The 114686-nt window shown below is 70.0% G+C and carries 102 protein-coding genes and 2 pseudogenes (2 of these 104 running past the window's edge); 40 read left to right on the forward strand and 64 right to left on the reverse strand.

Annotated elements, in window-relative coordinates:
- From OG407_RS14130 to OG407_RS14155, 6 genes are all read right to left on the reverse strand, one after another.
- On the reverse strand, positions 1-700 hold the 5' portion of the coding sequence (locus OG407_RS14130; RefSeq protein ID WP_405858142.1) for a carbohydrate ABC transporter permease. It extends 236 nt beyond the left edge of the window; 700 of the gene's 936 nt are visible here — the first part of the coding sequence; the start codon lies at positions 698-700; the stop codon falls past the left edge of the window.
- Between the two features lie 68 nt (positions 701-768).
- Positions 769-2499, reverse strand: a complete 1731-nt coding sequence (gene araD, locus OG407_RS14135; RefSeq protein ID WP_405858144.1) for an L-arabinonate dehydratase — start codon at positions 2497-2499, stop codon at positions 769-771.
- Positions 2487-3395, reverse strand: coding sequence for a dihydrodipicolinate synthase family protein (locus tag OG407_RS14140; RefSeq protein ID WP_405858146.1), 909 nt, complete (start codon positions 3393-3395; stop codon positions 2487-2489). The genes araD and OG407_RS14140 overlap by 13 nt, the downstream gene beginning before the upstream one ends.
- Positions 3392-4135, reverse strand: coding sequence for a GntR family transcriptional regulator (locus OG407_RS14145; protein ID WP_405858148.1), 744 nt, complete (start codon positions 4133-4135; stop codon positions 3392-3394). Before OG407_RS14145 ends, OG407_RS14140 begins: the two co-directional genes overlap by 4 nt.
- Positions 4136-4351: 216 nt before the next feature.
- Entirely contained in the window at positions 4352-5101 is a 750-nt protein-coding gene (locus OG407_RS14150; protein ID WP_329351239.1) for an MBL fold metallo-hydrolase, read from the reverse strand.
- 815 nt (positions 5102-5916) lie between these two features.
- The gene (locus tag OG407_RS14155; RefSeq protein ID WP_405858150.1) at positions 5917-6507 is read right to left on the reverse strand and encodes a TIGR03086 family metal-binding protein; all 591 of its coding nucleotides are present in this window, start codon (positions 6505-6507) and stop codon (positions 5917-5919) included.
- A gap of 222 nt (positions 6508-6729) precedes the next feature.
- Here OG407_RS14155 and OG407_RS14160 point away from each other — a divergent pair.
- Positions 6730-7980 (forward strand): annotated as a pseudogene (locus OG407_RS14160) (MFS transporter); the annotation flags it as partial.
- Positions 7981-8141: 161 nt separating this feature from the next.
- Here the strand turns inward: OG407_RS14160 and OG407_RS14165 are convergent.
- A complete protein-coding gene (locus OG407_RS14165; RefSeq protein ID WP_405858152.1) occupies positions 8142-9305 on the reverse strand; it encodes a hypothetical protein in 1164 nt (387 codons plus the stop codon).
- Entirely contained in the window at positions 9302-10303 is a 1002-nt protein-coding gene (locus OG407_RS14170) for a 5-dehydro-4-deoxyglucarate dehydratase (protein ID WP_405858154.1), read from the reverse strand. Before OG407_RS14170 ends, OG407_RS14165 begins: the two co-directional genes overlap by 4 nt.
- A 241-nt stretch (positions 10304-10544) precedes the next feature.
- Between OG407_RS14170 and OG407_RS14175 the strand changes: the two genes are divergently transcribed.
- The 7 genes from OG407_RS14175 (at position 10545) to OG407_RS14205 (ending at position 18055) form a co-directional block, all read left to right on the forward strand.
- Entirely contained in the window at positions 10545-11354 is an 810-nt protein-coding gene (locus OG407_RS14175; RefSeq protein WP_405858156.1) for an NAD-dependent epimerase/dehydratase family protein, read from the forward strand.
- Positions 11355-11695: 341 nt separating this feature from the next.
- Positions 11696-12466 carry a DeoR/GlpR family DNA-binding transcription regulator gene (locus tag OG407_RS14180; protein WP_405868398.1) on the forward strand — a complete coding sequence of 257 codons (771 nt, stop codon included), beginning with the start codon at positions 11696-11698 and terminating at the stop codon, positions 12464-12466.
- Positions 12467-12589: 123 nt separating this feature from the next.
- Complete coding sequence (locus OG407_RS14185; protein ID WP_405858158.1) at positions 12590-13960, forward strand: ABC transporter substrate-binding protein; 1371 nt, start codon at positions 12590-12592, stop codon at positions 13958-13960.
- A complete protein-coding gene (locus OG407_RS14190) occupies positions 13957-14895 on the forward strand; it encodes a carbohydrate ABC transporter permease (protein ID WP_405858160.1) in 939 nt (312 codons plus the stop codon). The genes OG407_RS14185 and OG407_RS14190 overlap by 4 nt, the downstream gene beginning before the upstream one ends.
- Positions 14892-15740: a carbohydrate ABC transporter permease gene (locus OG407_RS14195; RefSeq protein ID WP_365309129.1), complete on the forward strand. Its 849-nt coding sequence runs from the start codon at positions 14892-14894 to the stop codon at positions 15738-15740. Before OG407_RS14190 ends, OG407_RS14195 begins: the two co-directional genes overlap by 4 nt.
- Complete coding sequence (locus OG407_RS14200; RefSeq protein WP_403599735.1) at positions 15737-16726, forward strand: zinc-dependent alcohol dehydrogenase family protein; 990 nt, start codon at positions 15737-15739, stop codon at positions 16724-16726. Before OG407_RS14195 ends, OG407_RS14200 begins: the two co-directional genes overlap by 4 nt.
- Positions 16727-16861: 135 nt before the next feature.
- Positions 16862-18055 carry a TerD family protein gene (locus OG407_RS14205; protein ID WP_405868400.1) on the forward strand — a complete coding sequence of 398 codons (1194 nt, stop codon included), beginning with the start codon at positions 16862-16864 and terminating at the stop codon, positions 18053-18055.
- Between the two features lie 57 nt (positions 18056-18112).
- Here OG407_RS14205 and OG407_RS14210 read toward each other — a convergent pair whose 3' ends face one another.
- On the reverse strand, positions 18113-18694 hold the full coding sequence (locus OG407_RS14210) for a TetR/AcrR family transcriptional regulator (RefSeq protein WP_405858163.1): 582 nt from the start codon (positions 18692-18694) through the stop codon (positions 18113-18115).
- Positions 18695-18841: 147 nt separating this feature from the next.
- Between OG407_RS14210 and OG407_RS14215 the strand changes: the two genes are divergently transcribed.
- Positions 18842-20305: an MFS transporter gene (locus OG407_RS14215; RefSeq protein WP_405858165.1), complete on the forward strand. Its 1464-nt coding sequence runs from the start codon at positions 18842-18844 to the stop codon at positions 20303-20305.
- On the opposite strand, the gene OG407_RS14220 is transcribed toward OG407_RS14215, so the two are convergent.
- The 4 genes from OG407_RS14220 to OG407_RS14235 form a co-directional block, all read right to left on the reverse strand.
- Entirely contained in the window at positions 20302-21318 is a 1017-nt protein-coding gene (locus tag OG407_RS14220; RefSeq protein ID WP_405858167.1) for a 1-aminocyclopropane-1-carboxylate deaminase, read from the reverse strand. The two genes, OG407_RS14215 and OG407_RS14220, sit on opposite strands and share 4 nt — an antisense overlap.
- Before the next feature lie 13 nt (positions 21319-21331).
- A complete protein-coding gene (locus OG407_RS14225) occupies positions 21332-21979 on the reverse strand; it encodes a GntR family transcriptional regulator (RefSeq protein WP_405858169.1) in 648 nt (215 codons plus the stop codon).
- Between the two features lie 104 nt (positions 21980-22083).
- Positions 22084-23667, reverse strand: coding sequence for a TROVE domain-containing protein (locus OG407_RS14230; protein WP_405858171.1), 1584 nt, complete (start codon positions 23665-23667; stop codon positions 22084-22086).
- A 376-nt stretch (positions 23668-24043) separates the two neighbouring features.
- Positions 24044-25501: an alkaline phosphatase PhoX gene (locus tag OG407_RS14235; RefSeq protein ID WP_405858172.1), complete on the reverse strand. Its 1458-nt coding sequence runs from the start codon at positions 25499-25501 to the stop codon at positions 24044-24046.
- A 434-nt stretch (positions 25502-25935) separates the two neighbouring features.
- Between OG407_RS14235 and OG407_RS14240 the strand changes: the two genes are divergently transcribed.
- Together OG407_RS14240 and OG407_RS14245 are read left to right on the forward strand one after the other, a co-directional pair.
- The gene (locus OG407_RS14240; RefSeq protein WP_405858174.1) at positions 25936-27099 is read left to right on the forward strand and encodes a hypothetical protein; all 1164 of its coding nucleotides are present in this window, start codon (positions 25936-25938) and stop codon (positions 27097-27099) included.
- Between the two features lie 57 nt (positions 27100-27156).
- Positions 27157-27603 carry a hypothetical protein gene (locus OG407_RS14245; protein WP_405858176.1) on the forward strand — a complete coding sequence of 149 codons (447 nt, stop codon included), beginning with the start codon at positions 27157-27159 and terminating at the stop codon, positions 27601-27603.
- Positions 27604-27660: 57 nt separating this feature from the next.
- Here the strand turns inward: OG407_RS14245 and OG407_RS14250 are convergent, their stop codons facing one another.
- Positions 27661-29097 (reverse strand): hypothetical protein, encoded by a 1437-nt coding sequence (locus OG407_RS14250; protein ID WP_405858178.1) that lies wholly within the window; start codon positions 29095-29097, stop codon positions 27661-27663.
- 334 nt (positions 29098-29431) lie between these two features.
- Between OG407_RS14250 and OG407_RS14255 the strand changes: the two genes are divergently transcribed.
- Entirely contained in the window at positions 29432-31255 is a 1824-nt protein-coding gene (locus tag OG407_RS14255) for an endonuclease/exonuclease/phosphatase family protein (RefSeq protein WP_405868402.1), read from the forward strand.
- Between the two features lie 56 nt (positions 31256-31311).
- Here the strand turns inward: OG407_RS14255 and OG407_RS14260 are convergent, their stop codons facing one another.
- The 5 genes from OG407_RS14260 to OG407_RS14280 all read right to left on the reverse strand — a co-directional run bounded on the left by OG407_RS14260 (position 31312) and on the right by OG407_RS14280 (position 34431).
- A complete protein-coding gene (locus OG407_RS14260; RefSeq protein ID WP_405858180.1) occupies positions 31312-32037 on the reverse strand; it encodes an SRPBCC domain-containing protein in 726 nt (241 codons plus the stop codon).
- 34 nt (positions 32038-32071) lie between these two features.
- Entirely contained in the window at positions 32072-32680 is a 609-nt protein-coding gene (locus tag OG407_RS14265; RefSeq protein ID WP_405858182.1) for an ArsR/SmtB family transcription factor, read from the reverse strand.
- A gap of 99 nt (positions 32681-32779) precedes the next feature.
- On the reverse strand, positions 32780-33493 hold the full coding sequence (locus OG407_RS14270; protein ID WP_405858184.1) for an antibiotic biosynthesis monooxygenase: 714 nt from the start codon (positions 33491-33493) through the stop codon (positions 32780-32782).
- A gap of 66 nt (positions 33494-33559) precedes the next feature.
- Complete coding sequence (locus OG407_RS14275; RefSeq protein WP_405858185.1) at positions 33560-34297, reverse strand: hypothetical protein; 738 nt, start codon at positions 34295-34297, stop codon at positions 33560-33562.
- Positions 34294-34431: a hypothetical protein gene (locus tag OG407_RS14280; RefSeq protein WP_403599702.1), complete on the reverse strand. Its 138-nt coding sequence runs from the start codon at positions 34429-34431 to the stop codon at positions 34294-34296. The genes OG407_RS14275 and OG407_RS14280 overlap by 4 nt, the downstream gene beginning before the upstream one ends.
- A gap of 235 nt (positions 34432-34666) precedes the next feature.
- Between OG407_RS14280 and dapA the strand changes: the two genes are divergently transcribed.
- The gene (gene dapA / locus OG407_RS14285) at positions 34667-35572 is read left to right on the forward strand and encodes a 4-hydroxy-tetrahydrodipicolinate synthase (protein WP_405858187.1); all 906 of its coding nucleotides are present in this window, start codon (positions 34667-34669) and stop codon (positions 35570-35572) included.
- 33 nt (positions 35573-35605) lie between these two features.
- Here dapA and OG407_RS14290 read toward each other — a convergent pair whose 3' ends face one another.
- Both OG407_RS14290 and OG407_RS14295 read right to left on the reverse strand, forming a co-directional pair.
- Positions 35606-36817: a WD40 repeat domain-containing protein gene (locus OG407_RS14290; protein WP_405858189.1), complete on the reverse strand. Its 1212-nt coding sequence runs from the start codon at positions 36815-36817 to the stop codon at positions 35606-35608.
- Positions 36814-37371 carry a SigE family RNA polymerase sigma factor gene (locus OG407_RS14295; protein WP_405858191.1) on the reverse strand — a complete coding sequence of 186 codons (558 nt, stop codon included), beginning with the start codon at positions 37369-37371 and terminating at the stop codon, positions 36814-36816. Before OG407_RS14295 ends, OG407_RS14290 begins: the two co-directional genes overlap by 4 nt.
- Before the next feature lie 137 nt (positions 37372-37508).
- Between OG407_RS14295 and OG407_RS14300 the strand changes: the two genes are divergently transcribed.
- Entirely contained in the window at positions 37509-38018 is a 510-nt protein-coding gene (locus OG407_RS14300; RefSeq protein WP_405858193.1) for a hypothetical protein, read from the forward strand.
- A gap of 52 nt (positions 38019-38070) precedes the next feature.
- Here OG407_RS14300 and dapD read toward each other — a convergent pair whose 3' ends face one another.
- From dapD to OG407_RS14320, 4 genes are all read right to left on the reverse strand, one after another.
- A complete protein-coding gene (gene dapD, locus OG407_RS14305; RefSeq protein WP_329351225.1) occupies positions 38071-39060 on the reverse strand; it encodes a 2,3,4,5-tetrahydropyridine-2,6-dicarboxylate N-succinyltransferase in 990 nt (329 codons plus the stop codon).
- 126 nt (positions 39061-39186) lie between these two features.
- Positions 39187-39429, reverse strand: coding sequence for a hypothetical protein (locus OG407_RS14310; RefSeq protein WP_405858195.1), 243 nt, complete (start codon positions 39427-39429; stop codon positions 39187-39189).
- Between the two features lie 185 nt (positions 39430-39614).
- Positions 39615-40151 carry a TetR family transcriptional regulator gene (locus OG407_RS14315; protein WP_329351223.1) on the reverse strand — a complete coding sequence of 179 codons (537 nt, stop codon included), beginning with the start codon at positions 40149-40151 and terminating at the stop codon, positions 39615-39617.
- Between the two features lie 22 nt (positions 40152-40173).
- The gene (locus OG407_RS14320) at positions 40174-40494 is read right to left on the reverse strand and encodes a DMT family transporter (protein WP_405858197.1); all 321 of its coding nucleotides are present in this window, start codon (positions 40492-40494) and stop codon (positions 40174-40176) included.
- A 147-nt stretch (positions 40495-40641) separates the two neighbouring features.
- On the opposite strand from OG407_RS14320, the gene OG407_RS14325 reads away from it, so the two are divergent.
- Complete coding sequence (locus tag OG407_RS14325; RefSeq protein WP_405858199.1) at positions 40642-41517, forward strand: AbfB domain-containing protein; 876 nt, start codon at positions 40642-40644, stop codon at positions 41515-41517.
- On the opposite strand, the gene OG407_RS14330 is transcribed toward OG407_RS14325, so the two are convergent.
- The 9 genes from OG407_RS14330 to OG407_RS14370 are packed head-to-tail and all read right to left on the reverse strand — an operon-like array spanning position 41514 to position 48549.
- Positions 41514-41897 carry a VOC family protein gene (locus OG407_RS14330; protein ID WP_405858201.1) on the reverse strand — a complete coding sequence of 128 codons (384 nt, stop codon included), beginning with the start codon at positions 41895-41897 and terminating at the stop codon, positions 41514-41516. The two genes, OG407_RS14325 and OG407_RS14330, sit on opposite strands and share 4 nt — an antisense overlap.
- Positions 41898-41935: 38 nt before the next feature.
- Positions 41936-42274, reverse strand: coding sequence for a metal-sulfur cluster assembly factor (locus OG407_RS14335; RefSeq protein WP_019060535.1), 339 nt, complete (start codon positions 42272-42274; stop codon positions 41936-41938).
- A complete protein-coding gene (gene sufU, locus OG407_RS14340) occupies positions 42271-42744 on the reverse strand; it encodes a Fe-S cluster assembly sulfur transfer protein SufU (protein WP_328684066.1) in 474 nt (157 codons plus the stop codon). The genes OG407_RS14335 and sufU overlap by 4 nt, the downstream gene beginning before the upstream one ends.
- Positions 42745-42762: 18 nt before the next feature.
- Positions 42763-44037, reverse strand: coding sequence for a cysteine desulfurase (locus OG407_RS14345; protein WP_328684065.1), 1275 nt, complete (start codon positions 44035-44037; stop codon positions 42763-42765).
- The gene (sufC, locus tag OG407_RS14350; protein WP_019060532.1) at positions 44034-44801 is read right to left on the reverse strand and encodes a Fe-S cluster assembly ATPase SufC; all 768 of its coding nucleotides are present in this window, start codon (positions 44799-44801) and stop codon (positions 44034-44036) included. Before sufC ends, OG407_RS14345 begins: the two co-directional genes overlap by 4 nt.
- Before the next feature lie 7 nt (positions 44802-44808).
- Positions 44809-45138, reverse strand: coding sequence for a non-heme iron oxygenase ferredoxin subunit (locus OG407_RS14355; protein WP_328684064.1), 330 nt, complete (start codon positions 45136-45138; stop codon positions 44809-44811).
- On the reverse strand, positions 45138-46322 hold the full coding sequence (gene sufD, locus OG407_RS14360; RefSeq protein WP_405858204.1) for a Fe-S cluster assembly protein SufD: 1185 nt from the start codon (positions 46320-46322) through the stop codon (positions 45138-45140). The genes OG407_RS14355 and sufD overlap by 1 nt, the downstream gene beginning before the upstream one ends.
- Positions 46323-46378: 56 nt before the next feature.
- Entirely contained in the window at positions 46379-47803 is a 1425-nt protein-coding gene (sufB, locus tag OG407_RS14365; RefSeq protein ID WP_328684062.1) for a Fe-S cluster assembly protein SufB, read from the reverse strand.
- On the reverse strand, positions 47800-48549 hold the full coding sequence (locus tag OG407_RS14370; protein ID WP_405858207.1) for a helix-turn-helix transcriptional regulator: 750 nt from the start codon (positions 48547-48549) through the stop codon (positions 47800-47802). Before OG407_RS14370 ends, sufB begins: the two co-directional genes overlap by 4 nt.
- Positions 48550-48709: 160 nt before the next feature.
- On the opposite strand from OG407_RS14370, the gene OG407_RS14375 reads away from it, so the two are divergent.
- From OG407_RS14375 to OG407_RS14390, 4 genes are read left to right on the forward strand one after another with little or no spacing between them, the layout of a single operon-like run.
- Positions 48710-49558 carry an aminoglycoside N(3)-acetyltransferase gene (locus tag OG407_RS14375; RefSeq protein WP_405858209.1) on the forward strand — a complete coding sequence of 283 codons (849 nt, stop codon included), beginning with the start codon at positions 48710-48712 and terminating at the stop codon, positions 49556-49558.
- A gap of 10 nt (positions 49559-49568) precedes the next feature.
- Positions 49569-50492, forward strand: coding sequence for an ABC transporter ATP-binding protein (locus OG407_RS14380; RefSeq protein WP_403599652.1), 924 nt, complete (start codon positions 49569-49571; stop codon positions 50490-50492).
- Positions 50489-51265, forward strand: a complete 777-nt coding sequence (locus OG407_RS14385; protein ID WP_403599649.1) for an ABC transporter permease — start codon at positions 50489-50491, stop codon at positions 51263-51265. Before OG407_RS14380 ends, OG407_RS14385 begins: the two co-directional genes overlap by 4 nt.
- Before the next feature lie 57 nt (positions 51266-51322).
- A complete protein-coding gene (locus tag OG407_RS14390; RefSeq protein ID WP_403599646.1) occupies positions 51323-52333 on the forward strand; it encodes a heme A synthase in 1011 nt (336 codons plus the stop codon).
- Positions 52334-52352: 19 nt separating this feature from the next.
- Here the strand turns inward: OG407_RS14390 and OG407_RS14395 are convergent, their stop codons facing one another.
- The 4 genes and pseudogenes from OG407_RS14395 to OG407_RS14410 form a co-directional block, all read right to left on the reverse strand.
- Positions 52353-53102: a nucleotidyltransferase domain-containing protein gene (locus OG407_RS14395; protein ID WP_405858211.1), complete on the reverse strand. Its 750-nt coding sequence runs from the start codon at positions 53100-53102 to the stop codon at positions 52353-52355.
- A gap of 18 nt (positions 53103-53120) precedes the next feature.
- Positions 53121-54227, reverse strand: coding sequence for an amidohydrolase family protein (locus OG407_RS14400; RefSeq protein ID WP_405858213.1), 1107 nt, complete (start codon positions 54225-54227; stop codon positions 53121-53123).
- A 198-nt stretch (positions 54228-54425) separates the two neighbouring features.
- Positions 54426-54752, reverse strand: a pseudogene (locus tag OG407_RS14405) (hypothetical protein); the annotation flags it as partial.
- A gap of 72 nt (positions 54753-54824) precedes the next feature.
- Positions 54825-55778 carry a heme o synthase gene (locus OG407_RS14410; RefSeq protein ID WP_403599840.1) on the reverse strand — a complete coding sequence of 318 codons (954 nt, stop codon included), beginning with the start codon at positions 55776-55778 and terminating at the stop codon, positions 54825-54827.
- Positions 55779-56134: 356 nt separating this feature from the next.
- Here OG407_RS14410 and tkt point away from each other — a divergent pair, with 356 nt between their 5' ends.
- From tkt to pgl, 5 genes are read left to right on the forward strand one after another with little or no spacing between them, the layout of a single operon-like run.
- The gene (tkt, locus tag OG407_RS14415) at positions 56135-58222 is read left to right on the forward strand and encodes a transketolase (RefSeq protein ID WP_405858215.1); all 2088 of its coding nucleotides are present in this window, start codon (positions 56135-56137) and stop codon (positions 58220-58222) included.
- Between the two features lie 34 nt (positions 58223-58256).
- A complete protein-coding gene (gene tal, locus OG407_RS14420) occupies positions 58257-59375 on the forward strand; it encodes a transaldolase (protein WP_403599633.1) in 1119 nt (372 codons plus the stop codon).
- Between the two features lie 4 nt (positions 59376-59379).
- On the forward strand, positions 59380-60918 hold the full coding sequence (gene zwf, locus OG407_RS14425) for a glucose-6-phosphate dehydrogenase (RefSeq protein ID WP_403599630.1): 1539 nt from the start codon (positions 59380-59382) through the stop codon (positions 60916-60918).
- Complete coding sequence (gene opcA, locus OG407_RS14430) at positions 60915-62015, forward strand: glucose-6-phosphate dehydrogenase assembly protein OpcA (protein ID WP_405858218.1); 1101 nt, start codon at positions 60915-60917, stop codon at positions 62013-62015. Before zwf ends, opcA begins: the two co-directional genes overlap by 4 nt.
- Positions 62012-62794, forward strand: coding sequence for a 6-phosphogluconolactonase (gene pgl / locus OG407_RS14435; protein WP_405858220.1), 783 nt, complete (start codon positions 62012-62014; stop codon positions 62792-62794). Before opcA ends, pgl begins: the two co-directional genes overlap by 4 nt.
- A 78-nt stretch (positions 62795-62872) precedes the next feature.
- Here the strand turns inward: pgl and pgi are convergent, their stop codons facing one another.
- The 15 genes from pgi to OG407_RS14510 all read right to left on the reverse strand — a co-directional run bounded on the left by pgi (position 62873) and on the right by OG407_RS14510 (position 84791).
- Positions 62873-64525 carry a glucose-6-phosphate isomerase gene (gene pgi, locus OG407_RS14440; protein ID WP_405858222.1) on the reverse strand — a complete coding sequence of 551 codons (1653 nt, stop codon included), beginning with the start codon at positions 64523-64525 and terminating at the stop codon, positions 62873-62875.
- A 54-nt stretch (positions 64526-64579) separates the two neighbouring features.
- Positions 64580-65848 carry an MFS transporter gene (locus tag OG407_RS14445; protein WP_405858224.1) on the reverse strand — a complete coding sequence of 423 codons (1269 nt, stop codon included), beginning with the start codon at positions 65846-65848 and terminating at the stop codon, positions 64580-64582.
- Positions 65849-65981: 133 nt separating this feature from the next.
- A complete protein-coding gene (locus OG407_RS14450) occupies positions 65982-66317 on the reverse strand; it encodes an RNA polymerase-binding protein RbpA (RefSeq protein ID WP_078623027.1) in 336 nt (111 codons plus the stop codon).
- Between the two features lie 207 nt (positions 66318-66524).
- Complete coding sequence (gene secG, locus OG407_RS14455) at positions 66525-66758, reverse strand: preprotein translocase subunit SecG (protein WP_078652560.1); 234 nt, start codon at positions 66756-66758, stop codon at positions 66525-66527.
- Positions 66759-66867: 109 nt separating this feature from the next.
- Positions 66868-67623, reverse strand: a complete 756-nt coding sequence (gene tpiA / locus OG407_RS14460; protein WP_327407327.1) for a triose-phosphate isomerase — start codon at positions 67621-67623, stop codon at positions 66868-66870.
- A 41-nt stretch (positions 67624-67664) separates the two neighbouring features.
- Positions 67665-68876: a phosphoglycerate kinase gene (locus tag OG407_RS14465; RefSeq protein ID WP_405858226.1), complete on the reverse strand. Its 1212-nt coding sequence runs from the start codon at positions 68874-68876 to the stop codon at positions 67665-67667.
- 148 nt (positions 68877-69024) lie between these two features.
- Positions 69025-70035 carry a type I glyceraldehyde-3-phosphate dehydrogenase gene (gene gap, locus OG407_RS14470; RefSeq protein ID WP_266876785.1) on the reverse strand — a complete coding sequence of 337 codons (1011 nt, stop codon included), beginning with the start codon at positions 70033-70035 and terminating at the stop codon, positions 69025-69027.
- A 189-nt stretch (positions 70036-70224) separates the two neighbouring features.
- Complete coding sequence (locus tag OG407_RS14475) at positions 70225-73182, reverse strand: M14 family zinc carboxypeptidase (protein WP_405858229.1); 2958 nt, start codon at positions 73180-73182, stop codon at positions 70225-70227.
- A 688-nt stretch (positions 73183-73870) separates the two neighbouring features.
- Entirely contained in the window at positions 73871-74860 is a 990-nt protein-coding gene (whiA, locus tag OG407_RS14480) for a DNA-binding protein WhiA (RefSeq protein WP_019060506.1), read from the reverse strand.
- Positions 74851-75918 carry a uridine diphosphate-N-acetylglucosamine-binding protein YvcK gene (yvcK, locus tag OG407_RS14485; RefSeq protein WP_026150944.1) on the reverse strand — a complete coding sequence of 356 codons (1068 nt, stop codon included), beginning with the start codon at positions 75916-75918 and terminating at the stop codon, positions 74851-74853. The genes whiA and yvcK overlap by 10 nt, the downstream gene beginning before the upstream one ends.
- The gene (gene rapZ / locus OG407_RS14490) at positions 75915-76919 is read right to left on the reverse strand and encodes an RNase adapter RapZ (protein WP_405858231.1); all 1005 of its coding nucleotides are present in this window, start codon (positions 76917-76919) and stop codon (positions 75915-75917) included. The genes yvcK and rapZ overlap by 4 nt, the downstream gene beginning before the upstream one ends.
- On the reverse strand, positions 76916-78967 hold the full coding sequence (gene uvrC, locus OG407_RS14495) for an excinuclease ABC subunit UvrC (RefSeq protein WP_405858233.1): 2052 nt from the start codon (positions 78965-78967) through the stop codon (positions 76916-76918). Before uvrC ends, rapZ begins: the two co-directional genes overlap by 4 nt.
- Before the next feature lie 110 nt (positions 78968-79077).
- A complete protein-coding gene (locus OG407_RS14500) occupies positions 79078-79749 on the reverse strand; it encodes a response regulator (RefSeq protein WP_405858235.1) in 672 nt (223 codons plus the stop codon).
- A gap of 473 nt (positions 79750-80222) precedes the next feature.
- Complete coding sequence (locus OG407_RS14505; RefSeq protein WP_405868405.1) at positions 80223-82892, reverse strand: PAS domain S-box protein; 2670 nt, start codon at positions 82890-82892, stop codon at positions 80223-80225.
- A gap of 501 nt (positions 82893-83393) precedes the next feature.
- Positions 83394-84791: an extracellular solute-binding protein gene (locus OG407_RS14510; protein WP_405858237.1), complete on the reverse strand. Its 1398-nt coding sequence runs from the start codon at positions 84789-84791 to the stop codon at positions 83394-83396.
- Between the two features lie 172 nt (positions 84792-84963).
- Here OG407_RS14510 and OG407_RS14515 point away from each other — a divergent pair, with 172 nt between their 5' ends.
- Positions 84964-85335, forward strand: coding sequence for a response regulator (locus OG407_RS14515; RefSeq protein ID WP_403599596.1), 372 nt, complete (start codon positions 84964-84966; stop codon positions 85333-85335).
- 213 nt (positions 85336-85548) lie between these two features.
- A complete protein-coding gene (locus OG407_RS14520) occupies positions 85549-86496 on the forward strand; it encodes a hypothetical protein (protein ID WP_405858239.1) in 948 nt (315 codons plus the stop codon).
- Positions 86497-86523: 27 nt separating this feature from the next.
- On the opposite strand, the gene OG407_RS14525 is transcribed toward OG407_RS14520, so the two are convergent.
- Entirely contained in the window at positions 86524-86946 is a 423-nt protein-coding gene (locus tag OG407_RS14525) for a Rieske 2Fe-2S domain-containing protein (RefSeq protein ID WP_405868407.1), read from the reverse strand.
- A 217-nt stretch (positions 86947-87163) separates the two neighbouring features.
- Between OG407_RS14525 and OG407_RS14530 the strand changes: the two genes are divergently transcribed.
- Complete coding sequence (locus tag OG407_RS14530) at positions 87164-88213, forward strand: LacI family DNA-binding transcriptional regulator (protein WP_405858241.1); 1050 nt, start codon at positions 87164-87166, stop codon at positions 88211-88213.
- On the forward strand, positions 88210-89121 hold the full coding sequence (locus tag OG407_RS14535) for a carbohydrate kinase (protein WP_405858243.1): 912 nt from the start codon (positions 88210-88212) through the stop codon (positions 89119-89121). The genes OG407_RS14530 and OG407_RS14535 overlap by 4 nt, the downstream gene beginning before the upstream one ends.
- A gap of 96 nt (positions 89122-89217) precedes the next feature.
- On the opposite strand, the gene uvrA is transcribed toward OG407_RS14535, so the two are convergent.
- A complete protein-coding gene (uvrA, locus tag OG407_RS14540) occupies positions 89218-92196 on the reverse strand; it encodes an excinuclease ABC subunit UvrA (protein ID WP_405858245.1) in 2979 nt (992 codons plus the stop codon).
- Positions 92197-92421: 225 nt separating this feature from the next.
- Between uvrA and OG407_RS14545 the strand changes: the two genes are divergently transcribed.
- Complete coding sequence (locus OG407_RS14545) at positions 92422-93108, forward strand: maleylpyruvate isomerase family mycothiol-dependent enzyme (protein ID WP_405858247.1); 687 nt, start codon at positions 92422-92424, stop codon at positions 93106-93108.
- Here OG407_RS14545 and OG407_RS14550 read toward each other — a convergent pair.
- The gene (locus tag OG407_RS14550) at positions 93103-93279 is read right to left on the reverse strand and encodes a hypothetical protein (protein WP_405858249.1); all 177 of its coding nucleotides are present in this window, start codon (positions 93277-93279) and stop codon (positions 93103-93105) included. The genes OG407_RS14545 and OG407_RS14550 overlap by 6 nt on opposite strands.
- Positions 93280-93396: 117 nt before the next feature.
- Between OG407_RS14550 and OG407_RS14555 the strand changes: the two genes are divergently transcribed.
- From OG407_RS14555 to OG407_RS14570, 4 genes are all read left to right on the forward strand, one after another.
- Positions 93397-94053, forward strand: a complete 657-nt coding sequence (locus OG407_RS14555) for an MBL fold metallo-hydrolase (RefSeq protein WP_405858251.1) — start codon at positions 93397-93399, stop codon at positions 94051-94053.
- Between the two features lie 313 nt (positions 94054-94366).
- Positions 94367-95251, forward strand: coding sequence for an ABC transporter substrate-binding protein (locus OG407_RS14560; RefSeq protein ID WP_405858253.1), 885 nt, complete (start codon positions 94367-94369; stop codon positions 95249-95251).
- Complete coding sequence (locus OG407_RS14565) at positions 95248-96165, forward strand: amino acid ABC transporter permease (RefSeq protein WP_405858255.1); 918 nt, start codon at positions 95248-95250, stop codon at positions 96163-96165. The genes OG407_RS14560 and OG407_RS14565 overlap by 4 nt, the downstream gene beginning before the upstream one ends.
- Complete coding sequence (locus tag OG407_RS14570; RefSeq protein WP_405858257.1) at positions 96162-96923, forward strand: amino acid ABC transporter ATP-binding protein; 762 nt, start codon at positions 96162-96164, stop codon at positions 96921-96923. The genes OG407_RS14565 and OG407_RS14570 overlap by 4 nt, the downstream gene beginning before the upstream one ends.
- 69 nt (positions 96924-96992) lie before the next feature.
- On the opposite strand, the gene aroQ is transcribed toward OG407_RS14570, so the two are convergent.
- A complete protein-coding gene (gene aroQ / locus OG407_RS14575; protein ID WP_033283218.1) occupies positions 96993-97466 on the reverse strand; it encodes a type II 3-dehydroquinate dehydratase in 474 nt (157 codons plus the stop codon).
- 173 nt (positions 97467-97639) lie between these two features.
- On the opposite strand from aroQ, the gene OG407_RS14580 reads away from it, so the two are divergent.
- On the forward strand, positions 97640-98911 hold the full coding sequence (locus OG407_RS14580) for an MFS transporter (protein ID WP_365307570.1): 1272 nt from the start codon (positions 97640-97642) through the stop codon (positions 98909-98911).
- Positions 98912-99013: 102 nt separating this feature from the next.
- Here OG407_RS14580 and OG407_RS14585 read toward each other — a convergent pair whose 3' ends face one another.
- The 6 genes from OG407_RS14585 to OG407_RS14610 all read right to left on the reverse strand — a co-directional run bounded on the left by OG407_RS14585 (position 99014) and on the right by OG407_RS14610 (position 107385).
- Complete coding sequence (locus OG407_RS14585) at positions 99014-100117, reverse strand: ionic transporter y4hA (RefSeq protein WP_365307571.1); 1104 nt, start codon at positions 100115-100117, stop codon at positions 99014-99016.
- A 174-nt stretch (positions 100118-100291) separates the two neighbouring features.
- Positions 100292-101293: a TerC family protein gene (locus OG407_RS14590; RefSeq protein WP_405858259.1), complete on the reverse strand. Its 1002-nt coding sequence runs from the start codon at positions 101291-101293 to the stop codon at positions 100292-100294.
- A gap of 234 nt (positions 101294-101527) precedes the next feature.
- The gene (locus tag OG407_RS14595; protein WP_405858261.1) at positions 101528-103555 is read right to left on the reverse strand and encodes a TerD family protein; all 2028 of its coding nucleotides are present in this window, start codon (positions 103553-103555) and stop codon (positions 101528-101530) included.
- A gap of 50 nt (positions 103556-103605) precedes the next feature.
- Complete coding sequence (locus OG407_RS14600) at positions 103606-104184, reverse strand: TerD family protein (RefSeq protein ID WP_033283094.1); 579 nt, start codon at positions 104182-104184, stop codon at positions 103606-103608.
- Between the two features lie 158 nt (positions 104185-104342).
- Entirely contained in the window at positions 104343-106481 is a 2139-nt protein-coding gene (gene uvrB / locus OG407_RS14605; RefSeq protein WP_405858263.1) for an excinuclease ABC subunit UvrB, read from the reverse strand.
- Between the two features lie 40 nt (positions 106482-106521).
- Positions 106522-107385, reverse strand: coding sequence for an MHYT domain-containing protein (locus OG407_RS14610; RefSeq protein WP_405858265.1), 864 nt, complete (start codon positions 107383-107385; stop codon positions 106522-106524).
- A 278-nt stretch (positions 107386-107663) separates the two neighbouring features.
- On the opposite strand from OG407_RS14610, the gene OG407_RS14615 reads away from it, so the two are divergent.
- Positions 107664-108539 (forward strand): glycerophosphodiester phosphodiesterase, encoded by an 876-nt coding sequence (locus OG407_RS14615; protein WP_403599548.1) that lies wholly within the window; start codon positions 107664-107666, stop codon positions 108537-108539.
- 35 nt (positions 108540-108574) lie between these two features.
- Here the strand turns inward: OG407_RS14615 and OG407_RS14620 are convergent, their stop codons facing one another.
- Positions 108575-109789 (reverse strand): IS110 family transposase, encoded by a 1215-nt coding sequence (locus OG407_RS14620; protein WP_405858267.1) that lies wholly within the window; start codon positions 109787-109789, stop codon positions 108575-108577.
- 246 nt (positions 109790-110035) lie between these two features.
- Between OG407_RS14620 and OG407_RS14625 the strand changes: the two genes are divergently transcribed.
- The 5 genes from OG407_RS14625 to OG407_RS14645 all read left to right on the forward strand — a co-directional run.
- A complete protein-coding gene (locus OG407_RS14625) occupies positions 110036-110590 on the forward strand; it encodes a methylated-DNA--[protein]-cysteine S-methyltransferase (protein WP_403599545.1) in 555 nt (184 codons plus the stop codon).
- Between the two features lie 94 nt (positions 110591-110684).
- Entirely contained in the window at positions 110685-111995 is a 1311-nt protein-coding gene (locus tag OG407_RS14630; RefSeq protein ID WP_405868409.1) for an MFS transporter, read from the forward strand.
- A gap of 66 nt (positions 111996-112061) precedes the next feature.
- Positions 112062-113294 carry a formaldehyde dehydrogenase, glutathione-independent gene (gene fdhA / locus OG407_RS14635; RefSeq protein WP_405858270.1) on the forward strand — a complete coding sequence of 411 codons (1233 nt, stop codon included), beginning with the start codon at positions 112062-112064 and terminating at the stop codon, positions 113292-113294.
- A 137-nt stretch (positions 113295-113431) separates the two neighbouring features.
- The gene (locus OG407_RS14640) at positions 113432-114343 is read left to right on the forward strand and encodes a pseudouridine-5'-phosphate glycosidase (RefSeq protein ID WP_405858272.1); all 912 of its coding nucleotides are present in this window, start codon (positions 113432-113434) and stop codon (positions 114341-114343) included.
- Positions 114340-114686 carry the beginning of a carbohydrate kinase family protein gene (locus OG407_RS14645; RefSeq protein ID WP_405858274.1) on the forward strand. 568 nt of this gene lie beyond the right edge of the window, so 347 of the gene's 915 nt are visible here — the first part of the coding sequence; it begins with the start codon at positions 114340-114342; the stop codon falls past the right edge of the window. The genes OG407_RS14640 and OG407_RS14645 overlap by 4 nt, the downstream gene beginning before the upstream one ends.

Below are 114686 nucleotides of genomic sequence, written 5' to 3' on the forward strand. Positions count from 1 at the left end.
GCACGATCGCGTCCTTGAGGTGCGGCAGGGTGATGTGCAGGAACTGCTGGAAGCGGCCGGCGCCGTCGACCTCGGCGGCCTCGTAGAGGTCCTTCGACACGGACTGGAGGTCGGCGAGGATGAGGATCGCGAAGAAGGGGACGCCCCGCCAGAGGTCCGCGACTACGGCTGCGGAGAAGACGGTTGAGGGGTCGGACAGCCAACTCGTGCCGTACTGGCCGATTCCCATGTCGGCGAGGTAACGGGTCACGCCCGTCTGGGAGTTGTAGAGCAGCACCCAGATCGCGGAGGTCAGGACGCCCGACACGGCCCACGGGGAGAACACCAGCGCGCGGCCGATGGACCGGCCCACGAAGGTCTGGTTGACGATCAGTGCGAGGGCCAGTCCGAAGAGGAGTTGGAGGCCCACCTCTACGACGACCCACTTGGCGCTGAAGGTCAACGTGTCCCAGAACTGGGGGTCGTTGGTGAAGGCGTGGGTGAAGTTGTCGAGGCCCGCGAAGCCGTTGCGCCACGGTTTGGTGGGGTTGTAGTTCTGCAGGCTGTAGTAGAAGACGCTGATGACCGGGTAGGCGATGAAGCCCAGCATGAGCAGGGCGGCCGGGGCGATCAGCAGGTACGGGAGCCTGCGCGGGGTCGCGGAGGCACGGCGCCGCCGGGGTGGCGCGGGCGGTTTCGCCACGGCTGCGGCTTGGGCCATGACTGTTCTCCGTTCAGCATAGGAAGCGCTTGCTCGACGGGCATGGGAAACGGGCGTGCGAAGGGTGCTCAACCGGCGTACGGGTCAGGCACCTTGCCGGGCCGCGCCAGGAACTCGAAGTCGCAGCCGGTGTCCGCCTGGGTGATCTGGTCGTTGTAGAGCGCGCCGTAGCCGCGCTCGTACCGTGCGGGCGGCGGTGTCCACTCCGCCCGGCGTCGCTCCAACTCCTCGTCGTCCACGTTGAGTTGGAGGGTGCGTGCCTCGACGTCCAGGGTGATGGTGTCCCCGGTCCTGACGAGCGCCAGTGGTCCGCCGACGTACGACTCGGGCGCGATGTGCAGCACGCACGTGCCGTAACTCGTCCCGCTCATCCGGGCGTCGGAGATCCGGACCATGTCCCGGACGCCCTGCTTGAGGAGGTGGTCGGGGAGCGGGAGCATGCCGTACTCGGGCATGCCGGGGCCGCCCTTGGGGCCCGCGTTGCGCAGCACCAGCACGCTGTCGGCGGTGATGCCCAACTCCGGGTCGTTGATGGTGCGTTGCATGGTCCGGTAGTCGTCGAAGACGACTGCGGGGCCGGTGTGCTTGAGCAGGTGCGGTTCGGCGGCGATGTGCTTGATGACGGCGCCGTCCGGGCAGAGGTTGCCGCGCAGGACGGCGACCCCGCCCTCGTGCGCGACCGGGTTGTCGCGCGGTCGTATGACGTCGTCGTTGTGCACCCGCGCGCCGTCGAGCTGCTCGCGCAGGGTGTCGTACGAGACCGTCGGCCGGTCCAGGTGCAGCAGGTCCGTGATCCGGGAGAGGAACCCGGGGAGGCCGCCGGCGAAGTGGAAGTCCTCCATGAGGTACGTCTGTCCGCCGGGCCGTACGTTCGCCAGGACCGGGACCGCGCGGGCGATGCGGTCGAAGTCGTCGAGCGTGAGGCGGACGCCCGCGCGGCCGGCCATGGCGATCAGGTGGATCACGGCGTTGGTGGAGCCGCCGAGGCCGAGGACGGTGGTGACCGCGTCCTCGAAGGCTTCCGGGGTGAGGATCGACGAGAGAACACGCCCCTTGTGGACCTGCTCAACGATCCTCATGCCGGATTGCGCGGCCATCCGATCGTGCCCCGAGTCCACGGCGGGGATGCTCGACGCACCCGGCACGGTCACGCCCAGCGCCTCGGCGGCGGCGGTCAGCGTGGACGCCGTCCCCATGGTCATGCAGTGCCCGGGCGAGCGCGCGAGGCCGCTCTCCAGCTCGGTCATCTCGCACTCGCCGATGAGGCCGGCGCGCTTGTCGTCCCAGTACTTCCACATGTCGGTGCCGGAGCCGAGGATCTCGTTGCGCCAGTGGCCCGGCAGCATCGGCCCGGCGGGCACGAAGACGGTCGGCAGGTCGACGGAGGCGGCGCCCATCAGCAGCGCGGGCGTGGACTTGTCGCAGCCGCCCATCAGGACGGCACCGTCCACGGGGTACGACCGCAGCAACTCCTCGGTCTCCATCGCGAGGAGGTTGCGGTAGAGCATCGGGGTCGGCTTCTGGAAGGTCTCGCTGAGCGTGGCGACCGGGAATTCGAGCGGGAAACCGCCCGCCTGCCACACCCCGCGCTTCACGGCCTGGGCACGCTCACGAAGGTGCACATGACAGGGATTGATGTCGGACCAGGTGTTGAGGATCGCGATGACGGGCTTGCCGAGGTGTTCCTCGGGGAGGTAGCCGAGCTGGCGGGTGCGGGCCCGGTGGCTGAAGGAGCGCAGCCCGTCGGTGCCGTACCACTGGTGGCTTCTGAGCTCTTCCGGTGCCTTCATACGGACCATCCGGCGACTATCGCGGCGACCTCGGCGCGCTCGCTCTCGGGCAGGGGCCTGCTGGGCGGCCGTACATCACGACGACACAGGCCGAGGGACGCAAGCGCTTCCTTGACGATCGTGACGTTGTTGGCCGAGCCGTTCGCGGCCCTCAGTTCCTCGAAACGGCGGATCTGCTCCCACACCTTCATCGCCCCCGGGTAGTCCCCTGATCGAAGCGCTTCGATCATGTTCAGCGAGACGGACGGGGCGACGTTCACCAGCCCTGAGGTGAAGCCGGTGGCGCCCGCCGAGAAGTAGGAGGGCGCGTACGGTTCGGCCAGCCCGGCCACCCACACGAAGCGTTCGAGCCCCGCGTCCCGGGCGAAGGCGGCGAAGCGGGCCGCGTCCGGGACGGCGTACTTGACGCCGATCACGTTCGGGCAGTCGTCGGCGAGTTCGGCGAGGCGGGCGCCGGGGAGTTGGGCGTTGCGGATGTACGGGACGACGCCCAGGTCGGGCACGGCCTCGGCGATGGCGCGGTGGTAGTCGACCCAGCCGTCCTGCGAGACGTACGGATGGACGGGCTGATGGACCATCACCATCTGGGCGCCGAGGTCGCGGGCGTGGCGGGCGGAGGCGATGGCGGTGGGGACGTCGTGTCCGACGCCGACGAGGATCGCGGCGCGCCGGCCCGCCTCGTCGATGGTCAACTCCGTTACGAGCTGGCGCTCTTGAGGGGTGAGGGCGTAGAACTCGCCGGTGTTCCCGTTCGGCGTGAGGATGCCGACGCCGCCGTCGAGCAGGCGGCGGAGCAGGGCCCGGTGGGTGTCCTGGTCGACGGTGCCGTCCTCGGCGAACGGGGTCACCGGGATCGCCACCACGTCGGCCAGGGCGGTGCGTTGGGCCTCGAACGTCGCCGTCATGCGCGACTGTCCTCTCCGTGGGAGTCCCGTGCGTGGGAGTCCTGTGCGTGGGAGTCCTGCCGGTGGGTGTCCTGCCCGTGGGCACCCCGTCCTTGGGTCTCCAACTCGGTTCCGGGGAAGGCTCGTTGGACGAACGACGCGATGTGGGCGTGCAGCGCGGTGGCCGCGCCGTCCGCGTCGCCGTCGAGGGCGAGCCGCAGGATCTCCCGGTGTTCGCCGGCCTCCCGTTCCCAGGAGGGTGAGGCGGCCCAGGCGACGGTGGAGACGAGGGCGGCCTGGTCGCGGACCTCGTCGAGCATCCGGCCGAGCAGCGGGTTGCCGCACGGCAGGTACAGGGCGCGGTGGAACTCCCGGTTGGCGAGGGAGCGTTCGGCGGTGTCGGTGGCCCCGTCGGCGCGGGTCAGGGCGTCGCGCGCGGCGTCCAGGGAGGCGTGGCGATGTACAGCCCGCCGTAGCGCCTCGGGTTCGAGGAGCAGGCGTACGTCGTACACCTCGCGCGCCATGTCCGCGTCCACCATGCGCACCGTGACGCCCTTGTACTGGTTCATCACGACGAGCCCGGTACCGGCCAGGGTCTTGAGCGCCTCGCGCACCGGGGTCTTGGACACCCCGAACTGTGCGGCGAGGTCGGTCTCGACCAGTGGCTGACCCGGCGTCAACTGACCGGTGAGGATGCGGCGTTTGATCTCCTCCTGCACGTACTGCGTGCGGGACGGGATCGGCGTGGGCACAGAGGTCATGCGCGCCTCTCGGATGTGACGTGGCTGCGGGGCGCGGGATCGGATCTCGCGTGCCCGGCTCACTTGTCCAACTCAGGTGTCCGGTTCTCGTGTATCTGATCTCGCGTATCGCGTCTCATATATGACGTACGAAGTACGACGGGTTGAAGGTAGGAGCGCGCTTTTGTTTCGTCAATGCTTCTGACAGAAGAACCGGTAACTGGCCCCGGCGGGGCGTCACATGGTCTTGGTGACGCCTTCCAGCGCGGCGGAGGTCCGGCCGGGGAAGATCGCGGCGGCGCGTTCCAGGGCGGCTTCGCGGGTGAGGGTGGGTCCCACGTGGGTGATGAGGAGTTCGCGCGCGCCCTTGGCGCAGGCGCCCGCGTCCTCGGGCGTGAGGTGGACCTGGCGTTCGCCTTCGCGATGCCGGTCGATGTCGGCCTCGCAGAGGAACACGTCGGCGCCGCCCGCGAGTTCGGACAGCGCCTCGCAGGGTCCGCTGTCCCCGGAGTACCCGAGCACACTCCCCTGGCACTCGGCACGCAGCCCGTACGCCTCGGTGTCGTGGACGACGGCGCGTGCGGTGAGCCTGAGGTTCCAGTGCCGGACGGCGTGGCCGTCGTAGAGCGGCCGGAAGTCGAAGACGCCGCTCAGGAACCGGACGTCCGGCTGTCCGAAGAACCCGGCGAGCCGGCGGGCGCAGTCCTGCGGGGCGTAGAGCGGGATCGGGGAGGTCGGGGTCATCCCGCCGTAGGCGAACGCGTAGGCCGCCGCGAGGAGATCGGCGCAGTGGTCGGCGTGCAGATGCGAGATCCAGATCGCGGTGAGCCGCGCCGGATCCGTGTGCCGCTGCAACTCGGCGAACGTGCCCGTCCCCGCGTCCAGCCACACCTCGGCCCCGCCGCCGCGCAGCAGATACCCGGAGCAGGGGCGGCCGGGGCGCGGATGCGGAGAGGCTGTGCCGAGGACGGTCAGACTGAGAGGCATGGTGGGGAAGAGTACGGTTGCGGGGCCCTCGGCGCTCATGTTTCGGGGTGGTGTGTGGGGGCGGGGGGTGAGGTGGGCTATGGGGGTTGGATTCGGGGCGCTCGACGTACGACGGGGTTCGGCTTCGGGGGGCGTGGCTCGGGGTGGCTGGGTGGCCTATGGCGTTTCGGCGCGAGGCGGGGTCGCCAGCGTCGGGGTGCGGGGGCGGCTGTCTGCGGCGCGGAGGCCCAGGCACGGGGAGTGAGCGATCTAAGGCGATTCGACTCGCCAGTGTTCTGGCGCCGGGCTGCGAGTGCGGGCTGGCTGGCTGGCTGCGGCCAGGTCGTGGACGCGGGGGCCTGAGTGAACTACGCCGTCTCGGCTCACGGGCGTGCCGGCTGGCTGGCTGGCTGGCTGGCTGGCTGGCTGTGGCACGGGAGTCCCTGACGCGGAGGTCTGAGTGACCTGCGGGGTCTCGGCCTAGCAGCCGACTCCGAGTGGGTGGTTGTTGGAAGCTGGGGGTAAATCTAACCATTGTCGCGACCTTTGACCGGTTAGAAAGGACCCCAGCCTCCCGAGGAGGCAGGACCGGAGGCCGGGCCAGGAGGGGGAGGTGGGTCCGCGAAATGTGACACTTCCGCTTCGACTGTCACATTGCTGCGGACCGGGTACCCCGGGGCGCGAGACAGGTGCAGCCACTCCGAGCTGCACATCACCGTCGCAGTGGGTTCCCGGGCGCGAGGGCCCGAGTGGCCTACGGCGTCTCGGCGCGCTGCTCTCCCCGTCGAAGCACACCACCCCGGCCCGCTCCGCCCGTTGGCCTCCCCCGGCTCCCGCTATGCCTTCCACCCCGGGTCGCGCCCGCTGAGCCCCAACGCCCTTTCCAGCAGCGGCGCTTCGTCCGGTACCGGGACCACCGGGCCGAAGATGCCGCCCCCGCGGGTCGGGTCCTGCGTGGCCGCGAGGAGGAAGCCGTACGACGTCTGGAGTGCGGCCGGGTCGGGGTCGTAGGGGCGGCCGGTGGCGACCGCCAAGTCCCAGCCGTGGATGACCAGTTCGTCGGCGACGACGGCCGCGGCGACCGCGCCGGGGAGGTCCACACCGCCCGCGCGGGTCATGCCGGTCCAGGCGGCCGGGTCGCGCCAGGCCTCGGCCAAGTCGTCGAGAACCTTGGGGAGTTGCTCGCGCCAGCCGGGGCCGATGTCGGGGGCCGTAGCACCCGGGTTGGTGTCGGTCGTGACGCCCAGGTCCTTGCGGGCGGCGTCACGGAAGGCGACGGACAGGCCGAGCACGTGCCCCAGCATGTTGCGTACGGCGAGTTCGGGACACGGCGTCCCGTCCGCCAACTGCTCGTCGGTCACCCCCTCGGCGAGCCGCGCGATGACCCGGGTCTGCGGGCCGAGGTCGAGGATCGTGTCGTCGGTCATGCGAATCTCCTCAGGAGATCGAGGGCGGATTGGAGGAGGGCTGAAAACAGCGGGTGAAGACAGGGCTGAAGGGAATCGGAAGGGCGGCGAACTCCCCTCATGAGGTAGACCGACGGCAGGCCCGAAACTCATCGCGCACCCCCGCCACGCCCCCACCACCTCGCGTTTCTACGGCACCTGCCCGATGCCGCCACCCCCGCCTTAGACCCACGATGACCAGGCATGACGACAAACTGGACCGTGCCGCGCATCCTGCGGGACCGCAACGCGGGGCTGTATCTCGTGGGCCTGATCGTGTCCGCCTTCGGCACGTCCGCGCTCGGGCTCGCGGCCGGCGTGTGGGTGAAGGACCTCACCGCCTCGAACGGCCTCGCCGCGCTCTGCACCTTCACCGTGTGGGCCCCGACCCTGTTCGGCCCGGCCCTCGGCACGATCGCCGACCGCGTCCGCCGCAAGCCCCTGTTGATCCGGACGAACCTCGGCCTGGCCGCCCTCCTCCTCACCCTCTTCGCCGTCCACTCCCGCGCCGACCTGTGGCTCCTCTTCGCCGTCCTTTTCGTCTACGGCACCACCGTCGTCGTCCAGGACCCCGCCGAGTCGGCCCTCCTCGCCACCGTCGTCGACCGCGATCTCCTCGGCGACTTCAACGGGCTGCGAATGACGGCCGTAGAAGGCATGAAACTGGTCGCGCCCCTGACGGGCGCGGGTCTGTACGCGGCGTTCGGCGGGCCTGCGGTCGCCTGCCTGGACGCGGTCACGTTCGCGCTGGCGGCGGCCCTGTGGCTGCTCATCCACGCGCCGGAGGAACGACCGCAGCGCACCACCGACACCTGGCGGACCCAAACCGCCGAGGGCGTAAGCGAGTTGTGGGCGCATCCCCTCCTACGCCCGCTCGTCCTGGCAGGCGGGGCGACGATGTTCCTCGCCTCCCTGAGCAGCTCCACGACCTACGCGATCGTCGCCGCCCTGGGACACAACCCGGCCTACACGGGCGTGCTGTACGCGGCCCAGGGCACCGGCTCGGTGACGGTCGGACTGCTCTCCGGTCCCGCCCTACGACGGCTCGGTGAGCGGCGTTTCGGGGCGGCCGGCATCGTGCTCACAGCGGCCGGGGTCGCCGCGCGTGCGGTGCCGTCGGACCCGGTGATCCTGGCTAGCAGCGCTGCAATCGGGCTGGGGCTCCCGTGCGTACTGATCGCCGCATTCACCGCAGTGCAGCGGGAGTTGCCGGGCCCGTTACTCGGCCGGGCCACCGCCACCGCCAACACCCTGATCTTCACACCGAACGTGATCGGGCTGGGGGCGGGGGCGGCGCTTGTCGAACTGGCCGACTTCCGGGTGCTGTTGGTGTTGATCGGCGTGGGGTTGCTCGCAACGGGCTTGCTCTTGGCGGCGCTTGGGACGGGGACATCTCCGGCGCTGCGTTCACCAGGCACGTCTCTCGCGTTGCCGGCACGGGACGCGTCTCCGGCATTGCTTGATCCGGACGCGTCTCCGGCGTTGCCCGCACCCGGTCCGTCTCCGGCGCCGTTTGGGCCACACGAGACTCCGGCACTGCTTGATCCGACCTCGTCCCCAACGCAGCCCGCACCGGACGCACCGCCGCCCTTGCCCACTCCGAGCCCACCCCCACCTCAGCTCCCGCCCAACACCCCCCGAACCTCCACCAAGTCCCCCTCCGAAGCCAACCCCGCGTGATACAGCCGCAGTTCAGTCGCCCCGAGCCCCCGAGCCCGCTCGGCGTCCGCCGCAAGCGCCCCCGGCCGACCCCCCATCCCGGAGACCACCGTGAAGTTGGCGGCCAACACGGCCCCGTCCACGCCCTGTTCGGCGAACGGGGTCAGGAGGCCCGTGCCGCCCGTGCAGGGAACGACCACTCCGTCGGCCACCGAGAGGATGTGGCCGGGGTCCACGCCCGCGTTGGCGCCGCAGTGGTAGGACACCGGGTCCGCGTGGAGGAGTACCTGGAAGTCGGCGGGTGCGGCCGCGCGGACCGCTGCGACCGCCGTCTCCTGGAGGGTGCGGGCGCGGTCGTCGCGCCACGCGCGTGTGGCCGTCGCGTTCGTGTCGCCGAGGAGCTTCTCGACGCCCGCCCAGCCGCCGTCGGAGGGCGCGCCCTGCCACACCGGTTCCAGCGCGGTGCGTACCGTCGCCGCCAACTCCTCGGCGTCGAGGCCCTGTTCGCCGTAGCCCTCCTGGCAGGTCGGGCAGAAGCACAGGGACATGAGGTACTGGCCGGCGTCCCCGAGGGGGATTCCCGCCGTCTTGTCGTGGGCGTGGAGATGGGTGAGGCCGTACCAGCCGAGGGACTCCAGTTCGGTGCCGCGTGCGCCGGGGCGTACGGCGGCCTCGGCGGCGAGGTCGACGAGGTACGTGCGCGTGGCGGGCTGCGCGATGCAGGGGGCCCAGGGGTAGCGGTCGCCGTAGGCGTTGACCACGGAGGTGCTTGGATGGTCCGCGCCCAGGCGGGAGTTGTGGGCGAGGACGACCCAGGTGTGTACCTCCAGGCCCGCGTCCGCGAGAGCCGTGGCGGCCTCGCCGTAGGCGTCGCCCGGCGCCCAGTCGCCGGACGGGTTCGGCTTCAACTCCCGTCCCCGCCAACGGGTGTCCGGCGGGTACAGGACGGCCGCGTGCTCGGCGGTGACGATGCGGTGGCGCGGGTGGCGGGGGGTCAACGCACGCGTGGAGTGGTACGCGGAGGCCAAGGTCGCCTGCTGGACGCCGAGTTGGGCGATCCTGGCGCCCGCCTCCGGGTCGCCGTTGACGTCCCAGGGATAGACGAACGCCGACGCCTTCACGCGCCCTCCTCGATCCGCGATGCGACCTGTGACTCGATCTCCGGCTCGACCTCCGACTCGACCTCCGACTCGATCAACGCGTAGCCGCGCTCGATGAGTTGGGCCAGCTGCTTGACGTGGTCCTCGGTCGGTTCCGTCAGCGGCGGGCGGACCTCGCCGACATCCAACCCCCGCATCCGCACCCCCGCCTTGACGAGCGAGACGGCGTAACCGCGGCCCTGGGCGCGCAGTTCGACGAACGGCAGGTAGAAGCCGTCCAGGATGCGGTTCGCCGTGGTGTCGTCGCCGGTGGCCAGCGCGCGGTGGAAGGCGAGCGCGATCTCGGGGACGAAGCAGAACACGGCGGAGGAGTAGAGGGTGATACCGATGCCCCGGTAGGCGAGCTGGGTCTGTTCGGCGGTCGGGAGGCCGTTGAAGTAGAGGAAGTCGCCCGGGACTTCGGCGCGCACCGTGCTCACGATCCGCTGCATCAGGTCGAGGTCGCCGAGCCCGTCCTTGAAGCCGATGATGCCCTCGGTGCGGGCGAGTTCGACCACCGTGGCGGGCGTGAAGACGGCGTTGTCGCGCTGGTAGACGATGACGGGCAGCGCGGTCGCCGCGGCCACCTCGCGGTAGTGCCGCAGCAGCCCCTCCTGCCCGGCGACCACGAGGTACGGCGGCATGGCGAGCAGCCCGTCCGCCCCGGCGGCCTCCGCGAGCCGTGCGTACCGTACGGCGAGCGCGGTGCCGTAGCCCGCGCCCGCGACCACCGGCACCCGGCCCTCGGCCGCCTCCACGGCGGCCCGCACGCACGCCTCGAACTCCTCGGGCAGCAGCGCGTGGAACTCCCCGGTGCCGCAGCACGCGAACACGGCGGCGGCCCCGGCCTCGACGCCCCGGCGGACATGCGCGCGGTAGACATCGAGATCGACGGAGCCGTCGGGGCCGTACGCGGTGACGGGGAAGAACAGCGGCCCGCTGGGGATACTGAGCCGGTCGGCGAGAGGGGCTGGCGTCACGGGCTCTCCCTTGAAACAAGCGCGTACGTTCTTCTGATCAACGTCTACATTTCTGAACAGCCCCACCCTAAGGATCTGCCTCAGGGTGGGTCAAGCAGGCAAATGAGCAAGAAGGAAGCGGATTTCCCAGGTCCACGCCACACTTGACGGGCATGGCGGGCGATCCTTAGCGTGTCCATGCATGTGAATATCATTCATGGATGAGGTCAGCCATCCACTGTCGATCCCAAGGAGACCGAGGATGCCCGCTCCCCGCACCGTTCTGCTCACCGGCGCCGCAGGCGGGCTCGGCACCCTGATGCGGGACCTGCTCCCCTCCTACGGCTACGAGCTGCGGCTGCTCGACCTCCGCCCGATCGAGGGCGAGCCGGACGCGATCACCGCCGACCTCTCCGACCGGGCGGCGCTTCGCGAAGCCGTGCGGGGCGTCGACGCGATCATCCATCTCGCGGGCATCTCCCTGGAAGCCTCCTTCGACAAGATCCTCAAGTCGAACATCGAGGGCACGTACAACCTCTACGAGGCCGCCCGCGAGGAGGGCGTCCCCCGCGTCGTCTTCGCCTCCTCCAACCACGCGGTCGGCTACACCCCGAGGCCCCGAGCCGGAGACCCACTCATCCCGATCGACACCCCGCACCGCCCCGACACCTTCTACGGCCTGTCGAAGTCCTTCGGCGAGGACCTGGCGCAGCTCTACTGGGACAAGCACGGCCTGGAGACCGTCTCCGTCCGCATCGGCTCCTGCTTCGCCGAGCCCAGCAGCGTGCGCATGCTGTCCGTCTGGATGAGCCCGGCCGACGGCGCCCGCCTCTTCCACGCGGCCCTGACCGCCGAGAACGTCCAGCACACGGTCGTCTACGGCTCCTCCGCCAACACCCGCCTGTGGTGGGACCTGTCGACCGCGCGGGCGCTCGGTTACGAACCCCAGGACGACTCCGAGCCGTACGCCGAGAAGATCGTCGCCGAACAGGGCGAGCTCCGGCCGGACGTCGAGGCACACGCCTATCTCGGTGGCCACTTCGTGAACGACCCGCCGATCTGGCCGTACTGACCCGGGCGGTACCGATACGGGCGGTACTGACACGGGCCGTACTGACACGGGCCGTACATCCGGTCGTACCGACGGGAAAAGGCACTCCGGAGACGCGGGCGGGCACCGAACGGGCCCGCCCGCAGGCATGTTCGGGCACGGACGCTGCCCGATCTCACGCCCCGGCGCACAGCCGCGCAGGTCCGCGACGGGCACAGCGCCCGGCATACGGTCACACACGGGCAGCATCGGGCGTGCAACAGGCCTGGTCAGTGCCGCGCACCCGCTGTAGAACTTCCCCCAAGGGTCGCACCGGGCCCGAACGGGCAGTACTCCGGATGAGCGGGAAGGCGGTGTCGGCCATGGGCACGAGTTCGGCGGAGGAGCGTCAGCGGGAGATCGTGCGGGCCGCGCGCCGCACCGGCTCGGTCGACGTCACCGCGCTCGCCGCCGAGCTGGGCGTGGCCAAGGAGACCGTACGGCGCGATCTGCGCGCCCTGGAGGACCACGGGCTGGTCCGCAGGACCCATGGCGGCGCCTACCCCGTGGAGAGCGCCGGTTTCGAGACGACGCTCGCCTTCCGCGCCACCAGCCATGTCCCGGAGAAGCGCCGGATCGCGGTCGCCGCGGCCGAGCTGCTCGGGGACGCCGAGACCGTCTTCGTCGACGAGGGCTTCACCCCACAGCTCATCGCCGAGGCGCTGCCCAGGGACCGGCCGCTGACCGTGGTCACCGCGTCCCTGCCCGTGGCGGGCGTGCTCGCCGAGTCGGAGAACACGTCGGTACTGCTGCTCGGCGGCCGGGTCCGGCACGGCACCCTGGCCACCGTGGACCACTGGACGACGAAGATGCTCGCCGGCTTCGTCCTCGACCTCGCCTTCATCGGCGCCAACGGCATCTCCCGCGAACACGGCCTGACCACACCCGACCCCGCCGTCAGCGAGGTCAAGGCCCAGGCCATCCGCGCCGCCCGGCGCACCGTGTTCGCGGGCGTGCACACCAAGTTCGGGGCGGTCAGCTTCTGCAGGTTCGCCGAGATCGGCACCCTGGAGACGATCGTCACGAGCACGCTGCTCCCGTCGGCCGAAGCCCACCGCTACTCGTTGCTGGGGCCACAGGTCATACGCGTCTAGAGCGTCACGAGCGTCCAGAACGCCGTTTGGAATTCCAACCGAGTCACTACGTAGGGCGCAGCCATGCCCGGCGACGCCTTTGTCACCCCATAAGTCCAACTCCCCTTACTGCAGGAGCGATCCATGCGAACCCAGAGCCGACGACGGCCGCCGCGAGCCACGCTCGCCCTGGCCGCCGTAGGGACGCTGCTCGCCCCGCTGCTCTCCGGCTGCTGGGTCGGAGCGGGCGGCGCCGGATCCGGCGGCAACTCGATCAACGTCCTGATGGTCAACAACCCCCAGATGACCGAACTCCAGAAGCTGGCCCCGCACTTCACGAAGGAGACCGGCATCAAGGTCAACTTCACGGTGCTACCTGAGAACGACGTCCGCGACAAGATCAGCCAGGACTTCGCCAACCAGGCCGGCCAGTACGACGTGGCGACGCTCTCCAACTACGAGATCCCGATCTACGCCCGCAACGGCTGGCTGCACGAGATGGACTCGTACGTCGCGAAGGACCCGGCCTACGACGAGCAGGACATCCTCAAGCCGATGCGGGAGTCCCTGACTGCGGACGACGGCAAGCTCTACGGGCAGCCGTTCTACGGCGAGTCGTCCTTCCTGATGTACCGCAAGGACGTGTTCGCCGCCAAGAACCTCACGATGCCCGCGCACCCGACCTGGACCCAGGTGGCCGACCTGGCCGCCAAGGTCGACGGCGCGAAGCCGGGCATGAAGGGCATCTGCCTGCGCGGGCTGCCCGGTTGGGGGGAGTTGATGGCGCCCCTGACCACCGTCGTGAACACCTTCGGCGGCACCTGGTTCACCAAGGACTGGAAGGCACAGCTCGACTCCCCGGCGTTCGAGAAGGCGACGCAGTTCTATGTCGACCTCGTCCGCAAGCACGGCGAGTCCGGCGCGGCCCAGTCCGGCTTCGCCGAGTGCCTCAACAACCTCACCCAGAGCAAGGTCGCCATGTGGTACGACGCCACCTCGGCGGCGGGCTCGCTGGAGGCCAAGGGCTCCCCGGTGAAGGGCAAGATCGGCTACGTCCCCGCGCCGGTCGAGAAGACCAAGTCCTCCGGCTGGCTGTACACGTGGGCCTGGGGCATCCAGAAGGCGTCCCACAACTCGGACAAGGCCTGGAAGTTCGTGTCCTGGGCGTCCAGCAAGCAGTACGAGCAGCTGGTCGGCGACACGGACGGCTGGTCGAACGTGCCGGCCGGCAAGCGCGCCTCGACGTACACGAACCCGGACTACGTCAAGGAGGCCGCCGCCTTCCAGGAGATGACGAAGGCGGCCATCGAGGGCGCCAAGCCCAACGACCCCGGCGTGCAGCCGCGGCCCGCGCCCGGCATCCAGTTCGTCGACATCCCCGAGTTCACCGACCTCGGTACGAAGGTCTCGCAGGAGATCAGTTCGGCCATCGCCGGACGGCAGTCCGTCGAGTCGGCCCTGAAGAAGTCCCAGAAACTCGCCGAGCAGATCTCCAAGGAGTACGAGGGACGATGACCGCCACGACAACGGCCCCTCTGGCCGCCACTCCGACCCGCACCGCGCGACAGCCATCGGACAAGCTGCGCGCCTGGGCCACCCGTGCCCCACTGCTCCCCGCCCTGGTCTTCATGATCGTCGTGACCCAACTCCCGTTCGTGGCCACGCTGGTGATCTCGTTCTTCGACTGGAACGCCCTCTACCCGAAGGCCCGGCACTTCACCGGTCTCGACAACTACCACCAGGTCCTGACCGACGCCGACCTGCGCCACTCGGTGTGGACGACCATCCTGCTCACCGTGGCGGTGGTGCTGGCCAGCCTGGTCCTGGGACTGCTGCTGGCGCTGCTCCTGGACCGGAAGTTCCGCGGCCGGGGCTTCGTCCGCACGCTGCTGATCGCCCCGTTCCTGGTGGTGCCGGTGGCCGCGGCCCTGCTCTGGAAGCATGTGCTCTACAACCCTGAATACGGCCTGCTCAATGGGCTGTTGCACTATGTGGGCGGCCCACAGCCGGACTGGATCTCCAACACTCCGCTGCTCGCCGTGGAAGCGTCGCTCGTGTGGCAGTGGACGCCGTTCATGATGCTGATCCTGCTGGCCGGGCTGCAGAGCCGCGACCAGCAGCAGATCGAGGCCGCGAAGGTGGACGGCGCGAACGACTGGCAGGTCTTCCGCTATCTGACCCTCCCGCACCTGCGCCGCTACCTCGAACTCGGCGGTCTGCTGGGCTCGATCTACATCGTCCAGAACTTCGACGCGGTCTTCACCATCACGTCGGGCGGCCTGGGCACCGCCAACCTGCCCTACACCGTCTACCAGAGCTTCTACCAGGCCCACGAGAACGGCCTCGCCTCGGCGGCCGGCGTCCTGGTCGTCATCGGCTCGATCATCATCGCGACCTTCGCCCTGCGCGTCGTGTCGTCCCTGTTCCGTGAGGAGGCGTCCCACGCATGAGCAGTGTCGCCGTACGCGTGCGTGCCCGCCGCAAAGGAGCGGGCCTCGGCCTGGTGGCCTGGCTGCTCGGCATCGTGTTCTTCCTGCCCATCGCCTGGATGGCGCTGACGTCCTTCCACTCGGAGACGGACGCGGCGACCAACCCGCCGTCCTTCGGGGCCGCCCTCACCCTGGACGGCTACCGGGACTTCTTCGGCACCGGAGGCGGCGCGAGCCCCTGGCCCGCGCTGGTCAACTCGCTGGTCGCGTCCGTGGCTTCGACGGTCTTCGTGCTGCTGCTGGCGTTCCCGGCGGCCTACGCGCTGTCGATCCGCCCGGTGAAGAAGTGGACCGACGTCCTGTTCTTCTTCCTCTCCACGAAGATGCTCCCCGTGGTGGCCGGCCTGCTGCCGATCTACCTGTTCGCGAAGAACGCCGGGATGCTGGACAACATCTGGCTCCTGGTCATCCTCTACACCTCGATGAACCTGCCGATCGCGGTGTGGATGATGCAGTCCTTCCTCGCCGAGGTCCCGGTCGCCGTCATCGAGGCGGCACAGATCGACGGCGCCCGGCTGCCGACCATCCTCGCGCGCGTGGTGGCCCCGATCTCCCTCCCGGGTATTGCCGCGACAGCCCTCATCTGCTTCATCTTCAGCTGGAACGAGCTGCTGTTCGCCCGGGTCCTCACGGGTGTGGTCGCGGAGACCGCCCCGGTGTTCCTGACCGGCTTCATCACCAGCCAGGGCCTGTTCCTGGCGAAGGTGTGCGCCGCGTCGCTCGTCATCTCCCTGCCGGTGCTCGCCGCGGGGTTCGCCGCCCAGGACAAGCTGGTCCAGGGCCTCTCCTTGGGAGCCGTGAAATGAAGGCCGCCGTCATCGAGTCCGTGGGCCGCGCCGTCGTCACCGAGGTCCCGGACCCGACGCCGGGCCCCCGCGAGGTCGTCGTCGAGGTCGCCGCCTGCGGGCTGTGCGGCACCGATCTGCACATCCTCCAGGGCGAGTTCGCGCCCAAGCTGCCGATCGTGCCGGGCCACGAGTTCGCCGGCGAGATCGTCGCGGTCGGCACCCAGGTCACCGAGGTCTCCGTCGGCGACCAAGTGGCCGTAGACCCATCCCTCTACTGCTACGAGTGCCGGCAGTGCCGCAACGGACACAACAACCTCTGCGAACGCTGGGCCGCGATCGGCGTCACCACGGCGGGCGGCGCGGCCCAGTACGCACTCGCCCCGGTGGCGAACTGCGTGAAGCTCCCCGAGCACGTACGCACCCAGGACGCGGCCCTCGTGGAACCGCTCTCGTGCGCGGTGCGCGGCTACGACGTCCTCAAGTCCCGCCTCGGCGCACACGTTCTGATCTACGGCTCCGGGACCATGGGCCTGATGATGCTGGAGCTGGCCAAGCGCACCGGCGCGGCGAGCGTCGACATCGTGGACCTGAACCCGGCCCGCCTGGAGACCGCCCGCACGCTCGGTGTCTCCGGCTCCGCGGCGAACGCGGACGAGCTGGACCGGCCGCAGGGCTGGGACCTCGTCGTCGACGCGACCGGCAACGCGGCGGCGATCCAGGACGGCCTGGAGCGGGTGGCGAAGGCGGGCACGTTCCTCCAGTTCGGGGTGGCCGACTACGCGACCCGGGTGTCGATCGACCCGTACCGCATCTACAACCAGGAGATCACCATCACCGGCTCCATGGCGGTGCTGCACAGCTTCGAACGGGCGGCGGAGCTGTTCGCGAACGGCGTCCTGGACCCGGAGATCTTCATCAGCGACCGGATCGAGCTGGAGCGGTATCCGGAGGCGCTGGAGCAGTTCGCGGCGGGGGTGGGCCGGAAGATCGTGGTGATTCCCTAGTCCGCAGAAGGGATCAGGAGAGTCCGCAGGAGGGATCAAGGGCGGTTTCGAGCCGGTGGTGCCAAGAGTTGGCCAATTGGTCGCTTGGTAAGGGAACGGCAAAATGGTCTCGGTCGTTCACGAGTCATGACAGCTATGACCCCCGGCTCGAACATCCCTCTCTCCGCCGCGCGCGTGACGGTGGACGTCGCCGCCCCGGTGCGGCTCGACGTATCGGGCCTGCTGCTCACGGGCGACGGCAAGGTGCGCTCCGACGACGACTTCATCTTCTACAACCAGCCGACGGGCCCCGGCGTGACCTACCGCTCCGGCGGCGGTACGGCACCCGACGCGATCACCGTCGACACCGGCGCCGTCCCGCCGGGCATCGAGAAGATCGTCGTCACCGCCAGTCCGGACGCGGCCGGCCAGAGCTTCCAGGGCATCGAACCCACGGCCACGATCCGCGACGCGGACGACAACAGCGTCCTGGGCACCTTCACGCCCCCGCAGCTCGGCGCCGAGACGGCACTCGTGGTCGTCGAGATCTATCTGCGCAACGGCGTCTGGAAGGCCCGCGCGGTAGGCCAGGGCTACGCGAACGGCCTGGCGGGCATCGCCACGGACTTCGGCGTCTCGGTGGAGGAGCCGGCTCCGGCACCGGCTCCGGTGGCCCCGCCCACCCCCACGGTGCAGACCCCGGTGACGCCTCCCGTACCGCAGGCTGCCGCTACTCCCCCGCCGCCGCCCGCCGCACCGCCGCTCGGCGCCGGAAAGATCAACCTCGACAAGGGCCGCGTCAGCCTCCAGAAGAACCAGACGGTGTCCCTGGTCAAGGGTGGCCGCCCGCTCCTCTCCCAGGTCAAGATGGGCCTCGGCTGGGAGCCCGCGTACGGCGGTAAGGACATCGACCTGGACGCCTCGGTCATCGCCTACGGCCCGCAGCGCAACCACGTCGACAGCTGCTACTTCGGCAAGCTGTCGATTCTGAACGGCGCGATCAAGCACTCCGGTGACAACCTCACGGGCGAGGGCGGCGGTGACGACGAGGTGATCGTGGTCGACCTCGGCCGCATCCCCCAGGAGGTCACCGGCCTGGTCTTCACGGTCAACTCCTTCTCCGGCCAGAAGTTCACCGAGGTCGCCAAGGCCTACTGCCGCCTCCTGGACGCCGCGACCGGCGAGGAACTGGTCCGCTTCGACCTCACCAACGCCGAGTCCCAGACCGGCGTCATGATGGCCAAGCTGGTCAAGCAGTTCACCGGCGAGTGGGACATGACCGCGATGGGCGACTTCGTGAAGTCCCGCACGGTGAGGGGGATGGTGAAGCCGGCGGCCCAGGCGCTGTAACCACCACACACAGTCCTACGACCGCTGCGGGCGCCCCTCCCGAGGGGCGCCCGGCGTTCACTCCGACTGGGCGGCGGGCCGTAGCCCGTCCGCCAGCAGGGACAGATAGCGGCGGATGTACTTCCCCTGCCCGTTCGCCAACTCCGAGGCCGTGGACACCCCGTGGGCCAGTCGCAGGACCTCGATCGGCTCGATGTCCTGACGCAGGGTCCCCTCCCGCTGCGCCGCCTCCACCAGCCGCTGCGCCGCGCCCTTCATATGCGCACCGCAGGCCGTGAGCGCGAGATTGGCGCCGTCCGTCACTGCCGAGCCCAGCAGGGCCTTCATGCCGCGCACCTGGATCGTGCCGACGCACACCTCGTACAGCCACTCGGCCAGCGCCTCGCCCGGGGGCAGTTCCTTCGCGAGTTCGTCGGCGCGGGTCCCGAGCGCCTCGATCCGGTCGACGTAGGCCGCCTCCAGCAGCGCCTGCCGGGTGGGGAAATGCCGGTACAGCGTCCCTGACCCGACGCCCGCGCGCTTGGCGATGTCGTCGAGGGACGCGTTCTCCCCGTGCTCGGCGAAAGCCTCCGCCGCCACCTTCAGCAGCCGCTCATAGTTGCGCCGGGCGTCCGCGCGCATGGGTCTGACCTGCGCCATCCAGATACTCCTTGCGAACCGGGGACTGTCTCCGTATCTTACCGAGTACTAAACGGAGACAGTCCCCGCTTACCGCTGTGTTCGTCGCCGGGCAGTCCGTGCTGCCCGCATGCTCTTCACGCGGGGACGCCAGACCGGGAGAACTCCATGTCCACCCCGTCCGCACCGTCCACCACCGCCGATGCTCTCTCCGCACCACCCCGACCCGCCAGGCTCGGCACCGTCCTCTTCGTCGTCGTGACCGCCTACTTGATGGTCGGCGTCGACTCCACCGTCGTCAACGTCGCGCTGCCCGACATCCAGAAGGATCTCGGCTTCAGCCCCACCGGGCTGTCCTGGGTCCTCAACGCCTACACGCTCGCCTTCGGCGGGCTGCTTCTGCTGGGCGGCCGGGTCGGAGACATCGCCGGCCGCCGCCGTACGCTCACGATCGGCGCCCTCCTCTTCGCGACCTCGTCGCTCCTCGGCGGACTCGCGACCGACAGCGCCTGGCTGCTCGCGGCCCGCGCGCTGCAGGGTGTGGGTGCCGCGCTCATCGCGCCCAACACGCTCGCCCTGATCACCACCAACTTCCCGGAGGGCCCGCGCCGTCACCACGCGCTCGGCATCTACACCTCCATGGCCGGCATCGGCGCCTCGATAGGCCTGGTCATCGGCGGCATGCTGACCTCCTGGGCGTCCTGGCGCTGGTCCCTGCTGATCAACGTGCCGATCGGTGTCGTCGTGGCCCTGGCGCTCCCTCGCTTCGTCGGCGAAACCCCGCGTCACGCAGGGCAGTTCGACGCGGCGGGTGCGCTCACCGGCACCGCCGGGATGACCTCGCTGGTGTACGCGTTCATCAGGGTCTCGTCGGACGGATGGGGCGATGCGCAGGCGCAGTTGGGGTTCAGTTTCGCGGCGGCCCTGCTGGCGGGATTCACGCTGGTCGAGTCCCGTGCCGCCCAACCCATCATGCCGCTGCGGCTGTTCGCGAGCCGCAACCGCGCGGGCGGCTACGCGGGCGTCCTGCTGTTGCCGGCGGGTATGTTCGGCGCGTTCTACTTCCTCACCCTGATCAGCCAACGGGTCCTGGACTACAGCCCGTTGCGCGCGGGCTTCGCGTTCCTGCCGATGACCCTGGTGATGTTCACCGTCGTCCGCTTCGTACCGCGCCTGCTGGCCCGCTTGGGCGCCAAGCCGGTCCTGCTCACCGGCATGGCCCTGCTCGTCGTATCGGCGGCGTGGCTGTCGCAACTCCGCCCGGACGACGGCTACTTGACCGGTCTGCTGGGCCCGCTGCTCCTGCTCGGCGTGGGCGTCGGTCTCAGCTTCATGCCGCTCAACGCGACGATCCTCGCGGGCATCCAGCCCCGCGAGGCGGGCGCCGCGTCCGGTCTCCTCCAGACCCTGCAGTGGCTCGGCGGCACCCTCGGACTGTCCATCCTGGTCACGGTGTTCGGCACGGCGACCCGGCATGCGACCGGGTCACCGTCCGAGATCCTCGTCCACGGCTCGGCCCGGGCGTTCGGCGTCGGCGCGCTGATCGCCCTGACGGCGCTGCTGGTGTCGGCGTTCGTGATCACCGGCAGGAAGGCCGAGGGGGCCGGGAGGGCTGTCGCGAAGGCTCCCTAGAACAGGGCGCTGTACGCGTTCAGCGCGGGCTGGCCGCCGAGGTGGGCGTAGAGCACGGTGGAGTCGGCGGTGATCTCGCCGCGGGCGACCAGGTCGATCATCCCGGCCATGGACTTGCCCTCGTACACGGGGTCGGTGACCATCCCCTCGGTGCGGGCGGCGAGGCGCATCGCCTCCAGGGTGGTCTCGTCCGGGATGCCGTAGACGCCGGCGTGGTAGCGGTCGTCGAGTTCGACGTCGTCCAGGGTCAACTCACGCTTGACGCCGATCAGTTGGGCGGTGCCCTGGGCGATGCGGGCCACCTGCTCGCGGGTCTCGGCGGGCTTCGCCGAGGCGTCGATGCCGAGCACCCGGCGCTCGCGCCCGCCCGCCTCCTCGATCGACCGGAACCCGGCGACCATGCCGGCCTGCGTGGAGCCGGTCACCGAGCACACCACCACGGTGTCGAAGAAGACGCCCAACTCCTCTTCCTGCTGGGCGACTTCGTGGGCCCAGTTGGCGAAACCGAGCCCGCCGAGGGGGTGGTCGGAGGCGCCGGCCGGGATGGCGTACGGCTTGCCGCCGCTCTCCTCGACCTCCCGCAGCGCCTGCTCCCAGCTCTCCTTGAAGCCGATGCCGAACCCGGCCTTCACCAGCCGTACGTCGGCTCCGGCGAGCCGGCTGATCAGGATGTTGCCGACCTTGTCGTAGACGGAGTCGGGCCACTCCACCCAACTCTCCTGGATCAGCACGCACTTGAGCCCGGCGCGGGCGGCGCAGGCCGCGACCTGGCGGGTGTGGTTGGACTGCACGCCGCCGATCGAGACGAGGGTGTCGCAGCCCTTCGCGAGGGCGTCGGCGACGAGGTACTCCAGCTTGCGGGTCTTGTTGCCGCCGTACGCGACACCGGAGTTGCAGTCCTCGCGCTTGGCCCACAGGGCGGCGCCGCCGAGGTGCGCGGTGAGGCGCTCCAGCGGGTGGACGGGCGAGGGGCCGAAGAGGAGGGGGTAACGGTCGTACGAGGAAAGGGACATGAGGTCTCCAGGGTCAGTCGGCGTCGGCCAGGTCCGCGAGGGTGTGCCAGATGTCGGCCGTGACGCGGACCGCACCGTCCGGGTCACCTTCGGCGCAGGCCTCGATCAGCCGCTCGTGCAGTCCGGCCGAGCGGCATGAGCCGCCCTCGCCGAAGCGTCGTCGCTCCAGTCGGCGGATGAGCGGGGTGTAGCGGGCGATGGTGGCGGCGGCGGCGCGATTGCCGCTCACCCGCACCGGTACGTCGTGGAGTTCGTCGTCGGCGCGCAGGGCCGCGTCCACGTCACCGGCGGCCACGGCGGCGGCGAACCGGTCGTTGGCCGCGCGCATCACGTCAACGTCCGTGTCCCGAAGGAGGGGTACGGCGACCCGCGTCACCAACTCGTGCATGGCCCCGACCACGGCGGCGGCGTCCCGCACCTCGGCGGCCACGACCGGCGTCACCCGGGTGTAGCTCTGTGGCTTGCTCTCCAGCAGCCCCTCCTCCACCAGCCGCGAGAACGCCTCGCGTACCGGCGCCCGCGACAGCCCGAGCCGCTCGGCGAGATCGGCGTCCCGCACCACCGCGCCGGGCTCGATGTCACCGGTGACGATGGCGTCGCGGATCGCTTCGTAGGCGCGGTCGCGGAGGAGGGTGCGCGGGACGGGGTGCAGGGCGCTCATGAACTGAAATGTTAGATGTCAATCGCCCGTCGGACAAGGGTGCGCCCGCTCGGACATGGGAGTGGCCCGCACGTCCCGTGGAAGTGCGGGCCACTCCTCCGCTCTCAGGCCGCCCAGGGCCAGTCCGCGTCCCGGGCCGACTCCAGCAGCGGCACCATCCGGAAGGCCGCGTCCGAGAGGCCGCCGAAGGTGTGCCGGTTGGCCGTGCCGGACGGACCGTGGCCCGCCCGGTACCCGGCGAGGTTCCAGGTGTAGACCGGCACGTGGGCCGGGACCTGCTCGGTCGGGTCGCCGTAGTGGCTGTACGAAGTCTGCTCGTCGGTGATGATCAGCACCCGGTCCTGGCCCCGGTAGTGCGAGCGGACCGCCGAGGTGGTGTCGGTGCCGCCCAGGTCGCCGAAGCGGCCCAGGATCTTGAGCACCGACTCGCCCGCGCCGAAGTCGAGGCGCTTGCTCGTGGTGCCGAACTCGACGAGGTCAGCGTCCGCCGTCCGCAGCGCGAGCGCCGTGCCGAAGATCGCCGCCGCGTCGGCCCGGTTGAGCTCCGAACGGTCGGACAGCCGCGAGTAGAACATCGAGCCCGAGCGGTCCACGAGCACCAGCGTGCGGCCCGGCAGCGCGGGCACGTTGGCCAGCGAGTGGCCGAGCGCCCGCTCCAGCGGGTACGACCAGCGCAGCGAGGGCGCGTGCCGGTACGCGGCGAGGTAGCGGAACGGGAACTGCCGCGAGCGCGCGACCTCCGCCGGGTCGCTGATCTTGGTCGCGACCCGGGCCGCGACCTCGTCGGAGACCCCGGCCTCGTCGAAGTTCCGGAGATTCCCGACGAGCGCCATCGAACCCATGGACGGGATGACCGCCTCCCAGGCCGCCTTGTCCATCGGGCCCTGGAGCCAGCCGGCCAGCGCCTCCCACGTCATCCCGGCCGCCGCGAGCCGCTCGGCACCGTCGGCCGCCATGACGACAGCGCGCCGCCGCTCGACCGGCAGCGCCATCAACTCGCGGTGCGCGGTGAGGACTTGGTTCGACGCGGGCGGTACGGCGGTGTCCGGGTGGTGCCGGCGGTCCAGCGCGTACTGGAACAGCTCGCCCTGCCACGCCTTGTCCGGGTCCGGCGCCGCGTGCACCAGGTTGAGGATGTCGCCGAAGCGGTAGCCCTTGGCCGCGGTGTCGTACTTGAGCAGCGACTTGCCGCCGTAGAGACGTCGTACGGCGTCGGCGACACCGCGCTTGACGGGCTTCGGGATGGCACGGCCGTAGCGCGCGGTCCAGTACGCGAGCAACTCGCCGGGCTCGTCCGGGCGCCGGAGCACGGAGTCGACGACCTGCCGGTTCGAGGGGCCGTCGGTGGCCCCGGCGTCGAGGCGGGCCTTCACGTACTCGGCGGCGCCCACGACGGCGGCCGTACGGAGGTTGCCCTCGCCGCGCAGCCAGCCGATGAGGCCGGCCGTCCAGGTCGGGTCGGTGACGGCGAGTTCGCGCACGAGGGTCGCGAAGCGGTCGTCGCGGTCGGCGCCGGACTCGTAGAAGGTCTGCTGGGAAACGAAGTTGGCGACGGCGAGCAGGAAGAGCTCGGAGCGCGCGTCGCGCTCACTGCCCCGGCCGCCCTGGTAGGTACGGAGCACTCGGCCCGTGGAGGTGACCCGCGAAGTGGGCTGGGCCTTCGCCGCCTTGGTGTTGAAACGCGGCATGGTGAATTCCCCCCGAATTCATTGTCCCTTGTTCCTCGGAACCAGGTTTTTTCGGAGGAAGACGCAGCGAAAGGTGGATGCCCGAGATCAGAAAGCGGCGACGGACTTATCAGATGCTCTACCCAATTGAGCTACACCGACCGGAAGTCGATGACGGGACTCGAACCCGCAACCGTCTGGCCCAATGAAGTAACCGTTGCCTGCGCACCGGGCACCCACCATGAGCTGCGCCTCCCGAGATCAAGAACGGCTGCGGTGTTTTGTTCGGTTTCAGCGAAGTAACCGCCGCCTTCGCACCGGGAGGTGCGTGCTGTTGTGATCTCAGAGTAGGAGGCACAGCTCTGGAAGGGCCAACCAATTAAATACGCGCGGGAGTTCAGCCGCGCTTCTGCCGCTTCCACGGTCCCGTGATCGCCAGCATGATCCCCGGAGTCTGGATGTTCGCGTACAGGGTCTTGCCGTCGGGCGAGAAGGTCACGCCGGTGAACTCGCTGTACTCCGGCTTCTCTTGGGTGCCGATGTTGAGTTCGTTGCGGGCGATCGGGTACGTGCGGCCGCTGTCGGTCGCGCCGAACAGGTGCTGGACGCCCTCGCCGTCCTCGGCGATGACGAGGCCGCCGTAGGGCGAGACGGTGATGTTGTCGGGGCCGTCGAACGCGCCGTCCACGGACGGGTCGGGGTTCACGCCGATCAGGACCTTGAGGGTGAGGGTGCGGCGCTTGGGGTCGTAGAACCAGACGGCGCCGTCGTGCTGGACGGGGCTCTCCGTGCGGGCGAAGGAGGAGACGATGTACGTGCCGCCGTCACCCCACCACATGCCCTCCAGCTTGCGGGCGCGGGTGATCTCGCCGGTGGCGAACTGCTTGCGGACCGACACCGACTTCGCGTCGCGGTCGGGGACGGTCACCCAGTCGACGCCGTAGACCGTGCCGATCTTCGTGGCGCGGGAGAGGTCGTCGACGAACTTGCCGCCGGAGTCGAAGCACTTGAAGGCCTGGAGGACGCCCGCGTCGTCGGCGAGGGTGCGGAGCTTGCCGCGGCCGTGGTGGAAGTGCTGCGGCGGGGTCCAGCGGTAGAGGAGGCCGTTCGGGCCCGATGCGTCCTCGGTCAGGTACAGGTGGCCGCGCTTCGGGTCGACCACCACCGCCTCGTGGGCGTAGCGGCCAAGTGCCTTGATGGGCTTGGGGTTCCGGTTGGCGCGGCGGTCCACCGGGTCGACCTCGAAGACGTAACCGTGGTCCTTGGTGAAGCCGTTGGTGCCGGCCTTGTCCTCGGTCTCCTCGCAGGTGAGCCAGGTGTCCCAAGGGGTGTTGCCGCCCGCGCAGTTGGTGGCGGTACCGGCGATGCCGACCCACTCGGCGACGTGGTCGCGGCGGACCTCGACGACCGTGCAGCCGCCGGCCGCGGCGGGGTCGTAGACGAGGCCCTCGGTGAGCGGGACGGGGTGGGGCCACTGGGCGCGGGGGCCGGCCAGCTCGTGGTTGTTGACCAGGAGGGTGGCGCCGCGCGGGCCGTCGAAGGTGGACGTGCCGTCGTGGTTGGAGGGGGTGAACTCGCCCGACTCCAGCTTGGTTTTCCCGCTGTGGGTGATGACGCGGTATTTGAAGCCGGCGGGGAGGGCGAGGAGGCCGTCCGGGTCGGCGAGCAGCGGGCCGTAGCCGACGCCGGGGTGCTGGTGTCCGTGTCCGTATTCGGCCGCGGACTGCTCGCTGTCGGTGTCGGTGGACGCGAGGGCGTTGGGCGCGGTGGCGAGGGCGCCGACGCTGCCCGCCAGCGCGACCCCGGCACCGGTCATCGCGGACTTGGCGGTGAAATCCCTGCGGGTGAGCGACATGCGTGTCTCCTGTGACGGTGGGTGTGCCGTGGAGGGTGGCGGACCTCGGTCGGCGCCACGCTTCCGCCCATGTCTGAACACGAGTTGAACGCGAGGCGACATCGTCTGCCTCTCTTCCATGAATCCGTATGCACCGACCCACGGGACCCAAAAGTCCCGCGCTTCGGAAGAATCGAGTGGGCGCATTGCGAAAGCAAGGTCAAAAGGCATGAGCAGGACGGAAAGTATGGATCAGGACGAAATTCGTGATTCATTTCAGATTGCCTTGACTCCGCCCGCCCTCCGGCCATAGACCTGAAGAGCACACCGCGGAAGGCCGGTTCACGAATCCGGCCCGTGTGAGCGGGAAGTGCCCCTTGAACGGCCCTTTCGAGAAGGCGCGATCGCAGCAGCCCTAAGGGACCAAGAGCCGTAACCCGATGAGGTGGTCTGGCGTGAGCCAGCCCGAGATGATGCGAGGACCGACCGGCGGCCAGCTGAGTGACAGCTCCCGTCGGCAAGCGAATTCAGACTTCCTGCGGCCGCAGTCGCCGCTGGCCAACGTCGTCGGCTTCGGCCACGGCGTGAAGTGGATCGACGGACAGGCAACGGGCGAGGCGGCCGTGCTGGTGTTCGTGACCCAGAAGGTTCCGGAGTCCCAGCTCCCCGAGCGGGACGTCGTCCCGAGGACGATGGACGACGGCACCCCCACCGACGTCGTCGCGGTCGGCCATGTCGCCGCGCAGCGTCAGCAGCAGCAACGCAGGACCCCGGGCCGCTCCGAGGACCGCGGTACCTCCTACCGGAGCGACGGCAGCACGGCCGAGCAACTCGCCGGCCTCGCGCAGCCGTTGCTGGAAGAGCTCGGCGGGCTCGGACAGTTCGAGCCGCAGCAGCTCAAGCGCCGTATGCGCCCGGCCCGTTCGGGCGTCTCGATCGGCAACGTACGGGTGACCGCGGGCACGTTGGGCACCGTGGTGTACGACTTCCTGCCGGGCGCCTCCGTGGACCCGCCGGGTCCCGGCCTCGGCACCCCCGCGAGGTTCTACGTCCTCTCCAACAATCACGTACTGGCCGACTGCAACCGCGCCCAGCCGGGGAGTTCGATCCTGCAGCCCGGCGCGTACGACGGCGGCACGGACCCGGACGACCGCCTCGCGACCCTGGACCGGTTCATCCCGATCCAGTTCGCGCCGCAGATCCCGGTGGAGCGCCACAACAACGTGGTCGACTGCGCGCTCGGCGCCGTGGACTTCCAGGACGCCACCCGTGAGCAGCACTTCAGCGGTGCGCCGCGCGCCTGGCGGCGCAAGGCCAATGTCTCGGTCGGCGACCTGGTGAAGAAGACCGGCCGTACGACGAACATCAGCTTCGGCCGGATCATCGCGACCGACGTCACGATCGACGTCGGCTACGGCACGGCGGGCACAGCCCGGTTCATGGACCAGGTGCTGACGACGTGCATCTCGGCGGGCGGCGACTCCGGTTCGCTGGTGACCTCCCTCGACGACGTCGCGACCGGTCTGCTCTTCGCGGGCTCCTCGGTCGTCACCGTGGCCAACCACATCGAGAACGTCCGCGCCCTGCTGCGGGTGGAGATCGCCGAGCAGCTGGCCTGACGGTCACTCGGTATCCGTAACGGTCGCTCAACTCCCGTACCGGAAGAGGGAATCAGCATGACCACGCAGGCCAAGCGGCAGAAGAGCCACACCGGCTCCGAGCACCGTTTCCACAATCCCCAGGGCGCGGAGGTCAAGACGCGCGACGAGGCGTTCGCCTCCGAGCAGGACCTGTCCGCCGAGGCGGTCTCCACATCCGCCCGACTGGAGTTGCACAACGGGTCGATGACCTTCGCCATCGAGGTGAAGTACAACCCCGGCACCTACCCGCACGTCGTGACCGGCGGTCGGATCACCTCCGGCATCAGCGGCGCTCCCTGGGACATCACGGGCGGCTTCATGGGCGAGACGATCCGTCTCGACGCGAAGCGCACCGGCCAGGGCGCCCATGCCCACGCGATGACCCTCGTCGGCGAGTTCCAGAACCCGCCGGCCTACCGGGGCACGTACGGCTTCGACGGGGACTCCTCGTCGTTCAGGCACACGACGAGCTACCACTGCTGAGGCGGTGAACCGGAGGGGTGTGGGGAGGTCGACCTCCCCACACCCCTCCGGCATGTCTCAACTCCCTTGCTGGGAACGCGCCTTGAAGGCGGCCTTCCGTGCTTCCTTCGCGATCCGCTTGTCCGGGTGCAGGCGGCCCATCGCCTCCAGGACGTCCGCGGTCGCCGGGTGGTCGACCCGCCAGGCCGCCGCGAAGAACCCGTTGTGCTGCTGGGCCAGGCCCTCGACCAGGGCTTGCAGCTCCTCGGAGTTGCCCTCGGCGGCGAGCTGGGCGGCGACCGTGTCGACGGTGAGCCAGAAGACCAGGTCCTCGGAGGGCGCGGGGACGTCGCTCGCCCCGTGCTCGCTCAGCCAGACCCGGGCGAGGCCGCCGAGTTCGGGGTCGTCGAGCACCTCGCGGAGCGCGGGCTCGGCCTCGTCGCCGACGAGGGAGAGCGCCTGCTGGCAGAGCAGCCGTCGTAGCGGTGCGCCGGTGTCGGCGCCGCGGGCGGCGGCGAGCAACTCCCGTGCCGCGGCGAGGGGTTCACGGCCGGCCAGCCACTGCTCGGTCTCGGCCCGCGCGGCCGCCTGCGGGAACGTCGACGTCCCGTCGAGCAGCGCGTCGGCGCCCTTGTCCGCGAGATCTCCCACGGCGGGGGCGGCGAAGCCGGCTTCGAGGAGGCGGGCGCGCAGGCCGTAGAGGCCGAGGGGGGTGAGGCGGACCATGCCGTAGCGGGTGACGTCGGTCTCGTCGACGGGCGCGGAGGGTCCGTCCGTCAGTTCGTCGGGGTCGGCCATGAGCGCCTCGTCGACGGGCTGGTACTCGACGATGCCGACCGGTTCGAGGAGCCGGAACTGGTCGTCGAGGCGCATCATCGCGTCGGAGACCTGTTCCAGGACGTCGTTGGTGGGCTCGCCCATGTCGCTGGGCACGATCATCGACGCGGCGAGCGCGGGCAGCGGGACGGGGCCGTCGCCGGGGCCGTCCTCGTTGACGGTGAGGAGGTAGAGGTTGCCGAGGACGCCGTCGAGGAACTCGGCCTCCGCCTCGGGGTCCCAGTCGAGTGACGAGAAATCGACCTCGCCGCCCTCGTCCATGGCGTCGCCAAGACCGTCCAGATCGGGCACGCTCGCGTCCGCGAGGAGGGTGTCGAGGGCTCCGAGCCACACCGTGAGGACGTCGCCGGGCGAGCCGGAGGTGAGCAGCGCCAGCTCCTCGCCGGTCGCCACGGTGCCCTCCTCCTCGTCGACGACCTCGACGAGCCCGGTGTCCACGGCGACCCGCCAGGCCTCGCTCGCGTCGGCCGCGGCGTCCTCGCCGGTGAGCCCGAGCAGCTCGGCCGCGGCGGGCAGTTGCTCGTCGACAAGGCTGCCACCGGCGTCGATCCGGGTGTCGGGTCCCGCCCAGCGGGCGAGCCGTGCGGCCCGGGCGAGCAGGGGTGTGGACAGCGCGTCGCGCGCCAGCTCCGCTTCGGAGTGCAGCCGCACCGGCGGCAAGGGGGAGCTGTCTGACATCGGTGGGTTCTCCTAGGGCGCCTCGAAGGCCGTACGACGGTTGTACGACCGCCTTACACGACACACGACTCAGCCGCTCAGCCTAGACGGATTTCGACCCATGCCGCCCGGTTCATGTTCCGGCCACGAGGAGTACATGGCCGAAACCTTGACAACTGAGCGCCCTCGCAATGAGATTGACGCGCGTAGAAATGTCATGGACACCCAATCCAGGTATCTTCTACGCGCGTCGCCACCGCCCCACCGGTTCGCGGCTCCCACCGCCGTATTACCTGTTCTCACCTGTTCCATCACCCTCGTCCCGGCACTCATGCATGTCCCCGGAGGGATCCCGTTGCCGAGCAAGTCCTCCGCGCGCCTCGCCGCGCTGACCGTCGCCGCCGTCTGTTCCGTGGCGTCCACGATCGTTCTCACCTCGCCCGCGCACGCCGACAGCGTGCGCATCCATGACATCCAGGGCACGACCCGGGTGTCCCCGTACGCCGGCCAGAAGGTCGCGGACGTACCGGGCATCGTCACGGGCGTCCGCACGTACGGCTCGTCGAAGGGGTTCTGGTTCCAGGACGCGACCCCGGACGACAACCCGGCCACCAGCGAGGGCGTCTTCGTCTTCACCAGCTCCACGCCGAAGGTCGCCGTCGGCGACTCGGTCACCGTCTCCGGCACGGTCTCCGAGTACGTGCCGGGCGGTGCCTCCACGGGCAACCAGTCGCTGACCGAGATCACCAAGCCGACGGTCACCGTCGTCTCCAGCGGCAACGCCGTTCCGGCCGCCACGGTGATCCGCGACCGGTCCGTGCCGAGCACGTACACGCCGGCCGGCGACACCGCCGCGAGCAATTCGGTCAACGCGCTGACGCTGCAGCCCAAGAAGTACGCCCTGGACTACTACGAGTCCCTTGAGGGCATGAACGTCCAGGTCTCGAACGCCCGCGTGGTCACCGCGACCGACCCGTACGCGGAGCTGTGGGTCACGGTGAAGCCGCACGAGAACGCCACCCAGCGCGGCGGCACGATCTACGGCTCCTACGACGCGCAGAACGGCGGGCGCCTGCAGATCCAGTCGCTGGGCGCGACGGCGGACTTCCCGGTCGTCAACGTCGGCGACAAGCTGACGGGCACCACGGCCGGCCCGCTGGACTTCAACCAGTACGGCGGCTACACCCTCGTCGCGAACGAGATCGGCGCCGTGAAGAGCGGCGGCCTCAAGCGCGAGACGACGAAGAAGCAGTCGAGGAGCCAGCTCGCGGTGGCGACGTACAACGTCGAGAACCTCGACCCGTCGGACGGCACCTTCGCCGCGCACGCCGCCGCGATCGTGAACAACCTGCAGTCCCCCGACATCGTGTCCCTGGAGGAGATCCAGGACAACAACGGTGCCACGGACGACGGCACGGTCGACGCGAGCGTCACGGTGAACAAGCTGATCGACGCGATCGTCGCGGCGGGCGGCCCGAAGTACGACTGGCGCTCGATCAACCCGGTCAACGACCAGGACGGCGGCGAGCCCGGCGGCAACATCCGCCAGGTGTTCCTGTTCAACCCGCAGCGGGTCTCCTTCACCGACCGCGCGGGCGGCGACTCGACGACCGCCGTCGGTGTCACCAAGGTGCACGGCAAGGCCCAACTGACCGCCTCCCCGGGCCGGATCGACCCGGCCAACGCGGCCTGGAGCGCGAGCCGCAAGCCGCTCGCGGGCGAGTTCGTGTTCAAGGGGAGGACGGTCTTCGTGATCGCCAACCACCTGATCTCGAAGGGCGGCGACCAGCCCCTGACCGCGCAGTACCAGCCGGTCACCCGCAGCTCGGAGACCCAGCGCCACGCGCAGGCGACGGCGGTCAACGCCTTCGTCAAGGAGATCCTGGCCGCGCAGAAGGACGCGGACGTCATCACGCTCGGCGACATGAACGACTTCGAGTTCTCCGACACCGCGAAGATCCTCGAAGGCAGGGGCGAGCTGTACTCGGCGATCAAGTCCCTGCCGAAGAACGAGCGTTACACGTACGACTACCAGGGCAACGAGCAGGTCCTGGACCAGATCCTGATCAGCCCGTCGATCCGCAAGGACTGCTTCGAATACGACAGCGTCCACATCAACTCGGAGTTCAACGACCAGATCAGCGACCACGACCCGCAGGTGCTGCGCTTCCAGCCGTAGCACCTACGGGGAGCCACGGGGGGGGGGTGGACGGGGTCTCGCCGACTTGCACCAGGTCAGGCGAAGACCCCGTCCAGCCAGTTCTGCCAGGCGAGTTCGTTCGTCTTGGCGTCGGCGTCCGCGGCGAAGTCGTGGACGCTGACGCCGACCGGCGCACCCCAGTGGTTGCGCCCGAAGAAGCGGATCAACGCACCTTCTGTGCGCAGCCCGATGAAATACGGACTGCGGAAGTCGAGTACGGCGTCCAGGAGTTGGCCCTCGGGCCCGCGCGCCCGCACCCGCGCACCCTCGGCGGCGCCGTCCGCGAGGCCGAGCGCCCGGGCCGCAACTTCCAGCGCGTCAGGGGCAGTTGAGGCATCAGGCCCGTTGAGGGTGGCGAAGGCGACCGGCCGACCGGCGAAGTGGGTCACATACTCGCGCAGGGTGTGCAGGTAGAACGCGTTGTGCTTGCTCGCGCCGTCGTACTGGTTGTCCCAGTCGTCGGTGAAGATCCCGCTGTGCACATACCGCACCCACGCCCGCCGGCCGTCGTCACGGGGTTCGATGGTCTCGTCGATCTGGTTGAGGCTCTGGGTCGGGAACCCGACGTCCTCGCTGAGGGCGGTGAGCCGGTGCGGCGGATCGAAGTTCGTGAGCGTGGACCCGAAGGGCCCGACCCGCTTCTCCCCGTCGAACTCCATCGGCCACAGCCACCCGCCCGTACCGGACGTGATGGCGTCCCACACCTCCCCCGGCGTGGCGTCGACCTCAAACTCGTAGACGATCTCGAATTCCTTGGACATGGCTGACTCCTGAGTACTACTGGTTGTAATGGTTCTACTGATCCAGTTCCGGGGTGGGTGGTGTCTTGAGCGTGGGGTGGACGGCGACGACGATCCGGTGGTCGCGGCCCTCCTCGGCGTCACCCGCGTCGTACTTGCGGATGAGGGCGCTCACCCCGGCGGTCAGTTCCTGGATGAACGCGGCCCGGTCGGCGGCGGAGGCGAAACGCACCTCGCCGTCCAGCGCGTAGGTCGCCAGCCGCTGGTTGGCCTTGGTCGCCCCGGTGATCAGCGAACCGACGTCCCGCACCAGCCGGGCGCCGAGCGCCAGCAGCCAGCGCGCGGAGAGCTGGTCGCGGAACCGGTCCGGGTCCGGCTGCACGGCGGCGAGCGCCAGCGGCGAGATGACGTACGACGCTGCGGTCGCCCGCATCACCCGCTCGGTGACATTGCCCTTGCGCCGCTCGCCGTCCAGCTCGACCAGGCCGTGCCGCTCCAGCGCCTTGAGGTGGTAGTTCACCTTCTGCCGGGGCAGTCCGACCTTGCCGGCCAGCATGGTGGCCGACGCGGGTCCGGCCGCCAGCTCGGCGAGCAGCCGGGCCCTTATGGGGTCCAGCGAGACGGCTGCGGCCTCGGGGTCCTCGATCACGGTGACGTCCAGCATGCGTCCACCGTCCCACCGAACACTTTTTTTGTCCAGGGGGGTGAGATTGTCGGCGGGCAGGGCCTGCGACTCGGAGGAGGTGGCCATCGGAGGAGGTGGCTATTCGGGGACGAGGCCGAGCGCGTGGTCGTAACGGCTGACCGTGGTGCTCTTCAGTCCCGGCCAGGTCTGTACGCGTTCCCAGAGTGCGGTGGCGGAGCCGATGCCGTCGCCGGGGGCCGCGAGGGCGTCCAGGTGGGACCGGGCGCTGTCCCACTCGGCGTAGTTGAGGACGCGGGTGCCGTCGGTGGAGAGGTGGAAGTGGGCGGAGATGCCGCCGGGGTGCGGCGCGGGTTCGTTCTCCAGGGCCTCGAACACGGCGTCCACCCAGGCGCGTTGACGGTCGGGGTCGGGGCCCTCGAACTCGACGTCGACGATCACGACGCACCCGGGGACGGGCCCGTTCCGGTCCACCGGGGTGCCGCCGCCGCGGTAGTGGCGGTAGCGGCCGAGACCGAGGCGCTCGATGCCCGGTACGGCGGTGTCGATCTCGTCGACGCGCTCCTGGCGGTGGGTCTTGACGAAGCTCTCGTACGCCGGCTCGCTCGTCCACTGCGAGTAGTGCAGCAGGGTGGAGGCGTCGTGGCCGGTGTAGACGTGATAACCGAGGAGGTCGTCGGCGGGCCAGGGTCGGCGTTCCCAGGCACCCGCGATCGCTTCGACGGACCGCCGTTGGCGCAGGGGTGTTCCAACCCGCCAGGTGCTGAAGAAGGGGGCGCCGACGCGGGGGTCGGCGAGGTCGGGGTGGGAGTCGGTGCGGTGGGCGGCGGTCATGCGGGCCTCCGATGATCGGTACGGGGGTGTGTACCGACCAGCCTTCAACCTCGACCGAGCTTGAGGTCAAGGCCCGCCTTGCTGCTGCCCCCCGCTCCCTTCCAGGCGGGCCAACCGGCTCTGGAACCAGTCGAGGCGGGCCTGCAACAGGGCGGCCTCCGCGACGAGTTCGGGCACGCCGAGCCCTTCGGGAAGTCCGGGATCGACGGCCCCCGCCGGGTCTCCTGGGCCTCCCGGGCCTCCTGGGCCTCTTAGGTCTCCGGGGTCGCCGCTTCCCGCCGCCACCCCCAGCCCGTCCCCGGCCCGCCGGGCGAACTCCGAGAGCGAGACGGACGTACGACTGCGGACGCAGCCCGCGCAGGCGGCGGCCAGGGCGCGCCAACCGGGCCTGCCCCAACCGGCGTCGGCGAGGGCGACGGCTCGGGCGCCGCAGGCGCAGGGGCCGACGGTGGCGGTGCGGACGCGTTGGCGGGCGTAGCGGAAGCCGAGTTCGAAGCGGATGTAGGTGCCGAGGACAGTGATGTCGAGGAGGACCGCCGCGCGGTGCTCGGCGGTGCACAACAGGGCTTCCGCAGCCGCCCGTTCGTGCACACAGTGGAAGCCGCAGTCGCAGCGTCGTGCGGGCGAACGGTGCCGGCGGCCGTACACGCAGGACGCGTCGGCCACGACTCCGTACGGCAGCGCGCCGCCCAGCGACACACCGGTGAACCCGGCCCGGGTGCCGTCCTGGGACAGCACCGGGTGGGCGATCTTGAATCCGGTCGGCGGCTCCGTCGGGCGTTCCTCGGGGAGCCGCAGTCTCATCGGGCGGCCGGTACCTCTTCGGGCGCCTTCTCCTCCGCGAACTCCGCGATCCCCTCGGGGAGTTCGAGCTCTTCCTCGTGGATCCGCGGCCGCTCCACGGCGACTCCGGTGGCCAGTGCCTTGCCGAGCTTCATGACGCCTCCCGTGACCAGGGGTGGATCAACTTCCCACGCCGGTGACCTTCCTGGCCATGGTGACCCATGAGGGGGCCAATTGGACATAGGGCCTTGATGGGCGGGGGGGTCGGCAGGGGCCGCTCCCATCTCTGCGCCTCCCCTTGCCACGCACCCTCATTACGCAGCACCCCTTACCAATACCCGGTAGAAGAATTAAGTAGTGCTTCACTATCACTCTGCCGAGACTACTCACATGACGACCGCACCCCGCTCCACCCCACCCCCCTTCGGCCGCGCCCTGTGCGCGATGATCACCCCCTTCACCGAGGCCGGGGAACTCGACCTCCCCGGTGCCCAACTGCTCGCCGAGCGGCTGGTGTCGGAGGGCTGTGACGGGCTCGTGCTGTCCGGGACGACCGGGGAGTCGCCGACCACGACGGACGCGGAGAAGGCGGCACTCATCACCGCCGTCCGCGAGGCCGTCGGCGACCGGGTACCGCTCGTCTCGGGTGTGGGCACCTTCGACACCCGGCACACCGTGGAACTCGCCCTCCAGGCCGAAAAGGCGGGCGCGGACGGGGTGTTGGTGGTCTCGCCGTACTACAGCAGGCCCCCGCAGGACGCCCTGGAGGCACACTTCCGCGAGGTCGCCGACGCCTCGGGACTGCCCCTCGTGCTCTACGACATCCCGGGCCGCACCGGCACGCGTATTGAACCGGAGACGATGATCCGGCTCGCCGAGCACCCCAGGATCGTCGCGGTCAAGGACTGTTCCTACGACTTCCTCGGCGCCCAAAAGGTACTGGACCGCTCGGAGTTGGCGTACTACGCGGGCTGCGACGAACACATCCTCGCGCTGTACGCGGTGGGCGGGGCGGGTTATGTGAGCACCGTCGCGAACGTCGTCCCTGCCCAACTCCGGGCGGTCCTCGACGCGTTCGAGGCGGGCGACACCCCCGTGTCCGCCCGCCTCCAACAACGTGCCACGCCGCTCATCGAGTTGATGATGGCGGCGGGACAGCCCGGCACCGTGACGGTCAAGGCGCTGCTCAACTCGCTCGGCCTGCCCGGGGGTTCGGTCCGGGCTCCGCTGCGGCCGGCCGGCCGGGACGCGGTCGACCAACTGGTGGCGGCGTACGAGGAGTTCGTCGCCGCGTGATTCCGCGATCGCCCGATTCGGCGGTCATCTGATTCAGCGATCGGCGAAGACGGGCTCCCAGAATTCCTTCTCGATGTCCTTGTAGATGCCGCTGAGAGGTACGACCTTGTCGCTGCCGATCGTGACCAGCACGAGCCGGGGCAGGTACGGCTCCTCCAGACTCGTGGTCCGCTCCCAGGCGATGAGCCGCCTGTCGTCGGCCCAGGCCAGCAGGTGGTCGCCGCGGACCTTGGTGATCTCCTTGCCCGTGCGCGGATCACGGATCGAGGAGTACGACTTTCCCGGGGATCCGCCCACCTCCTTCGTCAGGCCGAGGGCGGCGAGCCTGCCGTTCGGGGACAGCCGCGCGTCGACGTCGGACCGCAGGTACCGCTCGTTCGCGGGCCCGGCGATCTTGTTCCCGTCGAGGTCGTAGAACTGCTGGAGACCGTCCCGGTCCCCGATGATCCGCGAGTACACCTGCTCGCCGGTCCGGCTGAAGGCGAAGTCCTGGCGGCCGTTGACTTCCCGGTCCAACGAGACACCGCTCCACGAGCGCGCGCCGGAGGCCGTGTCGAGGACGTAGAAGCCGGTGCGGCTCGAACCCGTCGGCGCCGCCCAATCCAGGGCCCCGGTCTCCGCGTTGACCACCGAGCGCGTGCGCGCATCGGGGTTCTCGTCGTATGTCGTCGCGACGAGCCGGCTGCCGTCGTGCGAGAACTCGACGCCGCCGACGCCGCGTTCGACCGGGATCCAGCGCTCGACCTTCCCCGTGGTGAGGTCGAGGATGCCGATCCGGTGGGCGGGCAGGCTCTGTTCCAGCACGGCGGCGGTGTGCATGCCCGGCGCTACGGCGACGTAGGACCACTTGGTGGTCTTCCGGTACTTCTCCGTGCGCGGGTCGAGCAGCCAGTAGGTGCGGGTGAAGACACCCTGGCCGGACATCTTCGCCACGGTGTCGGCCGTGTAGTACGCGGCGAGCGCCGTCCGGCCGGCCGCGATCATGTCGCGCGGCGGCCACTGGTCGGGGTGGGTCACGACCCCGTCGATCACCTCGGCGGGGCGCACATCGGTCCGGCCAGAGTCCAGCAGCGGCACGGTCACCGCGACCGCTATCACGGCGGCCGCAGCGGCGGCGACGGTCGCGAGTCTGCGCGTACGGCGGCGACGGACGGCCAGCACCCGGTCGGCGAACCCCGTCGCCGGAGACGTCTGGCGGGAGGCCTGCTCACGCAGGGAGTCCCGCACCAGTTCCTCGATGTTCATGGACGCGCCTCCACGGGTGAGAAGTCACGGGACGGCACGTCGTCGGCACCGTGCGGGGCGACGGCGGCCAACTCCGGTGCCAGGACGCGCAGTCGGGCCAGGGAGCGGTGGGTGGTGGACCGTACGGTGCCGACGGAGCAGCCGAGGAGACGGGCCACGTCGGCCTCGGGCAGGTCCTCGAAGTAGCGCAGCACGAGCACGGTGCGCTGGCGGGCGGTGAGCCGGGACAGTGCCTCGCGCATGACCAGGCGCAGGTCGGCCGCGGCCGCCGCGTCGGTGCCCGCGCCCGGCTCGGGCGGTTCGGCGACGCTGACCTCGCGCCGACGCCACTTCAGGCGCCACCGGCTGACCTGTTGCCGGTAGAGGATCTGCCGTACGTACGCCTCGGGTTCGTCGATCCGCTGCCACCGTCCGGCCGCCTTGGCCAGGGCGTTCTGGAGCAGGTCCTCACCGGCGTGCCGGTCTCCCCCGCACAGCAGCACGGCAGTCTTCAGCAGTGCCGACGACCTGCTGTCCACGAAGTCCCGGAAACTCTCCAGCCCTTCGGCATTCATCGTCACCTTCGCTTCCCCCGGCGGAGCCCGTGCCCCACCTCTGTGTTCGTTGTGACGCTCGCGGGGCCGCCTGGCTATGCCTGCCGGCGCGAGAAATTTCCGCCCGCCTCACCCAACCCCTCCCCTACGGTGACCACATGAGCCGCCGCCCCCTCCTGTTCCTCGACGTCGACGGCCCCCTCAACCCGTACGCCGCACAGCCGGAACGCCGCCCCGAGGGCTACACGACGATCCGGGTCACCGTGCCCGACCGCCCCCGCCCCCTACGGGTCTGGCTGAACCCCGCGCACGGCCCCGCACTCCTCCGCCTCGGCTACGACCTCTGCTGGGCGACCACCTGGATGGCCGCCGCGAACCGCTGGATCGCCCCGGTCGTCGGCCTGCCCGAGCTGCCGTACGTCGACTTCGGCGACGGTCTGTTCGCCGAGCGGCCCGACGGAGTCCACTGGAAGACGGAGGCGATCGTGGCGTACGCCGGGGGTCGCCCGCTCGCCTGGGTGGACGACGAACAGAGCGCGCCGGACGGTGAGTTCGTGACCGCTCACCATCCCGGACCGGCGCTGCTGCACCACGTGAACCCCCGACTCGGCCTGCGCGAGGGCGACTTCGCGGCCCTGGCGGAGTTCGCGGCGGCCGTACAGAAATGAGCGAGCGCCCTCCCGGCCAGCAGAAGGGCGCTCGACTCACTTGACGGCGCTGCTAGTTGTGGCTGTGCAGGATCTCGTTCAGGCCGCCCCACACCGCGTTGTTCGGGCGGGCCTCGACCGTGCCGGTGACCGAGTTGCGGCGGAAGAGGATGTTGGAGGCGCCGGAGAGTTCGCGGGCCTTGACGATCTGCCCGTCGGGCATCGTGACGCGGGTGCCGGCGGTGACGTAGAGGCCGGCCTCGACGACGCACTCGTCGCCGAGCGCGATCCCGACGCCCGCCTCGGCGCCGACCAGGCAGCGCTCGCCGATGGTGATGCGGACGTTGCCGCCGCCGGACAGCGTGCCCATCGTGGACGCGCCGCCGCCGATGTCCGACCCGTCGCCGACCACGACACCGGCGGAGATCCGGCCCTCGACCATCGACGTGCCGAGCGTGCCGGCGTTGAAGTTGACGAAGCCCTCGTGCATGACGGTCGTGCCCTCGGCGAGGTGCGCACCGAGGCGGACCCGGTCGGCGTCGGCGATGCGGACGCCCTTAGGGGCCACGTAGTCCGTCATGCGCGGGAACTTGTCGATGGACGTCACCTGGAGGTGCAGGCCTTCGGCGCGCGCGTTCAGCCGTACCTTCTCGACGTCGTCCACGGCGACCGGGCCGAGCGAGGTCCAGGCGACGTTGGCGAGGAAGCCGAACATGCCGTCCAGGCTCTGGCCGTGCGGCTTGACCAGCCGGTGCGAGAGGAGGTGCAGGCGCAGGTAGACGTCGTGCGCGTCGAGCGGCTTGTCGTCGAGGGAGGCGATGACCGTGCGGACCGCGATGACCTCGACGCCCCGGCGGACGTCAGGGCCGATCGCCTTGGCCGCACCCGCACCGAGCAGCTCCACGGCACGCTCGGCGGACAGGCTCTCCGTACCGGCGGGCCCGGGTTCGGCGGACAGTTCGGGCGCGGGGAACCAGGTGTCGAGTACGGTCCCGTCGGCGGCGACGGTGGCGAGCCCGGCGGCAACGGCGCCGGTGGTGCGGGGTGCGGTCGTGTCGGTCATGAGGGAAACCTAACCTGGCGGGGGCGGCCGGGACCAACTCGTCCACGGGGCGTCTCAGGGAACGACACGCACGGGCTCGTAGTACGACGGCAGGGGTCCGCTCGTAGTACGGCGGCAGGGTCCGGCTCAGCCGCGTTCACCGGCCTTGTCCACCACCGCCCACGCCACCGTCGAGCTGGCGCCGACGACCGTGCCGGACAGGAGCATCCGCGTCCCCGTGATCAGACGGGCGCCCAGGAGGACGCTGATCTCGGTGTAGTCCGACTGGGCCCGGGTCCGCCCCTTCCGGTCGGCGACGGCGTTCTCGTGCCGGAGGAACTCCACGGTCTGCTCACCGCCGGCGGGCCGCGCCGTCAGAACCCGGTACATCTCGCGCGGCGAACGGTCGTCGCCCTCCCCGCTCCAACGACCGGACGACGACCTCCGCGTCGTCCCCGTCCAGCGCCGCGCCCGGCGCTGGTCCGCTCACCAGGTCTCCCCCGATTCGTCAGTAGCGTCGACGGCGTCGAACTGCCCTCGTGTCGGCTCCTGTTACCCGGTGAGGGTCGAAGAGTTCACGGAATCACCCGCCCCAACACCTCCCGCGCATAGGCCTCGTCGTACGCCGCGCCCGTCAACAGCACCTGCAGACAGATCCCGTCGATCAGCGCGACGAGCGCCCGCGCGGTCACCGGGTCGGTCCGCCGGGCCAGTTGGTCGGCGAGGTCCCGGGCCCACTCGTCGGCGACGGGGCGCAGGGCGGGGCGGCGCAAGGCGGCGAGATACAGCTCGTACTCCAGCTCCACGCCCGTGCGGTCACCCGCGAGCCACTCCCCCATCCAGCCGGCCAACTCCCCGGCCAGGTCGGTGCGCGGGTCCTCCAGACCACCCCGCGAGGCGATCACCTTGGCGAAGGCCTCGTTGGCCTGGCGGAGGGCGGCGACCATCAGTTCGTCGAGGGTCTTGAAGTGGTACGTGGTCGAGCCGAGCGGAACATCGGCCTCGGCGGCGACGGAACGGTGGCTCAGGCCGGCGATGCCCTTGGCCCCGACCACCCGGATCGCCGCGTCGATGATCCGCTGCCGCCGCTCGGGGTCGTAGCGCCGGGCCATCAGCGCATGCCTCCCCTGGCCATCAGTGCGCGCCGCCCAGGTTGAGGACCACGACCCCGATGATGATCAGCGCGATGCCGGCGGCCTTCGCGAGGGTCATCCCCTCGCCGAGGAACACCGTCCCGATCCCCACGATGGCGGCGGTGCCGAGGCCCGCCCAGATCGCGTAGGCCGTACCCACCGACATGGACTTCAGCGTCTGCGCGAGCAGCGCGAAGGAGAGCACGTATCCGAGGACCGTGAGAACCGACGGCCACAGCCGGCTGAAGCCGTGGCTGAACTTCATGGCGGTGGTGCCGCCCACCTCCGCGGCGATCGCCGTGAGGAGCATCAGGAATCCCATGTGTACGAGTGTACATAACGGATCGCATAGAAACCGCTCACTGAAACGGCTGCTCGGATGCCTCTCGCTCCACTACTGTTTCACCGTTCACACACCTGGCTTTCACGGTCACGGCCGTTGCCATGGGCGCCGCTGGAGGAACAGCGCATGCCAGACAGTTCACCCCCGCCCTCCCCCAACTCCCCCTGGGAGAACGGCTGGAACCCCGACACGTCCCGGGCCCCCGGAACCCGCCGGCTCTATCTGGCCGGGGCGCTCGCCGTCACCACGATCGTCGTGTGCGTCACGGCAATCATCGTGACGGACAAGCAAACCGACGACACGTCACGCACGAAGAAGGCGGACGCGACGACATCGGCCGGCGCGGACGGCCCCGGCCTGCTCTCGTTCGCGTCCCCGTCGAACCAGGGCACGCCGACGCCCGACGAGCACAATTCGAACCCGGGCTCGGCGAAGACGCCCGGCAGCACCACGTCGACCGCCGCCGCGGAGCACGGCTCGAAGCCCTCCGCGAAGGCGCCGTCCCCGTCCAAGTCGACGTCCTCCCAAGGGAGTTCGTCCGGCTCTTCGGGCTCGTCCGGGTCGTCGGGCTCCTCGTCCTCCACCGCTTGGAAGTCGATCCGCTCGGTCAACTACCCGGACCGCTACTGGCAGGTGAGCGGCGACTTCGTCAAGCTCAACCCGGCCACCTCCGCCGCGGCCCGCCGCGCAGCCACCTTCAAAGTGGTCAAGGGCCTTGCGAACAGGTCCTGTTACTCCTTCACGACGGCCAACGGCACCTATCTCCGCCACCGCAACTTCATCCTCCGCGCGGAACGCAACGACGGCTCCCCCCTCTTCAAACAGGACGCCACCTTCTGCCCCCGCCCGTCGCCCTACTCCGGCGCGGTGATGCTGGAGTCGGTCAACTACCCGGGCCGCTTCCTCCGCCACCAGAACTTCCAGCTCAGGCTGGACCGCTATCAGGACAGCACCCTGTACCGGTCGGACTCGGCGTTCCGGTTGGTGGCGGGGCTCAACTAGGCGGGCGCGTCACGAAAGGCGATGAGCGAGGCCTTGGGCCGCAGGACGCAGAACTCGTTCCCCTCGGGGTCGGCGAGCACCACCCAGCCCACGGCCTCGCCCTGTCCAACATCGACCCGCCGCGCGCCCAGCGCGAGGATGCGTTCGACCTCGGCCTCCTGATCGTCGGGGGCGAGGTCGAAGTGCAGCCGGTTCTTGACGGTCTTCGGGTCGCTCACCGGCATGAAGCAGATGCCGGTCTCCGCGAACTCCCCTGCCCCGATGACCACTTCACGCGGTTTCTCGGACAGCACCCGCCAGTCCAGCACCCCGCACCAGAAACGGGCGAGCCCGGGAAGGTCGTACGTGTCGACGACGACGTGATGCAAAGAAACGGCCATACCCCAAAGGTATGGCCGTTCCCGGTGAGTCAGCAGGCTCAGACGTTGAACCCCAGCGCCCGAAGCTGATCGCGGCCGTCGTCCGTGATCTTGTCGGGGCCCCACGGCGGCATCCACACCCAGTTGATGCGGAGTTCGTTGACGAGGCCGTCCGTCGCGGACTTGGCCTGGTCCTCGATGACGTCCGTCAGCGGGCAGGCCGCCGAGGTCAGGGTCATGTCGATGGTGGCGATGTTGGCGTCGTCGATGTGCACGCCGTAGATCAGGCCGAGGTTGACGACGTCGATGCCCAGTTCGGGGTCGACGACGTCGAGGAGGGCCTCGCGGACCTCCTCCTCGGAGGCGGGCTTGATCTCCATGGTCTCGGTGTCACTCATGCCGTCTTCCTTTCCGCGTCGGAGTCGGCTCCGCCCAGGGCCTGGGCCGTCGCGTCCTTCCACGCCATCCAACTGAGGAGGGCGCACTTCACCCGTGCCGGGTACTTGGAGACACCGGCGAACGCGATCGCGTCCTCCAGCACCTCCTCCATCGCGTCGTCGGGCTCGGTGCGGCCCTTGGACTGCATCAGCTCCAGGAAGGTCTCCTGGATCTTCTGCGCCTCGGACAACTCCTTGCCGACGAGGAGGTCGTTCAGTACGGAGGCCGATGCCTGGCTGATGGAGCAGCCCTGGCCCTCGTAGGAGATGTCCGTGATCTGCTCGCCGTCGTACTTCACGCGCAGCGTGATCTCGTCGCCGCACGTCGGGTTGACGTGGTGCACCTCGGCGTCGCCATCCCGCAAGCCCCGGCCGTGCGGGTGCTTGTAGTGGTCCAGGATGACTTCCTGGTACATCGAATCCAGCTTCACGGTCTCAGTTCACGTCCCTCAGCCGAAGAAGTTCCGTACGTGCTCCAAGCCGTCGACCAGTGCGTCGATCTCGGCCGGCGTGGAGTACAGATAGAACGACGCTCGCGTGGTCGCAGGAATTCCGTAGCGCAGGCAGACCGGTCGGGCGCAGTGGTGGCCGACCCGGACCGCGATGCCTTCCTCGTCCAGCACCTGGCCCACGTCGTGCGGGTGGATGTCGCCCAGTGTGAAGGAGATCGCCGCGCCCCGGTCCTCGGCCGTGGTGGGGCCGATGATCCGCAGGTCGGGGACGTCCAGCAGGCGCTTCACCGCGTACTCGGTCAGCGCGTGCTCATGGGCGAGGATCTTGTCCATGCCGATCGCCGACAGATAGTCGATCGCCGCGCCGAGCCCTACCGCCTGGGCGATCGGCGGGGTGCCCGCCTCGAACTTGTGCGGCGCGGGAGCGTACGTCGACGAGTGCATCGACACGGTCTCGATCATCTCGCCGCCACCCAGGAACGGGGGGAGGTCTTCGAGCAGCTCCTGGCGGCCCCAGAGGACGCCGATGCCGGTCGGGCCGCACATCTTGTGGCCGGTGAAGGCCACGAAGTCGGCCTGGAGGGCCTGTACGTCCAGCGGCATGTGCGGCGCGGCCTGCGAGGCGTCGATCAGGACCAGGGCCCCGACCTCCTGCGCGCGGCGCACGATCTTCTCGACCGGGTTGACCGTGCCGAGGATGTTCGACACCAGCACGAAGGAGACGATCTTCGTCTTCTCCGTGATGATCTCGTCGATGTTCGAGAGGTCGAGGCGGCCGTCGTCCGTGAGGCCGAACCACTTCAGCTTCGCGCCCGTGCGCTGCGAGAGCAGCTGCCACGGCACGATGTTGGAGTGGTGCTCCATCTCCGTGATGACGATCTCGGTCTCGTGGTCCACGCGGTAGGGCTCGTCGGCCCAACCCAGCATGTTCGCAACGAGGTTGAGCGACTCGGAGGCGTTCTTGGTGAAGATCACCTCGTCGCGGCTGGGCGCGTTGATGAACGTCGCGACCTTGTCGCGCGCGCCCTCGTACAGCGCCGTGGCCTCCTCGGCGAGCACATGCACACCGCGGTGGACGTTGGCGTTGTAGCGCTCGTAGTACTCGTTCAGGGCGTCGAGCACCTGGCGCGGCTTCTGCGAGGTCGCCGCGTTGTCCAGGTACACGAGCTTCTTACCGTCGTGAACCGTGCGGTCCAGGATGGGGAAGTCCTTGCGGATCGCCTCGTCGAGTAGTTGAGATGAACTCGTGAGGAGGCCCGGCAGCTGCGTCACGCTGATACGCCACCCTTCGTGGTGTAGGCCTCGTAGCCCTCGTTCTCCAGCTTGTCGGCGAGCTCGGCGCCGCCGGACTCGACGATCCTGCCGCCGGAGAAGACGTGCACGAAGTCGGGCTTGATGTAGCGCAGGATGCGCGTGTAGTGCGTGATCAGCAGGGTGCCGACCTCGCCGGTCTCGCGGACGCGGTTGACGCCCTCGGAGACGACGCGCAGGGCGTCGACGTCCAGGCCGGAGTCGGTCTCGTCGAGGATCGCGATCTTCGGCTTGAGCAGCTCCAGCTGAAGGATCTCGTGGCGCTTCTTCTCACCGCCGGAGAAGCCCTCGTTGACGTTGCGCTCGGCGAAGGCCGGGTCCATGGAGAGGCGCTCCATGGTCTCCTTGACCTCCTTCACCCACGTACGCAGCTTCGGCGCCTCACCGCGGATGGCGGTGGCGGACGTACGGAGGAAGTTGGAGACCGACACACCGGGGACCTCGACCGGGTACTGCATCGCGAGGAACAGGCCGGCGCGGGCGCGCTCGTCGACGGACATCTCCAGGACGTCCTCGCCGTCGAGGGTGACGGTGCCGCCGGTGATCGTGTACTTCGGGTGGCCCGCGAGCGAGTAGGCGAGGGTCGACTTGCCGGAGCCGTTCGGGCCCATGATGGCGTGGGTCTCGCCCTGCTTCACGGTGAGGTCGACGCCCTTGAGGATCTCCTTCGTGGCGTTGTCGGCCTCGACGGTGACGTGCAGGTCGTGGATTTCAAGCGTTGCCATGGGTTCCTCAGGACTCCTGGGTGAGGGAGGCGCGTACGTCAACGAGGACGCTGCCCCCTTCGATCTGTACGGGGTAAACGGGTACGGGGCGCGTGGCGGGAAGGCCGGACGGCTTGCCGGTGCGCAGGTCGAACGCGGAGCCGTGCAGCCAGCACTCGATCTGGCAGTCCTCCACGTCGCCCTCGGAGAGCGAGACGTTCGCGTGCGAGCAGATGTCGTTGATCGCGAACACCTCCCCTCCGGTCTTCACGACCGAGACCGGCGTGCCGTCGAGTTCCACCCGCTTCGGGGTGTCCTCCTCCAGCTCGCCGAGGCCACAGGCGCGTACGAAGGCCATCAGACCGACGCCTCCAGCTCCGCGTCGATCTTCTCCAGCAGGCGCTCCTGGATGTCGGCGACACCGATCTGCTGGACCAGCTCGGCGAAGAAGCCGCGGACCACCAGGCGTCGGGCGTCGTCGGCGGGGATGCCGCGGGCCATCAGGTAGAAGAGCTGCTCGTCGTCGAAGCGGCCGGTCGCGGAGGCGTGTCCGGCGCCGACGATCTCGCCGGTCTCGATCTCCAGGTTCGGCACGGAGTCGACGCGGGCGCCGTCGGTCAGCACGAGGTTGCGGTTCATCTCGTACGTGTCGGTGCCCTCGGCGGTGGCCTCGATGAGCACGTCGCCGATCCACACCGCGTGGGCGCCCTCGCCCTGCAGCGCGCCCTTGTAGACGGCGTTGGACTTGCAGTGCGGGACGTTGTGGTCGACCAGGAGGCGGTGCTCCTGGTGCTGGCCGGCGTCCGTGAAGTACAGGCCGAACAGTTCGGCCTCGCCACCGGGTCCGGCGTAGGCCACGCGCGGGTGCAGTCGTACGAGGTCGCCGCCGAAGGTGACGACGAACGACTTGAACGTGGCGTCCCGGCCGATCAGGGCGTTGTGCTGGCCGACGTGCACGGCCTTGTCGTCCCAGTCCTGGACGGAGACGACGGTGAGCTTGGCGCCGTCGCCGACGATGTAGTCGACGTTGGCGGCGAGGACCGCGTCACCGGTGTGGTCGATGACGACGACGGCCTCGGCGAAGGCTCCCAGCTCGACGACCTGGTGGCCGTAGGCGACGCCGCCCTCGCCGTGCACGACGATGCGGATCGGCTCGGTCAGGACCGTCTCCTTGGGGACGGTCACGACCGAGGCCTTCTCGAAGGACGAGTAGGCCTGCGCGGCCACCCGGTCCACCGGGGTGCCGGCCTTGCCGAGCCGCGCGTCGTCACGGCCGACGGTCTCCACTGTGACCCCTTCCGGGGTCCCGATGGCGACCTTCACGCCGTCGCCGGTGGCGACCGCGGTGCCGTCGTGCAGCCCGCGCAGGCGCTCCAGCGGGGTGAACCGCCACTCCTCCTCGCGGCCGTGGGGGACCGGGAAGTCCGCCACGTCGAAGGAGGGGGGCGCGCTCATGCGCGTGGCGACGGTCGACTCGGCGGCCACCGCGATCGATCCGGCGGTGGTGGAAGATCCCACCGTGGAGTTCTGAGCCTCAGCCATGGCTGTCGTAGTGCTCGCTTTCTGTGATCAAGAAGTGTGCCGGCAGACGGTCGGGGTCAGCCGACCGAGCCTTCCATCTGGAGCTCGATCAGCCGGTTGAGCTCCAGGGCGTACTCCATGGGCAGTTCCTTGGCGATCGGCTCGACGAAGCCGCGCACGATCATCGCCATCGCCTCGAACTCGGTCATGCCCCGGCTCATCAGGTAGAAGAGCTGGTCGTCGCTGACCTTGGAGACGGTCGCCTCGTGGCCCATGGACACGTCGTCCTCGCGGACGTCCACGTACGGGTACGTGTCCGAGCGGGAGATCGTGTCGACGAGCAGCGCGTCGCACAGCACGTTCGACTTGGAGCCGTGGGCGCCCTCGCCGATCTCGACGAGACCGCGGTAGGACGTACGGCCGCCGCCGCGCGCCACCGACTTGGAGACGATGTTGGAGGACGTGTTCGGCGCCATGTGGACCATCTTGGAGCCGGCGTCCTGGTGCTGGCCCTCGCCCGCGAAGGCGATGGAGAGGGTCTCGCCCTTGGCGTGCTCGCCCATCAGGTAGACGGCCGGGTACTTCATCGTCACCTTGGAGCCGATGTTGCCGTCGATCCACTCCATGGTCGCGCCCTCGTAGGCGACGGCGCGCTTGGTGACCAGGTTGTAGACGTTGTTCGACCAGTTCTGGATGGTCGTGTAGCGGCAGCGGCCGCCCTTCTTCACGATGATCTCGACCACCGCGGAGTGCAGGGAGTCCGAGGAGTAGATCGGCGCCGTACAACCCTCGACGTAGTGCACATAGGCGCCCTCGTCGACGATGATCAGGGTCCGCTCGAACTGGCCCATGTTCTCCGTGTTGATACGGAAGTAGGCCTGGAGCGGGATCTCGACGTGCACGCCCTTCGGCACGTAGATGAAGGAGCCGCCGGACCACACGGCGCTGTTCAGCGACGCGAACTTGTTGTCACCGACCGGGATGACGGTCCCGAAGTACTCCTTGAAGAGCTCAGGGTGCTCCTTCAGCGCGGTGTCGGTGTCCATGAAGATGACACCCTGCGCCTCAAGCTCTTCGTTGATCTGGTGGTAGACGACCTCGGACTCGTACTGCGCGGCGACACCGGCGACGAGGCGCTGCTTCTCCGCCTCGGGGATGCCGAGCTTGTCGTACGTGTTCTTGATGTCCTCGGGCAGGTCCTCCCAGGACTCCGCCTGCTTCTCCGTGGAGCGCACGAAGTACTTGATGTTGTCGAAGTCGATGCCGGAGAGGTCGGAGCCCCAGTTCGGCATGGGCTTCTTCTCGAACAGGCGCAGGCCCTTGAGCCGGAGCTTGGTCATCCACTCCGGCTCGCTCTTCTTGCCGGAGATGTCCCGGACGACGTCCTCGTTGATGCCGCGCTTCGCGGAGGCACCGGCCACGTCGGAGTCGGCCCAGCCGTATTCGTAGGTACCCAGACCCTCAAGCTCGGGGTGGGCGGTCTCCTCGATGGGGAGCGTCATGCGGGGTTCCTCCCGGCGGTACGTGCAGATGCGTGCGGTGGATCGGAAACGGTCTTGGAATTCTTCGGGGTATTCGAGTTCTTCGGGATAAACGTGGTGCACACCCCGTCGCCGTGGGCGATGGTGGCCAGCCGCTGGACATGGGTGCCGAGCAGTTGGGAGAAGAGCTCGGTCTCCGCCTCGCACAGCTGCGGAAACTGCTCGGCGACATGGGCGACCGGGCAGTGGTGCTGGCAGAGCTGCTCACCGACCGGTGCGCTGCGCGCCGTAGCAGCGTACCCGTCCACGCTCAGGGCCTTGGCCAGGGCTTCCGCGCGGTTCTCGGGCGCGGCGGCCTCGACGACCTCGCGGTAGGCGATGGCCTGGGCGGCCATGCGGTCACGGGCGAAGGCGACGACGGCCTCGTCCCCGCCTCCGTGCGCCGCGATCCAGCGCAGCGCGTCCGCGGCGAGCTTGTCGTAGGACTGGTCGAAGGCGTCGCGGCCGCAGTCGGTCAGGGCGAACACCTTCGCGGGACGGCCGCGCGTGCGCGCTCCGTAGACCCGCTGCTCACGTGCTTCCACGACGTCGTCGGCGACGAGTGCGTCGAGATGACGGCGTACGGCGGCCTGGGTCAGCCCCAGCCGGCCGGCGAGGTCGGCCACGGTCGACGGGCCGTGGTCCAGGATGGAGCGCGCGACACGGTTGCGGGTGGACCGCTCACCGGTCGCGAGTTCCTCCTGCGGAGCCTCGCCAACGTTTTTCACAACGCCATTGTTGCGTAATTCCTCAGAGGCAGGCAACCCGCGTCCGGCGGATGGACGGTGCGCTGCATCACTTAGGCATACCTAATCTGACCTGCGGGAACGATCTTTGATCGATCAATTCACTGGCACCACCGACCCCCTTCGAGGACACTCCACGACCATGCCCACACCCCCTCCCACCGGCCCACTTGTCACCCGGGACACAGTCGCCGCACAACTGCGCGAGCTGGGCGTGCGCCCCGGCGAGACCCTCCTCGCGCACACCTCCCTCAGCTCCCTCGGATGGGTCTGCGGAGGCGCCGTGTCGCTCGTCCGGGGACTCCTCGACGCCCTCACCCCGGACGGCACCCTGGTCGTCCCCACCCAGACCGGCGACCTCTCGGACCCGGCCCACTGGGGAAACCCGCCGGTCCCCCGCGAGTGGTGGGACACCATCCGCACGTCCATGCCGTCCTACGACCCCCTCGTCACGCCCTCACGAGGCGTCGGCGTCGTCCCGGAGACCGTCCGCACCTGGCCCGGCGCCGAGCGCTCGGCGCACCCGCAGACGTCCTTCGCGGCGCTCGGCCCGCGCGCGTCCGAGATCGTCGCCGGCCACGCGACCGACTGCCGGCTCGGCGAGTGCAGCCCGCTGGCCCGCCTGGAGGGCCTCGACGCGCGCGTGCTGCTGCTCGGCGCGGGCTACGACGCCTGCACGAGCTTCCATCTCGCCGAGTACCGCGTCCCGTCCCCGCTGGTCCAGGTCGGCCGCCCCGGACCGGACGGCTGGGAGACGGTGACCGAGGTGTCGATCACCTCCGACCGCTTCGACGAACTGGGCCACGACTTCGAACGGGACCGTACGGTCCGCCGGGGGAAGGTGGGCGCGGCCGACGCCCGGCTGTTCCCGGTGGCGGACGCCGTGGCGTACGCGGAACGGTGGCTGCCGCTGCACCGCCCCCGTGAGGAGGAGATCCCGTCCGGGGGAGATCCCGCACCCGCCCGCCTGAGGCGCGGGCCGCGTACCTAGACTCGGGCCCATGCGAAGTGAGCCCGTGCTCCAGGTCCAGGCCCTGGTGAAGCGGTACGGCACGAAGACCGCGGTGAACGGCCTCGACCTGGTGGCCCATGCGGGTGTCACCGCAGTACTCGGTCCCAACGGGGCGGGCAAGACGACCACGGTCGAGACCTGCGAGGGGTACCGGAAGCCGGACTCCGGCACGGTGCGCGTCCTGGGCCTCGACCCGGTCCGCGAGTCCGCCGCACTACGCCCCAGAATCGGCGTGATGCTCCAGTCCGGCGGCGTCTACTCAGGCGCCCGCGCCGACGAGATGCTCCGCCACATCGCCAAGCTGCACGCGCACCCGCTGGACGTGGACGCGCTCATCGAGCGCCTGGGGCTCGGCAGTTGCGGCCGTACGACGTACCGCCGGCTGTCCGGCGGCCAGCAACAGCGCCTCGCGCTCGCGATGGCCGTCGTAGGCCGCCCGGAACTGGTCTTCCTGGACGAGCCGACGGCGGGCCTCGACCCGCAGGCCCGCCGCGCGACCTGGGACCTGGTCAGAGACCTGCGCACGGACGGTGTCTCCGTGATCCTCACGACCCACCACATGGACGAGGCCGAGCAGCTCGCCGACGACGTGGCGATCATCGACGCGGGCAAGGTCATCGCGCACGGCTCCCCCGAGGACCTGTGCCGGGGCGGCGCCGAGAACACGCTCCGCTTCAGCGGTCGTCCCGGCCTCGACGTCGGCTCCCTGCTGAAGGCCCTCCCGGCCGACTCCACGGCCGTCGAACTGACCCCGGGCTCCTACCGAGTCGGCGGCAAGGTGGACCCGCAACTGCTCGCCACGGTCACCTCCTGGTGTGCGCAGCACGGGGTGATGCCGGAGAAGATCTCGGTCGAACGGCACACCCTGGAGGACGTTTTCCTGGAGCTGACCGGCAAGGAGCTGCGCTCATGACGACGACTGTTCCGGGGACGTACACCCCGCGGCCCGGGGCGGCCCCCCTCCCCCGCATGATCGCGGCACAGGCGGCCCTCGAAACGAGGATGCTCCTGCGGAACGGCGAGCAGCTCCTCCTCACGGTGGTCATCCCGACCCTCCTGCTGGTCCTGTTCAGCTCGGTGGACATCGTCGACACCGGCAAGGGCAAGTCCGTCGACTTCCTCACGCCCGGCATCCTCGCCCTCGCCGTGATGTCGACGGCGTTCACCGGCCAGGCCATCGCCACGGGCTTCGAGCGCCGCTACGGCGTCCTGAAGCGCCTCGCGTCCTCCCCGCTGCCCCGCTGGGGCCTGATGACCGCGAAGACGGCGGCGGTGCTGGTCACGGAGATCCTCCAGATCATCCTGCTGACGGCGATCGCCTTCGCGCTCGGCTGGTCCCCGCACGGCAACCCCCTCGCGGTGTTCCTGCTGCTGATCCTGGGGACGGCGGCCTTCTCGGGCCTCGGCCTGCTGATGGCGGGCACGTTGAAGGCCGAGGCCACGCTGGCCGCCGCGAACCTGGTGTTCCTGCTGCTGCTCGTCGGCGGCGGGGTCATCGTGCCGATGGACAAGTACCCGTCGGGGGTGCAGGACGTGCTGGGGCTGCTGCCTATCTCGGCGCTGTCGGACGGGTTGCGGGACGTGTTGCAGCACGGGGCCGGGATGCCGTGGGGTGACCTGGGGATTCTGGGCGTGTGGGCGGTCGTGGGGCTGGCGGCGGCGGGGCGCTTCTTCCGCTGGGAGTGAGCGCCGCACTCCGGCGCCGGGGACCCTCGTGAACGCGTGCACAAGCACCCCCCTACGATGGTCCCCGTGCCAAACGTGACCCCCGCCGACGTCGTAGCCGCCGCGCGCAACCCCCTCGCCTTCATCGCCGCACGTTGGACCCCGGATCCCCGGACCGTCCGGCGGGCCGCACTCGCCGCGCTCGTCATGTCGGTGGTCATCGTGGTCACCGGCGGTGCCGTGCGGCTGACGGGTTCCGGGCTCGGCTGCCCGACCTGGCCCAAGTGCACGGACAACTCGCTGACGACGACCAGCGCGATGGGCTTCCACGGAGCCATCGAGTTCGGCAACCGGATGCTGACGTACGTCCTGTGCGCCGCCGTCGGCTGGGCGATCATCGCCGCGCGCTCGGAGAAGCCGTACCGCCGTACCCTCACCCGGCTGGGCTGGGCGCAGTTCTGGATCGTGATGAGCAACGCGATCCTCGGCGGCATCGTGGTGCTGGTCGGCCTCAACCCGTACACGGTCGCGGCCCACTTCCTGCTCACCACGGCGCTCATCGCGGTCGCCGCGCTGATGTGGCAGCGCAGCCGGGAGGGCGACGGGGAGCCCAAGCCGCTGGTCGGCAAGGCCGTGCAGCAGCTGGTGTGGTTCCTGGTCACCGCCTCCGTGCTGCTGATCGCGGTCGGCACGGTGGTCACCGGCGCCGGTCCGCACGCGGGCGACTCCAAGGAGGTCGACCGCATCCCGATCGACTGGGAGACGGTCGCCAAGCTGCACGCGGTGCTCGCCTGGATCGTGGTCACGCTGACGTTCGCCCTGTGGTTCGTCCTCAAGGCGGTCGACGCCCCCAAGGGCCCCCTGGACCGCACCCGCGACCTGTTCCTGATCCTGCTCGCCCAGGGCGTCATCGGTTACGTCCAGTACTTCACGAACCTCCCCGAGGCCTTGGTCGGCCTGCACATGTTCGGCGCCTGCCTGGTGTGGATCGGGGTGCTGCGGGTGCTGCTGTCGCTGCGCGAGCGGCCCGACGTGCTCGCCGATCTGCCGGGCCCCTCGGCCGAGCAGTCGGTGCCCACGCGCGCGTGAAGCACCCGTAGTCAATGGCTCACCCGTAGCGGGTCACCAAGTCGTCGATCGCCGGGCCCAGATAGGCCCGGGTCAGCTCCGCCCTGCGGTGGAGCCAATCGCCCTCTACGGAGGCGGCGGACGGTACCGGATCGTCGTAACGCCGCCGTACGACGTCCTCCACGACCTCCACCGGAGCGCCGAGCCCGGGCAGCAGGTCGAGGGCCTCGCGCTTGGTGATCAGGCGGCCGTCCCGGCGGGTGACCGTCGCGCGGGCGAAGGTGGTCAGGCCCACGTCGACCCAGCCGTTCTCAAGCCAGATCTGCGGCTTGTCGACGGCCGGCCGCCAGAACTCCCGCTGGTCCCGTACGACGAACTCGGCCAGCTCCTGGTCCGTCACGGCCGGCAGCAGGTCCTTCGGTGAGCCGCCGTGCAACACCCGCCCGAAGTCGTGCAGTTCACGTCGGGTGACGGCGGTGACGGGCCGACGGGTGACGTGGTCGTGCGCCCAGGTGAGATGGCGCTGGTTCGGGGCGTCCTGCGTTCCCGGGGCGAGGTAGCTGCAGTGCAGCCGGACGGCGAGGGGGTCGGTGCGCAGCCCTCGGTGCAGGGCGACGAGCTGCCGGGCGGTGCTCGGCTTCAGGGGATGGTCGAGGATGGCTATCAGGTCCAGGTCGCTGCGGCCCTCCTGGTAGTCGCCCCCGGCGAGCGAACCGTGGGCCCACACGGCGATGGGCTCCAGGGGGGCCAGTTCGTTCAGGAAGCGGTCGAGCAACGCGTCGGTCGGCATGGGCCCAGTCTGTACAGCTCACTCCAGCCCGTACACCCTCTTCGCGTTGCCGACCGCGATCAGTCCCGCGACCCGTTGCGCGTCGGCCGGTGACCAGGCTCCCTCGGCGACCCAGGTGCCGAGCACCCGCGCGAGCGCCTCGCGGAACAACCGCGCTCCCACGACGTGCAGTTCGGGCAGTCCATGGGCCCCGCTGGAGAAGAGGATCTTGCCGAAGGGGGCCAGTTCCAGGATCTCGGCGAGCACGGTCGCGGCGCGGGCGCCGGTGCGGACGAGCGCGGCACCGGAGTCGGCGTAGACGTGCGGGAAGACGCCGGCGAGATGGGCCGCGTGCCGGTGGTACGGGTAGCTGTGCAGCAGCACCAGGTCCGTGCCGAGGCCGGCCGTCGCCCGCACGAAGTCGGTGAGCAGGACGGGGTCGGTGCGGTCGATGCGGACGCCCGGTTCGCCCAATCCGGCGTGCAGTTGGAGCGGCAGCCCGGACGCCACGGCGATCCACAGCAGGTGCCGTAGCAGCACCGGGTCGCTGAGCGTTCCGCCGACGCGCCGCCCGGCCAGCCAGCGGCCCGCCGCGCCCCGGACCTCGCCGGGGCCGGGCGGTTCGGGCGCGAGGGCGAGGCCGTGCCGTACGCCCGCCACGGAGGTGAAGGCGACCGCGCTGCCCGCCGCGCCGTGCACCGACTCGGCGAGGTTGGCGAGGAAGGACTCGACGGTGCCGGAGGTGTCGGCGACCTGTTCGGCGAGGAGTTCCAGGCGGACGATCTCGCGGGCGTCCGCCTGGCCCGCGGTCGCCATCTCGGCGATTCCCGTGAGGTCGCCGGGCAGGCCCGTGTCGATCAGATACGTCGTGATGCCACTGCCGCGCAGCAGCCTGCGGCCCGCTTCCAGTACGCCGAGTTCACGGCGCCGGGCGAGGTAGCGGGCGGGCGGACAGTGCGGCTCCAGGCCGAGGAGGGGTGGGCACCATCGTCGTACGGCGAAGCCCGTCTGGGTGTCGAAGAGGGTGGTGCCGGGGGCGGGTGGGCCCTCGGTGCGGGCCAGTTGGGCCTCGAAGGTGCCGAGGCCCAGCTCCGTTCTCAGGACGCCGTGGCAGTACTGGTCCACGAGGGACGTCGTTTCGATCATCCGGACTCCCCGTGCTGGACCGTGTGTTCCTCAGGTCCTAACGGGTGAATCGGGTGTGAGGTGTTGCTGGGACACACCCCGTGTGAGGGGGCGCCATGGGGAGGGGGCGCGGGTGCGTCAGCGATCGACGGTCCGTTGTGGCTGGTCGCGCAGTTCCCCGCGCCCCTTAAGGGCGCGTCCCGCGGCCCCTGTTCTGCTGTTGCTGGGGCCGCCTACCTGGATGCCTGCCATGCGGGTCCATTCGTACGGCCCGGTCTTCACCTTGGCCGCGAACTCTCCGTCGAAGTCCTCGTGGACGGTGATTCCGGACTTCTCGACGGCCTGCTGGGCGATCTCGTAGGTCGTGGCGACCAGGTCGCCCCAGCCGCCGTCCTCGCCGACGAGGACGATGCGGGCGCCGCGCTCCCCGATGTACGCGACCTGGGCCTCGGCCCCGCCGTGTGCCTTGGAGAAGGTGCCGATCTGCTGGGCGAGGCGGGCCACCTGGCGCTCGGCCTTCGCGTCAACCTGCTGCGTGTCTGCCATGACCAGGATGCTACCGACGGGTAGATCGAACGGCGACGGGCGGGGTGAGTGACTCCCGCCTCAGCGGGACTCCTACCTCAGGAAGGGGTCCACCGCGATCGCCACGAACAGGAGCGACACATAGGTGATCGACCAGTGGAACAGCCGCATCTCCTTGAGCTTGCCACCGCTCACCTCGGCCTTGGCCCGGTTCTGCAGCCCGTGCGCCTCCCACAGCCAGAAGCCGCCGGCCAGCAGCGCGACCGTGGTGTAGAACCAGCCGGTGTAACCGAGGGGCGTGAGCAGCAGCGAGACCGCGACCATGACCCAGCTGTAGATGACGATCTGCTTGGCCACGACCTTGTTCGAGGCGACGACCGGAAGCATCGGAACGCCCACGCGCGCGTAGTCGTCGCGGACCTTCATGGAGAGCGGCCAGTAGTGCGGCGGCGTCCAGAAGAACATGACGAGGAAAAGAATGATGGGGGCCCACGACATGGAGTCCGTGACGGCCGACCAGCCGATGAGCACCGGGAGGCAGCCGGCGATGCCGCCCCACACGATGTTCTGCGAGGTACGGCGCTTGAGGATCATCGTGTAGACGACGACGTAGAAGAGGAGCGCGCCGAGCGCGAGCCAGGCGGACAGCCAGTTGACGGTCAGGCCGAACATCAGGGTCGAGATGACGCCGAGCGAGATGCCGAAGGCGAGGCACTCGCGGGGGCTGACCATGCCGGTGACCAGGGGGCGCTGCGAGGTGCGGTCCATGAGCGCGTCGATGTCGCGGTCGATGTACATGTTGAGCGCGTTGGCGCCACCGGCGGACAGGTAGCCGCCGACGCAGGTGAGGAGGACCAGCTTGAGGTCCGGCACACCCTGCTGGGCCAGGAACATCACCGGAACGGTGGTGATCAGCAGCAGCTCGATGATCCGCGGCTTCGTCAACGCCACGAACGCCATGATCCGGGCCCCGATCGGCCGCCGGCTCGGGCTCTGGCTCGCCCCGACAATCCCCGCTGGACGGGATTCAACGGCCGTCACGCACACCCCTGACAGAGACATCCCAGCAAGCCTTCGGGTGTGAACTCCCCGTAAAGGCTCACGCGTACCACGCCACTGTAGACGTTGCCCAGACCCGGACATTCGCGGGGGTGGGGTCGTGTTGGACGGCACCCCCGGAAGAGCTGATCGCCACTCTGTTGAGCACTCGAACGAGCACCTCCGTATTCAGTTGCCGGATGCGAAACGGACCAGTCGGGAGGCGGATCCGCGAGAGTCCCGGCAGTCTGGAATGACTCGAAAAAATGCACGTTCTTACGGGGGTAGGCTCGACAACGGCCGGTACGCGCCAAGTGCACCGGCACCCGACATGCGTGACATGTGGAGAGGAGCCCTGACTCAGGGTGAGCACCAAGCCGACCACCACAGACCTCGACTGGACCGAATTGGACCAGCGCGCGGTGGACACCGCGCGCGTCCTGGCAGCCGATGCCGTACAGAAGGTCGGCAACGGCCATCCCGGTACGGCGATGAGCCTGGCCCCGGCCGCGTACACCCTCTTCCAGAAGGTGATGCGCCATGACCCCGCCGACGCCGACTGGGTCGGCCGCGACCGGTTCGTGCTGTCCGCCGGCCACTCGTCACTGACCCTCTACACGCAGCTCTACCTGGCCGGGTTCGGCCTGGAGCTGGCCGACCTCGAAGCGTTCCGCACGTGGGGCTCCAGGACTCCGGGGCACCCCGAGTACGGCCACACCACCGGCGTGGAGACGACGACCGGCCCGCTGGGCCAGGGTGTCGCCAACGCGGTGGGCATGGCCATGGCCGCCCGCTACGAGCGCGGTCTGTTCGACCCGGACGCCGCGCAGGGCGAGTCCCCGTTCGACCACTTCATCTTCGCGATCGCCGGTGACGGCTGCCTCCAGGAGGGCATCTCCGCGGAGGCGTCCTCCATGGCGGGCCACCAGGAACTCGGCAACCTCGTCCTCCTGTGGGACGACAACCACATCTCCATCGAGGGCGACACCGAGACCGCGGTCTCCGAGGACACGGTCAAGCGCTACGAGGCCTACGGCTGGCACGTCCAGCGCGTCGCCCCGAAGCCGGACGGCGACCTCGACCCGCACGCCATCTACAACGCCATCGAGGCCGCGAAGAAGGTGACGAACAAGCCGTCGTTCATCGCGATGCGCTCGATCATCGCCTGGCCCGCGCCGAACGCGCAGAACACCGAGGCCGCGCACGGCTCGGCGCTCGGCGCCGACGAGGTCGCGGCCACCAAGCGGGTCCTCGGCTTCGACCCGGAGAAGTCCTTCGACGTCTCCGACGAGGTCCTCAAGCACACCCGCCAGGCGCTGGACCGGGGCCGCGAGGCGAAGGCCGCGTGGGACCCGTCGTACCAGGAATGGCGCACCAACAACCCGGAGCGCGCGGCCGAGTACGACCGCATCCGCGCGGGCGAGCTGCCGGCCGGCTGGGAAGAGCAGCTTCCCGCCTTCGAGACGGGCAAGTCCGTCGCCACCCGTGCCGCGTCCGGCAAGGTGCTCCAGGCGCTCGGCGCGGTCATCCCGGAGCTGTGGGGCGGCTCGGCCGACCTCGCGGGCTCGAACAACACGACGATCGACAAGACGTCGTCGTTCCTCCCGGCGGACAACCCGCTGCCGGAGGCGAACCCGTACGGCCGCACGATCCACTTCGGTATCCGCGAGCACTCCATGGGCGCGGAACTGAACGGCATCACGCTGCACGGCAACACGCGTGCCTACGGCGGTACGTTCCTCGTCTTCTCCGACTACATGCGCAACGCCGTACGGCTGTCGGCGCTGATGCACCTGCCGGTGACGTACGTGTGGACGCACGACTCCGTCGGTCTCGGCGAGGACGGCCCGACCCACCAGCCGGTCGAGCACCTGGCCTCGCTGCGCGCCATCCCGGGCCTGAACGTGATCCGCCCGGCCGACGCCAACGAGACGGCCATCGCCTGGCGCGAGGTCCTGCGCCGCTACACGAAGGTCTACGGCGAGGGCGCTCCGCACGGTTTCGCGCTGACGCGCCAGGGTGTGCCGACGTACGACGCCAACGAGGACACCGCCAAGGGCGGTTACGTGCTGTTCGAGGCGTCGACGGGTACGCCCGAGGTGATCCTCATCGGTACGGGTTCCGAGGTGCACGTGGCCGTCGAGGCGCGCGAGCAGCTGGAGGCCTCCGGGGTTCCGACGCGGGTCGTGTCCATGCCCTGTGTGGAGTGGTTCGACGCGCAGGACCAGGGGTACCGGGAGAGCGTGCTGCCGCCGTCCGTCAAGGCGCGGGTCGCGGTCGAGGCCGGGATCGGTCTGACCTGGTACCGGTTCGTCGGGGACGCCGGTCGCATCGTTTCCCTGGAGCACTTCGGGGCTTCCGCCGACGGCAAGGTGCTCTTCCAGGAGTTCGGCTTCACTGCCGAGAACGTGGCCGAGAAGGCCCGGGAATCCATCGCCGCCGCCCAGAGCTGACGCTGACAAACGACACGTAGGAGATGCATTTTCCATGACAGACGCACTCAAGCGCCTCTCCGAGGAAGGCGTCGCGATCTGGCTGGACGACCTGTCGCGCAAGCGGATCACGTCCGGCAACCTCGCCGAACTGATCGACCAGCAGCACGTCGTGGGCGTCACCACCAACCCGTCGATCTTCCAGAAGGCCATCTCGTCGGGCGACGGTTACGAGCAGCAGCTCACCGACCTCGCCGCCCGCAAGGTGACCGTCGAGGAAGCCATCCGCATGATCACGACGGCGGACGTCCGTGACGCCGCCGACATCCTGCGTCCGGTCTACGACACGAGCGGCGGCCAGGACGGCCGGGTCTCCATCGAGGTCGACCCGCGCCTGGCGCACAACACGGCGGCGACCATCGCCGAGGCCAAGCAGCTGGCCTGGCTGGTGGACCGCCCGAACACCCTGATCAAGATCCCGGCCACCCGGGCGGGTCTGCCGGCGATCACCGAGGTCATCGGCCTCGGCATCAGCGTCAACGTCACGCTGATCTTCTCGCTGGCGCGCTACCGCGAGGTCATGGACGCGTTCATCTCCGGCCTGGAGAAGGCCAAGGAGCGCGGCCTGGACCTCTCGAAGATCCACTCCGTGGCGTCCTTCTTCGTGTCCCGCGTGGACACCGAGATCGACAAGCGGATCGACGCGCTGGGCACCGACGAGGCCAAGGCCGCCCGCGGCAAGGCCGGTCTCGCCAACGCGCGGCTCGCCTACGAGGCGTACGAGGAGGTCTTCTCCTCGGACCGTTGGGCCGCCCTGGACAAGGCGCAGGCCAACAAGCAGCGTCCGCTGTGGGCCTCGACCGGCGTCAAGGACAAGGCGTACAAGGACACGCTGTACGTGGACGACCTGGTGGCACCGAACACGGTGAACACCATGCCGGAGGCCACTCTTGAGGCCACCGACGACCACGGACAGATCACCGGCAACACCATCTCCGGCACATACGAGCAGTCCCGCGCCGAGATCGCCGCCGTGGAAGCGCTCGGCATCTCGTACGACGAGGTCGTGCAGCTGCTGGAGGACGAGGGCGTCGAGAAGTTCGAGGCGGCCTGGACCGACCTGCTCAAGTCGACCGAGGCGGAACTCGCGCGCCTCGCCCCCTCGGAGGGCTGAGACCTTGGCTCCTCATTCCGGTTCCGGAGCGAATCCGCTTCGTGACCCCGCCGACCGACGGCTCCCGCGTATCGCGGGGCCGTCGGGCCTGGTCATCTTCGGCGTCACAGGCGATTTGTCACGCAAAAAGCTGATGCCCGCCGTGTACGACCTCGCCAACCGGGGTCTGCTGCCGCCGGGCTTCTCGCTCGTCGGCTTCGCCCGGCGCGAGTGGGCCCACGAGGACTTCGCACAGGAGGTCCACGACGCGGTCAAGGAGCACTCCCGTACGCCGTTCCGTGAGGAGGTCTGGCAGCAGCTCGTCCAGGGGATGCGCTTCGTCCAGGGCACCTTCGACGACGACGACGCGTTCGAGCGGCTGCGCGACACGATCGACGAGCTGGACAAGGCGCAGGGCACGGGCGGCAACTTCGCCTTCTACCTGTCGGTGCCGCCGCGCTCCTTCCCGGTCGTCATCCAGCAGCTGAAGAAGCACGGTCTCGCCGACCAGGAGAAGGGTTCCTGGCGCCGCGCGGTCATCGAGAAGCCCTTCGGCCACGACCTCAAGTCGGCCGAGGACCTCAACAAGGTCGTGCACGAGGTGTTCGCCGCGGACCAGGTCTTCCGCATCGACCACTACCTCGGCAAGGAGACCGTCCAGAACATCCTGGCGCTCCGCTTCGCCAACACGATGTTCGAGCCGATCTGGAACCGGTCCTTCGTGGACCACGTGCAGATCACCATGGCCGAGGACATCGGCATCGGCGGCCGGGCCGGCTACTACGACGGCATCGGCGCCGCCCGTGACGTCATCCAGAACCACCTGCTCCAGCTGATGGCGCTGACCGCGATGGAGGAGCCGTCCTCCTTCTCCGCCGACGCGCTGGCCGCCGAGAAGGAGAAGGTGCTCGGCGCGGTACGGCTGCCGAAGGACCTGGGCAGGAACACGGTCCGCGGGCAGTACGCGGAGGGCTGGCAGGGCGGCGAGAAGGCCGTCGGCTACCTCCAGGAGGACGGTATCGACCCCAAGTCGAAGACCGACACCTACGCCGCCATCAAGGTCGAGGTGGACAACCGCCGCTGGGCGGGCGTCCCCTTCTACCTGCGCACCGGCAAGCGCCTGGGCCGCCGCGTCACCGAGATCGCGGTGGTCTTCCAGCGCGCCCCGCACTCCCCCTTCGACCAGACGGCGACGGAGGAGCTGGGCCAGAACGCGATCGTCTTCCGCGTCCAGCCCGACGAGGGCGTCACGGTCCGCTTCGGCTCCAAGGTGCCCGGCACCTCGATGGAGATCCGGGACGTCTCCATGGACTTCGCCTACGGCGAGTCGTTCACGGAGTCCAGCCCGGAGGCGTACGAGCGCCTGATCCTCGACGTCCTGCTCGGCGACTCGAACCTCTTCCCGCGCACCGAGGAGGTCGAGCTGTCCTGGAAGATCCTCGACCCGATCGAGCAGTACTGGGACAAGCACGGCAAGCCCGCGCAGTACCAGTCCGGGACATGGGGTCCGGTCGAGGCGGACGAAATGCTCGCACGAGAGGGACGGAGCTGGCGTCGGCCATGAAAATAGACCTCACCGACACCACTGCCAGCAAGATCAACAAGGGGCTGGTGAAAGCCCGCCGCGCCATCGGCACCCCGGCCGTCGGCATGGTGCTCACCCTCGTCGTCGTCACGGACGAGGAGAACGCCTACGACGCCCTGAAGGCCGCCAACGACGCGTCGCGCGAGCACCCCTCGCGCACGCTCGTGGTCATCAAGCGCGTCTCGCGCTCACCTCGGGACCGCACCCAGTCCCGCCTCGACGCCGAGGTCCGGGTGGGCACGGACGCGGGCAGCGGCGAGACGGTCGTGCTCCGGCTCTACGGCGAGGTCTCCGACCACGCCCAGTCCGTGGTGCTGCCGCTGCTGCTGCCGGACGCGCCGGTGGTGGTCTGGTGGTCGGTGGACGCGCCGCGCGACCCGGCCAACGACCCTCTGGGCGCCCTGAGCCAGCGCCGGGTCACCGACAGCTACGCGGCGGAGAAGCCCGTCGACGAGCTGCGGTCCCGCGCCGAGAGCTACGAGCCGGGCGACACCGACCTGGCCTGGGCCCGGATCACCCCGTGGCGTTCGATGCTGGCCGCCGCGCTCGACCAGGTCGACTCCGAGATCGTCTCCGTCGAGGTGGCGGGCGAGGAGTCCAACCCGAGCGTCGAACTGCTCGCGATGTGGCTCGCCGACCGCCTCCACGTGCATGTACGGCGTGCGGTCTCCGCGGGTCCCGGTCTGACCCAGGTGCGCCTGGAGACGACCGGCGGCCCCATCACGCTGCACCGGTCCGACGGGGCGATGGCCACCCTGGCACTGCCCGGCCAGCCGGACCGCGCGGTGGCGCTCAAGCGCCGCGAGACGTCCGAACTCCTCGCGGAGGAGCTGCGCCGACTCGACCCGGACGACACCTACGCGTCCGCGCTGCGGTTCGGCGTGGACCGGCTGGGCGGCATCCAGTCGGCGGCGGAGCGGGCCGAGGCGGCGGCTCAGCCGGTGCCGACGCTGCCGGTGCGCGCGGTGACGGAGCCGGCGGCGACCGGTGTGCAGCCCGCCTCCTCGGAGAGCGGGGACTCGGACCGGCCCACCCCCGCGAAGATGCCCCCGGTCAAGAAGGCTGATCCGCAGTGAGCACTCCCCAACTCGTCGTCCACCGCGACAAGGAACTGATGGCCCAGGCCGCCGCGGCCCGCCTGATCACGAAGATCGTGGACGCGCAGGCCTCGCGCGGCTACGCCTCGATCGTGCTCACCGGCGGTCGCAACGGCAACGGTCTGCTGGCGGCTCTGGCGGGTCAGCCCGCCCGGGACGCCGTCGACTGGGGCCGCCTGGACCTGTGGTGGGGCGACGAGCGGTTCCTGCCCGAGGGCGATCCGGAGCGCAATGTCACCCAGGCCCGTGAGGCATTGCTCGACGCGGTGCCGCTGGACCCGAAGCGCGTGCACGCCATGCCCGCGTCCGACGGCCGCTACGGCAACGACGTGGAAGCGGCGGCGGCCGGCTACGCCGAGGAACTCGCCCGGTCCGCCGGTCCCGAGAACCACGGTTCCGTCCCGACCTTCGACGTCCTGATGCTGGGCGTCGGCCCGGACACCCATGTGGCGTCGCTCTTCCCGGAGTTGCCCGCCGTACGGGAGACCGAGCGCACGGTCGTCGGCGTCCACGGCGCACCCAAGCCGCCGCCGACCCGGGTCACGTTGACCCTCCCGGCGATCCGGTCGGCCCGCGAGGTGTGGCTGCTCGCGGCCGGCGAGGACAAGGCGGAGGCCGCGGCGATCGCCCTGTCCGGCGCGGGTGAGATCCAGGCACCGGCGGCCGGCGCGCAGGGCCGCGCCCGCACCCTGTGGCTGCTGGACGCGGCGGCGGCCTCCCAGCTGCCGCGCGCGCTGTATCCGCCGGCTTCGGCCTGACACCGGCTGTTACACCGGTGAGGCCGACAACCCGCTGAAGAGCCCGTACGACCTCGGTCGTACGGGCTCTTCCGTGTCTCAACGCCCGCGCAGCTCGCGGTACTTGGCGACCAGGGCCGTCGTCGACGCGTCCAGGCCGGGCACGTCCGCGCCCTCGCTCAGGGCGGGTTCGACGCGCTTGGCGAGGACCTTGCCCAGCTCGACGCCCCACTGGTCGAAGGAGTCGATGTTCCAGACCGCGCCCTGCACGAACACCTTGTGCTCGTAGAGCGCGATGAGCTGGCCGAGCACCGACGGGGTCAGCTCGCGGGCCAGGATCGTGGTCGTGGGGTGGTTGCCCTTGAACGTCTTGTGCGGCACCAGCTCCTCGGGCACACCCTCCGCGCGCACCTCGTCCGGCGTCTTGCCGAAGGCCAACGCCTGTGTCTGGGCGAAGAAGTTGGCCATCAGCAGGTCGTGCTGCTTCTTGAGCCCGTCGCTCAGCTCGGCCACCGGCTCGGCGAAGCCGATGAAGTCCGCCGGGATCAACTTCGTTCCCTGGTGGATAAGTTGGTAGTAGGCGTGCTGCCCGTTCGTCCCCGGGGTGCCCCACACCACCGGCCCGGTCTGCCAGTCGACCTCCTGGCCGTCCCGGCCCACGTACTTGCCGTTCGACTCCATGTCCAACTGCTGCAGATACGCGGTGAACTTGGAGAGGTAGTGGCTGTACGGCAGCACGGCATGCGACTGGGCGTCATGGAAGTTGCCGTACCAGACACCCAACAGGCCGAGCAGCAAAGGCACGTTGGACTCGGCGGGCGCGGTGCGGAAGTGCTCGTCGACGAGGTGGAACCCGTCGAGCATCTCCCGGAAACGGTCCGGCCCGATGGCGATCATCAGCGACAGCCCGATCGCCGAGTCGTACGAGTACCGTCCGCCGACCCAGTCCCAGAACTCGAACATGTTGGCCGTGTCGATGCCGAACTCGCTGACCTTGCCGGCGTTCGTCGACAGCGCCACGAAGTGCTTGGCGACGGCGTCCTGACCGGCCTTCAGCTCGGTGAGCAGCCAGTCGCGGGCGGAGGTCGCGTTGGTGATCGTCTCGATCGTCGTGAAGGTCTTGGACGCGATGATGAACAGCGTCTCCGCCGGGTCGAGGTCGCGGGTCGCCTCGTGCAGGTCGGCGCCGTCCACGTTCGACACGAACCGGACCGTCAGACCGCGGTCGGTGAAGCTGCGCAGCACCTCGTACGCCATCGCCGGACCGAGGTCGGAGCCGCCGATGCCGATGTTGACGACGTTCTTGATGCGCTTGCCGGTGTGGCCGGTCCACTCGCCGGAGCGGACGCGGTCCGCGAAGCCGGCCATCTTGTCGAGCACGGCGTGCACCTGCGGCACCACGTTCTCGCCGTCGACCTCGATCACCGCGTCACGCGGGGCACGCAGCGCGGTGTGCAGGACCGCGCGGTCCTCGGTGACGTTGATCTTCTCGCCGCGGAACATGGCGTCCCGGAGGCCGAACACGTCCGTGGCGGCGGCCAGCGCGTGCAGCAGCCGCAGGGTCTCGTCGGTGACGAGGTGCTTCGAGTAGTCGAGGTGCAGGTCACCGACCTTGAGCGTGTAGGCGGTGCCGCGCCCGGGATAGGCGGCGAACAGCTCCCTCAGCTGCACCTCGCCGAGCTCCTCACGGTGCTTGGCCAAGGCGGTCCACTCGGGCGTCTGGTTGAGCCTGGTACGGCCGTCTGCGTTCATTGCGACTTCAGCCTTCTTTCCTACCGACCTGGGGGCCGGTTCCAACCTAATTGATCAGCCCGTGACATGAGCGGTCGTCGCGTCGTCCTGCGGGGCAACAACAGGTACGTCCGGCTTGACCGCAGGTATCAGTGCGATGACCGACAGGACGAAGAAGGCGGCGGTGAGCAGGGCGGGCGTGTTCAGGCCCCAGGCGGTGGCGGCGGCCCCACCGAGGAGGGCGCCCAGTGGTGCCCCGGCGGCGGCCAGGGTGCGGAAGGCGGAGCTGACCCGGCCCAGCATGTCGGCTGGGGCACGCTGCTGCATCAGCGTGGTCGTGTGAACGTTCCACAGCATGCTCATGCAGCCGAAGACGCCGAGTGCCGCCACGACCGCGACCAGGCTGCGCACGGAGCCCATGACGACGAGGGCGCCGGTCTGCACCAGGCCCGCGAGCAGCACGCTCCGTACCGGGCCGAGGCGGGTGGTGATCCGCCGGTTCACCAGTCCCCCGGCCAGGCCTCCGACGGTGAACGCGGTGGTCGCCGCCGCGTACCCGGCGGTTCCGGCGTCCAGCCAGCCGGTCACCAGGATGACCAGGGTGGCGATCAGGGCGCCCATGCCGACGTTGCACAGGGCTGTCGCCGCGCACAGCCCGCGCAGGGGCCGGTCGCGCCACAGGGTGCGCAGTCCGTCCGCGATCTCCCCGCGCAGGGTGCTGCCCACCGGTCCCGGCGCACGGTCGGGCGGCGTGGTGCGCAGCGAGGCGACCAGTGCGGCGGCCAGGAGGAAGGTGCCCACGTCGGCCACGAAGGGAACCGCCGCCCCCGCGGCGATCAGCAGGGGCACCACGGGCGTTCCCATCAGGCCGCCCGCGATCTTCTGCCCGGTCATCAGCCGGGTGTTGGCGCTGCCGAGCGCCGCCCGGTCCACCAGGGCCGGCAGCAGGGCCGTGGAGGCGTTGTCGAAGAGGGTCTGGAGCGTGGTGAGCGCGAAGGCCAGCGCGATGAGCAGCAGGATCGAGGCGTGGCCGAGGGCGACAGCCACGGCGAAGGCGGCGACGAGTAGCCCACGGACCGCGTCCACCGTCCACATCGCGCGCCGCTGGTCCACCCGGTCCGCGACCGCGCCGCCGAGCAGTCCGAAGACGATCCAGGGCAGATAGCCGCAGGCGGTCACGGAGGCGATGAGGAGGGGCCGGCCCGTCAGCGAGACGGCGAGCAGCGGCAGTGCCGCACCACGCAGCGCGTCCCCGAACCGCGAGATCACGGCGGCGCTCCACAGCCGCCCGAACCCCCCGCGCCACGGGGGCACATGACTGCTCGTCACCTCGACCGTCGTCACCGCTCCCCCTCACGATTCGTCACTTCACAAACCGTAGAGGGCACCACTGACAATCGGTCCGGGGGCGGGTCGGCCACCGGCCTGCGAAACAGCTCCGGCCAGACACCTTGTGGGCGTCCGGCCGGTTCAACTCCTAGATTTCTCCCCGCAGTTTGGCGAGCGCCTCGGCGAGGATCGCCTCGCCGTCCGCGTCGCTGCGCCGCTCCCGTACATACGCGAGGTGCGTCTTGTAGGGCTCGGTGCGCGGCGGGGCCGGCGGATTGTCCCGGTCCTGTCCGGCCGGGAAGCCACAGCGGGGGCAGTCCCAGGTTTCGGGAACCTGCGCGTCGCTGGCGAAGCTGGGCTGTGTCTCGTGTCCGTTGGAGCACCAGAAGACGATGCGCAGCCGGGGCGCGGACTCGCCGCGCTCGGCCTCGCCCATCGGCCCCGCCCCGACCCGGCTTCCTCGGATCGCGTTGCCACTTGCCACGGTCGTAACTCCCTGCGTGATGGTGCCGCGAAGCGAGTCGGCGTTTTCGCTCCGTTGCGAGCGCCTCAGTCTACGTAAGGCCCAACGCGCGTCCAGTGGTTGGAGTTACAGCCCCTACACCTAGACGCAAGCCCCATGATAGGCCGCGCTCAGCTGCGCGTACCGAACATGGGGCCTTACGTACGGAATGTGCGACGGAACGTGCGGTCAGCTCGTCTTCATCAGCAGGCCGAGCACGACGATGCAGGCGAACCAGAGCACACCGAGCACCACGGTGATGCGGTCCAGGTTGCGCTCGGCGACCGAAGAGCCGCCGACGGACGACGCCATGCCGCCACCGAACATGTCGGAGAGACCGCCGCCCTTCCCCTTGTGCATCAGCACCAGCAGCATCAGCAGCAGGCTGAAGACGATCAGGGCGATCGAGAACCCCAAAACCACGGCTGGACCAACTTCCTCGGATTCGGATGGACGACAGGGGCATAGCGGCTGGCGCTATGCCCCCGCAAGGGTACGACGGATCGCGGCTACCGCCTACACACTGCTGAACTCACTGGTCGCGGAAGCGCGCGATCTTGACGAACTCGTCCGCGTCCAGCGAGGCACCGCCGACGAGGGCGCCGTCGACGTCGGGCTGGGCCATGATCTCGGCGACGTTGCCGGACTTGACGGAGCCGCCGTACTGGATGCGGACCTGGTCGGCCAGCTCCTGCGAGTACAGCTCGGCGAGCTTGCCGCGGATGGCCTGGCAGACCTCCTGGGCGTCGCCGGCGCCGCAGACCTTGCCGGTGCCGATGGCCCAGACGGGCTCGTAGGCGATGACGACGGACTCGGCCTGCTCGGCCGGGACGTCCTTGAGGCCGCCCTCGACCTGGGAGAGGGTGTGGGCTACGTGGTTGCCCGCCTCGCGGATGTCGAGTTCCTCGCCGACGCAGAGGATCGGGGTCAGGCCGTGCTTGTAGGCGGCCTTGACCTTGGCGTTGACGATCTCGTCGGTCTCCGCGTGGTACTGGCGGCGCTCGGAGTGGCCGATGGCCACGTACGTGCACTTCAGCTTGGCCAGCATCGCACCGGAGATCTCGCCGGTGTAGGCGCCGGAGTCGTGCGCCGAGATGTCCTGGGCGCCGTACTTGATCTTGAGCTTGTCGCCGTCGACCAGGGTCTGCACGGAGCGCAGGTCGGTGAAGGGCGGCAGGACGGCGACCTCGACGGCCTCGTAGTCCTTGTCCGCGAGGGCGAAGGCGAGCTTCTGGACGTGGGCGATGGCCTCAAGGTGGTTGAGGTTCATCTTCCAGTTGCCCGCCATGATCGGCGTGCGCCCAGAAGAAATAGATGGAGCCATTACGGTCAGTCCTCCAGTGCGGCGAGGCCGGGGAGCGTCTTGCCCTCTAGGTATTCGAGGGAGGCGCCGCCGCCGGTCGAGATGTGGCCGAATGCGTTCTCGTCGAAGCCCAGGATGCGGACGGCCGCGGCGGAGTCGCCACCGCCGACGACCGTGAAGGCCGGGGAGTCGAGAAGGGCCTGGGCGACCGCCTTGGTGCCCTCGGCGTAGTCGGGGTGCTCGAAGACGCCCATCGGACCGTTCCAGAAGATGGTGGCCGCGTCGGCGAGCTTCGAGGCGTACAGGGCACCGGTCTCGGGACCGATGTCGAGGCCCATCTGGTCGGCCGGGATGGCGTCCGCGGCGACGACGGTGGGGTTGGACGGGGCCTTGGTCTTCAGGTCCGGGAACCCGGCCGAGATCACCACGTCGACCGGGACGACCAGCTCGACGCCGTTCTTCTCGGCGCGCTCGACGTACTCGGTGACGGCGGGCAGCTGGTCGTCCTGGACCAGGGAGGCGCCGATCTCGTAGCCCTTGGCCTTGAGGAAGGTGAAGGCCATGCCGCCGCCGATGAGGATGCGGTCGGCCTTGCCGAGCAGCTGGTCGATGACGGCGAGCTTGTCGGAGACCTTGGAGCCGCCGAGGGCTACCACGTAGGGCCGCTTGACGTCCTCGGTGAGCTTCTTCAGGACGCCGACCTCGGTGGCGATGAGGTAGCCGGCGTAGCGCGGCAGGCGGGCCGGGAGGTCGTACACGGAGGCGTGCTTACGGTGCACGGCGCCGAAACCGTCGCCTACGTAGACATCCGCCAGGGCGGCGAGCTGGTCGGCGAACTCGCCGCGCTCGACGTCGTCCTTGGAGGTCTCGCCCGCGTTGAAGCGCAGGTTCTCGATGACCGCGACCTGGCCGGGTTCGAGGCCGCGCACCGCGTCGTGGGCGGCGGGGCCGACGGTGTCCTGGGCGAACGCGACCGGCGCGCCGAGGAGTTCGGCGAGGCGCTCGGCCGGCTGGAGGAGGGAGAAGGCCGGGTCCGGGGCGCCCTTGGGGCGGCCCAGGTGCGAGGCCACGATCACCTTGGCGCCCGCCTCGACGAGGGCCTTGACCGTGGGCAGGACGGCGCGGATGCGGCCGTCGTCGGTGATGAGGCCGTCGGCCAGCGGGACGTTGAGGTCGGCGCGGACGAAGACCCGCTTGCCGTCCACGCCTTCGGCGAGAAGTTCGTCGATCGTCTTCATAAAGGGACTCCTAGGGAGGGCTCTTCAGATCCGAGAGGGCTGATCGATCACTACGTAGCAACGGCTCGGACACTACGCAGCAAGGGCTCGGGCAGCGCGGCGTGCGCTGCCCGAGCCCTGACTCACATCGAGTTGCCTGCTCTGGGAGTTAGAGCTGGCCGCCGACGAAGACCGTGAGGTCGACGAGGCGGTTGGAGTAGCCCCACTCGTTGTCGTACCAGCCGAGGATCTTCACCGTGTTGCCTTCCTGAACCATGGTCAGGAGGGAGTCGAAGGTGCAGGAGGCCTGGTCGCCGACGATGTCCGAGGAGACGATCGGGTCCTCGGTGTAGGACAGGTAACCCTTGAGGTCGCCGTCCTCGGAGGCCTTCTTGAACGCGGCGTTGACCTCGTCCTTGGTGGTCTCGCGCTGCAGCGTCACGACCAGGTCGGTGGCCGAACCGGTCGGGACCGGGACGCGCATCGCGATGCCGTCCAGCTTGCCCTTGAGCTGCGGGAGGACCAGGGCGGTGGCCTTGGCGGCACCGGTCGTGGTCGGGATGATGTTCTCGGCGGCGGCACGCGCGCGGCGCAGGTCCGAGTGCGGGAAGTCCAGGATGCGCTGGTCGTTCGTGTACGCGTGGACCGTCGTCATCAGGCCCTTGACGATGCCGAAGTTCTCGTCGAGAACCTTGGCCATCGGCGCCACACAGTTGGTGGTGCAGGAGGCGTTCGAGATGACGTGGTGGTTGGCCGCGTCGTACTTGTCCTGGTTGACGCCCATCACGATCGTGATGTCCTCGTCCTTGGCCGGAGCCGAGATGAGGACCTTCTTGGCGCCGCCGGCGATGTGCTTCTCGGCGTCGGCCTTCTTCGTGAAGATGCCGGTCGACTCGATGACGATGTCGACGCCCAGCTCGCCCCACGGGATGTCGGCGGGGTTGCGCTCGGACAGCACCTTGATCGTGTGCCCGTCGACGGTGATCGTGTCGGCGGTGTGCGACACCTCGGCCTGCAGGCGGCCCAGGATGGTGTCGTACTTGAGCAGGTGAGCGGTGGTCGCGGTGTCACCCAGGTCGTTGACAGCCACGATCTCGATGTCAGCACCCTGCTTCAGCAGCGCGCGGAAGTAGTTACGACCGATGCGGCCAAAGCCGTTGATGCCTACGCGGATCGTCACGAACCGATCTCCTCGTTGGTACGCCGGCTCAGTGCCGGCGAGTTGTATGGGATGTCCCCGACCGCCTACGACCCTACCTCCCTGAGCCCTCCGTGGTGACATCGAGATGCCCCATACACGGCAGGGCGGTCCGTACCCGCCAGTAGGGGTACGGACCGCCCTTGATGTTCATGACATCGACACGCCGAGTCAGCTCTTGAGGGCCGTCAGTGCCTTCTTGAGCAGGGCCGCCCGGTCGCTCGCCGAGGTGACCTGTTCCAGGCCGAAGCCGAGCAGCACGGAGCGGCCGGTGGTGACCGCGCCGTACGTCTGGAACAGGGCTCCGGTGCGGGTCCAGTCGTTCAGGACCGCCGGGCTGCCCGGGGGCGGTCCCGTCACGCTCCAGGCGCCCAGGGAGGTCTCGAAGCCCTCGGTCTGGGTCGCCGTGCCGCCCACGACGAGCGAGGTGTCGTCGGCGAGGACGCCGTGGCCGCCGGTGCCCGGGTCGGTGATGTAACTGAGCGAGACCTCGACCGACTTGCCCGCGTAGGCGCTCAGGTCGAAGCCGACCTGCTGCCAGCCGTTGGAGGCGCCGGTGAGGCTGTTCCACGAACCGGTGGTGCCGGTCGCGGTGCAGCCGCTGGTGGCGACGGTCAGGTAGTGCTTGAGCCAGGGGTGCTCGGCGACCAGGAAGCCCGCCTCGCACTCGGTCGGTACGGCGGTGCTGGTGGCGCCGCCCACCTCCGGGAGCGTGGTCCAGTCATCGGCCCCGGTGGTGTGGATCTCGACGACGGCGTGGTCGTAGCCGGGCTCGGTGTCCCACAGCAGCTCGCTGCGCAGCGTGGGCTTGTCGGCCGCGCTCACCCCGGTGAGGTCGATGGTGCGGGTGAGGCGCTTGTAGGCGTCGTCGGTGTGGACGGCGGCGGCCATGTAGGAGCCCGCGTAGGGGCCGTACGGGTTGACGGTCCCGGCGAACTGGCCCGCCCCCGCGCTCGCGAACTGGGGGTACTTGGCGGGCGACAGCGAGTCGGAGGTGACGCTGTAGGTACCGGCCCGGTCCAGCGGGTTGCCGGGTGCGCCGCTGAGCGGCCCGGTGAAGCCGGCGAGCTTGCCGGAGCCGGTGAAACCGGTGGCCCCGGGAGTGGACGTACGCGAATAGGCGCCCAAGTAGTACTGGCTGAAGTCGTTCGAGGGGGTGCCGTCGCCGAGGTCTACGGAGCCGCCGGCCTGCTCACCGGCCTCGATCAGCTTGCCGCCCTCGTTGAGGAAGGCGCGCAGCTGGAGCTGGGTGTCGTTGCCCGGTCCCGCCGTGCCCGAGTAGTGGACGACGGTCTTGAAGTGGTCGAGCACACCGAGCGCGTCGGGCGCGCCCTGCGTGGCGACGTCCCAGACGACCGCCTTACGGCCGTTGGCCTTCAGCGCGTCCACGTAGGTCTGCGCCTGGGTGGCGGCAGCGCCCTCCTCGGCGACGACGAGGGTGTCGGCCGCGGGCCGCTTGGCCACCGTGTAGGTGAAGTGCGCGCTGGAGGTGGGCTTCCCGGCCTTCGTCTCACCGGTGAACCAGACCTCGACCTTGTCGCCCGGGTCGCCGTCCTTGACCTTGGCCCGGTACTCGTCGAAGTACAGGTTGTCGTCCCCGCCGTAGGTCCGGCCGCCCTTCCAGGACTTGAGTGCCGTGTCCTTCGTACGGCCGCCGTTGACGCGGTACTTGAGCTCCTTGTCGCGCACGGACTTCCGTACGACGACGGAGACCTCCTGGTCGGCGCCGCGGGAGTACGACGTCGGGAAGGTGGCCGGGGTGAAGTCGGCGGCGCTGAGGCCGACCGACGACTTCGGCTGGTCGGGGTGCGCGGCGGTCTCGGCGACGGAGAGGGCGAAGGGGATGTTCTTCGCGAACTCGTCCTGGATCAGCTTCTCGTCGTCCGGGTAGTTGAAGACGGACTGGCAGTCGGCCGCGTTCCAGGCGTCGTTCGGGTCGATGTTCGACGCGGTCTGGCAGGTCGACATCTCGGGGGTGAACATCGACATGCTGTTGACGTTCGACGCGTGGCCGTCCGCCTCACCGTTGGTCGTGTACAGCTCCGAGGAGACCTGCGAACGGTAGCCGGGGATCGCCGGGTTGTCCGGGGTGCCGGCGAGCGCCTTGTAGAGCACGTCGTCCGGGGTCGGGGTCGCGACCTGCCAGCCGACTCCGTAGAGGAGGAGTTCGGCGGCGGAGTGGTAGTTGATGCCGTAGGTGAAGCCGATGCGCTTCTCGAAGGCGTCGAGTGCGGCGGTCTCCGGCTCGGAGTTGGGGGCCGCGCCCCGGTAGGTCTCGCTGGTGGGGTTCGGGGACGAACCCTCGTCGTCGTAGCCCCACTTGTAGGCGAAGTTGCGGTTGAGGTCGACGCCGTCGCCGGTGGAGATCACACCGTCGCCGTTGACGTCCCGCAGGTTCTTGCGCCACAGGCGCGTGTCGCTGTTCTGGAAGGTGTAGTCGTAGCCGTCCGGGTTGGCGGACAGCACGAACCACAGTTCGGTCGAGTCGACGATCTTCTTGATGCGCTTGTCGGTCTTGTAGTTGTCCAGGTAGTAGTGCATCAGCCGGCGGGTCATTTCCGGGGTGATCCACTCGCGCGCGTGCTGGTTGGACACGTACAGCACGGAGGGCTTGGAGCCGTCCTTGGTCTTCTTCGCGTTCTTGGTCAGTTTGAGCGCGAGGATGTCCTGGCCGTCGATCGTCTTGCCGATGGACTCGACCTTGGTGAGGCCGGGGTTGGCCTGCCCGGTCTTGACGATCTCCTCTTCGAGGCCGCCGCTTCCGCTGTACGGGCGGAACACGCCCTGCGCCGCGTCCTCGACCCTCGTCTCGGCCTTGGCCGACAGGGTGTGCTCGGTGAGGTCGACGCCCTGCTTCTCCAGCTTCTGGGCCTGCTGGTCGGTGAGGTAGACCTCTACGGCGGTCCTGCCGGACGCGGAGAACTGGTTGTCGCCGAGTTCGTGGGCGTCCTGTCCGGCCTTCAGGAGCAGGGGTATCTGCTTCTGGGTGACGTCGGCGTGGAAGACCTTGACCTCTGCGGGGTCCGACTTCGTGGAACTCCCGCCCTGCGCCTGGGCGATGGGTGCGATGCTCGCCCCGGCGATCAGGAGGGCGCCGACAGCGAGGATCGATCTCGCTCTGTGTCTCATGAATCCCCCTAGCAATCGTTCGCCACAACGGCGAACAGTTGCCAGGCTCATGACACTTCATGATCGAGTCAAGGGGGCATCAAGGACGGTCAAATGGCGCGGTGGGTGGGGGACTTCGACAGGGGCGGCGGATCGTACCGGGTAGGCGAGGGGCGACGCGTGTCCCTCGCGGGGGCCAGGCGGCGTCGCTCGTGGGCCGCGTGGGGCCGAGCTGCATCGAGGTCTGCGGCGCCCAAGGCGGACGCACGCCGACGCGGGGTCCTCGGGTAGGCCCGACCGATCTCCTTGAGGGGCGCGGGTCGGGCGGGGGTCGTTTCTCCTTGAGGGACACCGGTCGAGCGCGGGTCGTTGATTGTCCCCGGCCTGATCAACCGGCAGGCCTGAAGGAGCGCGCCCACAGCAGAGAAGCGCCGGTGCCAGGGTCTTCCGAGGGGGCCTGCGGGTCTTCCTCAAGGCCTGCACGCATTCGCCCGGCGGGAGCCCTCGCAGCCTTGCCCTCGGCCCTCGGCCTGCCTGAAGCCGACCGGTCGTCGTCGATTCCCTCCGGCCCGATCCACCAGGCACGCCCAGAAGGGGCCCACACCAGCGAATTGACAGCCCGTCGGCAACCGCTCAAAGCAGCCCACGACAGACGAACGCCGGTGCCGACGCCCGGACTGGGCACCCGCACCGGCGTATTGACGGATCGTCAGCCGACCATGTTGTCGGCCATCTCCTCGGTGATGCTGGACTCCGTGCCCGGGATGCCGAGGTCCTGGGCCCGCTTGTCGGCCATCGCCAGCAGGCGGCGGATACGGCCGGCCACCGCGTCCTTGGTGAGCGGCGGGTCGGCGAGGGCGCCCAGTTCCTCCAGGGAGGCCTGCTTGTGGTCCATGCGCAGGCGGCCCGCTGCTGCGAGGTGCTCGGGGACCTCGTCGGCGAGGATCTCCAGCGCACGCCCCACACGGGCTCCCGCGGCGACGGCCGCGCGGGCCGAGCGGCGCAGGTTCGCGTCGTCGAAGTTGGCGAGCCGGTTCGCCGTGGCGCGCACCTCGCGGCGCATCCGGCGCTCCTCCCAGGCCAGCACCGACTCGTGGGCGCCGAGCCGGGTGAGCAGGGCGCCGATCGCGTCGCCGTCACGGACGACCACCCGGTCCACGCCACGCACCTCGCGGGCCTTCGCCGCGATCGACAGCCGGCGCGCGGCGCCGACCAGCGCGAGCGCGGCCTCCGGACCCGGGCAGGTCACCTCCAGGGAGGAGGACCGGCCGGGCTCGGTCAGCGAGCCGTGGGCCAGGAACGCGCCTCTCCAGGCCGCCTCCGCGTCACAGGTGGCCCCTGAGACGACCTGCGGCGGCAGGCCCCGGATGGGGCGTCCGCGGCCGTCCACGAGGCCCGTCTGCCGGGCCAGCTGATCGCCGCCCGCGACCACCCGGACGACGTAACGGGAGCCGCGGCGGAGTCCGCCGGGCGCCATCACGATCAGTTCGGAGCTGTGGCCGAAGATCTCCAGGATGTCCCGCTTGAGCCGGCGCGCCGCCATCGCGGTGTCCAGCTCCGCCTCGATCACGATGCGCCCGCTCACCAGGTGGAGGCCTCCGGCGAACCGCAGAATGGCGGAGACCTCCGCCTTCCTGCAGCAGGTCCGGGTGACGGGTAGCCGGGAGATCTCATCCTTCACCGCTGCCGTCATCGCCATGGGCCGATCCTTCCATGCATCCGAAAAATACGGTCGTACGCGGCGGCCAACAGCTCCGGGTCGTGCCTTGGAGTTCCGTCGGTCCGGGCCACCGGCGCCAGCTCGACCGCGGCGTCGAGCCGCTTGGCGGCTTCGGTGAGCGACGCACGATCGGGCACGGCGGCCTCGTCGGCCAGCACCACGTCCAGGGCGAGTTTAGGGGCGTGTCGTCCCAAAACCTCCAAATGACGCTGCGGTGAGAAGCCATCGGTTTCTCCGGGCTGCGGCGCGAGGTTCAGGGAGAGCACCCGGCGCGCCTTCGTCTCGGTGAGCGCGTCGAGCAGTTCCGGCACCAGCAGGTGCGGGATGACGGACGAGAACCAGGAGCCGGGACCGAGCACCACCCAGTCCGCGTCGAGCACGGCGGCGACGGCCTCGGGCACGGCGGGCGGGTCGTGCGGCACGACGTGCACGGACATCACCTCACCGGGCGTGAGGGCGACCGTCGCCTGTCCCCGCACGGTGTCGACGTCGTCGGGCCGCGCCGGATCGTGCCCCTTGACCAGGGCCTGCAGCTCCAGCGGTACGGCGGACATGGGCAGCACGCGCCCGTGCGCGCCGAGCAGCTTGCCGACCAGGTCGAGGGCCTGGACGTGGTCACCGAGCTGCTCCCACAGGGCGACGATCAGCAGATTGCCGACCGCGTGTTCGTGCAGGTCGCCCTTGGACTGGAAGCGGTGCTGGATGACGCGGGCCCAGGTCTGGCCCCAGTCGTCGTCGCCGCACAGCGCGGCGAGGGCCTTGCGCAGGTCGCCGGGGGGCAGTACGCCCAGTTCGTCGCGCAGGCGTCCGCTGGAGCCGCCGTCGTCGGCCACGGTGACGACGGCGGTGAGGTCGCCGGTGATGCGGCGCAGTGCGGTGAGCGAGGCGGACAGGCCCATGCCGCCGCCGAGGGCGACCACCTTGGGCTGGGTGCCGCGCCGGCGCGGCTTGCCGCCGCGGGCCTCCACGGGCCTGGTCGTCCGTCCTTCGGGCACCACGCGGCGCAGCCTGCCCAGCCGTGGGCTACGTCCTGTCATTCCCGTCCCATGTCCCGGTGTACGACCACCGTCTCCACGCCCTCGGCCACGAGCCGCGCGGCGAGCTTCTCCGCCGTGGCGACCGAGCGGTGCTTGCCGCCGGTGCAGCCGATCGCGATCGTCACGTACCGCTTGCCCTCGCGCCGGTAGCCGGCCGCGATGAGCCGCAGCAGCTCGGCGTAGCGGTCGAGGAACTCCTTGGCGCCGGGCTGGTTGAAGACGTACGCCGAGACCTCCTCGTTGAGGCCGTTGAAGGGGCGCAGCTCCGGGATCCAGTGCGGGTTGGGCAGGAAGCGCATGTCGGCGACGAGGTCGGCGTCGACCGGGAGGCCGTACTTGAAGCCGAAGGACATGACGGTGGCCCGCAGTTCGGGCTCTTCGTCGCCGGCGAACTGGGCGTCCATCTTGGCACGCAGTTCGTGGACGTTGAGGCTGGAGGTGTCGATGACGAGGTCGGCGTCGCCGCGCAGTTCGCGCAGCAGTTCGCGTTCGGCGTCGATGCCGTCGACGATGCGGCCGTCGCCCTGGAGGGGGTGGGGGCGGCGCACCGACTCGAAACGGCGCACCAGGGCGTCGTCGGAGGACTCCAGGAAGACGATCCGCCGGGTGACGTGCTTCGACTCCAGGTCGGCGAGGGACTCGCGGAGGTTGTCGAAGAAGCGCCGTCCGCGGACGTCGACGACGACCGCGATGCGTGCCACGTTGCCCTGGGAGCGGGCGCCGAGCTCCACCATGGTGGGGATCAGGGCGGGCGGGAGGTTGTCGACGACGAACCAGCCGAGGTCCTCCAGGCACTTGGCGGCGGTGGACCGCCCGGCTCCGGACATGCCGGAGATGATCACCAGTTCGGGGATGGCCGCTTCGGGCACCCCGGGTGTCGTGCTGTCCGTGCTCACCTGTGCTCCGTCGTCCTGGACCTCTTGCTGTGGAGCTTGATCGTCGCCGGTTTCCTTGTGCGTCCGATCTCGGTCCGCTGTGGGCTGCTTCTCTTGTTCGCTCATGTCTCCTGCCCCCGTCGCTCGTCCGGGGCTCCCGCGGGTACGGGCTCCCCTGGGGCACCCGCCGTGGTCCCGGGTGTCCCGTCTTCCATGTCTTCCATGATCTCTCCAGTCGCCGTGTTCACGGCGGGTGCGGCCGGGGCCGCCTGGGCGAGGGCGACCGCGATGGTCTCGGCGGTCTTGCGACCTATGCCCGGAACCTCGCAGATCTGGTCGATTGTCGCGGATCGCAGCTTCTTCACCGAACCGAAGTGCTTGATCAGCGCCTGCTTGCGGGTCTCGCCGAGGCCGGGCACGTCGTCCAGGGGGCTCGCCCGGAACCGCTTGGCACGCTTGGCGCGCTGATAGGTGATCGCGAAGCGGTGGGCCTCGTCGCGGACGCGCTGGAGGAGGTAGAGGCCCTCGCTGGTGCGGGGCAGGACCACCGGGTCGTCGTCGTCCGGGAGCCAGACCTCCTCCAGGCGCTTGGCGAGGCCGCACACGGCGATGTCGTCGATGCCCAGCTCATCGAGGGCCTTCTTGGCGGCGGCGACCTGCGGCTGCCCGCCGTCGACCACGACGAGCTGCGGCGGGTAGGCGAACCGCTTGGGGCGGCCCTCGTCGTCCTTCAGGTCCCTCAGCTCGTCGCCGTCCGCCCACTCCCCCGTCTTCTCCTTCTCGGCGAGATAGCGCCGGAAGCGGCGGGTGATCACCTCGTGCATCGAGCGGACGTCGTCCTGGCCCTCGAAGCCCTTGATCTGGAAGCGGCGGTACTCGCTCTTGCGTGACAGGCCGTCCTCGAAGACGACCATCGACGCCACGACGTCGTCGCCCTGGAGGTGCGAGATGTCGTAGCACTCGATCCTGAGGGGGGCGCTGTCCAGGTCGAGGGCCTCGGAGATCTCCTCCAGGGCGCGTGAGCGGGTGGTGAGGTCGGAGGCGCGCTTGGTCTTGTGGAGGATCAGCGACTGCTGGGCGTTGCGCGCGACGGTCTCCATGAGGGACTTCTTGTCGCCGCGCTGCGGGATGCGCAGTGACACGTTGGCCCCGCGCCGGTCGGTGAGCCACTGCTGGACCGGCTCCACCGGGTCGGGCAGGGCGGGGACGAGGACCTCCTTGGGGACGGAGTCCCCGGTCTCCTCGCCGTAGAGCTGCTGGAGGGCGTGCTCGACGAGGGCCGCGGTGGTGACGTCCTCGACCTTGTCGGTGACCCAGCCGCGCTGGCCGCGCACGCGTCCGCCGCGGACGTGGAAGATCTGGACGGCCGCCTCCAACTCGTCCTCGGCTACGGCGATCAGGTCGGCGTCGGTGGCGTCGGCGAGGACGACCGCGCTCTTCTCCATGGCCTTCTTGAGGGCGTCGATGTCGTCGCGCAGGCGGGCGGCCCGCTCGTACTCCATCTCCTCGGCCGCGTCCGTCATCTGCTTCTCGAGACGGCGGATGTACGTGCCGGTGCGGCCGGCCATGAAGTCGCTGAACTCCTCGGCCAGTTCGCGGTGCTCCTCCTCGGAGACGCGGCCGACGCAAGGGGCGGAGCACTTGCCGATGTAGCCCAGCAGGCAGGGGCGGCCGGTGCGGGCCGCGTTCTTGAAGACTCCGGCCGAGCAGGTGCGGACGGGGAACACGCGCAGCAGGAGGTCCACGGTGTCGCGGATCGCCCAGGCGTGTCCGTACGGCCCGAAGTAGCGGACGCCCTTCTTCTTGTGACCGCGCATCACCTGCACGCGCGGGTACTCCTCGTTCATCGTCACCGCGAGGTACGGGTAGCTCTTGTCGTCGCGGTACTTGACGTTGAACCGGGGGTCGTACTCCTTGATCCAGGAGTACTCCAGCTGGAGTGCCTCGACCTCCGTGGACACCACCGTCCACTCCACCGACGCGGCCGTGGTGACCATCGTGCGCGTGCGCGGGTGGAGTCCGGCCAGGTCCTGGAAGTAGTTCGCCAGGCGCTGGCGCAGGCTCTTCGCCTTTCCGACGTAGATCACCCGGCGGTGCTCGTCGCGGAATCTGTAGACCCCGGGCGAGTCCGGGATCTCTCCCGGCCTGGGGCGGTAGCTGGAGGGATCGGCCATGTTTCACACCCTACTGGCGCGGAGTGACAGCGCGGCGGGGCTGTGGACAACGCCGGACACGCCCGGCGGAACTCTTACCGAAACGATTGTCGGATGTCCGGCCGGTCCTCCTAGCGGGACTCCAGAAACGTGAGAACGGCCAGGACACGGCGGTGGTCGTCGGCGGCTTCCGGAAGGTGGAGTTTGCCCAGGATGCTGCGGACGTGCTTCTCGACGGTGCCCTCGGTGACCCACAGCCGGCGGCCGATGCCGACGTTGGAGCGGCCCTCCGCCATCAGCGCCAGCACCTCGCGCTCGCGGGTGCTGAGGAAGGACAGCGGGTCGTCACGGCGCTGTGCCGAGAACAGCTCGTGCACCAGGGAGGGGTCGACGACCGAGCCGCCCTTGTGGATGCGGTCGAGGGCCTCGACGAACTCGTCGACGACCGTGATCCGGCTCTTGAGGAGATACCCGACCTTGTGTCCGCCGGCCAGCAGCTCCAGAGCCTCCTCGACCTCGACGAACGCGGACAGCACGAGGATGCCGGTGTCGGGATGGCGTTCACGGATCGTCCGGGCCGCCTTCAGGCCCTCGGTGGAGTGGTCGGGCGGCATCCTGATGTCGACGATCGCGAGGTCGGGCCGCTCGGTGTCGACCAGTTCCAGGAGCCGTACGGCGTCGCCGGCCTGGCCCGCGACCTCGTAGCCCAGGCGTTCGCACAGGCTCGCGAGGCCCTCCCTGAGCAGGACGTCGTCATCGGCGAGGACGACCCGTCCCCGCGCGGTCTGCTGCGATGCGTCCATCGTCACGGCTCCCCCTGCCCGACCGGTGCGGTGCGCAACGCACAGACTGCCGGACCGGGTCGGGTACGGCTAGCCGGTAAGGGAATTGGGGGGTGACCGTGAAGACAGGGCGCCGCGTCCGGGCGATTCTCGAAGCAGTACGGATGCGGGCGGACCGGTCACCCGGGCGAGAAGCGACGGGCCCCGGGTCGGAAGGTCGGAAGGGCTGCGGGAGATGCGGCGGACACGGGCGGACAGACGACGGCGGTCGGTCCGTGTCCGCCCGTACGAGGACGACACACGGTCCTTGAAGGACCTCCTTGACCCGCGCGACCCCGGCATCGTCCGCGCCAAGCGCCTGCGTGGCGGACCTTCGGAACGCCCCTGGAGCCGGACGGCTGCCTCTCCGTCCGAGAAGACCGCCCGACGCGTACGCGACGTCACCGAGTCCACGGCTCCCCCGGCCTGGACCCCGTCGCGTACGGCTCGGGCGGTCACCCCTCCGTCCGGGGAAGCGGCAGTCGTACGGTGAGGGTCGTGCCCTCCCCGGGTGGGCTGCCGACGTGCAGCTTGCCGCCGATCGCCTCGACGCGGTCGACGAGTCCGATGAGCCCGGAGCCGCGCCCGAGGTCGGCGCCGCCCACTCCGTCGTCGGCGATCGTCACTTCCAGGACGTCGTCCTCGACCCGCGCCGACACCGCCACGAAGCTCGCGCGCGCGTGCTTGACGGCGTTGGTGAGGCACTCGGAGGTCACGTAGTAGACGGCGACCTCGATCCGCTCCGGGAGGCGGCCCGCGGGCAGGCGCAGGTCGAGTTCCACGGGGACGGCGGAGCGGCGGGCGAGTGCGCGCAGGGCCGGGCCCAGGCCGCCCTTGGAGAGGATCGCGGGGTGGATGCCGCGCGCGACCTGCAACAGGTCGGCGAAGGTGTCGTCCAGGCCCTTGGCGATGTGGTCCAGCTGCTCGGCGAGTTCCTCCGGCTGCTCGTCCAGCATCGACTGGGCCATTCTCAGGTCGAGTTGGAGGGAGACGAGGCGCTGTTGGACGCCGTCGTGCAGATCGCGTTCGATACGGCGTCGGGAGGCGTCCCCGGCGGCGACCACGCGCGCGCGTGACGCGGTGAGCTGGTCGCGGCTGTCGGCGTTGGCGAGGGCGGTGGCGACGAGTTCGGTGAAGTCGGCGAGCCGGGACTCGGTGCCCGGGGGCAGCGGTTCGGTTCCGGCGGCGGCCGCGACGACGGCACCCCACAGCCGGTCGTCCACGACGATGGGGGCGCCCACCGAGCGGCCCACGCGCGCGGGGCGGGCGGTACGCGCCACCTCCGCCGCGGCGGCCGTCTCGGCCTCGGCGGCGGGTCCGCGGGCGGAACCGAGGACGGTGGCGGCTCCGTCGGCGCCGTAGCGCAGGACGGCGGCGGAGCCGCTGCTCAGGACCTTGCCCACCTGGTCGGCGACTTCGGAGAAGATCTCGTGCGGGGGCACCCCGCGTGCGACGAGGGTGGCGACCCGGCGCAGCGCGGTCTGTTCGCGGGCGGCGCGGCGGCTCTCGGTGACGTCGCGCGCGGCGGCGTAGATCAGGCCCTCTCCGGTGACCGGGCGGGCGCTCCACTGGAGCCAGCGTTCGGTGCCGTCGTCCCGGACGAAGCGGTTCTCGAACTCGGCCAGTTCGACGCCGCTCGCCAGCCGGTCGAGGACGGCACGCGTGCGTGCCCGGTCCTCCGGGTGCACGAACTCCAGCCAGGGTCTGCCCAGGAGCGCGTCGGCGGAGTGGCCGAGGGTCCGCTCGAAGGCGGGGTTCACGCGCTTGAAGTAGCCGTCGAGTCCCGCGATGCACAACAGGTCGAGGGAGAGGTGGAAGATGCTCGCCAGCTCCTGCTCGGCCTTGTCCCGCCGCCCCTGCGCGGCGGCGAAGGACGCCATGGTGCCGTTCATGCCGCCGAGCAGCTGCGCCCAGGTCCCCTCGAACGCGGCGACGTCCGCGCGGTGGCCGAGCCGGTTGTCGTCGATCGCCGTGTTCATGGTGTTGATCTCACCGGCGAGCCGTTCGGTGGTGACCCGCAGCTCGCGGAACGTGTCGGCGACGGCGCCGAGTTCGTCCCGGCCCGCGTACCGGATGTCGTACGACAGGTCGCCCTCGGAGAGCGCGCGGGCGCCTGCGGAGACCTCGCCGAGGGGGCGGGTGATCGACAGCCGCAGGGTCAGCGCGAGGACGGTGACGGCGGCCAGGACGGCCAGCGACACACTGAGGTCGCGTGCCTCACGCGCGCGTGCGGTGTCGAGGTCGCGCGCGGCGTCCCGGCCCAGCTCCGCGGCGGCCTGGTGCTGGATGACGCGCAGTGCCTCGATGCGCCGGGTCGACGCGGTCAGCCAACTGGCATAAGTGGGCCAGGAGTTGCTCCGGGCATGCGGGTCGGCGAGGGTCTCGCGGGTCTGGCGTACGACGAGGCCGGGGTGCTGGAGGAGGACGATGTAGAGCCTGCCCTTGAGGGCGGCGGGCGCGGTCCGGTCGAAGTCGTCCAGGAGCGCCTTCTCCAGGGCCGACCAGCGGTCCGTGGCGGTGGCGTGCGGGGCGTCGGGGGTGTCGAAGAGCACGGCCAGTTCGGTGCGTTCGCGTTCGGCGGCCTCGATGGCGTTCAGGAGCGCGATGTGGGCGTCGGCCGCCTGCCCGGAGGTGCGGGTCGGTCGGCCGGACTCCAGGGTGGCGGCCAGCTCCAGGAGGTCGTCCTCGATCGTGTCGTACTGGGCGGCGAGTTGGGGCGCGGTGAGCGAGCCGGTCCCCGACTGGAGCCGCAGGGCGTGCAGTTGGCGGTTCCGCGCGTCGAGCCGGCCAGGGACGTCGGACGGGCCGGTCCAACCGGACGCGCCCAGGAGAGCCGCGTCCAGGGCGTGGTCGGTGGCACGTTGCGCACCGGAGCGTTCCTTCAGGGTCGCCGCTCCGGGGCGCAGCCGGGCCTTGACGGCGGCGATGCGTTCCCCGGCGATGGCGTCGGTCAGCGCGGTGGTCCTGAACGACAGCGCGGTCGCCGTACGGAAGTCCCGCATCGTCTGGGCGTCGCGCCACTGCGAGACGGCGCCGAACACGGTGAACGCCAGCATGCCGGTCACCGGGAGCAGCACCAGGAGCATCAGCTTGCGCCCGACGCGCAGCCGGGCGAGGAAGGGCATCCGGAGGGCGGCACCGGGCCGCGGGCGCGGACGACGGGGGCCGCGCGGGCCGGGGCGGTCGGAGCGCGGACTGCGCAGCTCCGGGAGCCCGGCGGGCGTGGCGAGGTCGGGCTCGGGGCGGAGCCCTGCGAGCACCCTACGGAGCGGGCCCGGAGACAGGGGGCGACGCACGGCGGGCTCTCAGCGGCCGGCGGGTGAGGAGTTCCGATGACGGTCGGTCACGTGCCCAGCCTGCCCCCAATCGGCCATGATCGTCAGGGCCTTGGGGAGGACGGGTCCCTCGGAGTCGGGCACACGCGCGTAGGACCCACCTCGGGCACGTACGCGTAAGACCCACGTCGGGCACGCACCCGTAAGACCCATGTCGAGCACGCGCGCGTGAGGCGGCCCCGCCCCGGGCACGCGCCCGTAGAACCCCTGTCGGGTCACGCGCCCGTAGGACCCCGTCCGGCACCCGCCCGTGGAACCCCGTCGGGCACACGCGCGTGGCGTCCGCTTTCGCTACTTGCTCGGTGGATAGCCGTCGTGCGCCGCGAGGTCGTCGTCGATCTTCCTGGCGGCCTCGTCGAGGGTGGCCTTGACCGGCGCCCGGTTGAAGATGATCTTCGCGAAGGCCCGGGAGAAGGCGTCGGTGATCGCCGGATAGGCGGGCGTCTGCGGCCTGGGGCGGGCCACTCCGTCGCGGAGTTGCTCGATGAAGAGGTGCTCGGGGCCGCCGGGCGCGTACTGCGGCGAGAGCTTGATCGCGCTCTCGGTGGCCGGGATCGCCCCGTTGGCCACGGTCATCCGGTGCACCTGGGCGGGCTGGAGCAGGAAGGACAGGAAGCGCCAGACGGCGTCACCGTCCGCGTTGCCCGCCGGGACGCCCCACTGGAAGGAGCCCATGCCGGTGACGGTGCCCTGGCCGAAGTCGGGCAGCGGGACGATCGCGACGTCTCCGGGGAAGGCCTTGTTGAATTCCGGATAGGTCCAGTGCCCGCACCAGGAGATCGCGCTGCGACCGCTGACGAATGCCTTGTCGTCCTTGACCATGTCGATGAGCCCCGCCTTGGCCCAGTTCTGCATGTCGGTGAGCGCCTTGACCGAACCGGGGCCGTTCACATAGCCGTCGGCGGTGCGGAAGTTCTTGGGCTCGATGAGGTCGCCGCCCGCCGACCGGACCGCGGGCGCGAAGCCGTACGTGTTCCACTCCTGGCCCGGCTGCGAGTAGACGAGCCGCAGGTCGAGGGGTGCTTTGTAGCCCTGGGTGCGCAACTTGCGCAGGATGCCCGTCAGTTCGGCGGCCGTCCAGGCGTCCTTGGGCCCGGTCGGGATGCGTATCCCGGCCTTCTTCATGACGGACTTGCGCACATACAGGCCCATGCCCGAGTCGAAGGTGCCGATGCCCCACAACCTGCCCGCGTAGGTGCCCTGTTGACGGATCGTCGGCAACAGGTCGGCGCGGACGCTCGCGGGCACACAGGAGTCGATCGGCCGGAGCTTGCCCGACCAGGCGTAGCTGTAGAGGTTCGGCCCGTCGAAGTCGAGGAGGTCGGGGAGGTCTCCGCTGGCCGCCGCCGACAGCACCAGGGCGGTGTAGGCGCGGTCCTCCGGGAGGGTGACCAGCTCGACCCGCACCTGCTTCTGCTGCCGGTTGAACTCCTTCACCTGGTCCTGCAGCGTGGTGAACTCGCCGCTCGGGCCCGCGTGGTACCAGACGGTGATGTGCGCGGTGCCGTGGATCTTCCCGTCGCAGGTGGTGTCCTTCAGGGACGCGCTCGCCCCCTTGGCGTCGCTCCCGCCGCCGTTGCACGCGGCCAGCAGCAGGGCCGCGCACACCGCCCAGGGGACCAGGGTCCCGCGAACCCCACCGACCCTGCGGACACCGGGCCACGCGCGCGTGGCACTCGTTCCGTTCATGGCACACCCCCACCCGACCGGACGACGTGGTCTCCCCAGGGCGCCGTCATGCTACCGCCCGTCGCATCCCCATCGCCCTGCGTGCACGAGAACCTTCGGTCGCGGCACGGGAGTTCAGCACTTTCCGGCTAGCTGGAAGGCGCGAGCGGCCACCGGTTGGCAAGCTGGGCACATGTCGCTGCGCTGTCTCCTCGTCGATGACAGCGCCCGGTTCCTGGAGGCGGCTCGCGCCCTGCTGGAACGTGGCGGCGTGGAAGTCGTCGGCATCGCCTCGACGGGCGCGGACGCCCTCTCCCAGGCCCGGGAAAGGGCCCCCGACGTCGTCCTGGTCGATCTCGACCTCGACGGCGAGAACGGCTTCGACGTCGCGCGCCGACTGGTGGGCAACGTACCGGCGGTGATCCTCATCTCGACCCACTCCCGGGAGGACTTCCAGGAACTCATCGCCGCCAGCCCCGCACACGGCTTCCTGCACAAGTCGGCCGTGTCCGCGCGGGCGATCAGGGACGTGCTGGGCGCCGACCGGCCGCCCGCACCACCGTGAGCGCACCCACCGCGACCCGGCCAAGTCACATATGCCTGATGGACGACAGGTGTTGTCGGGACTTGGTCAACACGCTTCAATGCGGGGGAACTCGGGGCGTGAACGACGGCGTACGGATGTGAAGACCCTTCTCCGGCGCCGACGGGGGCCTCGAAGCAACTCGCGTGAACGGCCTGACCAGCCGTTGTGAACATTCACAGAAAGGGCCCCTGCATGCCGCACGCCACACAGCAGGCGGACGTCGCCACCGCGGAACTGGACTTGGCCCTGCGCGGCGGCCCCTTCCACGTCGCGCTGCGCGCCGCCATCGCCGCCCGCGGACTGCCGCTGCAACGCGTCCAGCACCACCTGACGCGCTACGGGGTCAAGGTCGGTGTCACCAGCCTGAGTTACTGGCAGCAGGGCGCCCGCCGCCCGCAGCGCCCCGAGTCACTGCGGGCCGTACGGGCGCTGGAGGAGATCCTCCAACTGCCGGAGGAGTCCCTGATCCGGCTGCTCGCCGAGGCCGAGGAACGCGCCGTGGCGCAGCGCCCGGCGGCCCGCTCGTACCGCTCCTTCGTCGAGGCCTCCGGTGTCCTGGAGCAGCTGCTGGCCGAGCTGGAGGCCTCGCTCGACAGCGGCCTGCACACCTTGGGGCACCACGAGCGCGTGCGCATCGGGCCGCACCGCGAGCTGGTCGGCCGCGAGTCGCACCACATCGTCCGCGCCCACCGGGACGGCATCGACCGCTTCATAGCCGTGCACTACGGAGACCCGGGCTGCGCCCCGGACCGCATGACCGTGCACGCCCTGGAGAACTGCCGCACGGGCCGCGTCCGCCGCCACCACGAGACCGGCATGCTGGTCGCCGAGCTCCTTTTCGGCACCCGGTTGCGCTCCGGAGATACGTTCCTCTTCCGCTACGGCGTCGAGGACGGCACCGCCGGCGTCTCCCGCGAGTACGTCCGCGACTTCGGTATCGCGGGCGGCCAGTACGCCCTCCAGGTGCGCTTCGACGAGAACGCGCTGCCGGTGCGCTGCCACCGCTTCACCCAGCACTCGGCGGCGGCCCCGCGCAGCGGCCGCCAGGAGCTGCGGCTGGCCGGAGGGCACCACTCGGTGCACCTCGTCGAGCCGCGGATGCGGTCGGGGATCGTGGGGATCGGCTGGGACTGGGAGTGAGCCGCCGAGGTCCGGACGCCCCGCGGCTCAGGCGGCCGGCCCCGCGACGATCTTCCCGTTCTCGGCCGTCACCTTCAGCTCCTGCAAGGGCTCGGTGGCCGGCGCCTGCACCACCTTGCCGGTCAGGGCATCGAACTGGCTGCCGTGGCACGGGCAGATGAGGGTCGTGCCGTCCAGCTTGTTGATGGGGCACTGCGCGTGCGTGCAGATCGTGCTGTACGCCTTGAGAGTGCCGTTCGCCGCCCGGCTGACGACGACGTTCTGATCGCGGTACAGCTTGGCGCTCCCCTTGGCGACCTCGCTGTCCGCGCCCAGCTCCACGGGTGCGGTCGGGGTCGCGGCGGCCCCTGAGCCACCGCCCGAGCAGGCGGCGAGTCCGAGCCCGGCGACGGGCGTGAGGGCCGCTCCGCGCAGGACGGTACGGCGGCTCGGGGCGGGGCGGCCGGGCATGGGGGTCTCCAGCTGTTGTTCGGGCTGCTCAAGGGGCACTGCACGGCGACGATACCCGCGCGGTTCCGCCCGCTTTGAGGTGGGTTCACCGGACGGGTGCTCACGGTACGTAAACGTTTGCGCAAGCGTTTACGTCTGGCGGCGGATGGGATACGTTCCCGCCCAGAAGGCCCGCCGCATTTCAGGGCCCGCCGCACCTCGGGGAGGGGGACCCGCGATGGCCACCATGGCCGACGTCGCTCGGAGCGCCGGTGTGTCCGTCGCGACCGTCTCGCACGTCCTGAACGACACCCGTCCGGTGCTGCCGGGCACCCGGCAGGCCGTGCTGACCGCGATCGAGGAACTGGGCTACACCCCCAACACCCTCGCCCGCTCGCTGGTCACGTCCCGCACCCGCTCCATCGGCCTCGCGGTGTCGGCGATCAGCAACCCGTACTTCACGGAGATCCTCCAGGGCGTCGAGGCCGGCGCCCTGGAGCAGGGCTACAGCCTGCTGATCGCCGATCCGCACGACGACCCGGAGCACGAGCGCACGGTCGTCCAACTCCTGCACGAGCGCCGGGTGGACGGCATGATCGTCGCACCCTCGGCGGCCCCGGACGCCCTCGTCGCCTACCTCGGCCGGCACTCCGTACCGACGGTGTTCCTCGACCGGGTGGTCGACGCGCCCTCGGACGACGCGCCGCCCGTCGACCAGGTGTGCGCCGAGAACGTCGAACCGACGGCCCACCTCGTCACCCACCTCGCCGGACTCGGCCACCACCGCATCGGCCTGGTCGCGGGCCTGCCCGGGCTCAGCACCACCCGCGAGCGGATCACCGGGTACCGGCACGGCCTCGCCACCGCCGGACTCCCTTACGACGAGCGGTTGTTGACGTACGGCGACTCCGAGTCGGCCGCCGCCGAGCGGGCCACCGAGAAGCTGCTGTCCCTCGGCGCCCCGCCCACGGCCCTGGTCACCGCCAACAACACGATGACCATCGGCGCCCTGCGCGCCCTGCGCGAGCGCGGCCTGTCCGTCCCCGGCGACCTCGCGCTGTGCTGCTTCGACGACTTCGCCTGGGCCGACCTGTTCGAGCCCCGGCTGACCGCGATCGCCCAGCCCAGCAAGGAGATCGGCGCCCAGGCCGTACGGCTGCTGCTGGACCGGCTTGCCTCCCCGGACCGGCCCGCCCGCGTCCTGCGGCTCCCCTGCGCCTTCGTCCACCGCACGTCCTGCGGCTGCCCCGACCCGTCCGAACAGTCCCAGAAGGGAAACATCTCGTGATCGTCGTAGCCGGTGAGGCCCTGATCGATCTGGTGCCGCAGGGCACGGGCCCCCTCGCCGCCCTGAAGCCTGCGCTCGGCGGCGGCCCGTACAACACCGCCGTCGCCCTCGGCCGCCTCGGCTCCCCCACCGCCTTCTGCTCCCGCGTCTCCGAGGACGCGTTCGGCGAGGCCCTCCTCGCCGGGCTGCGGCAGGCCGACGTGGACGTCCTGGACGTACAGCGCGGCCAGGAACCGACCACCCTCGCGGTCGCCACGCTGGACGCGCACGGCTCGGCCACGTACTCCTTCTACGTCGACGGCACCGCCGACCGGCTCTTCGCGGTGCCCTCCGCGCTGCCCGCCGAGACCGAGGCGGTGTCCTTCGGCACCTGCTCGCTCGTCCTGGAGCCGGGCGCGACCGCCTACGAGGAGTTGATGCGGACCGCCTTCTCACAGGGCGTGTTCACCCTGCTCGACCCGAACATCCGGGCGGGTCTGATCCCCGACGCGGACGCCTACCGGGCGCGCTTCAAGAGCTGGCTGCCGTACGTGTCACTCCTCAAGGTGTCCGAGGAGGACGCGCTGTGGCTGGGCGGCACCCCGCGCGAGTGGCTGGACGCCGGTCCCTCGGCGGTCGTGATCACCCATGGCGGCGACGGCCTCGCCGCGTACACCCAGGACGGCACGGTGTACCCGATTCCGGGCGAGAAGGTCGACGTCGTGGACACGATCGGCGCCGGCGACACCGTCAACGCGGCGCTGCTGCACGGCCTGTCCGCCCGGAACTCGCTGTCCGCGGAAGGGATGGCCGTCCTGGGCCGCGACGGCTGGACCCAGCTGTTGCGGTTCGCGGCGCGCGCGGCGGCGATCACCTGCTCACGGGCGGGGGCGGAACCGCCGTACGCCTCCGAACTGGGCGATCTGTAGCGGGCGTTCGGCGGCGGGCTGTGCTCGCCGCCAAGTGCGGTGCCCCGCGGGGAAGTTCCCGCGGGGCACCGCATGCGTTTTCGTGCCGTGTGCCGGTCAGGCCTTGCGGGCTCGCGTCGTCTTCTTCGCGGGCGTGGCCTTCTTGGCGGGCACGGACTTCTTCGCCGGGACCGCCGCGGTCTTCTTGGCGGCCGTCTTGCGCGGGGCCTTCACCGGGGCGCCGTCGCTGATCCGGTCGGCGTCGAGGATCTCCCGCAGGAACTTGCCGGTGTGGCTCGTCGGGACCGCGGCGACCTGCTCCGGTGTGCCCTCGGCGATGACGAGACCGCCGCCCGCGCCACCCTCCGGGCCCATGTCGACGACCCAGTCGGCGACCTTGATCACGTCGAGGTTGTGCTCGATGACGATGACCGTGTTGCCCTTGTCGACCAGGCCGCCGAGCACGGTGAGGAGCTTGCTGATGTCCTCGAAGTGCAGGCCGGTGGTCGGCTCGTCCAGGACGTAGACCGTACGGCCGGTGGAGCGGCGCTGGAGCTCGCTGGCGAGCTTGACGCGCTGGGCCTCACCGCCGGACAGGGTGGTCGCGGACTGGCCGAGCCGGACGTAGCCGAGGCCGACGTCCTTGAGGGTGTTGAGGTGGCGGGCGATCCCGGGGACCGCCTCGAAGAACTCCGTGGCCTCCTCGATCGGCATGTTCAGGACGTCGGCGATGGACTTGCCCTTGTAGTGGACGTCCAGCGTCTCCCGGTTGTAGCGGGCGCCGTGGCACACCTCGCACGGGACGTACACGTCCGGCAGGAAGTTCATCTCGATCTTGATGGTGCCGTCGCCCGCGCAGTTCTCGCAGCGGCCGCCCTTGACGTTGAAGGAGAAGCGGCCGGGCAGATAGCCCCGCACCTTCGCCTCGGTCGTCTCCGCGAACAGCTTGCGGACGTGGTCGAAGACCCCGGTGTACGTCGCCGGGTTGGACCGGGGCGTGCGGCCGATGGGCGACTGGTCGACGTGCACGACCTTGTCGACGAGGTCGTCGCCGTCCACGCGCGTGTGCCGTCCCGGCACGCTCCTCGCGCCGTTCAGTTCGCGGGCCAGGTGCGTGTACAGGATGTCGTTGACCAGGGTCGACTTGCCGGAGCCGGAGACGCCGGTGACCGCGGTGAACACGCCCAGAGGGAACGAGACGTCGATGTCCTGGAGGTTGTTCTCCCGGGCGCCGTGCACCGTGAGCTGGCGGGAGAGGTCGCGCGGGCGCCGGATGTCGGGCAGCGGGATGGCCTTCTTGCCGGACAGGTACTGCCCGGTCATCGACTCCTCGTTGGCTAGCAACTCCTTCAGGGAGCCGCTGTGCACGACCTTGCCGCCGTGCTCGCCCGCGCCGGGGCCGATGTCGACGATCCAGTCGGCGACCTTGATGGTGTCCTCGTCGTGCTCGACGACGATGAGCGTGTTGCCCATGTCGCGGAGCCGGACCAGGGTCTCGATCAGCCGGTGGTTGTCGCGCTGGTGCAGGCCGATGGACGGCTCGTCGAGGACGTACAGGACGCCTACGAGTCCGGAGCCGATCTGGGTGGCCAGGCGGATGCGCTGGGCCTCGCCGCCGGAGAGGGTGCCGGCCGCGCGGTTCAGCGAGAGGTAGTCGAGGCCGACGTCGACCAGGAAGCGCAGCCTCTCGTTGCACTCCTTCAGCACCCGCTCGGCGATCTTCTTGTCGCGGGCGTCGAGCTTCATGCCGCCCAGGAACTCCGCGCAGTCGCTGATCGACATCCCGGAGATCTCGGCGATCGACTTGTCCATGATCGTGACCGCGAGGACGACGGGCTTCAGCCGCGTGCCGTGACAGGTGGGACAGGGCACCTCGCGCATGTAGCCCTCGAAGCGCTCCCGGCTGGCGTCGCTCTCCGCCTCGCCGTGCCGCCGCTTCACGAAGGGGACGGCGCCTTCGAAGGGCGTCGTGTAGACCCGCTCGCGTCCGTACCTGTTCCGGTACCGCACCTCGATCTGCGTCTTGTGGCCGTACAGCAGGGCCTTCTTGGCGCGCTGCGGGAGGCCCGCGAAGGGGATGTCGGTGCGGAAGCCCAGCGCGTCCGCGAGGGCGCCGATGAGGCGGCTGAAGTAGTCCTTAGTGTGGCCGTGCGACCACGGGTGGATGGCGCCCTCGTCCAGGGACTTGTCCTCGTCCGGGACGATCAGCTCGGCGTCGACCTCCATGCGCGTGCCGATGCCGGAGCACTCGGGGCAGGCGCCGAAGGGCGAGTTGAAGGAGAAGGAGCGGGGCTCCAGCTCCTCGAAGGACAGGTCGTCGTACGGGCAGTACAGGTGCTCCGAGTACATGCGCTCGCGCTCGGGGTCGTCCTCGGGGAGGTCGACGAAGTCGAGCACGATCATGCCGCCGGACAGCCCGAGGGCGGTCTCCACGGAGTCGGTGAGGCGGCGCTTGGCGGAGTCCTTCACCGTGAGGCGGTCGATGACCACCTCGATGGTGTGCTTCTCCTGCTTCTTCAGGACGGGCGGCTCGGAGAGCTGGATGGTCTCGCCGTCCACGCGCGCGCGGCTGTAGCCCTTGGTCTGGAGGTCAGCGAACAGGTCGACGAACTCGCCCTTGCGCTCGCGCACCAGCGGCGACAGGACCTGGAAGCGGCTTCCCTCGGGCAGCGCCAGGACCTTGTCGACGACGGCCTGCGGCGACTGGCGCGAGATGGGACGGCCGCACTCGGGGCAGTGCGGCTTGCCGATGCGCGCGAAGAGCAGGCGCAGGTAGTCGTAGACCTCGGTGATGGTGCCGACCGTCGAGCGCGGGTTGCGCGAGGTCGACTTCTGGTCGATGGAGACGGCCGGGGAGAGACCCTCGATGAAGTCGACGTCCGGCTTGTCCATCTGGCCGAGGAACTGGCGGGCGTACGAGGAGAGCGATTCCACGTAGCGCCGCTGGCCCTCGGCGAAGATCGTGTCGAAGGCCAGGGAGGACTTGCCCGACCCGGACAGGCCCGTGAAAACGATGAGCGAGTCGCGTGGAAGGTCGAGCGAGACATTCTTCAGATTGTGCTCGCGCGCGCCACGGACGATGAGACGGTCGGCCACGCCGGTCCGCACCTTTCTTGAGAGAAGTGACAGGGGCGGGGCCCCCGTCGTTCTCAGACTAGGGGGAGCCACTGACAACGCCGGTCGGAATCCCGGCCGAGGCATAACAACCTCCGGCCTTCCAGCATGCCCGACGCCGCACCCGACGATATAGCACGTGCATTCGATTTACGGCACTGCTTCACCACCTTCACCCAAAGGTGTGGCGGGACTAGGGTCAGCTGCATGATTGATCACGCTCATGACCTGGCCTCTGTACGTGATGCGACGGAGCGAGTGCTCACCGCTGCCGCCGGACTGGACAACGCTTCTGTGGCCGAGCCGTCACGGCTTCCCGGCTGGAGCCGCGGCCACGTCCTCGCCCACCTCGCCCGGAACGCGGACGCCCTCGTGAACGTCCTGGAGGGCCGCCCCATGTACGCCACGGCGAGCGTGCGCGATGCCGACATCGAGCGCGACGCCCCTCGGCCCCTCGACGTCCAGCTCACCGACGTACGTGAGAGCGGGGCCCGTTTCCAGGACACGGGTGCCACTCCCGCGGACTGGTCACGCACCGTGGAGCTGCGCAACGGGGTCGTCGACTCGGCCTCCCGGATCCCGTTCCGGCGCTGGGCCGAGGTGGAGCTGCATCACGTCGACCTGGGCATCGGGTACGAGCTGGAGGACCTCCCGGAGGAGTTCACCCAGCGGGAAATCGCCTTCCTGGTCGAGCGGTTCGACGGGCACCCCGATGTGCCGTCGACGCACCTCACCGACGGCACGCACGCGTGGAGCACGGGCCGGGCGGCCGACAAGCCCGAAGTCACGGTCACCGGAAGCCCGGCAGATCTGCTCGGCTGGCTCTGCGGGCGCCGTGACGGGTCCGGCCTGACGGTCGACGGCGGCTCCTTGCCGAAGCTTCCCCCGCTATAGGCCCCCGGCCCGGTCGTAGAGCCTCCGGTGCCACTCGTTGGCGCCGGGTACGGGTTCGACGGTGAGCGCGGGGTTCGGGCCGGTCTCGATGAGGTGGAGGAGCGTCCAGGCGACGCCGTAGCAGTCGTCCGGACCGAAGCAGGCGACGAGCGCCCGCGCTCCAGGTCCCATCGGGAATGATCGGCTTCCGTCGCCACCACGCTCAAGGCACCCCGGTTCCGCACGCGAACGCCCGGGAGACAGCGGCCCCTTCGGAACGTCCTCCGGAAACGGATTAGGCTGACCGTCATGACGTACAGCGGCGAGGTCACGGTCGGTGGACCGGCGGATGTGCACGAGCTCACGGACCTGATGATCACCAAGATCGCGGTCGGGCCCATGAACAACAATGCCTATCTGCTGCGCTGCCGGGCCACCGACGAGCAGTTGCTGATCGACGCGGCCAACGACGCGGAGACCCTGCTCGGCACGATCGGCGACGACGGCATCGCGTCCGTCGTCACCACCCACCAGCACGGCGACCACTGGCAGGCGCTCGCCGAGGTCGTGACGGCCACGCGCGCGCGTACCTACGCGGGCCGCGAGGACGCCGACGGCATCCCGGTGCCGACCGACGTCCCGGTCGGCGACGGCGACACGATCCGGGTGGGGCAGGTCGAGTTGACCGCGCGTCATCTCGTGGGTCATACGCCGGGTTCGATCGCGCTCGTCTACGACGACCCGCACGGGCATCCTCATGTGTTCACCGGGGACTGTCTGTTCCCGGGTGGTGTGGGCAACACCCGTAAGGACCCTGCGGCGTTCGCGAGTCTGATCCACGACGTCGAGACGAAGATCTTCGACGCGCTCCCGGACGAGACCTGGGTCTACCCGGGACACGGCAACGACACGACGCTGGGCGCCGAGCGCCCGCACCTGCCGGAGTGGCACGCGCGCGGGTGGTGAGGATCGGCCGGAACGGTGAGCGTCCGGCGTGAACCGGTGCGCGCGCGCCCCGTGTGAATCCTTCGCACGCGCCGGTGTCCCGCGCGCGCTCCCCACGGTCGTGGTTGCACGGTCAACTGGAAACAGCCCCGCTCAGGACGACGGCTCCTGCGCGGACGGGCCGCCGGTCCATCGTTCCCCGCCCTAGACCGGCGGCCCCGGCGAGCGGCATCGCAGAGGCGCTTTTTACGAGAACGCAACACCCGTTCCCAGTATGCGGACATTCAGGGCTGTGACCTCGACAAACAGGACGTTTGGCTGTCACTCTCCCGCCATGCACCTTGCCCCTCGCGTACTGCGCCGCGCGATATCCGCCGCAACCGTAGCCCTGCTCGCCACCGCCGTCGGCTGTGCTCCGCAGCCGGAGGACAAGGCTTCCGACCAGGCCTCCGGTTCGACCGCGACCACCTGCGCCAAGGGCAAGTTGGCCACCCAGACCTCCGGCAAGCTGACGATCGCGACCGACGAGCCGGCGTACGAGCCGTGGTTCGAGGACGACAAGCCCGCCAACGGCAAGGGCTTCGAGTCGGCGGTCGCGTACGCCGTGGCGAAGCAGCTCGGCTACGCCAAGAGCGCCGTCGTCTGGCAGAGCGTCCCCTTCAACAAGGCCTTCGCGCCCGGCGTGAAGACCTTCGACTTCGACATCAACCAGGTGTCGATCAGCACCGAGCGCAAGAAGGCCGTCGACTTCTCGTCCGGCTACTACGACGTGCGTCAGGCCGTCATCGCGCTCAAGGGCGGCAAAGCCGCCAAGGCGACGAGCATCGCGGGCCTGAAGGGCCTCAAGCTGGGCGCCCAGGTCGGCACCACGAGCCTGAACTACATCAGCGACGTGGTGAAGCCAACGCAGCAGGAGGCGGCCTTCTCCAAGAACGACCAGGCCGTCTCCGCGCTCAAGAACGGCCAGGTCGACGCGATCGTCGTCGACCTGCCGACCGCCTTCTACATCACCTCGGCCGAGGTGACCAACGCCAAGATCGTCGGCCAGTTCGAGAACCAGGGCGGTACGCCCGAGCAGTTCGGGCTCGTCCTCGACAAGGGCAGCGATCTCACGTCGTGCGTGTCGTCGGCCGTGGACGCGCTCCGCAAGGACGGCACGCTGGCCGCGCTGGAGAAGCAGTGGCTCTCCGACGCCGTCGACGCCCCGGTTCTCAAGTGACCGTGGTGAAGGACGACTCCGGCCAGGAGGCCGCGGACGACAAGGGCGACATGCCCGGCGGGGGCGACGCGTACGTCCCCTCGCAGCGGCGCGTGGACCGCGAGCGGCACAAACGCGCGCGTGCCCGTCGCGCGACCGCGATCGCCGCGGTGTCGACCCTGGTCACGGCCGTCGTCCTGTATGTGGTCGTGGTCAGCGCGCCGGGCTGGGAGCGCACCAAGGAGACCTTCTTCGACGGGCACTACGCGCGCGAGGCGTTCCCCAAGGTCCTCGAAGGGCTCTGGCTGAACATCCGGCTGCTGCTGATCTGTGGCGTGCTGGTGCTCGTCCTGGGCATGCTGATCGCCATCGCACGCACCCTGCGCGGGCCGGTGTTCTTCCCCCTGCGGGTGCTGGCCGCCGCGTACACGGACTTCTTCCGGGGACTGCCGCTGATCATCAACCTGATGATCGTCGTCTTCGGAGTGCCCGCCCTGCGCCTCCAGGGCGTGACCGTCGACCCCGTGTGGCTGGGCGGTGCGGCGCTGACGCTCACGTACTCGGCGTACGTCGCCGAGGTGTTCCGCGCGGGCATCGAGTCCGTGCACCCCTCGCAGCGCGCCGCGGCCCGCTCACTGGGCCTGAGCAACCGGCAGGCGCTGCGGCACGTGGTACTCCCCCAGGCCGTACGCCGGCAGGTGCCGCCCTTGTTGAACGATCTGGTGTCCCTCCAGAAGGACACCGGGCTCGTGTCCATCGGCGGCGCGATCGACGCCGTACGGGCGTCCGACATCATCGCGCAACGCGCCCTGAACTACACGCCGTACATCGTCGCGGGGCTCGTCTTCGTGGCGCTGACCATCCCGATGACCCGCTTCACGGACTGGCTGACCGCGCGGATGGACCGGCAGCGCGCCCAGGGAGGCACGACATGAGCACCGACAACACCTCTCCCGTGCTGCGCATGGAGTCGGTCCGCAAGACCTTCGGTACGTCGGTCGTCCTGCGGGACGTCGACCTGGAGGTCCCTCCGCACACCGTGACCGCGCTGATCGGCGCCTCCGGCTCCGGCAAGTCGACGCTGCTGCGGTGCGCGAACCTCCTGGAGGACATCGACGACGGCGCGATCTGGCTGGACGGCGAGGAGATCACCGACCCGCGCGTCGACCCGGACGCGATACGGCGCCGTATCGGCGTGGTGTTCCAGGCGTACAACCTGTTCCCGCACATGACGGTCCTGGAGAACATCACCCTGGCCCCGCGCCGGGTGCACGGCGTGTCCCGCGCGGAGGCCGAGGCACACGCGCGTGAGCTGCTGGAGCGGCTCGGGCTCGGGGACAAGGCGGGTGCCTACCCGGACCGGCTGAGCGGTGGTCAGCAGCAGCGGGTGGCGATCGTGCGCGCCCTGGCCGTACGTCCCCGGCTGCTGCTCTTCGACGAGATCACCGCCGCGCTCGACCCCGAGCTGGTCGGTGAAGTGCTCGCGGTGGTGCGGGACTTGAAGGACGAGGGCATGACCATGGTGCTGGCCACGCACGAGATGGGCTTCGCCCGGGACGTCGCCGACCAGGTGTGTTTCCTGGACGGCGGCGTCGTCCTGGAGCGCGGCACCGCCCAGGAGATCTTCGGCGACCCGCAGCAGGAGCGCACACAGCGCTTCCTGCGACGGATCGTGGAGGCGGGCCGCCTGTAACAGCGGTCTGTTTGGTCCGTAAGGGGCGTATGCCAGGAGGCCGATGCTTACCGCCCTCCGCCCTCCGCCTTACGCGTCGGCCTTCCCCGCGCCCGCCAGCGCGGCGACCCGCTCCACGCCGAACACGTACCCCTGCACGCCGCACCCCGCGATGACACCGTCGGCGCGCAGCGAGACGTACGAGTGGTGCCGGAAGGCCTCGCGCTGGTGGATGTTGGAGATGTGGACCTCCACCACCGGCAGCCCGTCACAGGTGTTGAGGGCGTCCAGGATCGCGACCGAGGTGTGCGAGTAGGCGGCCGGATTGATCACGATGCCGCAGTGGTTCAACCGCGCCTCGTGGATCCAGTCGACCAACTCGCCCTCGTGGTTGGACTGCCGGAAGTCCACCGTGCCGCCGTGCCCGGCCGCCGCCTTGACGCACAGGGCCTCGACGTCGGCGAGCGTGTCGGAGCCGTAGATCTCCGGCTGGCGCTGGCCGAGGAGGTTCAGGTTGGGGCCGTTGAGGATCATGATCGGGGCGTTGGCCAGGGTGCGGGGCACGGTTCCTCCGGTCCGTTCGGACATGTCGTTCGAGGCGGGTCCGCCGGTCGACGGCCGCTGCTCGGACCCGGTCTATCACGACCCCTCCGCACCACCGCGCGCCCCCGTAACCGTTACTCACTGTGGGTAGTTGACGCGGCATGCACGATGTACGCACCGTAAGCCCCCCGTCCATGCTGCGCCTCGCGGCCGCCTCCCTCGCCGGGACCGCGATCGAGTTCTACGACTTCTTCGTCTACGGCACGGCGGCGGCCCTGGTTCTCGGCCCGCTGTTCTTCCCCACGTTCTCCCCGGTGGCGGGGACGCTGGCCGCCTTCGGGACGTTCGGCGTGGGCTTCGTGGCGCGCCCGCTGGGCTCGATCCTGTTCGGGCACTTCGGGGACCGGCGCGGACGGCGGCCGGTGCTCGTCGCCTCGCTGCTGCTGACCGGTGCCTCGACGGTCGCGGTCGGCTGTGTGCCGTCGTACGGCTCGATCGGGGTGGCCGCTCCCGTGCTCCTTCTGGTGCTGCGTTTTCTGCAGGGCCTTGGGCTCGGCGGGGAGTGGGGCGGGGCGGTGCTGCTGACCGCCGAGCACGCGCCGGCCGGGCGGCGCGGGCTGTGGTCGAGCTTTCCGCAGATCGGACCGGCGGTCGGGTTCCTGCTGGCCAACGGCGTGATGCTGGCGCTGTCGGCGACCCTGACGGACGCTCAGTTCGCGCAGTGGGGCTGGCGGGTGCCGTTCTGGGTGGCCGGGGTGCTGGCCCTCGGTGGGCTGTGGCTGCGCTCGTCGCTCGCCGAGAGCCCCCGGTTCCTCGAAATCGACGACCACGCACGTGTGCCGCTCGCCGAAGTCGTACGCGAGCACTGGCGGTTGGTCCTGCTGACCGCCGGGGCGCTGTCGGTGGGGTACGCCGTCTTCTACGCGGTGACGACGTGGTCCCTCGCCTACGGCACGGAGCGGCTCGGGGTCGGCCGTACCGTCATGCTGGCCTGCATCATGGCCGCTGTGGTGGTGAAGGGCGCGCTGACACCGCTGGTGGCCCTGCTGAGCGACCGCTACGGGCGCCGTCCGCTGTGTCTGCTGGGGTGCACGGCCGCCGCGCTGTGGATGTTCCCGATGGTCGCGCTGCTCGCCACGGGGGCGCCGCTGCTGATGTTCCTCGGGTTCCTGGGGGCGCTGCTCGCGTTCGTGACGATGTTCGCCGTGCTCGGCGCGTATCTGCCGGAGCTGTACGAGCCCCGGGTGCGCTGCACGGGCGCCGCCGTCGGCTACAACCTGGGCGGGGTCCTCGGCGGCGCGCTCACCCCGATCGTGGCGACGGCGCTCGCCGAGCACAGCGGGCGCGTCCCCTGGGGTGTGGGCGCCTATCTGACGGGGGTCGCCCTGTTCAGCCTGGGCTGCTTCGCGCTGCTGCCGGAGACCCGGCCGGTGGGGGCGGTGGCCGCGGAGCCGGTCACCGGGTGAGGGATCGGACTGCGGGGAGCGTACGGCCGCAGGGGACGTAAAGGCTTGCGCAAGCGTTTACGTGCCGTCCGGAACGCCTCGCGCCACGGAACTCTCCGTGCGTTACGGATTGATCGCCAGCTCCAAGTAGGCCGCGAACAGCACCAGATGGACTCCGCCCTGGAGCGGTGTGGCCCGGCCCGGCACCACCGTCAGGGAACTCACCACGACCGTCAGGGCGAGCAGCACCATGTGCGTGGAGCCGAGGCCGAGGACGAGCGGCCCGGAGAGCCAGATCGACGCGAGGGCGACGGCGGGGATGGTGAGGCCGATGCTGGCCATCGCCGAGCCGAGCGCGAGGTTGAGGCTGGTCTGCACCCGGTCGCGGCGGGCGGAGCGCAGGGCGGCGATGGTCTCGGGGAGCAGCACGAGCAGCGCGATGATCACGCCGACGACGGCATGGTGCAGTCCGGCGGCCTCGACGCCGGACTCGATGGTCGGCGAGACGCCCTTGGCCAGTCCGACGACGCCGATCAGGGCGAGACCCAGCAGGCCCAGGCTGATCAGGGCGGTGCGGGCGGAGGGCGCGTCCGCGTGGAGGTCCTTGGTGATCGTCTCGCCCTGGTGGGAGACGGGCAGGAAGTAGTCGCGGTGCCGCACGGTCTGCGTGGCCACGAAGAGGCCGTACAGGGCGAGTGAGGAGAGCGCGGCGAAGGTGAGCTGGGCGCCGGAGAACTCCGGGCCCGGCTTGCTGGTGGTGAAGGTCGGCAGGACCAGGCTGAGCGTGGCCAGGGTCGCCACGGTGGCGAGGGCGGCGCCGGTGCCCTCGGGGTTGAAGACCGCCGTGCCGTGGCGCAGCGAGGCGACGATGAGGACCAGGCCGACGATGCCGTTGCAGGTGATCATGACGGCCGCGAAGACGGTGTCTCTGGCGAGGGTCGAGCTCTTGTCGCCGCCGTCGGCCATCAGGGTGACGATCAGCGCGACCTCGATGATCGTGACGGCGACGGCGAGGACCAGGGAACCGAAGGGTTCTCCGACGCGGTGGGCGATCACCTCGGCGTGGTGCACCGCGGCCAGCACGGCGCCGGCGAGGACCAGGGTCACCAGGGCGACGACCACGGCGGGCAGGTCCTTGCGCCCCCAGGTGAAGACAAGGAGGACGGCCGCGAGCACCGGTACGAGGGTCGTCCACCGGTTGGTGAGCGACCTGAGCCGAGTGATCATGACGCGATCCTCGCAGAGGCGTACAGGGCCCGCATTCCGGCGCTGCGGGGCCTCTCCCGCGTCGCGTGGACGCGGGTGCCCGGTATCGAACGAGGCACCGGGAGCGGTGGTCGGCGGTTCATGGTGCGGTGCTCCCGGTGCTCGTGTTCCTGCGTCTTTCTACGTCGGACGGGGTCAGGCGTCGATGCTGTCCTTCGGGGCGCCTTCGGTCCCGGTCTGGGCCGCCTCGGCCGCCGCCGTCTTCTTGTTGGCCATCAGGCTGGTGATCGTGGTGACGATCAGGACCGCGCAGATCACGCCCAGCGAGACCGGGATGGAGATCTCCGGCACGTGGACGCCGGACTCGTGCAGCGCGTGCAGCACGAGCTTGACGCCGATGAAGCCGAGGATGACCGACAGGCCGTAGCTCAGGTGGACCAGCTTCTTGAGCAGGCCGCCGATGAGGAAGTAGAGCTGCCTGAGGCCCATCAGCGCGAAGGCGTTGGCCGTGAACACGATGTACGGGTCCTGGGTCAGGCCGAAGATCGCGGGGATGGAGTCGAGGGCGAAGAGCACGTCCGTCGTACCGATGGCGAGCATCACGACCAGCATCGGGGTCATGACCCGCTTGCCGTTCTCCTGGATCCACAGCTTGGTGCCGTGGTACCGGTCGGCCACGCCGAAGCGGCGCTCAGCTGCCTTGAGCAGCTTGTTCTCCTCGAACTCCTCTTCCTCCTCGTCGGCGCGGGCCTCCTGGATGAGCTTCCAGGCGGTCCAGATGAGGAAGGCGCCGAAGATGTAGAAGACCCACGCGAAGCTGGCGAGGATGGCCGCGCCGGCCGCGATGAAGATGGCCCGCAGGACCAGGGCTATGAGGACGCCGACGAGCAGCACCCGCTGCTGGTACTGCGAGGGCACGGCGAACTTCGCCATGATCAGGACGAAGACGAAGAGGTTGTCGACGCTCAGCGACTTCTCGGTGATGAAGCCGGCGAAGAACTCGCCGCCGGCCTGGCCGTCCCCGAAGACGAGCAGGCCGAGTCCGAAGAGTCCGGCGAGGGCGATCCAGACGATCGTCCAGATTCCGGCTTCCTTGATCGACACGTCGTGCGGCTTGCGGCCGATGAAGAAATCGACCGCGATGAGGGCCGCCAGCCCCACGATGGTCAGGACCCACAGGGTCACGGAAACATCCACTACTGCTCCTCCGGCGGTATTAACGGCAAATGGTCAGCGTCGTCGCTACCGGAGGTCTCTTCCACCTTGGACGGGCGCCCAGGGCCGACGCCCCGGGATCTGGCCTGATCCGTATTGACGGGTACGCCGCAGCAGATAGGGAGTACTCCCCTCCGTACGGAGAAGCCTACCCCAACCACCAAGGAAAGGTAAAGCGATTACCAAAGAAAGGATAAAAGAGCAGGCCAGGGCCCTTTACCTGAGCTTGGTGCGGGCCGTCGTGACCTCCGTCAGCACCTGCCGCAGCACCTGGCTGCCCGGCGGCACCGACGAGGGCTCGTACGTCCAGGCGTGTCCGACCCAGGGGTCGGCGAGGTGGTCGTCGGGCAGCGGGGTGAGTCGCATCAGCGAACGCCAGAGGGGGTCGAGCAACGGGCCGTAGCCCGCGGCGTCCTCGCGGTCCGCGACCATCATCAGGTGGACGCCGACGCTCGGACCCTCGTCGGCGAGGTAGCGCAGCTGGGTCACCGCCCGGTCGTCGAAGCCGTGCGGGAAGTCGTTGACGATCAGCAGTTGCTCGGCCGTGTCGAGGCCGGGCGGCAGCGAGTCGGCGGCGCCGCCGCGCACCGCCATCTGCACCAGGTCCACCCGCTGGGTGAGCCGGGTCAGGACGTCGGTCACCCCGGCGGCGCCCACGGCGGGCGGCGCCGCGAGCACGCCGGTGTGCACCAGCGGGACCAGTGCCTGCGCCGCCGAGCCGGCCGGGTCGATGACGTGCACGGCGAACTCGCCCACCGGATAGACGGCGAGCAGCCGGGCCGCGTGCGCCACGGCCGTGTCCAGCGCGAGGCGCCGCAATTCGTGCGAGTCGGTGAACGAGCCGTCCAGGGCCTCCGCGCCACCGCTGTCGATCCACAGACCGCGCTCCAACGGCAGCCGGACCAGCATCGGGATGCGCAGCTCAGGGCTCTCCGGGAGGTGCAGATCACCGAGGCGCACGGCCATCGGGATCTCCATCGGGACGCGGTAGCCGTGCCAGACGGGGTTGTCCCAGCCCGCGAACGCCGGCGGGAGCGCGGGTTCGACCACCTCGGACTCGGCGGCCAGCTGGGCGAGGTCCCGGTCCAGGGCCGCCCGTGCCTGGTCGACGAGTTGGGCGTGCTTGGCCTGCGCCGCCTCCCGGGCCGCATCCCCCTGACCACCGATCCGGCTCCGCGGATCGGACAGGGCCTGGTCGAGTTCCTTCTCCATGCGCGAGTCCGCGAAGTCGACCGCGCTGCGGTACGCGGCCATCGTGCGCGCCAGATCCTCGAACATCCCCCACACCTGGTTGTACAGCCGCTCCTCCATCGACCACCCGGTCGCGTCCCCGGCAACGGGTCGCGCGGCCTGCCCGGGCGGAGCCGGCGCCGCGGTCGGCGCGGGCGACGGGGGCGCCCCGGTCTGGTGCCGACGCGGGTGGCTGTAGTCGATCGGGCCATCCGTGGCGGGGGCGGCAGGCTGGGTGGAGGCCGGGTCCGCAGGAGCGGCGGAACCGGGGAATCCGGACTGCGGCGCCACGGCCCCCGGGGCGCTCTGCGCCCCGTACGGAGACGTCGGCTGCGGTGCTACGGCTCCGGAGGCGCCCTGTGTCGTAGATCCGCTGCCCTCGGGGCCGAGGGCCGGTGTGGCCGTCTGGCGGGTGCGGTCGCCGTCCGGGGTGCGGGGTGGGGGTGCGGCCACGGAGCGGGCGAGGCCGTGGGCCACCGCTTCGTTGATGGTGCCCGCGAGGTGTGCGGCCTGGGGCAGGCCCTGGTCGGTGAGGAGTTCGGCGAGGCCGCCCGCGTAGCCCTGGCCGACGGCGCGCACCTTCCAGGCGCCCTGCCTGCGGTACAACTCCAGGGCCACGACGGCGGATTCGGCGTCCAGACCGGTGATCGTGTAGCTGGCGACCTCGGTGCCGTCGAGGCCGGTGACCGCGACGAAGGGCGCGGCGACGGCGCCGAAACGGGCCGGGCCATCGCCGCCGAGGGGCAGGGCGAGGAGCACGCTGACGCGGTGCACGGCCTCCGGCATGGCGCCCAAATCCACCGCGAGGCGGTGGTCGGCGGCCGCCTGCTTGGAGACCTCCAGGCCGGGCAGGGTGGGTGTGCCCGGGTGGGCCACCCACTCGACGCCGTGGATCCTGCCGCGCTCGTCGCCGAGCGTGGCGGCGGCCACGACCGACTGGCCGGCCGCGACCCGGATCTCCAGGCGCAGTTGGGAGAGCGGGTGGTTCTGCCCTCGCGCCAGCTCGGCTGCCATCGCTCTCGTCCCCCTGCTCAGCCGTGTCCTGTCGTGTGCGCCGGGCCGTCCTACAGGTGCGGCAGGATCGCCGGCATCAGGTCCTGGAAGGTGCGGCCGTTGGTCGGTGTGCCGAGGGCCGTCAGTGTCCAGCCCGAGCCGGTGCGGTGCACCTTCGCCATGATCTGCGCCGTGTACTGGCCGCCGCCCGCCAGCGTGTAGCGGGCCAGCTCCTGGCCGTTGGTCTCGTCGACCAGGCGGCAGAACGCGTTCTGCACCTCCTGGAAGGTCTGGCCCGTGAAGGAGTTCACGGTGAAGACGATCTGGTCGATGTGGACGGGCACGCGCGCGAGATCGACGAGGATCGCCTCGTCGTCCCCGCCCTGGCCGACCCCGCCGACGAGGTTGTCGCCGGTGTGGCGCACGGAGCCGTCGTCGCTGACCAGGTGGCGGAAGAACACGACGTCGACGGGCTGCTTGTCCGCGAAGAGCACGGCGGACGCGTCGAGGTCGATCTCCCGGGTGCGCGAGCCGAACAGGCCGCGCCGGGGAGCCGCCTGCCAGCCGAGACCCATGCGCACCGCGGTCAGGCCGGATCCGTCGTTCTTCTGCAGACTGATGGCCTGACCCTTGGTCATGTTGACCGTCACGGCTGTTCCCCTCTCGAACTGTCCCCTGTTGCCGCGGAATCCGCGGATGTCCAGAACCCTACGCAGCGCCACTGACAGTGCCGAACCCCGCATCGGACTTTGTGTCGGTCTTGCAACACAGAGCGCATACCCCGAGGTCCGGCGGTCCACCCGGGCGGTCAGGCCAGGCCGCCCTCCTTCATCTGACGCAGTTCCTTCTTCATCTCGTGGACCTCGTCGCGCAGCCGGGCCGCGACCTCGAACTGCAGGTCCGCGGCGGCGGCACGCATGCGTGCCGTCATATCCTCGATCTGCCCGGCGAGTTCGGCCGCGGGACGGTCGGTCGGCACCGTGTCCTTGGCCTTGCCCTTGGCGGACTTGGCGCTCTTCGCGGCCTTGCCGCCGAGGGCGGGCACGGGGGTCTTGGCGCCCTTGCCGTCCTTGGCCTGGCGGTAGCCCGAGCCGAGCAGCTGCTCCGTGTCGACGTCCTCGCGGGCGATCTGCGCGACGATGTCGTTGATCTTCTTGCGGAGCGGCTGGGGGTCGATGCCGCGCTCCGTGTTGTACGCGACCTGCTTCTCCCTACGGCGATTGGTCTCCTCGATGGCCTTCTCCATCGCCGGGGTGATCCTGTCGGCGTACATGTGGACCTGACCGGAGACGTTGCGCGCCGCGCGGCCGATGGTCTGGATCAGGGAGGTGCCGGAGCGCAGGAAGCCCTCCTTGTCGGCGTCCAGGATGGCGACCAGGGACACCTCGGGCAGGTCGAGGCCCTCCCGGAGGAGGTTGATGCCCACCAGGACGTCGAACTCGCCGGAGCGCAGCTCGCGCAGCAGCTCGATGCGGCGCAGGGTGTCGACGTCGCTGTGCAGGTAGCGGACCTGGATGCCGAGCTCCAGGAAGTAGTCCGTGAGGTCCTCGGCCATCTTCTTGGTGAGCGTGGTGACCAGGACCCGCTCGTCCTTCTCGGTGCGCTTGCGGATCTCGTGCACCAGGTCGTCGATCTGGCCCTCGGTGGGCTTGACGACGACCTCGGGGTCGATGAGGCCGGTGGGGCGGATGATCTGCTCGACGGCGCCGTCCGCGCGCGAGAGCTCGTACTTGCCGGGGGTCGCCGACAGGTAGACCGTCTGTCCGATGCGCTTCTGGAACTCCTCCCACTTCAGGGGGCGGTTGTCCAGGGCGGAGGGCAGCCGGAAGCCGTGGTCCACGAGGGTGCGCTTGCGGGAGGCGTCGCCCTCGTACATGGCGCCGATCTGCGGGACGGTGTTGTGCGACTCGTCGATGACGAGCAGGAAGTCTTCCGGGAAGTAGTCGATCAGGGTGTTCGGCGCGGAGCCGGGCTCGCGGCCGTCGAAGTGCATCGAGTAGTTCTCGACGCCGGAGCAGGAGCCGATCTGGCGGAGCATCTCCAGGTCGTACGTGGTCCGCATGCGCAGGCGCTGGGCCTCCAGGAGCTTGCCCTGCTTATCCATCTCGGCCAGTCGCTCGGCGAGTTCCTTCTCGATGTCGTTGACGGCCCGCTCCATGCGCTCGGGGCCGGCGATGTAGTGGGAGGCCGGGAAGACGTAGAGGTGCTCGTCCTCGCTGATGATCTCGCCGGTGAGCGGGTGGAGGGTGGAGAGGGCCTCGATCTCGTCGCCGAACATCTGGATGCGGACGGCCAGCTCTTCGTAGACCGGGAAGATCTCGATGGTGTCGCCGCGGACACGGAAGGTGCCGCGGCTGAAGGCCACGTCGTTGCGCGTGTACTGGATGTCCACGAAGCGGCGCAGCAGCTGGTCGCGGTCGATCTCGTCGCCGACCTTGAGGGGGACCATGCGGTCCACGTACTCCTGCGGAGTGCCGAGGCCGTAGATGCAGGAGACGGAGGCGACCACGATGACGTCGCGGCGGGTGAGCAGCGAGTTGGTCGCGGAGTGGCGCAGTCGCTCGACCTCCTCGTTGACCGAGGAGTCCTTCTCGATGTAGGTGTCCGACTGCGGGACGTAGGCCTCGGGCTGGTAGTAGTCGTAGTACGAGACGAAGTACTCGACGGCGTTGTTCGGCAGGAGCTCGCGGAACTCGTTGGCCAGCTGGGCGGCCAGGGTCTTGTTCGGTGCCATCACCAGGGTGGGGCGCTGGAGCTTCTCGATCATCCACGCGGTGGTGGCGGACTTGCCGGTGCCGGTCGCGCCCAGCAGGACGACGTCCTTCTCACCTGCCTCGACGCGTCGGGTCAGCTCGGCGATGGCCGCCGGCTGGTCGCCGCTGGGCTGGTAGGAACTGACGACCTCGAAGGGCGCCACCGTGCGTTCGATGTGGGAAACGGGCCGCATGGCACCAACCGTACGACCCGCCACTGACAACGGGGTCGGATCAGCGGTTCTGCGGGGTGCGGGAGCGGCGGTGTCCGAGCTCGCGGGCGGCGCGGACGGGGGCGCGCCGGGGGTGCGGCACGAGGGCGCCGGCCGGGACGCCGGGCTTGTGCTCGACGGGGGTCTGGGCGGGCTTCCCCATGACCATCAGCGGGTCGAACATCACGACGACGCCGACCAGGAGCAGGAAGGCGAGGGGGCCGATCATCATGGGCGCGAGCAGGGACGCGGCCGACACGCCGTCCGTGGTCGGGGCCGTGCCATGGACGTGGACGCTGAGGGCGGCCATGCCGGTGTAGTGCATGCCGGCGACGGCGAGCCCCATGACGAGGCTCGCGCCCACGCTCCAGAGGAACCCGCGGACCTGTCCGGCGGCCCAGAGGGCGGTGATCGCGGCGACGACCGCTATGACGACGGACGCGGTGACGGTGAGCGTGTTGTATTCGAGCTTTCCGTTGAGGCGCATGCTGGCCATGCCCAGGTAGTGCATCGAGGCGATGCCCAGGCCGGTGAGGGTGCCGCCGGTGAAGAGCGCCGTCCCGCGGGCTCCTCGGTAGCCGACGATGAAGATCCCGACGCCGACCATGACGATGGCGACGGCGAGGCTCGCGAAGGTCATCGGCCGGTCGTAGTGGACCGCTGTCTGACGGACCGAGAACCCCATCATCGCGATGAAGTGCATCGTCCATATGCCGGAACCGATCGCCGCCGATCCGAGGGCGAGCCATCCGGGGCGCCAGGACTGGGCGACGAGCATGGATCTGGTGGTGCAGCGCAGGCCGAGGGCGCCGCCGAGGCACGCCATGAGGTAGGCCACCAGCGGTGTGACGAGTCCGTAGCCGAATCCGTCGACCGTGCCCTGCATGCGCAGTTGCCCTTCCGTCCTGTTCCATTCCGGAATTCCTGAAACGCGCCCAGCCCCAGGACCGCCGGAACGGTCAGGGTCGACGCAGAGAGTATGACCCCCACCGGAATGGTCGAACGATTTTCCGGCAAAGAAACACGGCCCTGCCCCAGTTGTGCGGCACCGGTGAGCGGACTTGGGCAACACCATTCATTCTGTGTCCATCCTGTACCCCACGGGTAGTGACGTTCCGCTGTCATCCTTGAGCTGTATGTGATCGCTCGATGCGAGGAGTACGCATGCACCTGCGCGCAGTTGCCGCCTCGACCACCGCGCTCCTGGGGGCCGCAGCCCTTCTGCTCCCCTCCCCCGCCGCCCGGGCCGGCGACGCCACCCAGTGGCCCACGGTCGTGGCCCACCGGGGCGCGTCCTCCTATGCGCCCGAGAACACACTGGCCTCCATCGACAAGGCGGCCCAGCTCGGCTTCCAGTGGGTCGAGAACGATGTCCAGCGCACCAAGGACGGGGAGCTCGTCGTCATCCACGACGACAGCCTGAAGCGCACCACCGATGTCCAGAAGGTGTTCCCGGATCGAGCTCCCTGGAAGGTGAAGGACTTCACCGCCGCCGAGATCGCGCGCCTCGACGCGGGAAGCTGGTTCGGTCCCGCGTTCACAGGCACACGCGTGCCCACGCTCACGCAGTACATGCGCGAGGTGGAGCACAACCACGAGAGCCTGCTCCTGGAGATCAAGAACCCGGAGCTGTACCCCGGCATCGAGCAGCAGACCCTCAAGCTCCTGGGCAACGAGGGATGGCTGGACGAGGGGCACCTCGACGGCCGGCTGATCGTGCAGAGCTTCAGCGCGGACAGCATCCGGATCGTGCACGACCTGAAGCCCGCCATCAGGACCGCCTTCCTCGGCACGCCCCCCGTGTCCGCCCTGCAGGGCTACGCCGCCTACACCGACCTGATCAACCCGTCGTACGGCTCGATCTCCCTCGGCTACGTCTCCGCCGTGCACGGGCACACGGGCCCGCACGGCCGACCGATGGAGGTGTATGCCTGGACGGTCGACGACGCGCCCACGGCGTGGAAGGTCGCCGGGTACGGCGTGGACGGGCTCATCACGAACAAGCCGGACGTGGTGCGGTCCGCGCTGAACGGGTTCTGAGGCCGCTCGCGGGGCGTTGATGCTCCTATTGCTCGTCAAGAGGCTTGGAGCCAGTCGCGGTAGGCGTGGGTGAGGGCGTCGTCGCGGCGGATTCCTCGTTCGAGGGTGGAGATGGCGGCCGGCCAGACTCCGAAGTGGCCTGCTGCGGCGGTGAGGGTGATGCCCCTGGACTGCCGCAGGGGCCGTAGGTCGGCGATGTCGGGAACGAGGACCGTGGTGGTGAGGCAGCGGAACACCTCCCGGGCGATGGCTCGTTTGAGGAGCCTGATGATCTCCTTCTTGGTCCGCCCGGCCGTGGTCTGCCTCGCCACGTATTCACGGGTGCGGGGATCGCTGGACATACGGACGAGGGCGATGCGGTAGAGGGCGGCGTTGGCTGCCCGGTCACCTCCCCGTGAGAGGCGGTGGCGGTTGGTCCTGCCGCTGGAGGCGGGGACCGGGGCGGCTCCGCAGAGGGCGGCGAAGGACGCTTCGGTCCGCATGCGTTCGGGGTTGCCGCCTGCGGTGACCAGCAGCTGTGCCGCGGTGTCCGGGCCGACTCCGTGAGTGGACCGCAGTCCGGGGTTGTGTGCGGTGACGTCGGCATCCAGGGCCTTGGAGAGTGCCTCGTGCTCGGCAGTCAGCTCCTTCACCCGCCGGGCCAGGCTCTGGAGAGCGGTCAGGATCGCGGCGTGGACCGGATCACCGCAGGGACGCAGCCGGGCGAGGGCGTCGGTGCGGGCGGGGCCCTTCAGGCGGCCGTATGTGGCGCGGATGGCCTCGGGCGCGCTGATGAGGATGCCACCGATCTGGTTCAGCGCGGCGGTGCGGGCCTTGACGGCGGAGCGGGCGGCGTTGTGCAGGGCCCGTATGCCGGCGACGGTGTCGTCCTTGGGCGCGGCCTGGGCTCGTCCCGACAGGGCGGCGCGTGCGGCTGCGTAGGCGTCGATGGGGTCGGACTTGCCGATGCGGCGGCGTTCGGCCCGGTCGGGCCGGTTGACCTCCACGACATGACGGCCCGCCGAGCGGGCAGCGCGGGTGAAGCCGGCCCCGTAGGAGGCGGTGCCCTCCACCCCGATCGCGACCACGTGTCCGTGCGCGGTCACGAAGGCCAGAGCAGCGGCGTAACCGGCTGCGGTGGTGGCGAACTCGGCGTCCGCAAGGTGACCGCCGTTGCCGCTGATCACAGCAACGTGAAGCGTGTCGGCATGAGAGTCGACCCCGCCGAACACTCTCTGGCCGACGGTGTCCGCTTCGACTGCTGATGCCATGCTGGTGACGCCTTCCTGACCGGAGGTAGGCACCGGCCGGGTGGCGCAGACAGGACATTGAAGGGGGCTTCTGACCAAGCTCCTATCAGGTCATGTTCCGCCCGGCCGGAGCCATGAGAACAAGCCCCGGCGGCCGGACAGAACAACTTGAGGACAACCCAGCAGGGCGTCAGTCAGTGCCAGAGCCACGACCACCGGAACCTGCGTACCAATATCAATGTCAGTGCCGGGTCGTACGGTGGGCGCATGGACAGCCATGGGCAGAACGAGCAGCGGGTCGTGTGGACCGTCGTCGGCACCGACATCGGTCCCCTGCTGCTGGCCGCGACGCGGGACGGCCTGGTCAACGTCGTGTTCCACGCCACGGACGCGGTACGCGACAAGACCCTCGACCGACTGGCGACCCGGCTGGGCACCGAGCCGGTCGAGGCGCCCGACTCCCCCTTGCTGGCCGAGGCGATACGTCAGATCGAGGCCTACTTCGCCGGTGACCGGCGCGACTTCGAGCTGCCGCTCGACTGGTCCCTGATCTCCGGCTTCAACCGGCAGGTGCTGCGCGAGCTGGCGTCCGGTGTGCGGTACGGCTCGGTGGTCGGGTACGGCGATCTGGCCGGGCGGGTCGGTCAGCCGCTCGCGGCCCAGGCGGTGGGGGTGGCGATGGGGTCCAATCCGCTGCCGGTCGTCGTGCCGTGTCATCGGGTCGTCGAGAGCGACGGCGGGATAGGCGGGTTCGGGGGCGGTCTGGAGACGAAGAGGAAGCTGCTGGCGCTGGAGGGGGTGCTGCCCGAGCCGTTGTTCTGAGGGCTCGGGCGGACCGGGAATTCGGGGGGGGTGCTGTGCTGGTGAGGACCGGCTTCACGTGCGCGTGCGGCAACGGCGGTACCGGGTGCGCGCCGTGACCGCCGTCGAGGGGCGGGGCGCGGTGCCCGTCACGGCCGACCAACTGCCCGCGCTGCGGCGCCGGGTGTCCGGGGTGCTGATCACGACCCAGATCCTGGGCGGGCTCGGCGTCGCCACCGGGATCGCGCTGGCCGCCGTACTGGCCAAGCAGGTCAGTGGGACCGAGTCGCTGTCCGGGCTGGCGCCCACGGCGACCGTGACGGGGACAGCGGTGCTGTCGATGCCGCTCGCGGCGCTGATGACGGCGCGTGGTCGTCGTCCGGGGCTGGTCCTCGGGTATCTGGTCGGGGCGCTGGGAGCCGGGGTCGTGGTGCTCGCGGCGAGCATCGGGAGCTTTCCGCTGCTGCTGTGCGGCATGGCCGGGTTCGGGGCGGCCTCGTCGGCGAATCTGCAGTCCCGGTTCGCGGCCGCCGATCTGGCCGAGCCGGAGCAGCGGGCCCGGGCCATCTCCCATGTCGTGTGGGCGACGACCATAGGTGCGGTCCTCGGTCCCAACATCGCCGCGCCGGCGGGCCGTAGCGTCTCGGGGCTCGGGATACCCGCGGCGGCCGGCCCCTTCCTGTGGGCGGGCGGGATCTTCCTCATCGCCGCGGTCGTGGTCGCCGTACTGCTGCGGCCCGATCCGTTGTTGACGGCGCGGGCGCTCGCGCCGGACGAGGACCGGTCGGCCGCCGCGCGGTCGCTGCGGGCCGGGTTCGCGGCGGTGGCGGCCTCGCCGCGGGCGCGGCTGGCGCTGGTGACGGTGGCCGTGTCGCACACGGCGATGGTGTCGGTGATGGCGATGACCCCGGTCGAGTTGGGGCACCACGGGGCGAGCATCGATCTGGTCGGGCTGGTGATCAGCGGGCACATCGCGGGGATGTACGCGTTCTCACCGCTGATGGGAAGACTGTCCGACCGGGTCGGGCGGCTGTCCGGGATAGGGCTCGCGGTGGGGCTGCTGGCCTGTGCCGCGTTCATCGCCGGTACGGCCGGCGGGAGTCACGGGCGGATCGCGCTGGGGCTGTTCGTGCTCGGCCTGGGCTGGTCGGCGGGGCTCGTCTCCGGCTCGGCGCTGCTCACGGACTCGGTGCCGCAGCCCGCGCGTGCCGCCGCACAGGGCCTGTCCGACCTCACGATGAACACCTCGGCGGGCATCGGCGGAGCGGTGGCCGGGCTGGTGGTCGCCGAGGCGAGTTACGGCTGGCTGAACCTCACCGCCGCCTGCCTGCTGATACCCCTGGCCGCGCTGGCCCTGTTGACCCGCTCCCGGAAGATCCCGGTTTCCGATGTCCCGCGAAGGGTGGCCGGGAGGCCGAGCCGGTAGCAGACTCCGCCGTGCGCACAGCCACTGGCATCCGGGGGATCGGAGCCGAAGGGACGGCGAACACGCATGAGTGGAAGCGGAAACAGGGCAGTCGCGTATCTCAAGCCGGGAGCGGTCGACGTCAGGACCATCGACTACCCGACGCTTGAACTGCAGGACGGGCCGGGAGTCGCCCCCGCCAACGTCGGCCGCAAGGTCCGGCACGGGGTGATCCTGAAGGTGCTCGCCAGCAATATCTGTGGCAGCGACCAGCACATGGTGCGCGGTCGGACGACCGCGCCCGAGGGGCTGGTCCTTGGACACGAGATCACCGGAGAGGTCGTCGAACGGGGTCCGGACGTCGAGTTCATCGACGTGGGCGACATCGTCTCCGTGCCGTTCAACATCGCCTGCGGGCGGTGCCGCAACTGCAAGGAACGCAAGACGGGCATCTGCCTGAACGTCAACCCGGCCCGCCCGGGGGCGGCTTACGGCTATGTCGACATGGGCGGCTGGGTCGGCGGTCAGGCCGAGTACGCCATGGTCCCGTACGCGGACTTCAACCTGCTGAAGTTCCCGGACCGGGACGAGGCACGCGAGAAGCTGCTCGATCTGACCATGCTGTCGGACATCTTCCCGACCGGTTTCCACGGCGCGGTCACCGCGGGCGCCGGGGTCGGGTCCACGGTGTACGTCGCCGGGGCGGGGCCGGTCGGTCTGGCGGCGGCCGCGTCGGCGCAGCTGCTGGGCGCCGCGGTCGTCATCGTCGGCGACCTGAACGCCGAACGCCTGGGCCAGGCAAGGAGTTTCGGCTGCGAGACCGTCGACGTCTCGCGCGGCGACATCGGCGAGCAGATCGCCGAGATCCTCGGCGAGCCCGAGGTGGACGCAGCGGTCGACGCGGTCGGCTTCGAGGCACGGGCACACGGCCCGGACGCCCCGGAGGCACCCGCGACGGTCCTCAACTCCCTGATGGGCGTCACGCGCGCGGGCGGTGCCCTGGGCATCCCCGGGCTGTACGTCACCGCCGACCCCGGCGGGGTCGACGAGGACGCGAAGAGCGGCACCCTGAAGGTGCGGCTCGGGCTCGGCTGGGCCAAGAGCCACGCCTTCACGACCGGTCAGTGCCCGGTGATGACGTACCACCGGAGTCTGATGATGGCGATCCTGCACGGGCGCGTGCACATCGCCAAGGCCGTCAACGCGACCCCGATCGCGCTGGAGGACGCGCCGCGCGGCTACGCCGAGTTCGACCAGGGCGCGAGCCGCAAGTACGTGCTCGATCCGCACGGGACGCTGGCGGGCGTGAGCCCGGTCTGACGCACGGAAAGAGGGGGCCACGCACGCGTGGCCCCTTTTTCCACGTCGACCGCTGGTGGTGTCCCCCACAGTCCGCGAGGGTTTGACCAGGCCCGGCACCCGCCAGGGATGAGGGAAGACCGAACGACAGGAGGCGCGTGGTGCTGGTGGTGTCCGAGGAAGTACGCGAGGCGATCGACGCGCGTCGACCCGTGGTGGCCCTGGAGTCGACGATCATCGCGCACGGGCTGCCGCGCCCGCGCAATCTGCAGGTGGCGCTGGAGCTGGAAGCGGTGGTACGGCAGGAGGGCGCCGTACCCGCGACGATCGCCGTGCTGGACGGGCGGCCCCATGTCGGCCTGGACAAGGAGCAGTTGGAGCGGGTCGCCAACGAGGACGGCATCCGCAAGCTGGGCCACCGCGACCTGCCGCTCGCGGTGGCGGCCGGGGCCAGCGGGGCGACCACGGTGTCGGCGACGGCGCTGCTGGCGGCGCGGGCGGGCATCCGGGTGTTCGCGACCGGGGGCCTCGGCGGGGTGCACCGGGAGTGGACGGTGACCCAGGACGAGTCCGCCGACCTGGGGCTGCTGGCGTCCACCCGGATCACGGTGGTGTGCGCGGGCGTGAAGTCGATCCTGGACGTACCGGCGACCCTGCAGCGCCTGGAGACGCTCGGCGTTGCGGTCGCCGGATACGGCACGGACCGCTTCCCCGGCTTCTACCTCTCCGACTCCGGCTATCCGGTGGACTGGACGCTGGAGACCCCGGAGCAGGTCGCGGCCGTGATGCGGGCACAGGACGCGCTGGACGCCCCGGAGTCGACGCTGATCGTCGCCAATCCGGTGCCCGAGGACGAGCAGTTGGATCCCGGGCTGCACGCGCGCGTGCTCGCCGACGCGCTGCACGCGTGCGAGGCGGAGGGCGTCACCGGGCAGGCGGTCACCCCGTTCCTGCTCGGCTACTTGGTGGAGCACACCGACGGCGCCTCCCTGACCGCCAACTTGGCAGCCGTACGCGGCAACGTACGGCTGGCGGGGCGGATCGCGGCGGCCTGGGCCGAGGAGGCGTGACGACCGAGGCGAACGGCGCCCTCCTGGTCGTCGGGGACGTCGTCACGGACGTCGTAGCCCGACACCGGGGGCCGCTCGCCCCGGGCACCGACACCGCCGCCGCGATCCGCACGGTGCCGGGTGGCGCGGGCGCCAACGTGGCCTGCTGGGCGGCCCATTGGGGCTGTACGGACGTACGGCTGCTCGGTCGGGTGGGTGCGGACTCGGCGGCGTGGCACGAGCGGGAGTTGGTCGCCTCCGGGGTGCGGCCCCGGCTCGTGGTCGATCCGGAGGCTGCGACCGCGACGGTGATCTGTCTGGTCGACACGGGGGCTTCGGCCGAACGGACGCTCGTCACCGACAG

The sequence above is a fragment of the Streptomyces sp. NBC_01515 genome, from assembly GCF_045040345.1.
GTDB lineage: Bacteria > Actinomycetota > Actinomycetes > Streptomycetales > Streptomycetaceae > Streptomyces.

Coding starts and splice junctions, on each gene's coding strand:
- araD (WP_405858144.1), bottom strand. CDS start 2,499: ATGGTCCGTATGAAGGCACCGGAAGAGCTCAGAAGCCACCAGTGGTAC.
- OG407_RS14140 (WP_405858146.1), bottom strand. CDS start 3,395: ATGACGGCGACGTTCGAGGCCCAACGCACCGCCCTGGCCGACGTGGTG.
- OG407_RS14145 (WP_405858148.1), bottom strand. CDS start 4,135: ATGACCTCTGTGCCCACGCCGATCCCGTCCCGCACGCAGTACGTGCAG.
- OG407_RS14150 (WP_329351239.1), bottom strand. CDS start 5,101: ATGCCTCTCAGTCTGACCGTCCTCGGCACAGCCTCTCCGCATCCGCGC.
- OG407_RS14155 (WP_405858150.1), bottom strand. CDS start 6,507: ATGACCGACGACACGATCCTCGACCTCGGCCCGCAGACCCGGGTCATC.
- OG407_RS14175 (WP_405858156.1), top strand. CDS start 10,545: ATGCCCGCTCCCCGCACCGTTCTGCTCACCGGCGCCGCAGGCGGGCTC.
- OG407_RS14180 (WP_405868398.1), top strand. CDS start 11,696: ATGGGCACGAGTTCGGCGGAGGAGCGTCAGCGGGAGATCGTGCGGGCC.
- OG407_RS14185 (WP_405858158.1), top strand. CDS start 12,590: ATGCGAACCCAGAGCCGACGACGGCCGCCGCGAGCCACGCTCGCCCTG.
- OG407_RS14190 (WP_405858160.1), top strand. CDS start 13,957: ATGACCGCCACGACAACGGCCCCTCTGGCCGCCACTCCGACCCGCACC.
- OG407_RS14195 (WP_365309129.1), top strand. CDS start 14,892: ATGAGCAGTGTCGCCGTACGCGTGCGTGCCCGCCGCAAAGGAGCGGGC.
- OG407_RS14200 (WP_403599735.1), top strand. CDS start 15,737: ATGAAGGCCGCCGTCATCGAGTCCGTGGGCCGCGCCGTCGTCACCGAG.
- OG407_RS14205 (WP_405868400.1), top strand. CDS start 16,862: ATGACCCCCGGCTCGAACATCCCTCTCTCCGCCGCGCGCGTGACGGTG.
- OG407_RS14210 (WP_405858163.1), bottom strand. CDS start 18,694: ATGGCGCAGGTCAGACCCATGCGCGCGGACGCCCGGCGCAACTATGAG.
- OG407_RS14215 (WP_405858165.1), top strand. CDS start 18,842: ATGTCCACCCCGTCCGCACCGTCCACCACCGCCGATGCTCTCTCCGCA.
- OG407_RS14220 (WP_405858167.1), bottom strand. CDS start 21,318: ATGTCCCTTTCCTCGTACGACCGTTACCCCCTCCTCTTCGGCCCCTCG.
- OG407_RS14225 (WP_405858169.1), bottom strand. CDS start 21,979: ATGAGCGCCCTGCACCCCGTCCCGCGCACCCTCCTCCGCGACCGCGCC.
- OG407_RS14230 (WP_405858171.1), bottom strand. CDS start 23,667: ATGCCGCGTTTCAACACCAAGGCGGCGAAGGCCCAGCCCACTTCGCGG.
- OG407_RS14235 (WP_405858172.1), bottom strand. CDS start 25,501: ATGTCGCTCACCCGCAGGGATTTCACCGCCAAGTCCGCGATGACCGGT.
- OG407_RS14245 (WP_405858176.1), top strand. CDS start 27,157: ATGACCACGCAGGCCAAGCGGCAGAAGAGCCACACCGGCTCCGAGCAC.
- OG407_RS14250 (WP_405858178.1), bottom strand. CDS start 29,097: ATGTCAGACAGCTCCCCCTTGCCGCCGGTGCGGCTGCACTCCGAAGCG.
- OG407_RS14260 (WP_405858180.1), bottom strand. CDS start 32,037: ATGTCCAAGGAATTCGAGATCGTCTACGAGTTTGAGGTCGACGCCACG.
- OG407_RS14265 (WP_405858182.1), bottom strand. CDS start 32,680: ATGCTGGACGTCACCGTGATCGAGGACCCCGAGGCCGCAGCCGTCTCG.
- OG407_RS14270 (WP_405858184.1), bottom strand. CDS start 33,493: ATGACCGCCGCCCACCGCACCGACTCCCACCCCGACCTCGCCGACCCC.
- OG407_RS14275 (WP_405858185.1), bottom strand. CDS start 34,297: ATGAGACTGCGGCTCCCCGAGGAACGCCCGACGGAGCCGCCGACCGGA.
- OG407_RS14280 (WP_403599702.1), bottom strand. CDS start 34,431: ATGAAGCTCGGCAAGGCACTGGCCACCGGAGTCGCCGTGGAGCGGCCG.
- dapA (WP_405858187.1), top strand. CDS start 34,667: ATGACGACCGCACCCCGCTCCACCCCACCCCCCTTCGGCCGCGCCCTG.
- OG407_RS14290 (WP_405858189.1), bottom strand. CDS start 36,817: ATGAACATCGAGGAACTGGTGCGGGACTCCCTGCGTGAGCAGGCCTCC.
- OG407_RS14295 (WP_405858191.1), bottom strand. CDS start 37,371: ATGAATGCCGAAGGGCTGGAGAGTTTCCGGGACTTCGTGGACAGCAGG.
- OG407_RS14300 (WP_405858193.1), top strand. CDS start 37,509: ATGAGCCGCCGCCCCCTCCTGTTCCTCGACGTCGACGGCCCCCTCAAC.
- dapD (WP_329351225.1), bottom strand. CDS start 39,060: ATGACCGACACGACCGCACCCCGCACCACCGGCGCCGTTGCCGCCGGG.
- OG407_RS14310 (WP_405858195.1), bottom strand. CDS start 39,429: ATGTACCGGGTTCTGACGGCGCGGCCCGCCGGCGGTGAGCAGACCGTG.
- OG407_RS14315 (WP_329351223.1), bottom strand. CDS start 40,151: ATGGCCCGGCGCTACGACCCCGAGCGGCGGCAGCGGATCATCGACGCG.
- OG407_RS14320 (WP_405858197.1), bottom strand. CDS start 40,494: ATGGGATTCCTGATGCTCCTCACGGCGATCGCCGCGGAGGTGGGCGGC.
- OG407_RS14325 (WP_405858199.1), top strand. CDS start 40,642: ATGCCAGACAGTTCACCCCCGCCCTCCCCCAACTCCCCCTGGGAGAAC.
- OG407_RS14330 (WP_405858201.1), bottom strand. CDS start 41,897: ATGGCCGTTTCTTTGCATCACGTCGTCGTCGACACGTACGACCTTCCC.
- OG407_RS14335 (WP_019060535.1), bottom strand. CDS start 42,274: ATGAGTGACACCGAGACCATGGAGATCAAGCCCGCCTCCGAGGAGGAG.
- sufC (WP_019060532.1), bottom strand. CDS start 44,801: ATGGCAACGCTTGAAATCCACGACCTGCACGTCACCGTCGAGGCCGAC.
- OG407_RS14355 (WP_328684064.1), bottom strand. CDS start 45,138: ATGGCCTTCGTACGCGCCTGTGGCCTCGGCGAGCTGGAGGAGGACACC.
- sufD (WP_405858204.1), bottom strand. CDS start 46,322: ATGGCTGAGGCTCAGAACTCCACGGTGGGATCTTCCACCACCGCCGGA.
- sufB (WP_328684062.1), bottom strand. CDS start 47,803: ATGACGCTCCCCATCGAGGAGACCGCCCACCCCGAGCTTGAGGGTCTG.
- OG407_RS14375 (WP_405858209.1), top strand. CDS start 48,710: ATGCCCACACCCCCTCCCACCGGCCCACTTGTCACCCGGGACACAGTC.
- OG407_RS14380 (WP_403599652.1), top strand. CDS start 49,569: ATGCGAAGTGAGCCCGTGCTCCAGGTCCAGGCCCTGGTGAAGCGGTAC.
- OG407_RS14385 (WP_403599649.1), top strand. CDS start 50,489: ATGACGACGACTGTTCCGGGGACGTACACCCCGCGGCCCGGGGCGGCC.
- OG407_RS14390 (WP_403599646.1), top strand. CDS start 51,323: ATGGTCCCCGTGCCAAACGTGACCCCCGCCGACGTCGTAGCCGCCGCG.
- OG407_RS14395 (WP_405858211.1), bottom strand. CDS start 53,102: ATGCCGACCGACGCGTTGCTCGACCGCTTCCTGAACGAACTGGCCCCC.
- OG407_RS14400 (WP_405858213.1), bottom strand. CDS start 54,227: ATGATCGAAACGACGTCCCTCGTGGACCAGTACTGCCACGGCGTCCTG.
- tal (WP_403599633.1), top strand. CDS start 58,257: ATGACAGACGCACTCAAGCGCCTCTCCGAGGAAGGCGTCGCGATCTGG.
- opcA (WP_405858218.1), top strand. CDS start 60,915: ATGAAAATAGACCTCACCGACACCACTGCCAGCAAGATCAACAAGGGG.
- pgi (WP_405858222.1), bottom strand. CDS start 64,525: ATGAACGCAGACGGCCGTACCAGGCTCAACCAGACGCCCGAGTGGACC.
- tpiA (WP_327407327.1), bottom strand. CDS start 67,623: ATGGCGGGCAACTGGAAGATGAACCTCAACCACCTTGAGGCCATCGCC.
- OG407_RS14465 (WP_405858226.1), bottom strand. CDS start 68,876: ATGAAGACGATCGACGAACTTCTCGCCGAAGGCGTGGACGGCAAGCGG.
- OG407_RS14475 (WP_405858229.1), bottom strand. CDS start 73,182: ATGAGACACAGAGCGAGATCGATCCTCGCTGTCGGCGCCCTCCTGATC.
- whiA (WP_019060506.1), bottom strand. CDS start 74,860: ATGGCGATGACGGCAGCGGTGAAGGATGAGATCTCCCGGCTACCCGTC.
- yvcK (WP_026150944.1), bottom strand. CDS start 75,918: ATGACAGGACGTAGCCCACGGCTGGGCAGGCTGCGCCGCGTGGTGCCC.
- rapZ (WP_405858231.1), bottom strand. CDS start 76,919: ATGAGCGAACAAGAGAAGCAGCCCACAGCGGACCGAGATCGGACGCAC.
- uvrC (WP_405858233.1), bottom strand. CDS start 78,967: ATGGCCGATCCCTCCAGCTACCGCCCCAGGCCGGGAGAGATCCCGGAC.
- OG407_RS14500 (WP_405858235.1), bottom strand. CDS start 79,749: ATGGACGCATCGCAGCAGACCGCGCGGGGACGGGTCGTCCTCGCCGAT.
- OG407_RS14505 (WP_405868405.1), bottom strand. CDS start 82,892: ATGCCCTTCCTCGCCCGGCTGCGCGTCGGGCGCAAGCTGATGCTCCTG.
- OG407_RS14510 (WP_405858237.1), bottom strand. CDS start 84,791: ATGAACGGAACGAGTGCCACGCGCGCGTGGCCCGGTGTCCGCAGGGTC.
- OG407_RS14515 (WP_403599596.1), top strand. CDS start 84,964: ATGTCGCTGCGCTGTCTCCTCGTCGATGACAGCGCCCGGTTCCTGGAG.
- OG407_RS14520 (WP_405858239.1), top strand. CDS start 85,549: ATGCCGCACGCCACACAGCAGGCGGACGTCGCCACCGCGGAACTGGAC.
- OG407_RS14525 (WP_405868407.1), bottom strand. CDS start 86,946: ATGCCCGGCCGCCCCGCCCCGAGCCGCCGTACCGTCCTGCGCGGAGCG.
- OG407_RS14530 (WP_405858241.1), top strand. CDS start 87,164: ATGGCCACCATGGCCGACGTCGCTCGGAGCGCCGGTGTGTCCGTCGCG.
- OG407_RS14545 (WP_405858247.1), top strand. CDS start 92,422: ATGATTGATCACGCTCATGACCTGGCCTCTGTACGTGATGCGACGGAG.
- OG407_RS14550 (WP_405858249.1), bottom strand. CDS start 93,279: ATGGGACCTGGAGCGCGGGCGCTCGTCGCCTGCTTCGGTCCGGACGAC.
- OG407_RS14555 (WP_405858251.1), top strand. CDS start 93,397: ATGACGTACAGCGGCGAGGTCACGGTCGGTGGACCGGCGGATGTGCAC.
- OG407_RS14560 (WP_405858253.1), top strand. CDS start 94,367: ATGCACCTTGCCCCTCGCGTACTGCGCCGCGCGATATCCGCCGCAACC.
- OG407_RS14570 (WP_405858257.1), top strand. CDS start 96,162: ATGAGCACCGACAACACCTCTCCCGTGCTGCGCATGGAGTCGGTCCGC.
- OG407_RS14580 (WP_365307570.1), top strand. CDS start 97,640: ATGCTGCGCCTCGCGGCCGCCTCCCTCGCCGGGACCGCGATCGAGTTC.
- OG407_RS14585 (WP_365307571.1), bottom strand. CDS start 100,117: ATGATCACTCGGCTCAGGTCGCTCACCAACCGGTGGACGACCCTCGTA.
- OG407_RS14595 (WP_405858261.1), bottom strand. CDS start 103,555: ATGGCAGCCGAGCTGGCGCGAGGGCAGAACCACCCGCTCTCCCAACTG.
- uvrB (WP_405858263.1), bottom strand. CDS start 106,481: ATGCGGCCCGTTTCCCACATCGAACGCACGGTGGCGCCCTTCGAGGTC.
- OG407_RS14610 (WP_405858265.1), bottom strand. CDS start 107,385: ATGCAGGGCACGGTCGACGGATTCGGCTACGGACTCGTCACACCGCTG.
- OG407_RS14615 (WP_403599548.1), top strand. CDS start 107,664: ATGCACCTGCGCGCAGTTGCCGCCTCGACCACCGCGCTCCTGGGGGCC.
- OG407_RS14620 (WP_405858267.1), bottom strand. CDS start 109,789: ATGGCATCAGCAGTCGAAGCGGACACCGTCGGCCAGAGAGTGTTCGGC.
- OG407_RS14625 (WP_403599545.1), top strand. CDS start 110,036: ATGGACAGCCATGGGCAGAACGAGCAGCGGGTCGTGTGGACCGTCGTC.
- fdhA (WP_405858270.1), top strand. CDS start 112,062: ATGAGTGGAAGCGGAAACAGGGCAGTCGCGTATCTCAAGCCGGGAGCG.